The 115,343-nt window shown below is 41.3% G+C and carries 107 protein-coding genes and 1 tRNA gene (1 of these 108 running past the window's edge); 61 read left to right on the top strand and 47 right to left on the bottom strand.

The window, feature by feature from the left end:
- Positions 1-212: 212 nt before the first annotated feature.
- The 4 genes from BM386_RS11230 to BM386_RS11215 form a co-directional block, all read right to left on the bottom strand.
- The gene (locus tag BM386_RS11230) at positions 213-1,463 is read right to left on the bottom strand and encodes an enolase C-terminal domain-like protein (RefSeq protein ID WP_091693933.1); all 1,251 of its coding nucleotides are present in this window, start codon (positions 1,461-1,463) and stop codon (positions 213-215) included.
- 116 nt (positions 1,464-1,579) lie between these two features.
- Positions 1,580-3,025 carry a sulfatase gene (locus BM386_RS11225; RefSeq protein WP_091693930.1) on the bottom strand — a complete coding sequence of 482 codons (1,446 nt, stop codon included), beginning with the start codon at positions 3,023-3,025 and terminating at the stop codon, positions 1,580-1,582.
- A 5-nt stretch (positions 3,026-3,030) separates the two neighbouring features.
- Entirely contained in the window at positions 3,031-4,101 is a 1,071-nt protein-coding gene (locus BM386_RS11220; protein ID WP_091693927.1) for a Gfo/Idh/MocA family protein, read from the bottom strand.
- 9 nt (positions 4,102-4,110) lie between these two features.
- The gene (locus BM386_RS11215) at positions 4,111-5,709 is read right to left on the bottom strand and encodes a sodium:solute symporter family transporter (RefSeq protein WP_091693924.1); all 1,599 of its coding nucleotides are present in this window, start codon (positions 5,707-5,709) and stop codon (positions 4,111-4,113) included.
- A gap of 344 nt (positions 5,710-6,053) precedes the next feature.
- Here BM386_RS11215 and BM386_RS11210 point away from each other — a divergent pair, with 344 nt between their 5' ends.
- From BM386_RS11210 to BM386_RS11180, 7 genes are all read left to right on the top strand, one after another.
- Complete coding sequence (locus BM386_RS11210; protein WP_091693921.1) at positions 6,054-7,682, top strand: sulfatase family protein; 1,629 nt, start codon at positions 6,054-6,056, stop codon at positions 7,680-7,682.
- A 43-nt stretch (positions 7,683-7,725) separates the two neighbouring features.
- On the top strand, positions 7,726-8,268 hold the full coding sequence (locus BM386_RS11205; RefSeq protein ID WP_091693918.1) for a GNAT family N-acetyltransferase: 543 nt from the start codon (positions 7,726-7,728) through the stop codon (positions 8,266-8,268).
- Between the two features lie 72 nt (positions 8,269-8,340).
- Complete coding sequence (locus tag BM386_RS11200) at positions 8,341-8,916, top strand: ATPase (protein ID WP_091693915.1); 576 nt, start codon at positions 8,341-8,343, stop codon at positions 8,914-8,916.
- The gene (locus tag BM386_RS11195; protein ID WP_091693909.1) at positions 8,906-9,097 is read left to right on the top strand and encodes a hypothetical protein; all 192 of its coding nucleotides are present in this window, start codon (positions 8,906-8,908) and stop codon (positions 9,095-9,097) included. Before BM386_RS11200 ends, BM386_RS11195 begins: the two co-directional genes overlap by 11 nt.
- A 211-nt stretch (positions 9,098-9,308) precedes the next feature.
- The gene (msrA, locus tag BM386_RS11190; protein WP_091694490.1) at positions 9,309-9,809 is read left to right on the top strand and encodes a peptide-methionine (S)-S-oxide reductase MsrA; all 501 of its coding nucleotides are present in this window, start codon (positions 9,309-9,311) and stop codon (positions 9,807-9,809) included.
- Between the two features lie 364 nt (positions 9,810-10,173).
- Positions 10,174-11,865 (top strand): sulfatase family protein, encoded by a 1,692-nt coding sequence (locus BM386_RS11185; RefSeq protein ID WP_091693907.1) that lies wholly within the window; start codon positions 10,174-10,176, stop codon positions 11,863-11,865.
- Positions 11,866-12,090: 225 nt separating this feature from the next.
- Entirely contained in the window at positions 12,091-15,843 is a 3,753-nt protein-coding gene (locus BM386_RS11180) for a DEAD/DEAH box helicase (RefSeq protein ID WP_091693904.1), read from the top strand.
- 129 nt (positions 15,844-15,972) lie between these two features.
- Here BM386_RS11180 and BM386_RS11175 read toward each other — a convergent pair whose 3' ends face one another.
- On the bottom strand, positions 15,973-17,055 hold the full coding sequence (locus BM386_RS11175; RefSeq protein WP_091693903.1) for a hypothetical protein: 1,083 nt from the start codon (positions 17,053-17,055) through the stop codon (positions 15,973-15,975).
- The gene (locus BM386_RS11170) at positions 17,027-17,659 is read right to left on the bottom strand and encodes an ABC transporter ATP-binding protein (RefSeq protein WP_091693900.1); all 633 of its coding nucleotides are present in this window, start codon (positions 17,657-17,659) and stop codon (positions 17,027-17,029) included. Before BM386_RS11170 ends, BM386_RS11175 begins: the two co-directional genes overlap by 29 nt.
- 379 nt (positions 17,660-18,038) lie before the next feature.
- Here BM386_RS11170 and BM386_RS11165 point away from each other — a divergent pair, with 379 nt between their 5' ends.
- From BM386_RS11165 to BM386_RS11155, 3 genes are all read left to right on the top strand, one after another.
- On the top strand, positions 18,039-18,431 hold the full coding sequence (locus BM386_RS11165; protein ID WP_091693898.1) for a DUF1398 domain-containing protein: 393 nt from the start codon (positions 18,039-18,041) through the stop codon (positions 18,429-18,431).
- Positions 18,432-18,522: 91 nt separating this feature from the next.
- On the top strand, positions 18,523-19,317 hold the full coding sequence (locus BM386_RS11160; RefSeq protein WP_091693895.1) for an SDR family NAD(P)-dependent oxidoreductase: 795 nt from the start codon (positions 18,523-18,525) through the stop codon (positions 19,315-19,317).
- 159 nt (positions 19,318-19,476) lie between these two features.
- On the top strand, positions 19,477-19,923 hold the full coding sequence (locus BM386_RS11155; protein WP_091693893.1) for a hypothetical protein: 447 nt from the start codon (positions 19,477-19,479) through the stop codon (positions 19,921-19,923).
- Positions 19,924-20,010: 87 nt separating this feature from the next.
- On the opposite strand, the gene BM386_RS11150 is transcribed toward BM386_RS11155, so the two are convergent.
- Positions 20,011-21,339 carry an ammonium transporter gene (locus BM386_RS11150; RefSeq protein ID WP_091694486.1) on the bottom strand — a complete coding sequence of 443 codons (1,329 nt, stop codon included), beginning with the start codon at positions 21,337-21,339 and terminating at the stop codon, positions 20,011-20,013.
- A gap of 293 nt (positions 21,340-21,632) precedes the next feature.
- On the opposite strand from BM386_RS11150, the gene BM386_RS11145 reads away from it, so the two are divergent.
- Positions 21,633-22,472, top strand: coding sequence for a cyclase family protein (locus BM386_RS11145; protein ID WP_091693890.1), 840 nt, complete (start codon positions 21,633-21,635; stop codon positions 22,470-22,472).
- 43 nt (positions 22,473-22,515) lie between these two features.
- Here BM386_RS11145 and BM386_RS11140 read toward each other — a convergent pair whose 3' ends face one another.
- The 3 genes from BM386_RS11140 to BM386_RS11130 form a co-directional block, all read right to left on the bottom strand.
- The gene (locus tag BM386_RS11140; protein WP_244545506.1) at positions 22,516-23,289 is read right to left on the bottom strand and encodes an N-acetylmuramoyl-L-alanine amidase-like domain-containing protein; all 774 of its coding nucleotides are present in this window, start codon (positions 23,287-23,289) and stop codon (positions 22,516-22,518) included.
- Between the two features lie 131 nt (positions 23,290-23,420).
- A complete protein-coding gene (locus BM386_RS11135; protein ID WP_091693884.1) occupies positions 23,421-24,581 on the bottom strand; it encodes a sialidase family protein in 1,161 nt (386 codons plus the stop codon).
- A gap of 30 nt (positions 24,582-24,611) precedes the next feature.
- Positions 24,612-26,885: a glycoside hydrolase family 20 protein gene (locus BM386_RS11130; protein ID WP_091693881.1), complete on the bottom strand. Its 2,274-nt coding sequence runs from the start codon at positions 26,883-26,885 to the stop codon at positions 24,612-24,614.
- A 227-nt stretch (positions 26,886-27,112) separates the two neighbouring features.
- On the opposite strand from BM386_RS11130, the gene BM386_RS11125 reads away from it, so the two are divergent.
- The 3 genes from BM386_RS11125 (at position 27,113) to BM386_RS24135 (ending at position 28,130) form a co-directional block, all read left to right on the top strand.
- On the top strand, positions 27,113-27,394 hold the full coding sequence (locus BM386_RS11125; protein WP_091693879.1) for a nucleotidyltransferase family protein: 282 nt from the start codon (positions 27,113-27,115) through the stop codon (positions 27,392-27,394).
- Positions 27,391-27,732 carry a HepT-like ribonuclease domain-containing protein gene (locus tag BM386_RS11120; protein ID WP_211482902.1) on the top strand — a complete coding sequence of 114 codons (342 nt, stop codon included), beginning with the start codon at positions 27,391-27,393 and terminating at the stop codon, positions 27,730-27,732. Before BM386_RS11125 ends, BM386_RS11120 begins: the two co-directional genes overlap by 4 nt.
- Before the next feature lie 257 nt (positions 27,733-27,989).
- On the top strand, positions 27,990-28,130 hold the full coding sequence (locus BM386_RS24135) for a helix-turn-helix domain-containing protein (protein WP_170857083.1): 141 nt from the start codon (positions 27,990-27,992) through the stop codon (positions 28,128-28,130).
- 229 nt (positions 28,131-28,359) lie between these two features.
- On the opposite strand, the gene BM386_RS11110 is transcribed toward BM386_RS24135, so the two are convergent.
- Together BM386_RS11110 and BM386_RS11105 are read right to left on the bottom strand one after the other, a co-directional pair.
- Positions 28,360-28,433 (bottom strand) — tRNA-Asn (locus BM386_RS11110).
- Positions 28,434-28,671: 238 nt separating this feature from the next.
- Positions 28,672-29,094 carry a hypothetical protein gene (locus tag BM386_RS11105; RefSeq protein ID WP_091693873.1) on the bottom strand — a complete coding sequence of 141 codons (423 nt, stop codon included), beginning with the start codon at positions 29,092-29,094 and terminating at the stop codon, positions 28,672-28,674.
- 117 nt (positions 29,095-29,211) lie between these two features.
- Between BM386_RS11105 and BM386_RS11100 the strand changes: the two genes are divergently transcribed.
- Positions 29,212-30,075 carry a hypothetical protein gene (locus BM386_RS11100; protein ID WP_139235890.1) on the top strand — a complete coding sequence of 288 codons (864 nt, stop codon included), beginning with the start codon at positions 29,212-29,214 and terminating at the stop codon, positions 30,073-30,075.
- A complete protein-coding gene (gene ctlX, locus BM386_RS11095) occupies positions 30,075-31,007 on the top strand; it encodes a citrulline utilization hydrolase CtlX (protein ID WP_244545505.1) in 933 nt (310 codons plus the stop codon). The genes BM386_RS11100 and ctlX overlap by 1 nt, the downstream gene beginning before the upstream one ends.
- A gap of 45 nt (positions 31,008-31,052) precedes the next feature.
- Here ctlX and BM386_RS23645 read toward each other — a convergent pair whose 3' ends face one another.
- The 3 genes from BM386_RS23645 to purB form a co-directional block, all read right to left on the bottom strand.
- Positions 31,053-31,193: a hypothetical protein gene (locus tag BM386_RS23645; protein WP_170857082.1), complete on the bottom strand. Its 141-nt coding sequence runs from the start codon at positions 31,191-31,193 to the stop codon at positions 31,053-31,055.
- A gap of 184 nt (positions 31,194-31,377) precedes the next feature.
- A complete protein-coding gene (locus tag BM386_RS11090; RefSeq protein WP_139235889.1) occupies positions 31,378-31,770 on the bottom strand; it encodes a hypothetical protein in 393 nt (130 codons plus the stop codon).
- A 132-nt stretch (positions 31,771-31,902) separates the two neighbouring features.
- Positions 31,903-33,246 (bottom strand): adenylosuccinate lyase, encoded by a 1,344-nt coding sequence (gene purB, locus BM386_RS11085; RefSeq protein ID WP_091693865.1) that lies wholly within the window; start codon positions 33,244-33,246, stop codon positions 31,903-31,905.
- A 219-nt stretch (positions 33,247-33,465) separates the two neighbouring features.
- On the opposite strand from purB, the gene BM386_RS11080 reads away from it, so the two are divergent.
- Positions 33,466-34,569 (top strand): ferredoxin--NADP reductase, encoded by a 1,104-nt coding sequence (locus BM386_RS11080; protein ID WP_091693863.1) that lies wholly within the window; start codon positions 33,466-33,468, stop codon positions 34,567-34,569.
- The gene (locus BM386_RS11075) at positions 34,547-35,086 is read left to right on the top strand and encodes a hypothetical protein (protein ID WP_091693860.1); all 540 of its coding nucleotides are present in this window, start codon (positions 34,547-34,549) and stop codon (positions 35,084-35,086) included. The genes BM386_RS11080 and BM386_RS11075 overlap by 23 nt, the downstream gene beginning before the upstream one ends.
- 379 nt (positions 35,087-35,465) lie before the next feature.
- Here BM386_RS11075 and BM386_RS11070 read toward each other — a convergent pair whose 3' ends face one another.
- From BM386_RS11070 to BM386_RS11030, 9 genes are all read right to left on the bottom strand, one after another.
- Positions 35,466-36,395, bottom strand: a complete 930-nt coding sequence (locus tag BM386_RS11070; RefSeq protein ID WP_091693858.1) for a DUF4097 family beta strand repeat-containing protein — start codon at positions 36,393-36,395, stop codon at positions 35,466-35,468.
- A gap of 11 nt (positions 36,396-36,406) precedes the next feature.
- Positions 36,407-37,207 carry a hypothetical protein gene (locus BM386_RS11065; protein WP_091693855.1) on the bottom strand — a complete coding sequence of 267 codons (801 nt, stop codon included), beginning with the start codon at positions 37,205-37,207 and terminating at the stop codon, positions 36,407-36,409.
- 124 nt (positions 37,208-37,331) lie between these two features.
- Complete coding sequence (locus tag BM386_RS11060) at positions 37,332-38,363, bottom strand: outer membrane beta-barrel protein (protein WP_091693853.1); 1,032 nt, start codon at positions 38,361-38,363, stop codon at positions 37,332-37,334.
- A gap of 31 nt (positions 38,364-38,394) precedes the next feature.
- The gene (locus BM386_RS11055) at positions 38,395-39,195 is read right to left on the bottom strand and encodes a hypothetical protein (RefSeq protein ID WP_091693850.1); all 801 of its coding nucleotides are present in this window, start codon (positions 39,193-39,195) and stop codon (positions 38,395-38,397) included.
- On the bottom strand, positions 39,188-39,757 hold the full coding sequence (locus BM386_RS11050) for an RNA polymerase sigma factor (RefSeq protein ID WP_091693848.1): 570 nt from the start codon (positions 39,755-39,757) through the stop codon (positions 39,188-39,190). Before BM386_RS11050 ends, BM386_RS11055 begins: the two co-directional genes overlap by 8 nt.
- Before the next feature lie 707 nt (positions 39,758-40,464).
- Positions 40,465-40,941 carry a hypothetical protein gene (locus BM386_RS11045; protein ID WP_091693845.1) on the bottom strand — a complete coding sequence of 159 codons (477 nt, stop codon included), beginning with the start codon at positions 40,939-40,941 and terminating at the stop codon, positions 40,465-40,467.
- Positions 40,942-40,990: 49 nt separating this feature from the next.
- Positions 40,991-42,391, bottom strand: a complete 1,401-nt coding sequence (locus tag BM386_RS11040; RefSeq protein WP_091693842.1) for an MBL fold metallo-hydrolase RNA specificity domain-containing protein — start codon at positions 42,389-42,391, stop codon at positions 40,991-40,993.
- 62 nt (positions 42,392-42,453) lie between these two features.
- On the bottom strand, positions 42,454-44,445 hold the full coding sequence (locus tag BM386_RS11035; RefSeq protein WP_091693839.1) for a PspC domain-containing protein: 1,992 nt from the start codon (positions 44,443-44,445) through the stop codon (positions 42,454-42,456).
- A gap of 184 nt (positions 44,446-44,629) precedes the next feature.
- Positions 44,630-44,959, bottom strand: a complete 330-nt coding sequence (locus BM386_RS11030; protein WP_091693836.1) for a PadR family transcriptional regulator — start codon at positions 44,957-44,959, stop codon at positions 44,630-44,632.
- A gap of 837 nt (positions 44,960-45,796) precedes the next feature.
- Between BM386_RS11030 and BM386_RS11020 the strand changes: the two genes are divergently transcribed.
- The 10 genes from BM386_RS11020 (at position 45,797) to BM386_RS24130 (ending at position 56,239) form a co-directional block, all read left to right on the top strand.
- A complete protein-coding gene (locus BM386_RS11020; protein ID WP_139235901.1) occupies positions 45,797-46,906 on the top strand; it encodes a putative type IX sorting system protein PorV2 in 1,110 nt (369 codons plus the stop codon).
- Complete coding sequence (porU2, locus tag BM386_RS11015; RefSeq protein ID WP_091693831.1) at positions 46,903-51,924, top strand: putative type IX secretion system sortase PorU2; 5,022 nt, start codon at positions 46,903-46,905, stop codon at positions 51,922-51,924. The genes BM386_RS11020 and porU2 overlap by 4 nt, the downstream gene beginning before the upstream one ends.
- 57 nt (positions 51,925-51,981) lie before the next feature.
- Entirely contained in the window at positions 51,982-52,656 is a 675-nt protein-coding gene (locus tag BM386_RS11010) for a hypothetical protein (protein WP_139235888.1), read from the top strand.
- A 237-nt stretch (positions 52,657-52,893) separates the two neighbouring features.
- Positions 52,894-53,205, top strand: a complete 312-nt coding sequence (locus BM386_RS11005; protein ID WP_139235887.1) for a hypothetical protein — start codon at positions 52,894-52,896, stop codon at positions 53,203-53,205.
- Positions 53,206-53,430: 225 nt separating this feature from the next.
- Complete coding sequence (locus BM386_RS11000) at positions 53,431-53,694, top strand: TIGR03643 family protein (protein WP_091693823.1); 264 nt, start codon at positions 53,431-53,433, stop codon at positions 53,692-53,694.
- A complete protein-coding gene (locus BM386_RS10995; RefSeq protein ID WP_091693820.1) occupies positions 53,694-54,806 on the top strand; it encodes an FAD-binding domain-containing protein in 1,113 nt (370 codons plus the stop codon). The genes BM386_RS11000 and BM386_RS10995 overlap by 1 nt, the downstream gene beginning before the upstream one ends.
- A gap of 17 nt (positions 54,807-54,823) precedes the next feature.
- Positions 54,824-55,453: a flavin reductase family protein gene (locus BM386_RS10990; protein WP_091693817.1), complete on the top strand. Its 630-nt coding sequence runs from the start codon at positions 54,824-54,826 to the stop codon at positions 55,451-55,453.
- A complete protein-coding gene (locus BM386_RS10985; protein ID WP_091693814.1) occupies positions 55,450-55,590 on the top strand; it encodes a DUF2256 domain-containing protein in 141 nt (46 codons plus the stop codon). The genes BM386_RS10990 and BM386_RS10985 overlap by 4 nt, the downstream gene beginning before the upstream one ends.
- A gap of 129 nt (positions 55,591-55,719) precedes the next feature.
- Complete coding sequence (locus tag BM386_RS10980) at positions 55,720-55,953, top strand: hypothetical protein (protein WP_091693812.1); 234 nt, start codon at positions 55,720-55,722, stop codon at positions 55,951-55,953.
- The gene (locus BM386_RS24130; RefSeq protein ID WP_091693809.1) at positions 55,937-56,239 is read left to right on the top strand and encodes a type II toxin-antitoxin system RelE/ParE family toxin; all 303 of its coding nucleotides are present in this window, start codon (positions 55,937-55,939) and stop codon (positions 56,237-56,239) included. Before BM386_RS10980 ends, BM386_RS24130 begins: the two co-directional genes overlap by 17 nt.
- A 13-nt stretch (positions 56,240-56,252) precedes the next feature.
- On the opposite strand, the gene BM386_RS10970 is transcribed toward BM386_RS24130, so the two are convergent.
- Positions 56,253-56,945, bottom strand: a complete 693-nt coding sequence (locus tag BM386_RS10970; RefSeq protein WP_091693807.1) for a VTT domain-containing protein — start codon at positions 56,943-56,945, stop codon at positions 56,253-56,255.
- Between the two features lie 128 nt (positions 56,946-57,073).
- Here BM386_RS10970 and BM386_RS10965 point away from each other — a divergent pair, with 128 nt between their 5' ends.
- From BM386_RS10965 to BM386_RS10945, 5 genes are all read left to right on the top strand, one after another.
- The gene (locus tag BM386_RS10965) at positions 57,074-58,219 is read left to right on the top strand and encodes a cystathionine gamma-synthase (RefSeq protein ID WP_091693804.1); all 1,146 of its coding nucleotides are present in this window, start codon (positions 57,074-57,076) and stop codon (positions 58,217-58,219) included.
- A gap of 159 nt (positions 58,220-58,378) precedes the next feature.
- Positions 58,379-58,765, top strand: a complete 387-nt coding sequence (locus BM386_RS10960; protein ID WP_091693801.1) for a DoxX family protein — start codon at positions 58,379-58,381, stop codon at positions 58,763-58,765.
- 2 nt (positions 58,766-58,767) lie between these two features.
- Positions 58,768-58,986, top strand: a complete 219-nt coding sequence (locus BM386_RS10955; RefSeq protein ID WP_091693797.1) for a DUF4287 domain-containing protein — start codon at positions 58,768-58,770, stop codon at positions 58,984-58,986.
- Positions 58,987-59,072: 86 nt separating this feature from the next.
- Positions 59,073-59,921: a methylated-DNA--[protein]-cysteine S-methyltransferase gene (locus BM386_RS10950; RefSeq protein ID WP_091693795.1), complete on the top strand. Its 849-nt coding sequence runs from the start codon at positions 59,073-59,075 to the stop codon at positions 59,919-59,921.
- Positions 59,922-59,929: 8 nt separating this feature from the next.
- Entirely contained in the window at positions 59,930-60,544 is a 615-nt protein-coding gene (locus tag BM386_RS10945) for an alpha-ketoglutarate-dependent dioxygenase AlkB family protein (protein WP_091693792.1), read from the top strand.
- Positions 60,545-60,615: 71 nt separating this feature from the next.
- Here the strand turns inward: BM386_RS10945 and BM386_RS10940 are convergent, their stop codons facing one another.
- A complete protein-coding gene (locus BM386_RS10940; protein ID WP_091693790.1) occupies positions 60,616-62,124 on the bottom strand; it encodes a RagB/SusD family nutrient uptake outer membrane protein in 1,509 nt (502 codons plus the stop codon).
- 18 nt (positions 62,125-62,142) lie between these two features.
- The gene (locus BM386_RS10935) at positions 62,143-65,226 is read right to left on the bottom strand and encodes a SusC/RagA family TonB-linked outer membrane protein (protein ID WP_091693788.1); all 3,084 of its coding nucleotides are present in this window, start codon (positions 65,224-65,226) and stop codon (positions 62,143-62,145) included.
- An 870-nt stretch (positions 65,227-66,096) separates the two neighbouring features.
- On the opposite strand from BM386_RS10935, the gene BM386_RS10930 reads away from it, so the two are divergent.
- The 11 genes from BM386_RS10930 to BM386_RS10880 all read left to right on the top strand — a co-directional run bounded on the left by BM386_RS10930 (position 66,097) and on the right by BM386_RS10880 (position 78,878).
- Complete coding sequence (locus BM386_RS10930; protein ID WP_091693785.1) at positions 66,097-67,740, top strand: TldD/PmbA family protein; 1,644 nt, start codon at positions 66,097-66,099, stop codon at positions 67,738-67,740.
- 16 nt (positions 67,741-67,756) lie between these two features.
- Complete coding sequence (locus tag BM386_RS10925) at positions 67,757-69,073, top strand: TldD/PmbA family protein (protein WP_091693782.1); 1,317 nt, start codon at positions 67,757-67,759, stop codon at positions 69,071-69,073.
- Positions 69,074-69,181: 108 nt separating this feature from the next.
- On the top strand, positions 69,182-69,799 hold the full coding sequence (locus BM386_RS10920) for a DUF4159 domain-containing protein (RefSeq protein WP_091693780.1): 618 nt from the start codon (positions 69,182-69,184) through the stop codon (positions 69,797-69,799).
- Between the two features lie 2 nt (positions 69,800-69,801).
- The gene (locus tag BM386_RS10915) at positions 69,802-70,800 is read left to right on the top strand and encodes an AAA family ATPase (protein ID WP_091694474.1); all 999 of its coding nucleotides are present in this window, start codon (positions 69,802-69,804) and stop codon (positions 70,798-70,800) included.
- Positions 70,787-71,656, top strand: a complete 870-nt coding sequence (locus tag BM386_RS10910; protein ID WP_091693777.1) for a DUF58 domain-containing protein — start codon at positions 70,787-70,789, stop codon at positions 71,654-71,656. The genes BM386_RS10915 and BM386_RS10910 overlap by 14 nt, the downstream gene beginning before the upstream one ends.
- The gene (locus BM386_RS10905; RefSeq protein WP_091693774.1) at positions 71,656-72,828 is read left to right on the top strand and encodes a BatA domain-containing protein; all 1,173 of its coding nucleotides are present in this window, start codon (positions 71,656-71,658) and stop codon (positions 72,826-72,828) included. The genes BM386_RS10910 and BM386_RS10905 overlap by 1 nt, the downstream gene beginning before the upstream one ends.
- Positions 72,825-75,011 (top strand): hypothetical protein, encoded by a 2,187-nt coding sequence (locus BM386_RS10900; RefSeq protein ID WP_091693771.1) that lies wholly within the window; start codon positions 72,825-72,827, stop codon positions 75,009-75,011. Before BM386_RS10905 ends, BM386_RS10900 begins: the two co-directional genes overlap by 4 nt.
- Positions 75,008-76,630, top strand: coding sequence for a hypothetical protein (locus tag BM386_RS10895; protein ID WP_091693768.1), 1,623 nt, complete (start codon positions 75,008-75,010; stop codon positions 76,628-76,630). Before BM386_RS10900 ends, BM386_RS10895 begins: the two co-directional genes overlap by 4 nt.
- 157 nt (positions 76,631-76,787) lie before the next feature.
- Positions 76,788-77,240 carry a YHS domain-containing (seleno)protein gene (locus BM386_RS10890; protein ID WP_091693766.1) on the top strand — a complete coding sequence of 151 codons (453 nt, stop codon included), beginning with the start codon at positions 76,788-76,790 and terminating at the stop codon, positions 77,238-77,240.
- Positions 77,241-77,313: 73 nt separating this feature from the next.
- On the top strand, positions 77,314-78,321 hold the full coding sequence (locus BM386_RS10885) for a hypothetical protein (RefSeq protein WP_170857081.1): 1,008 nt from the start codon (positions 77,314-77,316) through the stop codon (positions 78,319-78,321).
- A gap of 59 nt (positions 78,322-78,380) precedes the next feature.
- On the top strand, positions 78,381-78,878 hold the full coding sequence (locus BM386_RS10880) for a hypothetical protein (protein WP_091693760.1): 498 nt from the start codon (positions 78,381-78,383) through the stop codon (positions 78,876-78,878).
- Positions 78,879-79,049: 171 nt separating this feature from the next.
- Here BM386_RS10880 and BM386_RS10875 read toward each other — a convergent pair whose 3' ends face one another.
- Positions 79,050-79,808: a sulfite exporter TauE/SafE family protein gene (locus tag BM386_RS10875; protein ID WP_091693758.1), complete on the bottom strand. Its 759-nt coding sequence runs from the start codon at positions 79,806-79,808 to the stop codon at positions 79,050-79,052.
- A gap of 319 nt (positions 79,809-80,127) precedes the next feature.
- On the opposite strand from BM386_RS10875, the gene BM386_RS10870 reads away from it, so the two are divergent.
- From BM386_RS10870 to BM386_RS10860, 3 genes are all read left to right on the top strand, one after another.
- On the top strand, positions 80,128-81,537 hold the full coding sequence (locus BM386_RS10870; protein WP_091693755.1) for an MBOAT family O-acyltransferase: 1,410 nt from the start codon (positions 80,128-80,130) through the stop codon (positions 81,535-81,537).
- A gap of 3 nt (positions 81,538-81,540) precedes the next feature.
- Positions 81,541-82,476, top strand: coding sequence for a hypothetical protein (locus BM386_RS10865; RefSeq protein WP_091693752.1), 936 nt, complete (start codon positions 81,541-81,543; stop codon positions 82,474-82,476).
- Positions 82,477-82,728: 252 nt separating this feature from the next.
- Positions 82,729-84,885, top strand: a complete 2,157-nt coding sequence (locus BM386_RS10860; protein WP_091693749.1) for a TonB-dependent receptor — start codon at positions 82,729-82,731, stop codon at positions 84,883-84,885.
- 375 nt (positions 84,886-85,260) lie between these two features.
- Here the strand turns inward: BM386_RS10860 and BM386_RS10855 are convergent, their stop codons facing one another.
- Positions 85,261-86,613 carry a sensor histidine kinase gene (locus BM386_RS10855; protein WP_091693747.1) on the bottom strand — a complete coding sequence of 451 codons (1,353 nt, stop codon included), beginning with the start codon at positions 86,611-86,613 and terminating at the stop codon, positions 85,261-85,263.
- A complete protein-coding gene (locus tag BM386_RS10850; protein ID WP_091693744.1) occupies positions 86,603-87,991 on the bottom strand; it encodes a sigma-54-dependent transcriptional regulator in 1,389 nt (462 codons plus the stop codon). The genes BM386_RS10855 and BM386_RS10850 overlap by 11 nt, the downstream gene beginning before the upstream one ends.
- 329 nt (positions 87,992-88,320) lie before the next feature.
- On the opposite strand from BM386_RS10850, the gene BM386_RS10845 reads away from it, so the two are divergent.
- The 5 genes from BM386_RS10845 to BM386_RS10825 all read left to right on the top strand — a co-directional run bounded on the left by BM386_RS10845 (position 88,321) and on the right by BM386_RS10825 (position 96,345).
- Positions 88,321-89,568 (top strand): efflux RND transporter periplasmic adaptor subunit, encoded by a 1,248-nt coding sequence (locus tag BM386_RS10845; protein WP_091693742.1) that lies wholly within the window; start codon positions 88,321-88,323, stop codon positions 89,566-89,568.
- A gap of 87 nt (positions 89,569-89,655) precedes the next feature.
- Positions 89,656-90,009 (top strand): four helix bundle protein, encoded by a 354-nt coding sequence (locus BM386_RS10840; RefSeq protein ID WP_091693739.1) that lies wholly within the window; start codon positions 89,656-89,658, stop codon positions 90,007-90,009.
- Positions 90,010-90,246: 237 nt separating this feature from the next.
- The gene (locus BM386_RS10835) at positions 90,247-90,942 is read left to right on the top strand and encodes an ABC transporter ATP-binding protein (RefSeq protein WP_091693736.1); all 696 of its coding nucleotides are present in this window, start codon (positions 90,247-90,249) and stop codon (positions 90,940-90,942) included.
- Between the two features lie 148 nt (positions 90,943-91,090).
- Positions 91,091-93,412, top strand: coding sequence for an ABC transporter permease (locus BM386_RS10830; RefSeq protein ID WP_244545504.1), 2,322 nt, complete (start codon positions 91,091-91,093; stop codon positions 93,410-93,412).
- Positions 93,413-93,894: 482 nt separating this feature from the next.
- On the top strand, positions 93,895-96,345 hold the full coding sequence (locus BM386_RS10825) for an ABC transporter permease (RefSeq protein ID WP_091694472.1): 2,451 nt from the start codon (positions 93,895-93,897) through the stop codon (positions 96,343-96,345).
- Positions 96,346-96,599: 254 nt separating this feature from the next.
- Here the strand turns inward: BM386_RS10825 and BM386_RS10820 are convergent, their stop codons facing one another.
- From BM386_RS10820 to BM386_RS10810, 3 genes are all read right to left on the bottom strand, one after another.
- A complete protein-coding gene (locus BM386_RS10820) occupies positions 96,600-96,974 on the bottom strand; it encodes a VOC family protein (protein ID WP_091693731.1) in 375 nt (124 codons plus the stop codon).
- Positions 96,975-97,058: 84 nt separating this feature from the next.
- Positions 97,059-97,727: a DUF6266 family protein gene (locus BM386_RS10815; RefSeq protein ID WP_091693728.1), complete on the bottom strand. Its 669-nt coding sequence runs from the start codon at positions 97,725-97,727 to the stop codon at positions 97,059-97,061.
- A gap of 320 nt (positions 97,728-98,047) precedes the next feature.
- Complete coding sequence (locus tag BM386_RS10810) at positions 98,048-98,632, bottom strand: hypothetical protein (protein ID WP_091693725.1); 585 nt, start codon at positions 98,630-98,632, stop codon at positions 98,048-98,050.
- Between the two features lie 564 nt (positions 98,633-99,196).
- Here BM386_RS10810 and BM386_RS10805 point away from each other — a divergent pair.
- Entirely contained in the window at positions 99,197-99,607 is a 411-nt protein-coding gene (locus BM386_RS10805; RefSeq protein WP_244545503.1) for a hypothetical protein, read from the top strand.
- Positions 99,604-99,996 (top strand): helix-turn-helix domain-containing protein, encoded by a 393-nt coding sequence (locus BM386_RS10800; RefSeq protein ID WP_091693719.1) that lies wholly within the window; start codon positions 99,604-99,606, stop codon positions 99,994-99,996. The genes BM386_RS10805 and BM386_RS10800 overlap by 4 nt, the downstream gene beginning before the upstream one ends.
- Before the next feature lie 318 nt (positions 99,997-100,314).
- Here BM386_RS10800 and BM386_RS10795 read toward each other — a convergent pair whose 3' ends face one another.
- The 7 genes from BM386_RS10795 to BM386_RS10765 form a co-directional block, all read right to left on the bottom strand.
- The gene (locus tag BM386_RS10795; protein WP_091693717.1) at positions 100,315-100,875 is read right to left on the bottom strand and encodes a PIN domain-containing protein; all 561 of its coding nucleotides are present in this window, start codon (positions 100,873-100,875) and stop codon (positions 100,315-100,317) included.
- Entirely contained in the window at positions 100,862-101,602 is a 741-nt protein-coding gene (locus BM386_RS10790; RefSeq protein WP_091693714.1) for an ImmA/IrrE family metallo-endopeptidase, read from the bottom strand. Before BM386_RS10790 ends, BM386_RS10795 begins: the two co-directional genes overlap by 14 nt.
- Complete coding sequence (locus tag BM386_RS10785) at positions 101,589-101,936, bottom strand: helix-turn-helix domain-containing protein (RefSeq protein ID WP_091693711.1); 348 nt, start codon at positions 101,934-101,936, stop codon at positions 101,589-101,591. Before BM386_RS10785 ends, BM386_RS10790 begins: the two co-directional genes overlap by 14 nt.
- Positions 101,937-102,184: 248 nt before the next feature.
- On the bottom strand, positions 102,185-102,445 hold the full coding sequence (locus tag BM386_RS10780) for a hypothetical protein (RefSeq protein WP_091693708.1): 261 nt from the start codon (positions 102,443-102,445) through the stop codon (positions 102,185-102,187).
- Positions 102,446-102,461: 16 nt separating this feature from the next.
- Positions 102,462-102,881, bottom strand: a complete 420-nt coding sequence (locus BM386_RS10775; protein WP_091693705.1) for a helix-turn-helix domain-containing protein — start codon at positions 102,879-102,881, stop codon at positions 102,462-102,464.
- 360 nt (positions 102,882-103,241) lie between these two features.
- Positions 103,242-103,892, bottom strand: coding sequence for a nucleotidyl transferase AbiEii/AbiGii toxin family protein (locus tag BM386_RS23800; protein WP_091693702.1), 651 nt, complete (start codon positions 103,890-103,892; stop codon positions 103,242-103,244).
- The gene (locus BM386_RS10765; protein ID WP_091693699.1) at positions 103,873-104,226 is read right to left on the bottom strand and encodes a hypothetical protein; all 354 of its coding nucleotides are present in this window, start codon (positions 104,224-104,226) and stop codon (positions 103,873-103,875) included. Before BM386_RS10765 ends, BM386_RS23800 begins: the two co-directional genes overlap by 20 nt.
- 234 nt (positions 104,227-104,460) lie before the next feature.
- On the opposite strand from BM386_RS10765, the gene BM386_RS10760 reads away from it, so the two are divergent.
- From BM386_RS10760 to BM386_RS10740, 5 genes are read left to right on the top strand one after another with little or no spacing between them, the layout of a single operon-like run.
- Positions 104,461-105,654 (top strand): hypothetical protein, encoded by a 1,194-nt coding sequence (locus tag BM386_RS10760; protein ID WP_091693696.1) that lies wholly within the window; start codon positions 104,461-104,463, stop codon positions 105,652-105,654.
- Between the two features lie 7 nt (positions 105,655-105,661).
- Positions 105,662-106,012, top strand: a complete 351-nt coding sequence (locus tag BM386_RS10755; RefSeq protein WP_139235886.1) for a hypothetical protein — start codon at positions 105,662-105,664, stop codon at positions 106,010-106,012.
- Entirely contained in the window at positions 106,009-107,028 is a 1,020-nt protein-coding gene (locus BM386_RS10750; RefSeq protein WP_091693691.1) for a HEPN domain-containing protein, read from the top strand. Before BM386_RS10755 ends, BM386_RS10750 begins: the two co-directional genes overlap by 4 nt.
- A gap of 11 nt (positions 107,029-107,039) precedes the next feature.
- Positions 107,040-107,372, top strand: a complete 333-nt coding sequence (locus BM386_RS10745) for a hypothetical protein (protein ID WP_091693688.1) — start codon at positions 107,040-107,042, stop codon at positions 107,370-107,372.
- Positions 107,365-107,661 (top strand): hypothetical protein, encoded by a 297-nt coding sequence (locus BM386_RS10740; RefSeq protein WP_091693685.1) that lies wholly within the window; start codon positions 107,365-107,367, stop codon positions 107,659-107,661. Before BM386_RS10745 ends, BM386_RS10740 begins: the two co-directional genes overlap by 8 nt.
- Positions 107,662-107,812: 151 nt before the next feature.
- Here the strand turns inward: BM386_RS10740 and BM386_RS23635 are convergent, their stop codons facing one another.
- The 7 genes from BM386_RS23635 to BM386_RS10715 form a co-directional block, all read right to left on the bottom strand.
- A complete protein-coding gene (locus BM386_RS23635; RefSeq protein WP_170857080.1) occupies positions 107,813-107,956 on the bottom strand; it encodes a hypothetical protein in 144 nt (47 codons plus the stop codon).
- 11 nt (positions 107,957-107,967) lie between these two features.
- Positions 107,968-108,447 carry a hypothetical protein gene (locus BM386_RS10735; protein ID WP_091693680.1) on the bottom strand — a complete coding sequence of 160 codons (480 nt, stop codon included), beginning with the start codon at positions 108,445-108,447 and terminating at the stop codon, positions 107,968-107,970.
- Positions 108,448-108,656: 209 nt separating this feature from the next.
- Positions 108,657-109,277, bottom strand: coding sequence for a hypothetical protein (locus tag BM386_RS10730; protein WP_091693676.1), 621 nt, complete (start codon positions 109,275-109,277; stop codon positions 108,657-108,659).
- A 117-nt stretch (positions 109,278-109,394) separates the two neighbouring features.
- Positions 109,395-110,090, bottom strand: a complete 696-nt coding sequence (locus tag BM386_RS10725) for a hypothetical protein (RefSeq protein WP_139235885.1) — start codon at positions 110,088-110,090, stop codon at positions 109,395-109,397.
- A 220-nt stretch (positions 110,091-110,310) separates the two neighbouring features.
- Positions 110,311-111,258, bottom strand: coding sequence for a hypothetical protein (locus BM386_RS10720; protein WP_091693671.1), 948 nt, complete (start codon positions 111,256-111,258; stop codon positions 110,311-110,313).
- Positions 111,251-111,406 (bottom strand): hypothetical protein, encoded by a 156-nt coding sequence (locus BM386_RS23795; protein ID WP_211482901.1) that lies wholly within the window; start codon positions 111,404-111,406, stop codon positions 111,251-111,253. The genes BM386_RS10720 and BM386_RS23795 overlap by 8 nt, the downstream gene beginning before the upstream one ends.
- A gap of 135 nt (positions 111,407-111,541) precedes the next feature.
- Positions 111,542-112,705 carry an FG-GAP-like repeat-containing protein gene (locus BM386_RS10715; RefSeq protein WP_091693668.1) on the bottom strand — a complete coding sequence of 388 codons (1,164 nt, stop codon included), beginning with the start codon at positions 112,703-112,705 and terminating at the stop codon, positions 111,542-111,544.
- A gap of 406 nt (positions 112,706-113,111) precedes the next feature.
- Here BM386_RS10715 and BM386_RS10710 point away from each other — a divergent pair, with 406 nt between their 5' ends.
- Together BM386_RS10710 and BM386_RS10705 are read left to right on the top strand one after the other, a co-directional pair.
- Positions 113,112-113,687: a hypothetical protein gene (locus BM386_RS10710; RefSeq protein WP_091693665.1), complete on the top strand. Its 576-nt coding sequence runs from the start codon at positions 113,112-113,114 to the stop codon at positions 113,685-113,687.
- Between the two features lie 394 nt (positions 113,688-114,081).
- Positions 114,082-115,343 carry the 5' portion of an ABC transporter permease gene (locus BM386_RS10705; protein WP_091693662.1) on the top strand. It continues 1,141 nt past the right edge of the window, so the window shows 1,262 of its 2,403 coding nt (coding positions 1-1,262); the start codon lies at positions 114,082-114,084; its stop codon lies beyond the right edge, outside the window.

Raw genomic sequence — 115,343 nt, 5'->3', positions numbered from 1 at the left:
AAAACAACCAAGACCTATTCTGATCTTGGTTTACTTTGAATGGCTATGGTAGCCTGTTTGAAATCGCTTTAATGAGTACTGGATCTACAGCTGCCCCAAGTATTGTAAATGATCCTTTTTCAAATGCCTAACGATAATCATTTCAAGTGTTTACCATCTAATCTAGCCGCGTTCTACCTTTAACTGGAGAACATGCGGATATACATAATCTATTAAAGAGAATATTCGTGTTTCAAAAGATCCGCGCTCATTCCCGGTTCCATAGGAGTGAGGTACTTACCGTCTTTGACAATTGCTGGTGATTTGAAGTGCTCACGCAAATGAGGGATGTATTCCAGAAGTAATGCCGGATGTCCAAGCGTGATATGATTGAATAACACCAAATGTTGATGGATCTGTCCCATGTCCCCCACATGAGGAACTACTGGGATATTGAATTTGCGGGAAAGCAAGCTGATCAGGATAAACTCAGAAACTCCGCCAACCCGTACTGCATCCACCTGATTGAAAGTCATACATCCAGACTGGATAAAGTTTTTGAATATAACCTTATTCGGGACGTGCTCTCCAAGCGCTAGAGGTACATCTACAGCTTTTGCCAATGCAATATGTGCATACACATCATCAGGATGAGTAGGTTCCTCTATCCAATAGGGATTGAGATCTTTTAATTTGGTACAAATATCAATGGCCTGAGGTAGGTTCCATTGCTGGTTTGCATCAAACATGATGGTAGCTTGGTCGCCTGCGATTCTTCTTACGAGTTCCGCTCTTCGGATGTCATGGGCTGCATTTTTCGAACCTACTTTGAGTTTCATTGCTGTGAAACCTCGGTCCATCGCCATTTTGACATTGGTAATTATCTTTTCATCAGAGTAATTGAACCAGCCGATTGAGGTGTCATATCCTGGATAACCTGTCTCAATAATCGATTCCCTACTTGAAATTCCTGCTTGCTGCTTTTTGATCAAGTCTAGGGCTTCATATTTTGGCAGAATATCCTCGTAATAAGAAAAATCCAACGTGTTCACCAATTGCTCTGGGGTCAGGCTAGTGAGAAGTTTCCATAGCGGAACTCCCTCAGCTTTTGCCCAAAGATCATAGCAAGCATTTACAACTGCTGCGAGTGCAAGTTGCACGACGCCTTTGTGTGGTCCGAGCCATCTGAAGTTCGGATCATCCGCCATTTTCTTATAGATAGTACCAAAGTCCGACATCAATTCATAGATCTCTTTTCCTTCTACATGTCTGACTAGGTATTCAATTGCTTGACAAACGATTTTATTTCCTGATCCTAAAGTGAAGGCAAGTCCAACGCCTTCCAAATTTGAATCTGTCACGAGTCTGCAGACAGCATAGGCATATACTGGACTGGTATGCACGGCATCCGATCCGGCACCGTCTTTTAAGTCAAAACGCATGTCGCTCGAAAGGCCTTTTTTGATTACAATAGAGGTTTTCATAGGTTTGTTTTTCGAAAAGTTGTTTGGTTGATTCGCTTGGATTAGCAAGGCTTAAATAAATTGTGGTATATGTTGTTGTGCAGGGGTCACTGCGAGTGGTATCTGAAGATTGAATTTCATTTTGAGGCTTTATAATCGATTCCCAAATCATTCTTGCGAACTTCCGCCAGCTTCTTCGCGAGTTTAGCTTGCATCTCCTTGAGAGGCTTTGCGTATGCAGGATCCTCTGCCAGATTATTGAATTGCTTAGGATCATTTTCCATGTCGAAAAGCTCCATTCCCGCGGATGCATCCTCATTGTATTGGATATAAACCCATTTCTCTGTTCGGATCAAAAATGATTTCCCACCCTGACTTACTGAGAAGGCCATGTCTCTGACTTTCTTGGTTGGGTTGTCTAAAAGTGCTTTTAAGCTTTTTCCTTGAATATCTTTAGGTGCTTTCAAACCTGCCAAATCAGCCAAAGTAGGATAGAGGTCCAGCAACTCTGCGAAAGAATTGACCACAGCAGGTTTCTTCCCAGGAACTTTAATCATCATCGGCACTTTCACAGATTCTTCATGGAGGCTAACTTTCATCCAGAACTCATGTTCTCCCAGATGGAATCCATGATCCGAGGTGAATACAATGATGGTATTGTCTTCCAGTCCTTCCTCTTTCAATGTCTTCAGCACTTTTCCGACCTGTGCATCCATATAGGAAACCGAAGCATAATAGGCGGCAATAGCTTTTTGCTTTTGCTCCTGATTCATCTCGGCATTCACGCTGGTGACGTAATTGATCCCACGCTCAGGAATATCATCCCAGTCATTCGGTGCTTGCTCGGGAGTTTTGATTTTGGCAAAAGGAAAAGGATCAAAATAGCCCGCCGGAGCTACGAAAGGCACATGTGGCCTAACAAATCCAACTGCCAAAAAGAATGGCTTGTCTTTGTGTTGACGGATCAGTTCTGAGGCTTTTGCAGCAGTTTTTCCATCCGAGTGAACCAAGTCGTCCCCGTCTGCCTGCACGATGGTCATCACATTTCCGCCTTTGCGTTCTATGCTTCCGTCAGGATTATTCTGCACCAATTCGGCCTTGCCCGCGGCAGTCCATTCCGGTCCTTGAGAATTGAATTTTTCCATCCATGAGGCCGGATCATCCGTTCCATCCGATCCTTTTTCTATATCACCCGGCACGCCCATATGATAGATTTTGCTCACCCGGGCAGTGTAGTAGCCGTTTTGCTTAAACAGCTCGGCCATAGATGGGCGATCCTCTCCTACATTTTCCCGCCCACTAACATATCCATAAGTCTGGGTCGCATTAGGGTAATAGCCAAACATAAAGGATGCACGCGATGGGCCGCAAACTGGATATTGAGTGTAAGCATGCGTGAAAAGGGTGCTTTCCTTAGCTAGTTGATCGATTACGGGAGTTTTGGGAACAGGATTTCCATACGCTCCGATAGCAGTTGCTGTCAAGTCATCAGCGATAATGAATAGCACATTCGGCTTTTTCTTTTCTTGGGAAAAAGCGTTTAGTGAAAGGAGAAAGCTGACTATAAAAAGGAGTTTTTGCATCTGAATTAATTGATTTTACCGAAAGGAGTTCCACCTGTTTTAGAGGCGTTATAAACTGTTTCGACGAGTTTCATGGTTTGCAAAGCATCTGTCGTACTGTGCGGAAGATGCGAACCTGGATTTTCTATTTTCATCTGTAACGCTGCCATTGTCCCAATGAAAGCATGCGGAAACCAACCGCCTGTCAGTGGAATTTCCTTCCAGACTTTATTTTCAAGTAGGCAATATTCCATCTTTGGAGGTTGGCCTTTCGGGTAGTCCAGCGAAAGCCCGATGGTGATTTTTATAGCACATTTGGTCCCCTCGATTTTGAAATAGGACTCTTGATGTTTTGATCCGAAATCATGTCCATGATTCGTTAAAATTCTAGCTTGAGTGACTTCATCGTAATCCAAAATGATAGAACTTCTGGCATCAGCCAGATTTGGAGATTTTGGACTATTGAGGACGCTGGCATGTACGCGAGCAGGATTTCCCAAAAATGAGCGAATGAGATCCAGGTAGTGTACACTATGATAAAGCACTTCCATTCTTGGTTTTTCCGAGAGGAAATCCCAAAGTTCCCAAGGAGTATAGACGCAGACTTTCAGTTCCAAATCATACACCTCACCCAATAGGCCTTTTTGGATCATATCCTTCGCTGCTAGCATGTAGGGAGCAAACTTCAACTGGAAGTTGACCGCCGAAATCAGTTTCTTTTTAAGGCAAAGCTCATGGATTTCAGCTGCTTGCTCCAGCGTCTCACCCATAGGTTTCTGGATCAAAACAGCTGCGCCATCCGGTAAAAGCTGAAGTATGTCCAGAATCTGATCTGAGGGAACAGCCAAATCAAAAACAGCCTTTTGTTCGCTTGCTGCACTGATCAGCACAGCCAAATCCGAGAATACTTGTGCTACAATCGCAAAGGTTGATCTTGCAGCTTCAGCCTTATGAGACTCCAAGTCATAAATGCCCATCACCTTCCAGCCTGCTAAGGTGTATGCAGGTAAATGCGCATCCGTAACGATCCCGCCAGAGCCGATAATTGCTATCGGACGTGGGTTATTTGGAAGTTCTGGAGATTGATTGAAGTCCATTTTAATTGGTTAATAGAAAATCATGTAAATAGTCAGCATAATAATTACCAAAATGACACTGAGAACTTTTGTTTTGGTGGAGGAAGACTCAATACTGAGATAGAAATCACCTGAGACGGTACTTGAATTTTTGTCTGTATAGGAAACTGCCCAGTAGATCAAACTTGAAATCAGGAAGAAGATATAGGTCTGTCTCAACCAATTGATACCTAGTCCTTCTGCACTTGAGATGTAATTCTCCATACCGTTTATTGGTACGTATTTTTCTATCAGGAAAATGCTGCCAGCAATTAAGCTTCCCCATAATAAAGTGGCATAAGCGGCACTTGAGGTTCCTTTTGGAGACAAAATTCCAAATAGGAATACCGCTACAATTGAAGGAGCGAAGATGGAAAACATCTGGTTGATGAGCTCGAAAATCGCACCCAAATTCCCCAGAAATGGCGACCATGCCACTGCGAGAATCAATACCACTACGGCGGAGATTCTGCCAATTCTGATCTTCATTCCATCGGTTAGATTTGGATTGATTCTTCCAAATACATCATAAACCAAAAGTGTGGAGCAGCTATTTAATGCCGCCGCCACCGAACTCATCACCGCCGCTAGCAGAGCTGCGACCATCAGACCTTTTAGCCCAATCGGCATCAGATTCATGATCATGATAGGAAGGACAGATTTGGTGTCTTCTCCAATTTCATCCTTGAATAAAGCAAAGGCAAGGATGCCAGGAATCACCATGATAAAGACCGGAAGGATTTTCAGAAAGCCTGCGAAAATGGCTCCCAGTTTTGCCTGATTCTCCGATTTGGCACCAAGTACCCGCTGCACGATGGTTTGGTCGGTACACCAATACCAAATCCCCAAGATCAAATGGCTGAAAAGCATGTCCAGAAATGTGAATCCTTTGGCCTCGCTATCAAAAGCCACCGCATGAAGCCGATCTGCGGATACCACAGATTTCAGTTCTGCGTAGCTGGTAATTCCTGCATCCGGTAGAGCGATAATGGCCAGAATAGTCACTGCCAGTGAGCCAAAAATGAGGATTACTGTTTGAATAGTTTCCGTGACTACCACAGAAGTAAGACCTCCTATAATCGTGTAAATCCCCGTTGCAAGGGCTATAATGATGATGGAAGTAAGAATATTGATTCCAAAAATCTGCTCAAAAACCACAGCTCCAGCGTAGAAACTCACACCTATATGCATAAAGAGCGCAGCCAGAATACTGAAAATAGCCAGGATAATTCTTGAGCGCTGATCGTATCGCTTTTCCAGAAACTCAGGAAGCGTAGTGATTTTTGTTCTTAAATAGAATGGAATAAATACGAAGGCTAGCACCAGTAATTCAAAGGCAGAAAACCATTCGAAGTTCCCCCACATAATGCCGTCTCTGAAGCCTGATTCTGCCAAGCCAACCAAATGAACGGTTGAAATATTGGATGCAAAAAGTGATGCGCCGATCACAGACCAAGTCAGTGATTTCCCGGCGAGAAAATAGCCTTTGCTTGTTTTCCTCTTTTTAGAAGAAAACCATAGCCCCATGACGACAATTGCCAAAAGGTAAATTACAATTATTGCAAGATCTATGGTACTGATTGAGGTCATTTAAGAAATCGGGGAAGGACTTACTTTGTGGGTCTATCTACTGGCAATCATACTATTCGGACACTAACATATCTAAAATAGTGCTATAGCCCTAATTTTAGTCTATCTTTTTTAGTGCCTCCAGTATTTTTTCTTTAGTTGGGCTATTTGGCTTACTAAAATAAGGGGTCAAAAGGGAAAGTAAGGGATAAATACTAGGTCAATTGTACTAAAGTTAAAAATGATATATAAATTTAGCTCCCTAATAGTAGAGTTGTTAATTCTCCTCACTGGATACTTTCCCATTTGAAAGCAGGAATCGAACAAATACCTTTAATTTCAGAAATCATAAAAATCAGCATAAGATGTCTTGGACAAAGATCAATTTTCTATTTATCCTAGCAGTGATGGTAGTTGGCTGCGCTACAAAGGAGGAGCAAAAGCCAACTGAGAGGCCGAATATTATTTTTATTATGGCTGATGATCATGCATATCAAGCGATATCAGCCTATGGCAGTGGTTTGAACGAAACGCCAAATATCGATAGAATAGCTAAAGAAGGTGCGATTTTCACTAGAGCGACGGTGACCAATTCCATCTGTGCTCCATCTAGGGCTGTTCTGCTGACGGGTAAGCATAGTTTCATGAATGGGAAGGTGGACAACATACAGCCTTTCGATTGGGATCAGGATAATTTCCCGAAGCTGATGCAGGCAAATGGCTACACAACTGCTCTGATTGGAAAGATTCACTTGGATGGACAGCCTCAGGGTTTTGACTATTCCATGGTACTTCCAGGCCAAGGGAACTACTACAATCCGGACTTTTTGATCAATGGAGAAAGAAAAAGAATTGAAGGTTATGTGACAGACATCACGACTGACTTGGCGTTGGATTGGTTGGAAAATGGAAGGGATAAGGAAAAGCCTTTTGTAATGCTTTACCACCAAAAGGCCCCACATAGAAATTGGAAGCCAGCTCCAGAGTACTTGACGTTATATGATGACAAGGAATTCACTCCTCCGGCTAATTTCTTTGATGAAGAGACTAACTATCAGGGGAGAGGAACTGCGGCTAAAGAGCAGGAAATGGAGATCGATGAGATCATGCGTTGGGGACGTGACTTGATGCTGGAAGTGAATCCTAATGGAGATAGCACTGGCTTGGCTGGAGATTTAAAGAGATTCAACCCAGATCAATTAAAAGCTTGGAGAGAGGCTTTTGACCCGAAGAATGCGGCTTTCCTGAAAGCCTATGGGCAGTTGGACGAAAAGACCTTGACAGTAGAAAAGAAGCGTGAAATTGCCCTTTGGAAATATAATCGCTACATCAAAAACTACCTGCGTACGATCAAGTCTGTGGATGATGGCGTAGGAGAGGTCTTGGATTATTTGGAAGCAAATGGTCTTGCAGAAAATACCATCGTGGTTTACACTTCTGATCAAGGTTTTTACTTGGGAGAGCATGGCTGGTTTGACAAGAGATTTATGTACGAGGAGTCTTTCCGTACGCCACTTTTGGTGAAGTATCCAAAAGAGATCAAGCCGGGCACGACTATCAAAAGTTTGGTTCAGAATCTTGATTTTGCACCTACATTCTTAGACTACGCAGGTATCAAAGCTCCTGCTGAGATGCAGGGTGACTCTTTCCGGAAACTTGTGAGTGGAGAAACTGATGAGTGGAGAGATGCAGTTTACTATACCTATTACGAATATCCTGCCGAGCATAGCGTGAAGCGGCACAATGGCGTAGCTACCGATCGATATAAATTGATTCACTTTTACTATGATATAGATGAGTGGGAATTATATGATTTGGAAAAGGATCCAAGTGAAATGAATAATGTGTATGATGATCCTGCTTATGCTGAAGTGCGGGAAATGATGCATAAGAAATTTGTGGAGGTTCGCGAAAAGTATGGCGACAGCGATGCGAATGACAAGCGTTTCTTAGACGAGTATATGGAAGTTTATAATAGGAGGAATGGGAAGTGATTGGAAGACAGAAGACCTAAGGTTGTAAGACCTTACCTGAAAAATGAAAGAAATTGAACTGATAACCGACAGACTAAAATTAAGATTGATTGAGATCTTGGACTTGGAATCGATTCATATTCTTCATTCTTTGCCCGAAACCGATGAATTTAATACGTTGGGAATTCCTTCGAACATTGAAGAAACCAGGTCTATAGTTAATTCTTGGATAGAAGAGAATCGCTTGAAGGAAATAAAGAATTACACCTTTGCAATAGAAAGCAAAGGTGGGAAAGAATTTATGGGCCTATTTGGGCTAAAACTTGGAAGTGAAAAATTTAAGCGGGGTGAAGTTTGGTATAAAATACATCCGGACTTTTGGAATCAGGGCTTTGCCACTGAATCATTAAAGGAGGTAATTGATTTTGGCTTCACAACTCTTAAATTACATAGAATAGAAGCTGGCTGTGCTGTAGCTAATATTGGATCAATAAAGGTTTTGGAAAAAGCTGGAATGATCCGAGAAGGAATAGGAAGGCAACTATTGCCTTTGAAGTCAGGTTGGTCCGATAATTTTCAATATTCGAAACTAGAAACTGAGGAGTAGGAAAATGAGTAAGTGGTATGGGTAATATCAAGATTCCACAATCATTAGTAGTAAAGCGTATCTTTGAACGTAATGAAAAAACTATATATCATATCTGGATGTAATGGAGCTGGAAAAACAACCGCCTCATATACTATTTTACCAGAGATTCTTGATTGTAAGGAATTTGTCAATGCAGACGAAATTGCACGTGGAATTTCTCCTTTTCAGCCAGAAAAAGCAGGGATAGAGGCAGGAAGGTTGATGTTGAAAAGAATCAAAAAACTGTTAGAATCAGGTGAAAACTTTGCCTTTGAAACCACCCTTTCAACTAGAAGCTATGTCCAGTTTATCGATAGAGCAAAGGAGATGGGTTACCAAGTGACTTGCTTGTTTTTTTGGCTTAATTCGGAAGAATTGGCTATTTCAAGAGTGAAAACAAGAGTAAAAGAAGGAGGTCACGATATTCCGGAAGCTGTTATTAGGAGGAGATATAAAGGTGGTCTTAAAAATTTTTTCAATCTATTTCTGAATAAGGTGGACAACTGGCTATTTGTAAACAATTCAGGAGATGATTATGAAATTATAGCAGAAGGGGCTTTGAATGAAGAGACAATTAATAATGTTAAACAATGGGAAGAATTAAAAAGGCATTACTATGGGAACTAAAGAACAGTTGAAAGATGAAAGGGATAGAATAGTCAAAGGCTTGGAAGAAACTTACAGAAGGCTAATCGAATACAAAAAGCAAAAGAAAAGTCCGATGATTGTGGTAAGGAACGGAAAAGTTGTAGCGGTTGACCCCAATGAAATACTACCTACAATATTGTATAAGCGAAAAGCAGGCTGAATTTCTGAAATTGAGCAATGTTACTCCCAAGAGGCATTGACTGAGGGCGGACAGTGAAAAGCTCTAAAAACCCTCACTAGGCACATTCTTGACCTAAACTTAATTATTTGTCGATGAAATTGGAGTACAAATGCGGATTTGACTTTGATAGGCAAATCAGCCACTTGTGAATTATCACAACCAAAACACATCAACGCTAAACCAAAACACAATGAGCAATACTAAAAAAGCATATATCGCTGGCGGTTGCTTCTGGGGGATGGAAGATCTCTTCAGAACCCGTCCAGGAATCGTGGATACGGAAGTTGGATATCAAGGTGGTCAGAACGAGAACCCTACTTACAGAAACCATCCAGGTCATGCCGAAGGTCTAGAATTGACTTACGATCCAAGCAAAACATCTTTCAAAGAGATCTTAGATTTCTTCTTCCGAATGCACAATCCCACTACGGTAGATCAGCAAGGAAATGACATGGGGTCGAGCTATCGATCAGCGATTTTCTATCAAAATGAGGAAGAAAAAGCAGAAGCTCAGGAAATGATTGACCTAGTCAATGCATCCAGAAAATGGCCGAGCAAAGTGGTGACTACTTTGGAACCTTTTGCGCCGTTTTGGGTAGCTGAGGAATATCATCAGGATTACTTGGTGAAAAACCCGAATGGATATACCTGTCACTTCTTGAGGTTTGAGGATAGTTTTATTGAGGGGTGATAGATGTCAGATGACCGATGTCCGATGTCGGGTGACCGTGTCAGATGACCGATGTCTGATAGCTGAAGGTCGAAGTTGGGAGTAGCCTAAAATTTAGAGTTTAACCTTCCTTATTTTGCTTTAGTCTCTATGCTGTTTGAAAAGTAGAAAGACGTAAATAAAAACTATGGGGAATACCCCTCCCTTTTAATAAATAGGATTATCTGTTTTGCTGCCAGTAAAAAAAAAATAAAAGCGCTAAAAGTAGAGGTGAAAGCTATAACTGAGGCTACTTCGGTCATCGGACATCGCACATCCGGCAAACCAAAGAAACTGCTGACATCTTTAAAGACAAACATATATACCCCAAACAACCACCCCTAACATGAAGCACATTTTAAAATCGATTTTCTTTGGCTCCTTGGCAATTCTTGCTTTTGCCTGTAAAACCGAGGAGGCGGAAAAAACTGCGGAGAGGCCAAATATCATCTTTATCATGTCAGATGATCATGCTTATCAGGCAATTTCTGCTTATGATAATACCCTGATTGAAACTCCCAACATCGATCGTATTGCGAAAATGGGTATGCTTTTCACCAATGCCTCTGTTACCAATTCGATCTGTGCACCTTCAAGAGCAACAATTTTGACTGGCAAGCACTCCCACATCAACGGTAAAGTAGATAACCATTTTCCATTCGATACGACCAATGTGACTTTCCCGCAGATCCTTCAGGATGCTGGATATCAGACAGCCATGTTTGGAAAGCTACACTTTGGCAATAGTCCAAAAGGATTTGACCAATTCAAGATATTACCGGGACAGGGAGCGTATTATAATCCTGATTTTATCACCAAAAATGAAGGCAATATCAAGGTGGAAGGTTATGTGACGGATATCATCACCGACATGACTTTGGATTGGTTGCAGAATGAGCGCAAAGCCGATCAGCCGTTTATGCTGATGTACTTGCACAAGGCTCCGCACAGAGAATGGCTTCCGGCAGAGCGTCACATAGATGAATTCACCAATCGTACCTTCAAAGAGCCAGCTACGCTATTTGACGATTATTCAGGAAGAGGAAGAGCTGCTCACGAGGCAGAGATGAACCTTTTGACAGATATGCATTGGTCTGGAGATTCCAAAGTCTATCCGGAAGTGATGGATGAATTGGGCATAGAAGGAACTTCCGATTGGGACAAAGGTGCATTTGATCGGGAAGTAGGAAGAATGAATGCTGAGCAGCGCGCAAACTGGGACAAGGCTTACATGAAAGTAAATGAGGACTTCAAAAAAGCCTATCCTACGATGACTGAGGAGGATAAGATGAAGTGGAGGTATCAGCGTTACATGCAGGATTATTTGGGTACGATCAAAGCAGTGGATGAAAATGTTGGCCGTGTTTTGGATTACCTGGAAGCAAATGATTTGATGGAAAATACAATAATCGTCTATACTTCCGATCAAGGTTTTTACTTGGGAGAACACGGTTGGTTTGATAAGCGCTTTGTATATAATGAGTCATTCAAAACTCCGCTTTTGATGGCTTGGCCAGGTAAAGTGAAAGCTGGTTCCAAGTCAGATGAGATGGTTCAAAACCTGGATTTTGCTCAGACCTTCCTTGCAGCAGCTGGGATAGAAGCTCCTTCAGATATGCAAGGTGAGAGCTTACTTCCTTTGCTTACCGGGGAAACTGATAAATGGACCCGTGATGCGGTTTACTACCACTATTACGAATATCCCTCGGTGCATATGGTAAAGCGACACTATGCGATTATCACTAAGGAATATAAGTTGGTACACTACTATTTTGATACTGATGAGTGGGAGTTGATCGACAGAAATAAAGATCCTATGGAGCTGACCAATGTCTATGATGATCCCGCTTATGCTGAAATCCGTGCAGACCTGCACAAGCAGCTGGATGATCTTCGTGAAAAGTATGGTGACAGTTCAGAACTCAGTCAGAAATACATAGATATGTATCTGGATGATCTGGCAGATCGCAAAGGCTTTTTCGGAGCAAAAGACACTACGCTGGTCAATAAGATCTTTGAGAATAGAGAGGGGAAATAGTATCGATTGAGTTTAAATATAGGAGCCTCAGCGGATAGTCTGCTGGGGCTTTTTTTAACCGAAAAGTTCGCAGAGGTTAACGCAGAGGGCGCAGTTTGAAATTTTGATTTTAGGGATATTGTGGGTTATCAAAATTCAGCTAAAAACTAACTGTGCTTTTTACGTTGGCAAGAATTCTTTTTACTAGGTTTGAAAAGTTAAATTTTTCACGAGTATCTACAGTTTATGGCTTTATCTAGATCAGAAGCTCGAGTATTAGGGGATTTATTAGAAAGTTTTGATGAGAAAATATTCAATCGAGGTGAGAAGTTGTTTGAGCAAGATCATGTCAGGTTTTTGAGCTTGGATATACCTAGCAAAACCTATGCATTCAGTGTACAAGGCAGTGGGGGATATCCTTATCGAGTAGATATATGCCTAGATGAGGCGCTCATTCAATATGGATATGATATTGGTTCAGATTTCGAATCGAGTTGCGATTGTGTTTACTACGAAGAAAATTTTACCTGCAAGCATGTCGCGGCGGCTGCTCTTTTTTTGGATTATAACGATGAAGTGGACTTTCGTCAACTATCCAATAAGAGAACAATATTTCCTCCCAAAACCAAGAAAGTGGAGGCGAAGAAGAAATCCATTTTTCCTATATCGCTGCTCTGCACTGAAGATGAATTGGATTCAGTAAAGGACAGGCTGCCTGAAAATGTCAGTCCCCTCCGGTATGCCGATGTAAGAACAATTGAGCTGGTAGAGAATGGATTCGTTTATGACTTAAATCTTTTTGGACACCCTACCAAAATCACCTGCATGTTTGATTCAATACATGAGGAGGTAGTCTTTACTTGTTCTGATAAAACTTCGTTCATTGAAGAACAGGGTTTAGCTTGGCTGAATTTTCATTATTCAGACTCAAAGACTATAGATCTAAAGTTGCTTACAGTTAACCAGCGTCAAAAAGCTAAGCAGGCTAAATTAGCCGATTTAGGATTGCTGGACGAGGTTAAAGATCCTTTCTCGGCTTTGGAGCTAAAGTTTGTTGATAGATCTATCCGATTTGTTTACTCGGGGGAACTGTGTGGTATGAAGGATGTAGTGACCCTTGGAAAAGGCTTCAGGGAGTTTACAGCGGATGCCATGCCTTCGATTGACTTTGGGCATTTAGCTCACCGAAAGGATGCAAAGGAATTGGGATTGTACAATGTGGCATTTCTGCTGAGTATTTCCTCCGAGGGTCAATTAATGAAGATTACTCCCTTTATAGCCAAAGGCAAGAAAAATGATCCAGATGGATTCCATGTCAGGTTTGAGGAGCTGCAGGATGCTGATGACTTGAGGTTAGCTAGAAGTGAGGGTTTGGGACAAATGTTGGTGGAAGTGCAACGGATGAAGGCATTGGTGGAGAACAGAAAGCACGATGTTTTGCACAGCGTCTTCAATGATTTCATACAATTGGTAGGAAAGCGTTACCCAATACATCGAAGCCATGGATATTTGTACGGTTATGAGAAGTTTCACAAAAATCATATCAAAGAGCAGCTGGATTTTCGATATGCAGATTTAGAGTTTAGCTTAGTCCGAGAGAAGTCTATTTTTGAACTTCAGGGCTGGTTGATCGTGGGTGAGGAACGGCTCAATCTTATTGAAATAAAAGATTTAGTGATTTCTGAGGTTTTTGCAGTTTGGAATCAGGATATTGTTTTGCTTTTTGAAGATAGAAATACCCTTGCTTTGTTGGATTTTTGGTATGCTTTTCTTCCAACTAAATTTCCCGAGAGTAAATTTCAGGAGTTTTCCGAGCATTTGATCAAACCACTCGTGAAAGTGGCGAAATTCTCTGACGAAACCGGGATGATCAATGAGCGGGATGCTGCCACTACTTCTGAGTTGGAATTATACATATCGGAAGTGTCGGGACTGGTGGTTTTTGAACCAAAAGTGAAATATTTCGACAATCTTGCCTCAAATCCGCTTTTGTCTGGTACGCTGTACGACTCGGAAACCAATACAGTTTTTTTAAAGAATAATGAAGCTGAAAGTGATTTTTTGGAGCTGTTGAGAAGTTTACATCCCACATTTACGAAGGATAGGTCGGATGGATATTTTTATTTGACGCATCATCAGTTTTCAGAGGGGAATTGGTTTCTGGAGACATTTGATAGACTCAAGGATGCAGGAGTTCAGGTGTTTGGTTTGGATAAGCTTACCGTAAAGCGCTACTCACCTTTAACCCCTTCGATATCTATGAATGTAAGCTCGAACTCTGATTGGTTTGAAATCAATACCCAGATCGAGTTTGGAAATTATTCTATTCGTCTCAAAGATATCAAGCAGGCTATCAAAGCAGATGACCGATACGTCCGCTTGGGTGACGGCTCCTTGGGTCAGATTCCTGATCGCTGGCTTCGCAAATTCAAAAAGCTAATCCATTCCTCAGAATCAGAGGATGAAACTCTGAAACTAGGTAAAATCCATTTTAATCTGCTGGATGATTTTGAATCGGAAATCCTCAATCCTGAACTGGAGCGAGAGCTTGCAGAAAAGAAAAACCGGCTAAGATCCTTTGAGGAAGTGAGAGAGGTAGCTGTGCCGGCAGCTGTTCAGGCGGAACTGCGAAACTATCAGAAAGTAGGGCTCAATTGGCTGAATTTCCTTCAGGAATATGGCTGGGGTGGGATTTTAGCCGATGATATGGGATTGGGTAAAACACTCCAAGTGATCACCATGATAGCCCAGATGGCTGAAAAAGGCAAAATTAAAGTGTTGATCGTGGCACCTACGACCTTACTTTTCAACTGGAAAAATGAACTGGAGAAGTTCGCCCCTTCGCTGGATTATTTCATTCATCATGGAGATCGCTACGACAAGGTGGAGGACTTGAAAGCCCATACAATTATTTTGACCAGCTATGGTTTGGTCGTCAATGATCTGGAATTGTTGAAGCAGCTAGAGTTTGACCTGATTGTAGCTGATGAATCCCAGGCCATCAAAAATGTTTCCTCCCTTCGCTATAAATCGATTATTAAGCTCAAGGGAAAGCTTAAGTTGGCTATGACTGGAACGCCAATCGAAAATGGTATTGCTGAACTATACGCGCACATGAACTTTGTGAACCCTGGTTTTTTCAGGACTTTTTCCGGTTTTAAGGATCAATTTGTAAAGGAACTCCGGAACGGAAATCCTGAAACCATGGAGCATCTGAGGAAGAAAATACAGCCTTTTGTATTGAGAAGAACCAAAGAGGAAGTGCTTACAGAGCTACCGGACAAAATCGAGGAATACCTGTATTGTGAGATGGGAGCTGCCCAGAAAAAGATTTATGAGGCATACAGAAATGAGTACAGGGAGTTCCTTCAAGGAAAGTTTCAAGAAGAAGGAGCAAATCAGTCCAAAATGTTTGTTCTGGAAGGCTTGACCAAATTGCGCCAGATCTGTGATTCTCCAGCCTTGATCAGTCAGGAAAATGGAGTGAATAGTGCAAAAATTGACTTGCTGGTAGAGCATATCCAGGAGAAAACCGGTAATCACAAGATTTTGATTTTTAGCCAGTTTGTGAAAATGCTACAGCTAGTGAAGTCCGAATTGGTCTCTAAAAATATTTCATTTTCCTATCTGGATGGTAAAAGCTCGCCAAAGGACCGGGAAAACTCTGTGAATCAATTTCAGCAGGATAGTTCTATCCGTGTCTTTCTGATCAGTCTCAAGGCAGGAGGTACCGGGCTCAACCTGACCGCCGCAGATTATGTTTACATTTTGGATCCTTGGTGGAATCCGGCAGTAGAAAATCAGGCTATTGATCGTTGCTATCGCATGGGACAAGATAAAAAAGTGGTTGCCTATAGGATGATCTGCAAAGATACAGTGGAGGAAAAAATCATGGAGATGCAAAAGTCAAAATTGAAACTTGCGAAAGAAGTGATTTCTGAAGGAGATGGCTTCCTGACCGGAATGAACGGAGAATCCATGCTAAGACTCTTTGAGTGATGACTTGCGCTTAGTTATGATATCTTAGTTATTTTCCTGTTTTAGACTCTTTATGCGATTAAGGGTTCGTTTTGCTTGAAACAACCAGAATTGATTTGAGGAAATAGAAATGGAATTGGTGAGGTAATTTCAAACCGAATACCTCGACCTCACCGAAACAAAAAACGGTATCAAACAAAGCGCAGAAATAGCCAGCGGAGGTAACCCGAATATCACTAGCAGAAATAGGAAGAAAAACACTAAATAGCCCAGTTTTAATGCTTTCTCAATTGCTTTTCTCCATTTGATCAGACCGTAAATCCCCATGTTCATTGAAATCAAAAGAATGAGTAGAAAGAAGAGATCTGGGAGATTTTGCACTGTATCAAACTTATAGACCAGCAAGACAAGTTCAGGGAATAGAATAAGAAGTATTGCTATTGAATGTTGCCACAGCTTTCTGGAGAAGCTTATCGGCATATTGTGGAAATAACTCAGTTGTTCTGATTCAAATGCAGCTTTCTCCAACCAAATAGGAAAGTGGGTATAGGCAGCACAGAGCAAGCCAAATTCCAACCATCTCAGATCATAACCCCCACCGGAATAGAAATAGAAGAAGCCATTCAGCAGGAAGATGCTGATGATTTTCACTGCTAAAAACAGCAGTGTTCTGTTTTCGTTCAGATGCATCAAAAACCAAAATTCAAACCTCAGCTTCTTGAAAATAGCTGACCTGACTCGGGTGCTTTCTGGAAATGGTTTCTTTAGTTTGAAGTAGAGGATAGAGATATCGGCTACGAATAACCCCAATAGAAAAATCCAAAGAATCCCAAGTTTTCCTTCTGCTTGAATGCCCACTCCTACATAAGTCAGCAGAACAGAATAGGCTACAATCAGCGCATGGTTTGCCAACCAAACAGGCAGGAAGCTGCGGCCAAGTTGAGACCAGTTGAAAAAGCCGAGTTGATGAAATATTCTGTAATGCTTGTCATTCAAAAGGCGAAACTGAAATCGTTTTTGGGCGAAAGCATAAACCAAGAAAAGTAACAGAATAGTGTAAAAACCTGTAGAATTCTGGAGCAGTCTCTCGGCGATAAGGAGGTGTTGCTTCATTTCCATAAAGACACCAAAAATCAGGATGACCAATATGAAAAATCCCAGAAAAGCCCGGTAGAAAGTGATTACAAAAGTCTTGAAAAACAGCTCATTCATGACTTTGGGCCAGGTTGCCATCAGCGATAGTCAGTACAGAATCATAAGCAAAAAAATCTTCGAAATCCGCAATATGTGATGTGAGGAGAAAGCTAACTCCCCGTTCTAGTTCACGTTTTACCAGTGCGGTAAGACGCTTTTGCGAACCCACATCTATGGTAGTATAAGGTTCGTCTAGAATGACCAAGCTTGGCTTACCGAGAAATGCCAAAATCAATCCCGCTTTTTTCAACATTCCAGAGGAATAGGTAGAGATCGCATTTTTAGAAAAGTCCCCAATTCCCAAGATCTCTTTCAACGAGTCGATCTGAGAATTGTTCGCTCCTTTGGTTTTGGAGACAAAAGCAATCAACTCATCCAAACTTAGAAAGTCAGGAAATAGGGGTTCAGCTTCGGAGTAGTTGACCAGCTTCCGAAAGGGGATAGGATCTTTTTTCAGCGAAATGCCATCCAAAATAATATCACCCTCAAAGTCATGAATCCCGGCAATGGCTTTCAGTAAAGTTGACTTGCCAGAGCCATTTTCTCCTTTGATCAGATGTATGCCCTTGCTCAAGTGAAGCGAGTCAATTTCCAACTGGAAACCTGTTGGGTATGATTTTTTGAAGTGCTGGATTTCTAGCATAGGATTTTGCTTAAACTAACTTAACCACAGAGGACGCTGAGTACACACAGAGGTCGCAATTGAAATGTTTCTTCAGAAGCTGGACTTAGGATTATTAAGCTTTGAAATTAGCGCATTCAATATCTGAATTTCTGGGAATTAGTGAGGGAGGTTTAGGGATTTTAACCAATTCAGGTCTGAAATAAGAGATTGTTTTTTTACTGCCAAAATTATAATTCCTGATATCGTATAACTTAAACTGTCAAATGATTACTTTAATCTAAGTAATCCTAGACTACCAGTATAGAATTTAAATATCAATGAAGTTGATAGCTTGAGTTGAGCATACAAGTCTTTGCGCCCATTTAATTTTACCATATAGAAAGTAATAACTGAAAAGATGTTTACAGTAGAACAAATTGAATTGGCCCACAGCAAAGTCAAGTCGGGAGCCGAATTTCCAGAATATATTCAGGAGATTAAAGAAATGGGTGTTGTCTCATTTGAAACATGGGTTACAGATAGCCATACTAAGTATTTCGGGAAAAATGATTTTCAAACCAAGTCTAATCCCAAGTATCAAGAAATTGAAATAGCAAACTATAGTGACGGAGAAAAATTCAGTCAATATTTAAAAATCCATCAAAAAGGTGAAACTGATTACTTTACGTTTTGCCACCATTGTGCTGAAACGGGAATTGAAAAATGGATTGTAAATCTAGATAGGATGACCTGTACCTATTATGACAAGGCTGCAAATGAAGTACTAATAGAAAATGTTCCCTCTGTTTAATAGGGTGTATAATATCTCCGAAACTGGTTCCCAGTGTGTTATGCAGCTTTATTTCAGATAGGCTAAAACTGTTCGTAGAAAATCCAAAAATATGATAAAAGACAAAGTAGTTTGGATAACGGGTGCTTCGTCTGGCATCGGCAAAGCAATGGCTTTTGAATGGGCTGGATTAGGATATAAAGTTGCGCTCTCCTCCAGGCGCAAAAAACTATTAGATAAGGTGGCAAACGAGATCAATCAGTTAGGTGGGGCAGCATTGGTGGTACCCTGTGATGTGACGGATGAAAGCGCTCTTGATATTGCGGTCCAGCAAATTATTTCTACCTGGGGCCGTATGGATGTGGTTGTAGCCAATGCTGGTTTTGGCGTTTTTGGAAGCATAGATACGCTTACAGCCAAGGATTGGAATAGACAATTACAAGGGAATGTTATGGGCTTAGCCTTGACGGTGAAATACGCTTTGCCTCATTTAAAGGAAAATAAGGGTATGATCGGATTGGTCGGAAGTGTGGGTGCATATCTTCCCAATCCTAATTTGGGTGCATATGGGGCTTCAAAAGCTGCTGTACATTCCATTGGTCAGACTTTGCAGGTTGAATTAATGGGTACAGGTGTGAGTTGCACTACGATGCATCCTGGGTTTGTGGTTTCAGAAATTGCCAGAATGGACAATGATGGCGTTTGGCATCCTGAGCGTGCAGATCCACGACCATCAAATCTCATGTGGCCTACAGCTAAAGCTGCGAAAGTAATGGTGAGCGCTATTTTGAAACGAAAAAGGACCTATGTCTTTACGGGGCATGGTAAAGCTTTTGTTTGGATTCAACGATGGTTCCCCGGATTGATGAGAATCATCATTTCAAAAAGTCCAAAACCGGAAGTGTGAAATGGAACAGTGTATAATGCTCTAAACTTCTGGCTAAACTAGGGCTCACAGTTTCTGAGGAATAGCGTGATCAGCTTAAGGATTTTAGCCAAGCTAGAAATTGACAGTAGTTTCCAAGTTGGTTATATTCACTTTTTAGGACAACAAAAAACTTAGATAATGGAGACGGTTAATAGGAATTCGAAACTTTTACTTATTAAGAATCTGCTGATTACAGGTATTGTGGCCATTATCGCAATCGTCCTGCTGATCTTAATTATGGTGGGAACAATTGGAGAAAGCAGTAGCGGGTTAGCAATTGGCTTTGCCATTGAACCTATTCAACTATTAATGATTGGGCTGCTAATCTTTTGCTCACTTTCGATAGCGTATTTCATTGGGCCACAGTCTGTTCTCGCTATCATTCAAGGGCAAAATGGGGCTTATGTAGGAATCAAAAGCCTGTTGATCTGTTGGTCAACTCCTTGTGTTTTTATTATTCTATTGGCTTCTTTGCCTGATCTTACATGGAGCATTTTAATAAGTGGTGGAATTATTGCTATCGTCCCGGCTGTGTTATTGGGACCAATTGTTGGGCTTGCCATGAAAAAGGAAATAGTGAAGTGACGCTTCCTGTCCTTAATAAATCAGCCGCTCTTGTTTCCAAAAGCGGCTGATTTGTTTAAAAGATATACCGAATTTTTACGCTACTATTTAAATCGTCTCCCCGTGCTGGGATATATCCAATCCTACCTCTTCGTATTCCTCGCGTACCCGGAGTGTAACGAATTTATTTAGGATAAAGAAAATCGCATATGCCATGGCAAAGGAGAAAATACATACGCCTACCAAAACCAACATATGTGAGGCGAATACTCCAATACCTCCGTGAAGTAAGCTGGAGCCTTCCTTGCCAGCAAAAATTGCCGTAAGGATCATGCCCATAATTCCCCCGATTCCATGACAGGCGAAGACGTCCAATGTGTCGTCTATTCTCTTTAAGAACTTAGCGTTCATAGCCAAATTGGAAACTATAGCTCCTGCCGCTCCAAAGAAGAAACTCTCGGGAACTGTGATGTATCCTGCCGCTGGAGTAATCACTACCAAGCCTACTACGGCTCCGATACATGCCTGAAGCGCTGAGATTTTTCTCCCCTGAATTCTATCAAAAAGCACCCAGGTCATCATCGCTGTGGCGGAACTGATGGTGGTTGTAGCGAAGGCTAAAGCTGCGGTAGCATTTGCGCCAAAGGAGGAGCCTGCATTGAATCCAAACCAGCCAAACCAGAGCATACCGGTTCCCAGGAGTACATAGGTGATATTCGAGGGTTCGTGATGAGGTTTATTTCTTTTTCCCAAAAACAAGGCACCAGCCAAAGCAGCCATCCCTGCACTGATATGTACTACAGTTCCTCCGGCAAAGTCCAATACCCCGAAGTACGCTCCGATCAGGCCGTTTGGATGCCAGACCATATGGCAAAGTGGGGCATAGACGAAGATGGAGAAGATCCCGATGAAGAATAGGTAACCGATAAATCTCACCCGCTCAGCAAATGAACCTGTGATGATCGCCGGAGTGATCACGGCGAATTTCATTTGGAATAGTGCGAAAAGAATAAAAGGAATAGAGCTTCCCAAAGCTTTATGCGGCAGTTCGGCTACCTGATTGAAGAACAAGTATTGAAAGGGATTGCCAATAATTCCGTATTTCACGCCGTCTATTGTGATTCCAATTGGATCTCCGAAAGACAAGCTAAAACCTACCACCACCCAAAGCATAGTGATCACGCCTAGGGAAATAAAACTCTGTAGCATCGTGGAGATCAGGTTTTTCTTGTTTACCATGCCTCCGTAAAACAAGGAAAGGCCCGGAGTCATCAATAATACAAGACAGGATGCCGTTAGCAACCAGGCGATATCCGCAAATACCAAATCTTCTTCCGTTCCAAAATTCTCAAGAATAGGCTGGCTTTGTTGCCAAAATAACCCCAGAATCGGAGCTGCAATCGTAATCAGAAAAGCTACTTTCCACTTGAATTTCATTCCACTTTTTTCCATGTGCCAAAAATAATAGATTAAATTTTTTATTCTGTGTTTGAAAGAAAATTCAGAATAAAAAATCATTAATTCTCAATTTTGTGATTAAAAGTAAGGTCTTTTTATGGAGTGTAAGGTGTTCTGAAACAGTTTATTAAGACTTGTACTTTGGTAAATTCAATACCTATACAGAAATGCGAGATTGATATTTGGCAGTACTTTTAGGTGTGAATAATGAAAGGGAATGTACTTTTACTCAATTCTGTTTATAACTTACTAGTAACAAAATAATTAGGAAGATGAAGCTTTTTGAAATCACCAAAAACATAGTGATCCTACATCTATTTATAGCTCTGATTGCTCTTTTCTCTTGTAAACAGCAGAAACCTGAGGAAGTAGCACCGAAAGCTTCTTTTCATGAGCTGGAATGGATAGACCTGAGTTATGCATTTGATTCCACTACTTTATACTGGCCTAATAATTCGGATGGATTTCAGCACAGAGTGGATGCAGAAGGCGTGACGGATCTGGGGTATTACTATTCTTCTTACACCATTTTAACTCCCGAACATGGTGGTACGCACTTGGATGCGCCGATTCACTTTTATGAAAAGGGAGAAACGGTTGATGAACTCCCGCTTTCCAAATTGACCGGAGCAGCAGTGATGATAGATGTCAGTACGCTGGCTTTAGCGGATAGAGATTACCTGATCGATTCCGTAGCTATTTTGGATTGGGAAGCAGAACATGGGGAAATTCCAGAGCAGGCAATGGTTCTGTTTCGCACTGGATATGGCAAATTTTATCCTGATAGAGAGGCTTATTTCGGAACTGCCAGAACAGGCGCTGAAGCTATTCCTGAACTTCATTTTCCTGGAATTCAACCCGAAACTGCTGAGTGGCTGGCGAAGTCCCGAAATGTAAAAGCAGTGGGGTTGGATACTCCAAGTTTGGACTATGGGCAATCCAAAGACTTTGCGGCACATCAGCGCTTGATGGAAAATCAGATTCCCGGCTTCGAAAATGTCGCCAATTTGGATTTACTTCCCCCGACTGGCATTTACATAGTTGCACTTCCCATGAAAATCAAAGGAGGGAGTGGAGGTCCGTTAAGGATCATTGCAACTGTCTTAGAGTAGAAAGTATAAGGGCATCCAATGAGTTGAACTTAGGATTTACTTATTATCCTGTTAGTCTAGCCACCATAATCCCTGACTGAGATTTGTTTCCAGCTAGGTACTCGCTTAGCGGTTTTTCGGAAATCTCCACTTCCATGTTTTTTGAAGAAGCATGAAGCAGGTGAATTCTTCCATTTTTCTCTATGGCAAAACCTGTGTGGACTATGTCTAGATTATCCATTGAAGTGGTGATAGCGATCAGGTCTCCGGACTGGATATTCTTTTCCAGTGAAGCAATTTCCGCTTTTGGGATGTAGAAATATCCTCGTTTGGCGATTTTGGTTTCCGCTTCTTTGATTGCGTCCAGATTCTCAGCTTCGCTCAGTTGTCTGTAGAATTGTGGGTTTTCAGACATAAAAGTTGGCGCATTGGCATAAGGAGAGCCACCGATTTCTTGGGTGACATCAGTGATAATTCCTTTTGCTTCATTTTCAAAAATCCAATCGGAGAAATAATGAAGTCGGGAGGAATAGCCCTGATTTTTTCCTGCTCGGTATCGGAGATTCTCCAATTCTTTTTCGAACGAATCAAAGGAAACCGAACCTGATTTGGCAATTCTGCTAAGAGTTACCACCGTTTCCAAAAAAGTGGTGCAGTCAACACCAATGGTATTGATGACAAGCTTTTCGGATCCAGAAAGTTCCAGCGTTTTTTCCACATAGGGAGTCGCCAGGAACCACTGTCCAATCTCAATATTCAGTTCATTCGGAGATTTTTCTGAGTAGTCGCTTTCCTTTAGTATGGCCAAAATGCCTTCCAGTTTTTCACGGCTCTCCATTGTGCAAACGGTTTGGGCTTGAGTGAAAAGAGGGAGTAAAGAAAATATGAGTATAATGAAGCGTTTCAAATGAAAAGAGTTAATTGTTGGTTACTTGAGATTTACGTTATTCTGGAGATTTTGATTGGATACTACTTCTCCCATTCCACCCACTTAAAAACAATTTCCTTGTAATCATCTCGCTCGTAGAGAATGCCAAGCGTTTGCGGATCGAGCAAAACCAAATCACTGTATGCCGTCCATGTTCTGCCTTGGGGGATGTCTTTCCGGTCAATCAAGATGGATTCTGCCCAAGTTTTGCCTTGATCTTTGCTGATTTTTAGGGTCAGATTATTTCTCTCATTTTCATCAGCATTGTTGGAGTGAGCAAGAATAGAATTTCCAGTTTCATCTTGAAAAGAAAGAATGGAACCCTGGCAAACCGGATCAGGTAGGCTTTTCTCGAAGTATTGCTCTGACCAAGTAGCGCCTCCATCTTCTGAATAGGCGAGAATTCTGCTGCGAATATCTCCCCGTTGGTTTCGGGTGCTCATGATCATTCGACCATCCGGAAGTTCTGCAGCAATGGATTCGTTTGAGCCTGGGAATTTAATGGGTTCGGAGATTTTAAAGGTTTTGCCATGGTCGTCAGTAAAGAATCCATGCGCTTGATAATCCTTGAACTCATCCTGAGGATCACCTTTTGAGTGGTTTGCAGCTACATAAATCCTCCCTTTGTAGTCCCCACTTTGGAATTGAAATGCATGACCGGGCGTATTTGCATAGTGTCTCCAATCTTCAGCGTTTGTATAAGCTGGATTGAATGCAGGATTATCGGGCTTATGAACTTGGCTGGTGATGTTCACGGGTTGTTCCCAGGTATGTCCCAGATCAAGCGACCGAATCATCCATACCTCCCTAACTCCCTTATTCATTCGGATATCATATTCATGATTGTTGCCGGTGTTATAAAATAGGTAAACCACGCCATTTGGATAGGAGGGATCAAGAAGATCTACAACCGGAGCTGGGTTTCCTGCTTGTAAATCGGCGTAATCGACAATCGTTTGGAGCGCTGACCATGTTTTGCCCTTATCCTCACTTCTCTTCAGCACCAGATTGATGTCTCCGTAGTCATTTGAGCCATTTACTCTGCCTTCGGCAAAAGCCAAGAGTTCGCCGCTAGGCAAGTCGATAATTGCTGGGATTCTGTAGGTTGCATGGCCTTCCTGTCCGCCCTGGTAAACAATCGTTTCCTGAGCAAAGGCTGTGGAGAAATGAAAAAGGAGGAAAAGTGCTAAGGAGAATCTCATGGTTTTGGGTTTATGACTTTTTAAAAATGATCAATATATCACCAGTTCATCCACGAAGATAAACCCTCGTTGCACGTTCGGAGCTAAAACTCTGATGTACCTAGCTTGCTTTCCTTCCAAAGATCCTTTGAAGTCTTTAACCACTTTTTCCTTTTCAGTGACTGGAATATCATGGTCAATTTTCAGTGCTGTTTCAAAATTTTCACCATCATCAGATATAGAAACTTCCAGATAGTCTGGCATAAATACGCCTGGTCCTGCTGCTTGCATAAAGCTGGCCGAGATAGCGTTTAGCCTAGTTTTCTCGCCCATATCTATGGTCACTTCAAAGTCATTCGTGAAGCCTTGCCAAATACCGTCATTATAGGATTCTCCACCTCGGTAGCCATCCGTCATGCTGCCTGCATCTCCTGCTGGATAGGATTTGTTCCAAGGTTTGTGGTATTGCACTGGTTTGCCGATAGCCTGATGATAATCCACTTGCTTGCGAAGAACAGGTTCGGTGATTTTTCCATCCTGAAAAACTGCTGCAACGATAGAAGCACTTTCTTTTACAAAAAACTCACCTTTGTATAGATTTGAAGCGCGAGTTGGCTCAGATCCGTCCGTGGTATAGTAGATGGTGGGTTGGCTGATTTCGCTTTCAAGTGTGATTCCAATTTGCTTTGCTTCTGTGTCCACGTTCATAAATGGAATAAGCTTCGTAGTCGGATTGTACTCGTATTTTACACCGAGCTGTTCAAGTCGGGGAAGCTGTTTTTGGAGGCGGGTTTTAAAAGAATCCCAGTCTTGAGCTTCTTCACTGGACCAAGCTCTTTCTGCGAGAGCCAGTACATTTGGGAAAAGCATCGCATCAGCAAGCGCTTCGGAAGGAATAGTCTCAGTCCATAGACAAGCTTGAATTCCTGTTATTTTATGTCTTAATTCCTCTGGAAATTTGGAACCTACTAAAGGCTTATTGTAAATATCGAAGAGCTTGGAGTTTGGAGAAGAAAAGTAAAAAGGATCTCCAGGGGCTAAAATCACTTCATTTCCATTCTGAACAGCTTTGTCAGGAACCTCAGCAACCCAGTTTCTCCAGTACATTACTTTTAGTTCAGAGTCAATTCCACCAGCCATCGCATCGTCCCAGACTACTACTTCTTTACCGTTTTGCTGAAGGAAGTTAGAAACTCTGTTTACAAAATAGGATTGCAACTCATTCACGTTTTGCATGCCGTTTTCCTTCATGAATTGCTGGGCAGCGGCAGATTCTTCCCAAGTCTTTTTCTCTACTTCATCGGCTCCGATATGGATGTATTTCGAAGGAAAAATGTCCATTACTTCTGTCAGTACATTTTCTACAAACGTATAAACCTCTTCATTGACAGGACAAAGTGGGGTAGAAAACAAGTCTCCCCAAGCAGCTTCACCATTGCAGGCAAGTTCTGGGTATATCGCAATAGCAGCCATCATATGACCAGGCATATCGATCTCAGGAATGATCTCCACGTGTCTTGATTGGGCATAGTTCACCAACTCCCGAAGCTCCTCTTGAGTATAAAAACCGCCATATTGGAGTTTTCCATCGCGTTCCTCCAGGTGTTTTGATTCCAAAGCAAACCTGGGGTCTTCGATTGCTTTGTCCATGCAAATAGAATCCTGATCGTTGAATGTTCTCCATGCGCCTTGCGCTGTCAGTTCCGGATATTTTTTAATTTCTATTCTCCAGCCCTGGTCATCTGTCAGGTGTAGGTGAAGTTTATTTAGCTTGTACAAAGACAAAAGGTCCACGTATCGCCGGAGATAATCCATGGAGAAAAAGTGTCTGGACACATCTAGGTGCATTGCCCGCCAATCATAAAGAGGTTGGTCCCGAATAGTTAATGCAGGGAGTTTGATTTCATCAGTTGAGTCGCCCGATTCCATACTTGGTGGAAGCAATTGTCTCAGCGTGATCATTCCGTAAAATATGCCTTCGGGAGTTCCAGCTTCCAAAAGAACTTTATCTGAAGAGATCGATAAGTGATAAGATTCTGGGTTTTGACTGCTTGAGGATTTTCTGATTTCCACCACATTTTTCCTGGATTCATTAGAAAGCTTTTCGCCAAGGGCCTGTATCATCATGGCTTGAAGAAATTCAACCTCAGCTGAAAACTCTCCCTCATCTTGAACGATTAACTGAGTGCTGGAATTTAGGGTAAAGCTGCCCCTTCCTGTTTCTATCTGGGATGGGTAAGGAACTATTGAGATTTCAGTAGGTTCAGGGTTGTTACAGGATGCAAATGCCAAAAGGATGGCAGCGTAAAAAGCGATATATTTCAAGACGATTTATTCTAGTTGAATATCAAAGGTAAAGTTGATTTGTAAAAAGGTGAAACCGATGTTCAAATAGCTCAAAACATTGGATAAGAAAAATTCTTAAACGGTATAAAAAAAAGTAAGGCTCTTGATACTCTTCGTTGAGTACCTCTCAGGATCGCTATCGCGGAGCCAAGTGTACTACACAAAAACTCTTATACCAATAAAAAGAAAAAGTCTAACTTTATACCATGATTACTCCACAACAAGAAAATATTATTAGGAAGATAACCCACAGAGTTCGTCCTACCTTAGTTGGTATTTTCGGTTCCTATGCACGTGGGGAAGAAAATGAAAGCAGCGACCTTGATATTCTCATTGACTTTGAAATGAAAGTGGATCTACTAGAGCTGATCGGTATGGAACAAGAGCTATCTGAACTTTTAGGGATTAAGGTGGATTTGATTTCATTAAGATCTGTTAATAGGTCCTTAAAGCCATATATAGAATCAGATTTAATCAGAATTATATGATCAAAGATCCTGTAATCTATCTTGAACATATCAGTGCCTGTATTCAAAAAATTGAAGAATATACAAAAGAATTTAATGAGGAAAGCTTTCTGCAGAACAGTCTAATTCAAGACGCAGTAATCAGAAACTTTGAAATAATCGGAGAAGCTACTAAAAAACTGGACATTGATTTTCGGATTAAATACCCGGAAATCGAATGGAAAAAGATCGCAGGAATGAGAGATAAGCTGATCCATGATTATATAGGGGTTGATTTGTGGGCAGTCTGGGCTGTGGTAGAAAACATAGTTCCGAACCTCAAGCAACAAATAGGAAATATTTTGGAAAAAGAATCCTAGGGTAGGTAGCAATAAACTCTAGGAGTGAATGCTACAATTGCCTGCTCTCGAGGCTTATACCAAAAAGGGTAGGTGGCTTTTTAACGTTCAGTAAAATGTAAGCCCTCCATAACCACCTGAATCTGCATGAGGAGATCAGCTTCGCCATTAAAATTTGAAGACTTAACAGATGCAATTGCTCAATTCATTGAGCAGAATAACCTTATTTTAAAATCCATCCAAGAAACTAGTTTTTAAAAGGGAGCAATGAGGGAATATTGACACTGAGTAGAATTTGTGAGCTTCTGGAGCTGAAAAAACAGACTATCTATAGTTATGTGTCTAAAAAACAGGTTCCACACCATATGAAGGGTGGTAAACTTTACTTTTTCAAAAAAAAGAAATTGCCGACTGGATAGAAACTGAAAACAAAGTCAGATTAGCGGATGAAATTAAGTTTAATCCGAAAAGGAAATTTGAAAATCGAAAATTCAAGAAGCTTTGAGAATTGGTAGCTGATAACCTATTGATTCTTAAATGTATGAGTTGTTAAAAATCTGTTTATCGACTTATGATTTAACATTTTGCAATTTTTTTGCAAATAAAAAAGCCACTTACAATTTTTAATCGTAAGTGGCTAATTATAAGCTCCTCCTCAAGGACTTGAACCTTGGACCCTCTGATTAACAGTCAGATGCTCTAACCAACTGAGCTAAGGAGGAATTTTGTGTTTCATTCGGAGCTTCTTCCGAATTGGTGATGCAAATGTAGGAGGCTATTCCATTTATTCCAAACTACAATCAGGAAAAACTGTATGTTTTTATATTGTACGTAGTTTTTGTATTCAAAATCAGAGACTTAATTTTCGAGTTTTTTATAGCTTTTTTTCAAAAGATGTGGCAAGCAGGCTATGAAGAGTTCTTTTTTGACCAAAAGAAACTTGAATTGGAAACGTAAATCTTACTTCTGGTCCTTCACACTGAACTTCCGCGTCATGACCTTCACATACTTGGTATTGCGGAAGCGTAGAGCTGACCAGTCTTCATTGATGGCAACTTGGCGAACCCCTTCGTAATCAAACTCTCCTAAATACTTCCAGCCTGAATCTCTGTTTATTTTAGCTTTATAGCGTTTGGAAGTTCCCTTGGGGTAGGCTAGCCAAATCTGTTCATCTTCCTGAGCAAGAGCCTGCATCTCGGTGAAGTAATTCTTCACTTCATCTTCTGACTGGACAAAAGCCAGCAGAAAATCTGGCTTTACGGCAGGTAGAATCAAACCATCTTTTTTCCAAGCATTTATCAATTGCTCAAGGTCGGTGGGGCAGTTCCAGACTTGGATATTCATGCCCTTTTTCCAGGTCATTTTCTTTAGTAGTGGGTCCATTTATTACCTATCAATTATTCCTTAAACATAAAAATAACCTGTCTCAGCTAGTTTTGATTGCTAGGCTACAAGTCATTTTCTTTACTTTTAGATTTACTTTAAAACCAACCTATGAAAATGCCTTTAGGAATAATCATTTTATTTTTTTCATTTTCCTGTGTCAATGCACAGGAAGAGACAATTGCTAGTTTTGGAGAAGGGGTTCCAATCGCCACACTAAAAGATAATGGCTTGGATGAGATTTCAGGTTTGGCTGTGAGTCGAGTGCTGCCAGGTGTGATGTACGTCCACAATGATAGCGGAGGAGAGGCCGCAGTTTATTTACTGGATACGCTGGGTAACAATCTAGGTACAATAGAATTTCTAGACACCCAAAACAGAGACTGGGAAGATATTGCTGTAGGGCCGGGTGAAGATTCCAAATCCTACATTTATGTCGGAGAGATCGGCGACAACAATGCTGTCCACGATGAAGTGGTTGTTTATCGGGTTCCAGAGCCAAACGACAGTAATTCTACGATTGGTATAGTTCCACAAAAGACCGTTTTAAAATATCCAGGAGGGGCTAGAGATGCGGAATCTCTGATGGTTGACCCCATTTCAGGAGATATTTTCATAGTGTCCAAGCGGGATAGTGTAAATACACTTTATAGATTACCAGCTGAGAAATTTGGAACTCTTGAGGTAGAATTAGAGGAATTGATCAAACTACCATTTACTAGCGCTACCGGGGCTGATATTTCCGCTGATGGTAGCCAGATTCTGGTGAAGAATTATCTAGCTATTTACTATTGGCGGAGAAATGAAGGGGAGAGTATAGCTCAAGCCATGGGTAGAGCTCCACTTGAATTGCCTTATTCACCAGAACCCCAGGGAGAGGCAATAGGATTTGGACCTGATGGCAGAGTGTTCTACACCCTGAGTGAAAAACGATTCGATGTGGATCCCGTTCTTTATAAATACACCGCTAAAAAACCTTAATGCAAACTGCTTCTACTCTTCTGATGGTTCGTCCAGCTAATTTTGGTTTTAACCCAGAAACTGCTGAAAGTAACTTTTATCAACAATCAGATAATAGACCAGCTGCTGAAATCAATAGGCTAGCGCAACAAGAGTTTGATGGTTTTGTTGCCATGCTGAGGGATCAGGGAGTTCAAGTGATCGTGGAGGAGGATACTGCTGAGCCCGTTAAGCCTGATGCAGTTTTTCCAAACAATTGGTTTAGCACCCATGCTGATGGACGATTGATTTTATATCCTATGTATTCCCCGACGAGAAGACAGGAAAGGCGGAAGGATTTTGTGGAGGATTTGATGAAGCGTAAGTTTCAGGTGAATGAGATTATCGATTTAAGTTTTTTCGAAGATGATGGGCAGTATTTAGAGGGCACTGGAAGTATGGTGATGGATCATCAGGCTAAACTAATTTACGCTTGTTATTCAGAACGTACCCATCCCATTCCTCTGGACTATTTAGGGAAATTACTCGGTTACAAAGTGGTTGGTTTTCATGCCGTGCAAGAGTTCCAAGGGGTGTCTTCACCTATTTATCATACGAATGTAATGATGCACATAGGTACTGACTTGGCTGTAGTTTGTCTGGATAGTATTCCCAAAGCTTCTGAAAAGCAGGCCGTACAGAAAAGTTTAACCCAAGCCGGTAAAAAGGTAGTTCCAATCACGCCAAAGCAAAAGTTTAATTTTGCCGGGAATATGCTCGAAGTAGGAAATGATGGGGGTGAAAAATTCACGGTGATGTCTGAAACTGCGCTGGATTCCCTGAACGTGGGGCAAATTCAATTGATAGAAAAATACTCAACCATCATCAGCCCTTCTATTCCTACGATAGAAAAGCTAGGAGGAGGAAGTGCGCGCTGTATGATGGCTGAGATCTTTTTGCCTCTGGCAACTTAGTGAACTTGGATAAATCTTGGCCACCATGAGTGTCTCATTCACGGATTAGGATCCTGCTGGATCTACTCTTTTCTTTCGGACTAATTCAGGGGAATTGAGATCGATTTTTATTTCCTGAGATGTTGTGTTTGTTTTCTCCAAAGAAGTATTTAAGACAGGATCGACTAATTTTTTTCTGGCAGGCATGACTTACAGTGTTTGATGATGAAAAGAAATAAAAGCACTTGACTGTGTTTGAAATGCTTTTTTTGTTTGGTGAAAGTAATTTACTCCTTTTTTATAAGAAAAGTGCAATTTTTATCTTCTAATTACTTGTAGATCAAAAAGGTAAAGCGATGGTGAGGATGCAAAGTGCGGGAATTTTCTCAGGTTATTTTTTTGGAAGCTTAAATTCAGATAGGACTTCCTGGGACGCAGAGTTCTTGAAAGTGGTATTTAGATAAACAACAATCAGCCCACTTTCCACTTGGAGGTCATTGTACGTCAAAGCTTCCTCATTTCGCTTTACATTGATGCTGTCTATCATGGCAGGATTTATACTTGACAACAATTCTTCTCTTTTAGCAGCATCCAAATCACTTGGCATGAAAAGGCATTTGTTTCTATACTTAAGTAATAAAGGAACAGAAGATATATCGCGCTGCCTGCATATTAATTTAATTGTTACAGGTTCTTTAAATTCACTGGTAGAATCTGTTTCCTGTGCGAGTAAATTGAAATTAAAAAGTAAGATTGCAGTAATTGAAAAAAGATAAAGTTTCATCGGAGAAATCATTAGTTTGACTCGTAAAGTAACGTAATATTTCTTTTTGGGTTTTTGATTAAGTTACAAAAAAGCCGAAACTGCTAAAGTTTCGGCTTTTATCGACCTTTGAAATATTTACAATCTCAGTATTTAAATTCCAGTATAGTTGAAAGGTGAAATCACACTCAACTCCGCTTTTAACTCTTCTGAGATGGGAAGATTAGCTATAAATTCTGAAATTGACTTTTCTGTGATTTTTGTATTGGTTCTAGTCAAATCTTTCAGCGCTTCATAAGGTTTTGGGAATCCTTCTCTTCTTAGTACTGTCTGAATTGCTTCAGCTACAACCGCCCAGTTTTCTTCCAAATCAGCATGAATAGCTGCTTCATTCAATTCCAGTTTACCTAGTCCTTTTAATAAAGACTCAAAGGAAATTAGCATATGACCTAGCGGTACACCAATAATTCTCAATACCGTGCTATCAGTCAAGTCACGCTGTAGCCTAGAAACTGGAAGCTTGGCAGCCAAGTGCTCCAAAAGTGCATTGGCAATACCCAAATTCCCCTCAGCATTCTCGAAATCAATTGGATTGACTTTATGCGGCATAGCAGATGACCCGATTTCTCCGGCTTTGATCTTTTGCTTGAAGTAATTCATTGCTACATACTGCCACACGTCTTTAGACAGATCCAAAAGGATAGTATTGATTCTTTTTAGCCCATCAAAAACAGCTGCAAGATTGTCATAATGTTCGATCTGAGTCGTTGGATAGCTTCTTTCCAAACCCAAGTATTCCCCTACAAACTGGTAGGCAAACTCATTCCATTTGAATGATGGGTAAGCTACATGATGTGCATTCATATTGCCTGTAGCTCCGCCGAATTTGGCTGAGTAAGGGATATGGTGAAGTAATTCCAGTTGTTTTTTCAGTCTTACCACAAACACTTCGATTTCTTTGCCCAGGCGAGTAGGAGAGGCTGGCTGACCATGCGTTTTTGCAAGCATGGGAATGTCTTTCCACTCAGTTGCCAACACCTGAAGTCTCTCGATTACTGCATCCAACTGTGGCAAAATTACTTCATTCAATCCTTCCTTCAACATTAGCGGAGTAGCTGTGTTATTGATATCCTGTGAAGTCAGACCAAAGTGGATAAATTCTTTATACGGTTCTAACTCTAGCGCATCAAATTTCTCCTTCAAGAAATACTCCACCGCTTTCACGTCGTGGTTAGTGATTTTTTCAGTGGATTTGATCGTTTCCGCATCGTCCATAGAAAAGTCGGTGACAATCGATCGAAGGTTCTCAAAAAGACTTTTGTCGAAGTCTTTCAATTGAGGTAATGGAAGTTCGCAAAGTGCTATGAAATACTCTACTTCTACGTGGACTCTGTATTTGATCAGGGCAAATTCAGAAAAATAAGCTCTAAGTGGAGCTGTTTTGCCAGCATAGCGTCCATCTACAGAAGTCACCGCGGTCAATGCATTTAATTCCATCTCTTTTAATCAATTTGGTTTTAGGAAGCTGCAAAGTTAATTTTTTGAAGCCAAAACTTCGATTCTGAATCGTCTAATTCGGGAAATAACCTTCAATTAATTCGAACCAGTGAAGCATTATCTGAGTTATCATGATCAAATAATCACCCACAAGCCAGAATATTTGGCTTACAAGGTTATTTTTGCAACCGTTAAACAGATAAAAAGCTCAGATCAGGAATGTTCAATTTATTTAAGAAAAAGAAGGAAGAGGTAAAAGCTCCACAGTTTTTACCGCTAAAAGTGAGAGAGGTAGTAAAAGAAACCGAGGATACAGTAACCTTGTATTTTGAGCAGCCAGAGCCGTTTTTGGATTATAAGCCAGGTCAGTTTTTGACATTGGTGATGGAGTTTGAGGGCAAAGAACAACGTAGATCTTACAGCTTATGTACTTCGCCATATGTGGATCCTTTTCCGGGTATTTCTGTAAAACGTGTTCCAAATGGTAAGTTTTCCAACTTTTTAAATGAACGTGTTTTCCCAGGAAAAACAATTAACGTACTAAAGCCATTAGGGAATTTCACCACAGATTTTCACTCCAAAAACAAGAAGCACTTCTTTTTGGTAGCTGCTGGAAGCGGGATCACGCCTATTATGGGGATTTTGAAATCTGTCTTGGTAAATGAGCCGAATTCCAAAATCTCTCTTTTATACTGTAGTCGAAATGAGAAGCAAATTATCTTCAAAAAGGAATTAGATTCTTTGGTTGAGAAAAACGCTGATAGATTGGAAGTGATTCATAATTTGAGCCAACCAGGTGCGGCTTGGTCAGGCTTGTGTGGCAGATTGTCAAAGGAGACTATATTTGAATTTGTTCAAAAAGCAGAATCTGAGCCTGAGTTTGAAAAGGAATATTTTGCCTGTGGGCCTGAAGGAATCATGGATAACGTAGAAGAGGTTCTTGAGGGACTTGGCGTTGCCAGAGAAAAAATCCATCGCGAAAGCTTCTATTCCGCTGCTGCCGATAAAGCACATGAGGATGCTGCTCACGGGATTACAGGAGGATTATTGACTCGTGATGTGACTGTGATTTTGGAAGGAGAGGAGAGCATTGTGACTGTTTCGCCTGACAAAACTATTCTGGAAGCTGGTCTTTCTCAGGACCTAAATATGCCTTATAGCTGCCAAAGCGGACTTTGTACTGCTTGTAGAGGTAAATTACTAAGTGGTAAAGTGAAAATGGATGAGGATGCTGGCCTAAGCCCAAATGAAATTGAAGCGGGTTACGTGCTTTGCTGTGTGGGCCATCCACTTACAGATGATGTCAAAATCACCATTGAGTAATTTGGATAATAATAGCGAAACTCCAAGTCTGGAAAACCAAGAATTCAGGCGGGTTTACAAGAACCTGGATCAACTTATTTTGATCCTCTTAATCTTGGTTTTGCCACTTTTTGGGATGATCTATTTGTATCAATCCAGTGGAGAAATAACCTGGGATTTACCAGAATTGCCAATGGTTTTTGGGCAAATTTTGTCTGGTGCAGGAATCGGGCTTTTGTTAGCCCAGTACTTACTTTTTCGAAAGAAAATTAAGGCAGTTTTCCATACTGACGAGTTGCTGATGAAATTAAAGATATATGCAAGCGCTACTAGAGAGCGGTATTTGATACTTTTTGTGATCGCGTTAATATGCTCAGCTGGATTGCTCTTTTTTGGGTCGGCTATTTACAACGTGATATTTGCTGTGGCGCTTTTCTTTTTTTCTGTTGCCAAACCAACCCCAGAACGTATTACAAAGTTGCTGAAACTAAGTAAGGAAGATGCTGAGGTTATTAGGTTGGCGTCGAGACCGGAATGAGATTTAAGAGTTTAGATATAAGACCTAAGACTTGAGATATTAGAATCAAGATGTTAGAGCCAAGAAGTCAGAACCAGGAGTCAAGAGCCGAGAATCAAGAAATCAGAACCAAGAATTTAGCACAATAGTATGGGGTAAATGGAAGAAAGGTTAAGTGGCTAAGATTATAATCTTATGTGAGGGCTGAAAGCCCTATATATTTCAGCCCAGCTCGATAGGGCTGGGTTATTGATTTGCAGGATATTCCTAAAGCTCTGAAAGAGCGAAATCAATTATTTCCAGCGCACTCTGCGATACCCTCTGTGCCCCCCAGCGGTAAAAAAAACTCACAAAAAAAGCCAACCCAGATGGATTGGCCTTTTCGGATCATTATAGCTAATTAATTTTCTATGGAGATATTTCCTGAGGAGATGGATCCCTTCACCCATTCCGAAGCATCATTATCAATTTCCAGGTTTTTGCCTGTGTTTATTCCACCCACTCTTAGATTTCCTGAAGAAGCTCTGAGTGAGAAGTTATAGTCCTTCAAATCCGATGGAGTCTGGATTTTGAAATTCCCTGAAGTACCGTTGAAATTAGTATTTCCGCTTAGTCCGGCATTCGTAGCGCGGATATTTCCAGATGTGAATTTCATTGACCCTAAAGAACCAATGTTGCTCAACTTTGCATTTCCTGAAGTTAGTGCAACACTCAATTCTCCCTTAACTCTATCAGCTGTCAAAGAACCGCTGGTGGACTGATACTTTACACTACCGCCCACATTATTGATGTCTGCATTTCCCGAGGTCACGCCAGCGTCAATGTCTCCTGAGACTTTGTCAATATATAGGGATCCTGAACTCGCTTTGATAGCCAGATCACCTGAAATATTGGTTGCAGTGATTTTACCTGATGATACTCTCAGGTTTGTTTTATCACCAACTACTTTATCTACTGTCAAAGTGCCTGAGGAATTTTTCATATCCAGGTCAATATTCATTGGACCAGTGATTTTGATATAGCCTTTGTTTCGGTTATTACCCCAGGATGAATTGTTTGAGCCTTGCTCATAGGAGATTTTCAGTACATCGCCTACTGTCACAAAAATGATGTCTTGGTTTTCATTTGATGATTCAAGAAATGCTTCCACATTCACATCAGAATCTGAACCGCCCATATAAGTGACATCTAGCCAGCCACCACTTACTTCGACAGCTTTAATGTTTGAGTAGTTTTTATTGGCATCTACTAATACTTTCTGTGCAAAGCTGACAACTGAGATCAGCATCATGGCTACTGCCAAGCTTGATAATTTGAAGAATTTTTTCATAGTTAAGTTGTTTATCTGATAGTGACTCCGAAGCTGATTGCCTGTACTTCCGGGCCTAAATTTTCTTGGAAAAGATTGTTAAGATCGTAGTTAAAGAAAAGTGTAACATCACTTACTCCGATTTCTGCACGGGCTCCATATCGGAAGTTTTCCACGTACATGTTAGACTTCTCAAATTGCTTTTGCTTTTTGCCATTTTCATCGTCGTAAACAAATTTGCCACGACCGCCGATTCTTACGCCTGCATAGCCACCTAGTCCAAGTCGTAGTTTGTGGTTATTGGTAAGTAGGGTAGGGACTAAAGTGAAATTCAGGTAGGAAGCTGATATTTTAGATTTTGTACCTGTACCGGGTCCAGGGAATTCTACCCACTCTATACCGTCAGGGTTTTTTACTGCGATCAAACTTCTATCCTCCAGTTTGAAATTGTACCAGTTTACCCCGATAGAAGAATACAGATGGAAGTTTTGAGAGACTTTTGTAGTCCCCATCAAATTGATAGCATAGTACCAAGAACCCCAAGGCTTCACAGTCGGCATTTGGTCTGTGGGAGCGACTTGATTGATTCCAAGCTCGGTGTCTATTCCAGCAGTGAATCGGCTCTTTTTATGAATGTCGTTGATTTTTACTTCATCAGACTCTTCTATGTCTAGAATCCATTTTCCGTCTTCTTTTTGCTGGTAGGTCCAGGAATTACCGAAGACTTTGATGACCTTAGTTTTGGTGTAAATCACCGTGTCTGGTTCGCCCTGAGCAAAAGCTTGGCTTAAGGAGAAAACCAAAAATAATAGTGGTAGTAGTGTAGTTTTCATTTTTTTAAAGGTTTGACTAAAAATTCGTTTTTTAACTGTCAGGCTGAGCGAAGTCGAAGCCTATTCCGACCCGGATAGCTAGCTAGGAAGTTCAGTCTGACTCAATTATTGATGATGTAATTCCTTAAAATACTATTCCAAAAGTAATCGGGTTAAGCGCTGGACCTTTTCCTTCTTGGAACAATTCATTCAGGTCGTAAGTGGTGAAGAATTTAACTCTTCCTATTCCCAACTCGCCTCGGATACCATACCTGAAGTTTTGCAGATAGAGTCCTGTGTCTTGCTTGTCTTTACTACGACCTGATCCTCCCAGCTCTCTATAGACGTATTTGGATTGGCCACCCAATCTATATCCAGCATAGGGCCCTGCAGCTATTCTCACTCCTCTGCGTCCATTGTCATTCATTTTGCCAAAATCCAGTTCCAGCATCGTCATGGCAGTGATGTAGGAAGCAGAGATCTTGCTTTTGAATCCATCCACGTCATTACGTTGGATAAAGTCTATGGATTCATCGCCACGTATCGCTTGGAAATCTCTGTTTTCAAACTTGAAGTTGTAGAACTGGAATCCAAGACCGAAGTCCCAATAGAAGCCTTTGGAGATTCGCTGGGCGGCCATCCAATTGATTCCCACATTCCAGCTTCCCCAGCCTTTTACAGCATATGGTTTATCAGAGGTTGGAAATTTGCCGTCTTCCAGGTAGTTGTTTACCCCTAGATCAAGGTTGAAGTAAGTTCTAAAAGGTGGATCACTTCTTCTTTTTAGTCCCGGCTCAAAACGGACTTTTGTGTTTTCTCCGGTTTCATCAACCAGCAGACGCATATTTCCGATATATACTTCAGTCTCTGCTCCATCTTCAGTCACTTTTACAACTTGCTTGGATGAGCCATCTTTTTTCTTGATTTCTACGATAGTAGTTTCTCCACTTTCTTCATCTTCTTCCAGATCAAGTTCACGAATGATCTGATTGATATTCATCAGCTTCAGCTTTTCGAAGTCTTCCTTGCTTTCAACGATGATGACGATTCTTCCGGATTTCCCGAATTCTACAACTACACTGTCGCTTGCGACTTTGTGGTCTATCGATGGCATGGTTGCGGCAAATCCTAGTTGCACGATGGCCATCAAACAAAATAATAGGAGGTATTTCTTCATTTTTAGTTTCGATTAATGCTAGTTGGTGAGTTTAGTCCTCAGCTCTGGTTTTTTTGGAAGTGATGCTGGCGAATAGATTGTTTTTTGCATCCTGCAGGTCTGCAAATCCCTGATCTACTTTGCCTAAAATTCCTTCCACTTCGTTTACTGTTTTGCCGATTCCAGCGATAAGGCTTTTGTCCTTAGGTTCTTCTTTTAACCCGTCGGAGTAGATTTTAACCCGGTAAGCCGGTTCAGCTTCGACAGGCTCAGTGACTTCAGCTACAGTTTGTTCCAAGTTTAAAGGAGGTAGTTCTGCTTGTTTAAATTCAGGTGTTTCCACTTCGATTTTAGGAGCTGTTACTTTCTCCACTGATTCTTGTTTTGGTTCCTCTCTTACCTCGTTCATTGCGACTAGATTTTGAGGAGAAGTAGCTAGAGGTTTTTGAGTACTAGAAGAAGTATCAGCAGGCTTGGCGTTAGGTTTTGTGGTAGTAGTTGGTTTAGTTTTCAATTCCTCAGCAGCCTGCTGATTTTCAATTTCGTTTTGGGTTTTCTCAGTTTCTTCAGGTGTTGTGATTTCTGCTGGAGTTGGAGTAATTACTTCTTCAGTGGTATTATCAGCAAGTATTGGCTGATCAACTGTCACATCTCCCTCACGCATTACTAAGTACCCAACAGTGAATAGGAGTGTAAGTGAAGCAGCGGCTGCCCACCAGATCCCCTTGTAGGACTTGGACTTCTGAGGCAACTGAGATTCTAATCTTTCCCAAGCTAATTTGCTTGGTGTTTCTGTATGGTTTTCTAGTTTTTCTTTGAAAAACTGATCCAGATTATTTTTTTCCTTAGCCATTGATTCTCCTTTCTTTTGGTGTTTGACTGGCAATTTTTTCTTTCAAAGTATTTCTTGCCCGATTGAGCTGGGACTTTGAAGTGCTTTCTGTAATTCCCAAGAGATCTGCTATCTCCTGATGTGAGAAACCTTCGATTGCGTACAGGTTGAAAACTGTCCGATATCCTACAGGGAGGCTTTCTACCATTCTCATCAAATCTTCAGTTTCCATGTGATTGAGTTCATAGTTGTGATCCTGATATTCAGTCTCATTTTCCATGTTGATCTCCATCATCAGATGACGATGACTTCTTAGCGTCATGAGCGCTTGAGTGACGATGATCCGTTTCATCCAGCCTTCGAAACTCCCCTTTGACTGAAACTGAGGTAGTTTCTCGAAGATTTTCATGAAGCCTTCGATCATCACATCTTCGGCATGTTCCCGATCTTTTAGATATCGGATGCAGATGGCCAAAAATTTTCCCGAGTACTGATCATACAGGTGGCGCTGCGCCATTCTGTCTCCTTTGAGACATCCTTGTAATAATCCTGATTCGGTTGAAAAATTGACTCTGCTGAACATTTGAATTAGCTTTCAATTAGGTAGATGCCCGTATTGAAAAAATGGTTGCGTGGGCTAGTGAAAAAAAGTTAATATTTTTTGCTTTCTAAGCTCTGTACTGGTTTGTGTTATTTGTAATCATCTTAAAATAAGCAGTTTATGTGTTTTTAAAACGATACGTTCTTCTTTAATTTTTATTTTATCGAATGTAAGGATTTAAAAGAAAAGGACTTGCCCTGCTGTTTTATTTTAGCAAGACAAGTCCTTATTTGGATAATCTGTCAGGTTCAACTCTTTCAGGGTTTGGATCTGTGTTTTGTTCCTAATTCCATGGGTTGCACCCATGGTTATTTAGGGTTTGATCCCTTCAGGATCAGTGTTTTGATGTATATAAATTTTATATCTGTGTCCGATTAACTGCAGGTATGTTCTTTGAACTGATAGCAGAATTTCAAATTTGGCAATTCCCCCTTTCCAAAAGGGGGCAAGGAGGATTTTTCACTAAAGCCATGTATAATTCTCGAACATTTAATAAAGCGGATACAAAAAATTTTAAGTATTAAGACAATTTTTATAATCTGAGTTAACGCTCCATCAGTAATGAGAATAATTAATTAAGATTTGTGTAACGCTAGCTTCAAGGCCTCTTCCGTCTTCGGTCTCCTGTACTCCATCCAGTAAAACAAGGAAAATATAGCTATTGGCATCATTGGGCTTAATCTTTCTTACTAATAAGCCGCTTTATAATTAACCACGATATCAAGCAGTGTCCATTCGTTTTCTTTTACAGTGACAGGTTGGATATTTCCATCTCCATCAAATATGCTGGCGAAAAGGCCACCTTCTTCCACGATAAGTATAGAATATCTGCCTGGACTTAAATTGATGGAATATCTGCCATTTTCGTCCATTTCGATTTCTGTGATTGGTTTGGCAGCCACAGATTGGAAAAGACCATTTTCTAAAGTCACATCCGAGATTTTGATTAAAGGATACACGCGCAGAGTTCGTTTAACTGGTTCCCCCACGGTTACTCTTTTATCTTTCTTTCCTTCTTCGTCATCCTCATTCATCATTGGCATTTGATTACCTTCTTGCCAAGTGACCAAACCAACTACGCCTTGACCTTCTGGTTGGTATGGTGCACATTGGAAAAGAAGCAGTGTAAAAGCCGAAGCAAAAAGTAGTTTAGGTAGTTGGTTCATGAAAGGGATGTTAAAGGGTGTTTATATACTAAGGGATTATCCCGAAGTATCAAATTCCCTCAAACAGCATAAATGATTCCAAATAATTTGGGATGATGGTATTCCAGCCTAATTCTTCTTTGAGTTTTTGAGCTAGTACACCTGCACTTTCTTCTTCTCCATGAACAATAAAGGCAAGTTTCGGCTTTTGATTAAAACCTTCTGCCCATTCTATTAACTCGTTCTGATCGGCATGCGCAGAGAGTCCTTCCACACTGTAGATTTTAGCCTTTACAGGTACTTCTTGACCATAAATTCTTACTTCCGACTCACCATTTACCAGTCTCCTTCCGCGTGTGCCTTCAGCCTGATACCCTACGAAAACAACTCCATTTCTTTCATCTGGAAGGTGGTGGAAAAGGTGGTGGAGGACACGACCACCGGTTGCCATGCCACTGGCAGAAATAATTATAGCTTTTCCTTTCAAGTCATTAAGGGTGCGGGATTGTTCTTGCTTTCTATAATAGTGTAGTTGAGAATGCTGGAATGGATGCTGGACGGTGTCTTCAAGAACCGCGATGAGCTGGTGGTCCTGATGAAATTCTTTGTATAGTTTGGATACATTTATCGCCATTGGGGAATCCAGATAAATAGGCACATTTGGGATTTTTCCTTTTTTCACCAACTGGTACAAATAGTACATCACTAGTTGTGTACGGCCTACCGCAAATGCTGGAATAATCACCAGTCCGTCCCTAGAAAACACATCGTTGATGGCTTTTGCCAGTTCTTCTTCAGTTTTAACGGTAGTTGAGACACGATCACCGTAAGTTGATTCTATCCAAACCACATCCGCTTCCGGGATTAGAGTCGGAGGATATAATAGAGGATCATGGTACCTTCCCAAATCACCTGAGAATACCAGTTTTTTGGTTTGTGAATCTCCTTTGATCACAATCCTGACAATCGCTGCTCCCAAAATATGGCCAGCATGATAATACGTCACTTCCACAGAAGGATGTATGGAAAAAGGCTTTTTGAAATCTTTGGGAACGAGTAGAGGGAATACAGCTTCGGCGTCTTCTACCGTATAAAGTGGTTCCGGATTTTCATGCTTGGAATATCCTTTCTTTCGGGCATATTCAGCTTCCTCTTCCTGCAATTTTCCGGAGTCTAGGAGCAAGATTTTTGCAAGTTCTGCGGTCACCGCTGTGCAATAGATAGGGCCTCGAAACCCGTCTTTGACCAGCTTAGGCAGGCAACCGATATGATCCATGTGCGCATGGGTGAGGATGATTGCTTCCATGTCAGTTGGAGGCATGGGGAATTTATCCCAGTTTCTTCTTCGCAGTTCTCTTCTTCCCTGAAAAAGCCCACAATCCACAAGAAATTCAAAATCTCCCAGATCCAATAAATATCTGGAGCCAGTCACTGTGCCAGCAGCACCTAAAAACTTTACGCTTACATCCATTTTCCTTTGGGTTTAAACCAAAAGATACAAAAAAAGAGGCACCCATTTGAGTGCCTCCTTGCTTAGTCAAGTACTGTGCTATCGACAGGAGCTTGGGACTGATTAAACTTTGCCCTGCTGATACTGTCGAGTTGTGCCCGGTCGTATTCTCCAGTTTCAGGTTCTTCCACTTCAAAATTTACTCCTTCTGATTCCTCATCATCGTCTGGAGCTACTTCCTCTTTGCAAGTCAGACAAACCAAGCCTTGCTGATTGAAAGACCAAATGGTGTTTTGAGAAAGGTCAGTGGATTGATAGCCATTTCTGTAGATCGTGTTTCTCAAAATTTCCAGAAGGGAACGCTCCATAATAAACGGCTTGTCATAAGGAACCTCAAGGAATAGGTTTAGCTTTTGGTCTCGGAAAGTATCCAAGTTGGTTATGTCATACCCCTCATTGAAAGTGACCACAGAGTCTAGTACATCATAATTGTAGCTGATCATTTTGGCATTGTTCATCGCTTCCGCTTTGGTTTTTCCTCTAGCAAAGAATTCTTCCCGAAGTGTAACCGTAGAGTCTGATGTGCCTTCGATTTTCAGATTTACATTGTTGAAAGTTGATTCTTCGCCGATTGGGTTGAGACGTAGGATCATTATGCCATCGCTGACAGGTACAGTTTGCTCTATTTTATGCCAGTTTTCTTCTTTGAATTGAGCAATGATCAATGGAATCTGGAAGGCACATATACCTACACACAGCAACCATAAGCCAAGCGCTACAAACCCGAATCTTGCTCCGATCAAATTCTTTTGCATCAAGACGCTCAAGCCAAGAAGAATGATGATAATTCCTGGGATGATCAATAAGAAAGATGCTCCTATCACCAGCCAAAGTGGAACCAGATTCGAGAATAGTTCAATTGGGAAATTGTCCATCAATACTCGGTAGTCATCATTGCTAAATATTCCCAGGTAAATAGCAGCACTAAAGATTGGCGTGATCGTGAGCCCTAATCCAAGGAAGAAGACAAGCAAACCAAAGATCACCCGGATCACATTCAGGAAGAACCTTCCTAATGGTCCCAACGCGCTTCCTATCGCTTCGATGATCTGCCCGATTACTCTAAAAGGAGTCATAAGGATTTGTCTGGTTCTAGATTCAGGAGCCTTTGGGATAGGATTGATATTTTCTTTTATCGTAGAGTCAATATTGTCCAGCGTGATTTCTCCGCCTTTCATTCGGATACGCTCTGTAATCGAACTGGCCACAGGAGTGATGATCCACAGAATCAGGTAAATCAGGAAGCCCGAACCACCGGCTAATATCAATAGCACTAAAGCCAATCTCGTATAGATAACCTCTACACCGAAATAGGCTGCCAATCCACTGGCTACACCTCCGATTACCTTGTCGTCAGGGTTTCTGTACAGTTTCTTGATGTTTTTGTCTTCTTCTATTTCATATGAAACAGGTAGAATAATCCATAGCACGATGTAAGCCACCGCTGCGAAAAGCCCGAAACTTAAGTTGAGTCTGAAGTCATCAAATGGCCAGATATCCAAAAAGCCAAAGTTGAAACGAAGATTACCAGAGAATAATAACAGGATAGCAATCAGTCTAGTCCAAAGTGGATCTATGGTGAAGTAATGTGCTATTCCGGCGCAAACGCCTCCCAGGATTTTCCGGTTTTCCAGACGCATCAATTTTTTGTAACCTTTCTTCTCTGCATCCGGTGGAGTTACATATTTGTAGAAATCCTGATCCTTCTCAAGATTTTCTTCCTCCATTTGCTGCTCAGCGACTTCCTCCTCTACAGAAGCAAAGTCGGCGATGGTTCCCATCTTTTCGATGAGTTTATCTACGTTTTCAGCAGTGATTACTTGCTTATTGTTTTTCAGATTGCTTAGAAAAATCTCAGCAATACGATTTTCAATATCAGAGATGATCTCATGATTGTCTTTATAGGAAGAAAAGTGGCGATTGATGCCATCCAGATATTTTCGGAGCGTATCGTAACCGTCTTCTTCGATGTGGAAGAGAATTCCACTGATGTTTATACTTATCGTCTTTTTCATCTGCTTGTCATTAATTTTTTATGGCCAGATGGAATCTCGCCTGATAGAGAGTTGCTCCACTTTGAGATACTTAATGTTGTGCTCGATTTAATGTGCTTATGATTATTTTTCAAAGGCCACATAGAATCTCGCTTAGTGGGTGAACTTCCTTCCGTGTTTTTCGGTAACATGCTCGATTTCATAATCAATTCTTTGAGGTGATGAGAAGGGTGGAATTGACTAGTGAATCCCAGGTGGTGGAGAGTGTGCCTAGAAAGGCTTTTCCTTCTTCAGTGATGGAATAATATTTCCTTGGCGGTCCAGATTCGGACTCAACCCAGCGATATTCTACCAGTGAGGCAGACTTCAGTCGATTTAGAAGTGGATACAGCGTACCTTCCACTACGATCATTTGAGCTTGGGTCAGCTCCTCGATCAGATCTGAAGTATAAACCTCGCCTCGGGAGATGATATGCAATACGCAAAACTCTAAGAGTCCCTTGCGCATTTGAATCTGTGTGTTGGCGACATTCATGTTAAGGTGATTATGTGTCAATGTTTCGGGGAAATCCTATTCCCTTCCTCACTTCTTGAAGAAAAATGATACCAATCTTTTCCAAGCTACCTTGTATAACCTAATTCCTTGCCATAAACAGGTAGTAGGTATAGAGAAATAGCACAAAAAGTGCTCTTATTTTACTTAAATCAATGATTGTGTTTTTTTGAGCATCCTGAGAAAAAATTTTTCCCGGAAAATATTGCCTTTCCAACTTTACTAAAATGTTAACTTTCTGAACATATTTCTGTACGGGGACGGACAGGTGATAGGCATTTTCGAGAAGCAAATTGATTACTGATCGTGCCGTTGGCACTCTATAAATATAACTAAACGATTCATACCCAGAATTGCATTCTGGGCTTTTATTGACCTTGCCGTTGGCAAGGGGGTTGGCGTTGATTGGTACTTTTCTGGATAGATAAAATAGATAGCATACAGTTATTTATTCAATTTGATCATTTAGCTAGAACCTGATACGCTTGCATTTTAATTGTGACTTTTTGCCAACGGCAAAACCCATATCAGCCCCGAATACAGCGCAGCGAAATTCGGGGTGAAAAAGTGTATTGAGAATCCACAGAGTGCCAACGGCACGATAGGTGTAATTCTGACTTAAGTATATGGTTAACACTAGCATTGAGGCTGCTTCGGTCACCGGTCTTCGGTCTTCCAGCTATATAATTTGAGAAAGTAAGGTTGTTGGCATCACTGGAGATAATTATAGCGGCATTATTTCATTATTTTTCACCCGAGTTACCATAGGATTGATTATTTGGTTTATTTTGAAATGTGAATTTTAGCAGAGCAACTACAATTTTTTATTCCCTTCTCTTTTTCCTCCTGTTGTCAGGGAGCAAAAGCGTTTTTTCCCAGGATTTGGCACCCAAGTATTCCAATGAATTTTTGAGTATTGGAGTAGGGGCAAGAGCCTTGGGGATGGGCGGTGCTCAGGTTTCGGCTGTTAGAGATGTGACCGCTGCCTATTGGAATCCTGCGGCTTTGATGGGCGTGCAGCATAAATACGAATTTAGCTTGATGCACTCCGAGTACTTCGCCGGCGTGGCACAATACGATTATTTGAGTTTTTCTACCCCTATTAAAGATCAAAGCCAGGTGGCCGTTTCGTTGATCCGGTTTGGCGTGGATGATATTCCAGACACTAGATTTCTCTACGATGCCAATGGGGCTCTGAATTATAATAACATCCAGTTTTTCAATGCTGCTGATTATGCCCTTTTGCTAAGCTATGCCAGAGATCTTTCCGACAAATTCAAAGTGGGAATGAATGCCAAAGTTATCCATAGAAATGTTGGTAAATTCGCTCAGGCTTGGGGTTTTGGACTGGATGTAGGCGGAATCTATGTGAAAGATAAGCTCACCCTAGGACTGATGGTTCGTGATATTACCACTACGTTCAACGCTTGGTCTCACGATGCAGAATTGGTTCGGGACATCTATTCTCAGACAGATAATGAGATTCCGGTCAACTCGGTGGAGCTGACTTTGCCCCGCGCGATTTCTAGTATTGCCTACGACTGGAAGATTGGTAAGCAATTCAGTTTGCTGACCACCTTGGATCTGGATATGACTTTTGATGGGGAGAGAAATACGGTGATCAGTACGCCGCTTCTAAGTATAGATCCTCGGTTTGGGTTGGAAGCAGGATTTCAGAATATTGCTTTTATACGTGCCGGTATTAGCAATTTCCAATACATCAAAGATTTTCAGGGAAATGAAAGCCTGAATATGCAGCCTAGTATGGGCATCGGCGTATTTATCTCTGAGCGATTTCAAATTGATTATGCACTTTCCGATATCGGAAATGTGTCTGAAACGCCCTATTCACATGTGTTTAGTGTGAAAGTGAGTTTGGAGAAATTGGACCCTGACTTCAGGAAATTTAAAAGCTGGACAAACAAATGATAAAAAAACTACTATTCATTTTTCTGGCATTTGTCTTCCTCTCCTCGCTGGCGCAAGCGCAGCAGCCGGTTTGGTATAATTACGATCAGACGTATTATAAAATACCTACGGGAAGCGATGGAATCCACCGGATTTCAGCTTCTGCACTGAGTAGTGCTGGCATCAACTTGGATGGATTGGATCCTAGAACTATCCGGCTTTATCATAGAGGGAAGGAAGTGGCCATTCACATTGAGGGAGAAAATGACGGGCGTTTGGATGCCGGAGACTACATAGATTTCTATGGGCGAAGGAATGACGGAACACTTGACAAATTGCTTTACACTGATTTGCAAGAGATTCCCAATCCCTACTTCAATACTACTTCAGACACCACCGCTTTTTTTCTTACGATTAGCGAAGGGCAAAATGGGAAACGGATGAATCTTCGTCCAGCTCCAGAGGCTTCTTTGCCGCAGGCTACTAACTATGAATCCGAAGAGCTACTCGCACTGGGCGAGCAATATTCCCTCGGAGTAGCGTATGCATTGGGATTCAGATTGTCCAAGTTTGACTTGGGCCAAGGCTGGATGTCCTCGGTGATTTCTAAGGGAAACACGCGGAGAATCACCTTTGAGCAGTTGGGTGCCATGGCAAATCCCGGAGCTGCAAAGTTAGAATTCGGGTTGGTAGGTAGATCCGAAAATGCCCATAGTACAAGGATTTTTGCGGGACCGAATACTACTACCCAGCGATTGATCGGCACAGCCAATTTCGCCGGGTTTGTGAGTAATCAGCAAGTTGTCGATCTGGCTATGACAGATTTCAATGCGGATGGAAGTGTGGTGATTTCCTTCGAATCGGCAGGAGCTGAATCTGTGGATAATGTATCGGTAGCCTACGCTAAAATCACTTTCCGTAATACCGTGAGCGTAGGAGATTTTACTTCCGAACTATTCATTTCCCCTGCGGGAAACCAACAAATTCAGCTTTCCCAACTTTCTGGAAATTATTCCGCAATGGAAATTTCCGACCCGCTCAATCCGGAGAAAGTGCAGCTGGCTGTCAATCAACAATCCCTGGCTTTCAGGTCTGCCGTACCCACAGACTCCAGTAAGGTTTGGATGCAAAACGAGGAGAATATTATTCAGGTTTTGGCAGTAGAGCCCCTGCGATTCAGGAACTACCTAGCTCAGCCTGCAAATTATATTTTGGTGGGGCATAGCGCCTTGGAGCAGCCAACTAATCAATTTGATAATCCTCTGAAAGCCTACGCCGAACACAGGGGATCTCCGGCAGGTGGAGGATTTGATACCCTGACGGTGAAAGTGGAGGATTTGTACAATCAGTTTGCATACGGAGAATACTCCCCAGTTGCGATCTATGAATTCCTGAAAGCCTACTTCCCGGTGCATAAGCCTACGCATTTGCTATTAGCAGGAAGATCTTTGGCCATGTATTCCACAGCTCGATCGGGCGGTGTAACCTATTATTATAGAAATAATCCTGGGGCATTTAGCTTTCGGGACCTGATTCCTGCTGGTGGCTTTCCCTTTTCCGATAATATCTACACCCTCGGCTTGGATCCTTCTAAGCCTGATGTTCCTGCTTTGGCGGTGGGTAGAATACCGGCAAGAAATGCACAGCACTTGGCAGATTACTTGAGCAAAGCGATAGAAAAGGATGCTGTGGGGATTTCCGGTTCCTGGCAAAAAGAGCTTATTCACCTCACTGGAGGGGTTTCCGAGTTTGAATTGGAGCGGTATTTCAATTTCATGAATGGCTTCAAAACCATAGCCGAAGGGCCTTACTTGGGAGGAAATGTGACAACCTATCGTAAGCGGTCTAACTCTACCATAGAGGTGATCGATATCACGGGAGATCTGAATGAAGGCCGCTCAATGCTGACATTTTTTGGTCATGGTTCACCGACTGTGATAGATATAGAAATCGGTTTTGCCTCTGATCCCACGCTGAATTATCAGAACAAAGGCAAATATCCCATCATGCTTTTTAATGGCTGTGATTATGGAGCTGCTTATGGCAATAGCTACACACAAGGGGAGGACTGGGTGATTACGCCTGAAAAGGGAGCAGTGTCTGTGATCGCCAACTCTGCCATAGGAGTGGATGTATATCTGAGACGCTATTCGGATATGTTTTATAGAAAAGCATTTGCGGATAGTACATTAATATATCGCACGCTTGGTGAGGTGAAGCGGGAGGCTGAAGAGGCTTATGTGGAAAACTATGGCACCAGTCCGCTTTCCTATTCCCACATGGAGCAGATGATCAATTATGGCGATCCTGGAGTTCGGATTTTCCCTGCAGACAAAGCGGACTATTCCGTCAACGTTGCTGAAGTTTCGGTAGAAAGCTTTGATGAAGTGCCTGTTTCGGTGCTTTCAGATAGTTTGAAATTGAGTTTTGTACTGAGAAATATCGGTAGAGTGGATACGGACTCTATTTCATTCAAAGTATCGAGAAGATTAGCCGATGGCACTACTGAGACTTTTGACCAGGTAAAAATCCCATATGTAGCTAGAATTGATTCCCTCTTTTTCTCCATCCCAAATACCGGGAGAAATTCTGCCGGAGAAAACACCTTTACCATAGAGGTGAATTCGGCTATGGATGTGGATGAGATGACTTTTACCAACAATAGCGTGACCTTCGCCAAGTTTATCCCGCTAAGTGGCACGCTGAATCTATATCCTCTGGAATATGGGATTGTTAGCGAGGAAGAGACAGAGCTAATTGCTCAGGTACCGGGTAAAATCTCCGAGGATAGAACGGTGATCATACAGTTGGATACCGCGGCAGCTTTCAATTCCGCTTATCGCAAAGAAATTCGTGTGACCACGCGTGGTTTGGCGGAAATGCCTTTATCGCTCACGGCTTTCTCTGATAGCACGACTTTCTATTGGAGGTCAAAATACCAGGAGCCAAAGCCGGGCGAAACTGACGCCTGGACAAATTCCAGCTTTTCCTACATTCCCTCGGGTCCTGAAGGCTGGACGCAGCGGACCAGCTACCAACTGGATGATGATCAGCTGACCAATCTGGAAATCAGCGAATCTGACCGGAGATGGAAATACCTGGATATTCAGGCAAATGTGGAGGTGTTTACGGTGGGCGCGGGTGTGGATTCACTTTCGTTTAGAAACACCCAATTCTACCTGGATCAAATCCCACAGATCATAGATAATGTGAACAATGCCAATAGCCGTCTCTGTCCAAACGGCTCCTTGGGATTGGTGGCTTTTGAGCAAAAAAGCCTGATGCCATACCTGGCGATTCCGGTTCCGGGATTTGATATTCTGGATTCCAGGGCATGCGGTCGGGTTCCTCAGATGATTCAGAGCATTCAGAATTCCTGGATTACCACACCGGGACAAACCATGCTGCTGGACTATGTGAATAATGTCAAGGACGGGGATTATGTGGTGATCTTCTCCGTGGGTAATGTGACTTTCGAAGCCTGGCCTGATGCAGCGATAGAGAAAATGAAGGAATTTGGAGCAAGTGAGGCAACACTAAGAGCTTTGAAAACCGGTGATCCATATATCCTCTATGGTAGAAAAGGCATGCGTCCAGGCGAGGCAATTGAGATCATAGGAAATAAGAATATAGATGTGCCGGAGAGGGAGCAGACACTTTCCTTCGATACCGAATTAGCGGGCTACCTGACTTCTGGGGTAGTGCTGACACCGAGAGTTGGGCCAGCATCGACTTGGGAGCGTTTCTTCCAGAATGTGAATACCCGAAACTGGATCAATGAGGAGGAGAAAACCTACTTTGATATCATTGGGGTGAAGGAAAATGGGGAAGAAGACTTGCTGATCGGTAATTCCTTTGATCAGGAAATGGATCTATCATTTATCAATTCGCAGACTTATCCTTATCTGAAACTGCGCTACAGCATGAATGATCCCGAGTCCACCGCTCCGGCTCAGCTCGACAAGTGGCAGGTGAATTATACAGGAGTTCCTGAGGGAGTTTTGATCTTGAAATCAGCCAAGGATCAAGTTAATCTGCGAGAAGGAGAAGCAGGGCTTTTGGAACTGCAATTCAAGAATATTTCCCAGTATAACTTCCTGGATTCAATTCAGGTGGATTGGAAGATGACCAATCTGGGCAGCAAGAAAGTCGAGGAGTTTTCGAAGAAGTTCCCTGCTTTAAAAGCCGGGGAAAGCTTTGACTTTACGATAGAGTTTAATTCCATAGGAAAAACCGGGGAGAATGAGCTGGAAATTTTTGCCAATCCTAGGATTCAGCGGGAGCAGACTTTCCGAAACAATCAGGTGGATATGGGTTCATACTTTGTCGTTGAAGGAGATAATTCCACAGCATTGTTAGATGTGAACTTTGACGGGATTTATATCATGGATGGGGATATTGTCTCACCGAATGTGCTGATTACGGCTTTGCTGAAAAACGACCAGACGCTATTGTACAAAAAGGATACAGTAGGATTGGATCTCTATCTAAAGCAAAACTGCGAAGCCTGTGACTTCAAGCGGGTAAATTTCTCCAATCCAAACTTGACTTGGACTCCGGCTTCTGAAGATGAGGACTTCAAGGTTTCACTGATTCCAGGGCCGTTGGAAGATGGGATTTACACACTTCGAGTAACTAATGAGGATTCTAGCGAGCCCTATGAGATTACATTCGAAGTGATCAATGAATCCCAGATTACAAATTTCTATCCATATCCAAATCCCTTCAGCACTTCTGTTCGCTTTGTCTTTACGGTCACCGGGATGGAAGTGCCGGATGAAATCAAGATTCAGATTATGACCGTGACTGGTAAAGTAGTCCGGGAGATCTTACAGAATGAACTGGGGCCAATCCGCATCGGAAACAACCTAACCGAATACGCTTGGGACGGAAAAGATGAGTTTGGCGACCAGCTAGCCAATGGCGTGTATATCTATCGAGTTTTGGTCCGCAAAAACGGGCAGTTTATGGAGCATAGACCTACTGCAGGCGACAAGGCATTTAAGAAGGGGTACGGGAAGATGTATTTGTTGAGGTGATGTCGTCTTTGGTAACGGTGGGAGAGGGAGTAGTACACCAACGAAAGTGATGACTAAATGAAATTTTACAAAGAAAGTACTCGGTTGATATTCTCAGCTGCGATAGGATTAGTTGCAGTATTGACTTATATCTTGCTTCTTGAAATTAATGGATTTGAGATAAATGAAAGTAATTTGTTTATTTTATTCATGTTGCCAGGCCTACTCATAAAGTTGTTTTTGTTTTTTGCTGCACTTAGCCTGACCATAACCTCTTTTGTAGTTTTATTTTCCAAACATAAATCAAAACGACTGATTTTATATATCTCATCAGGACTTATAATTGTTTTACAAACAGGAATTACAGAATTGCGGAAAATCCAAAGTTCAAATTTATACGAATTAACAGAAGATAAATCTTTGGATTCAACAGAAGTTATCAAGCTTTATAAAAAAGCGAAGAAAAAAGAAGATATAAGAGCTATTTCAAACATAGCTATTCATCAAAATCTCCCCAGCTCTTTTCAAGAAAGATTGTCGGAATCAGAACATATAGAAGTTAGAAGGAACATTGCTTGGAAGACTAATTCAAAACAATTACTAATTAAGCTTTCGACTGATTTAGAATTCGAGGTTCGCATGGCAGTTGCATCAAATAAAATAAAGCCATTAGAAATCGTTTATAATATGCAAAATGACCCAAATGAATATGTAAAAAATACAGCATTTGCTATGTATCAAGCAAGAAGGTGAAGAAAGCAACATATCGCTAACATCACTTTGGATACAGCGGGCGGTTCCGAGTGAATATGAAAATCAGTATATCTAAGAAGGTAGTCATAGGTTGGAAGGGAAGGGCTTCGAAAGCCCGCCGTCCCCCAACTGAGTATAGTCTAGACATTTAGGCCCCAAGGTGTATATCGTATCTACACCATCATATCTTAAACACCAATTACCCGCTAATTTCAACTTAGAACAAATATGAAAAAAATGTCAAAACCGGTGGCTTTCGAATTTTTGAAAGAAATATTTCTACGGAATGGAAATCTGAGAATTAAAGATGAGGTAAAGGTTGCGAAATTTGGATCTCAAAAGCATAAAAAGGGCTACGAGGTAAGGCTAGTGGCCAAAGACGAACAGGAATTGGAACAAATACGGATCGCGATTTCTGCTTTAGACTTATATGTAGCAAAATCATATCCGAAAGGAAAACAACTTGTTCAACCTATTTATGGGAAGGAAATCACCAAGAAATTTGAGGAGATAAAGAGTAGTGAGGCTAGCAATAACAAACTCAGCTGAGAAAAGCCTAAATGTTTGGTTTTCCAACCCCACTTTCTGTCCTCTCACTAAATAGCTTTTTTACCGCTGATTCAGAAGTTCGATTCTATCTTTCTATTTAAGGATTTCTCTTTCTCAGGAAATCCGATTTCTACAAAACATTTCCACCTCCTCCATGCTTTATAGATACTAATGAATGAATCCCGTCTTCTTAAGGAAAGGAGATTTACAATAGGGACACTACTAATGAACGAGCGAGAAACAGATCGAATTATAGAAATGGCTTGGGAAGATCGCACTCCCTTTGAAGCAATAGAAACCCAATTTGGCGTTTCTGAAGCTGAGGTGATCAAATTGATGCGAAGGGAACTGAAGGAAACTTCTTTCAAGATGTGGCGGAAGCGGGTGAATTCCGGTGTAAGTCAGAAGCATCTCAAAAAGCGAAGCGCTGACATCCAGCGATTCAAATGCACAAGACAAAGAAGTATCTCCAATAATAAGATCACCTAGTGCATAGTCTCCCTACTGATTTAGCTTCTATTGAAAGCAGGATTCGAGCGATTGATCCTGTGAGTTATGCTGCGTCCAGGAATTATAAAGACGGAGCAGTGACACGTTTGAGTCCATACATTTCCAGAGGAGTAATTTCTACAAAGCAGGTTTTTGAACACATCAAAACGCTTGGATTGCCTTGGTATAAGGTAGAAAAACTCGTTCAGGAACTGGCTTGGCGAGACTACTGGCAGCAGGTGTGGATAGCGAAAGGAGAGGAGATTGAACTGGATTTGAAGAATCCACAAGCGCCGATCTCTAACTATCAAATTCCAGCTGCAATAGTACATGCTGAGACGGGAATTGAAGAAGTGGATAATGCCATAAAGGAACTTTACGAGACTGGCTATATGCACAATCACATGCGCATGTATGTGGCGTCGATTTGCTGCAATGTTGCCAATTCACACTGGCTGCAGCCTGCCAGATGGTTGTATAGTCACTTGTTGGATGGAGATTTGGCGAGCAATCATTTAAGTTGGCAATGGGTGGCGGGTGCTTTTTCCAGCAAGAAATATTACGCTAATCAATGGAATATTAACACCTACTTTAAAAGCGATCAAAAAGGGACTTTTCTAGATGTGAAGTATGAAGAGTTTGAGCATTTAGAGATACCAAGCAATTTTCTTGATACGGTTCCTTTTCAATTGGAAACGGTACTCCCAAGTCACCTTCAGCTGGATTTTAAACGGGATAAAAAGACCTTAATTTACAACTACTACAATCTCGATCCTCACTGGTATCAAGGAGAAGACGTACAGCGGATTTTTCTGCTGGAGCCATCCTTCTTTAGGAAAAATCCAGTCAGCCAAAAATGCCTTGATTTTGCGCTGGATCTGTCAGTAAATATTCAAGGTATTCAGATTTTCGTAGGGGAATTTCAGGAATTGGCGAAGCAAATCAACACAGAAAACATCATTTACAAAGAGCATCCCACCAATGCTCATTATCAAGGCCATGCTGAGTCAAGACATTGGCTCAGCAGTGTGAAAGGCTATTATCCATCTTTTTTCGCCTTTTGGAAAAAGTGTAAAAAAGAGATCAGATATGAGTCTGAGAAGGGCGAGTAAGATCAATAAATACCACTATGCAACTACACAAAGATGAAATCGAGAGACTTGAGCGAAGCTATAGACTGAATTTAATCAACTCAATTTCCGGGATAAAACCCGCTAACCTGATAGGAACCCGGTCTTCTGAAGGCAAGGATAATGTGGCTATATTCTCATCAGTGGTGCATTTGGGATCCAGTCCAGCACAACTGGCTTTCATCATGCGTCCTCAAACTGAAATTCCTAGAGACACTTATCCTAATATCATGGAGACGGGATTTTATACGATCAACCATGTGGCAGAGGCATTTATAGAAAAGGCTCATTATACCTCCGCCAAGCTGGAGAGGGGAGATTCTGAGTTTGAGCGGATGAAGCTGGAGAAGGAATTTATAGCTGATTTTCATGCGCCTTTTGTGAAAGAAAGCGCTGTAAAAATTGGGATGAAGCATGAGGCAAGTATTCCATTACCTAATGGATGTATTTTTGTCATCGGTTCGGTGGAGATGATCGTCTTCCCGGATTATACAGTGAATGAGTTGGGGCAATTGAATTTGGAAAAATACTTGGGAGTTGGGATTTCGGGGCTGAATACCTACTACGGTCTGAACAAATTGGACTCTTTTCCATATGTACGAGAGGATGAAATTCCTGATTTCGAATGAAGAAATCTGATTTGCCTACCAAGATTTGTCCCGTGCGCAAAAGACCCTTTGTCTGGCGTAAAAAGTGGGGAAATAACTGGGAGGAGGTGAAGTATTGTAGTGAGCGATGTAGGAGAAGTAAAGCTATGATAGATTAATCAGCGTTTTATTCTCAGGTAATTTTAGATCCCTGCCACACTAAAGTTCATAATTAGGGGTTTGTCCAAGTGCTAGATGTCGCGTTTTTAATACTGGAACTCATTAAAATTTCTTGATATATTTGATTTATGGACTTAGAACTTCAAAATAAAAAGATCGAACTGATTCAATGGTTATCCACTTTGGAAGATAATTCTTTGATTGATAAGCTTATGAAGTTTAGAGAGGAAGAGAAATCTGATTGGTGGAATTCAATTTCTGAAGCAGAGAGATCTTCAATTCAGAGAGGGATTGAAGATGCGGAAGATGGAAAACTAAAGCCACATTCTGAAGCCCAAAAGATATATGGAAAATGGCTTTAGGGTTTTATGGACTGATCATGCTCTGGATGAATTACAGTCAACTTTTGAGTATTTAGAACATAAGTGGACCAATAAGGAAGTTGTAAAGCTTGCGTTGAAAATAGAGCATGTAGTTGAGTTGATTTCAAAAAATCCGTACATGTTCCAAGAGTCAGTAGAGGTACGTGGGATCCGTCAAGCTGTAGTGATGAAACATAACACAATGTATTTTCGAATCATAGGTGAGACTATTGAAGTCTTATCTTTCTTCTCAAATAGGCAAAACCCTAGTAGCAAAAAGTTATAGGCCAACTGATTAATCAGCGTTTTTTCCTTAGGTAATTGTAAATCCCAGCAACCCCAATTACCAGAAGCGTTAATCCAATTCCCCACTGCAATGGTGTATTCATGGATTCTTTGGCAGCCATGTAAGAACTTGCTGCTACACCGGCGGCAAAGGCCAGGACAGTTCGGGTGAGCATACCGGGAATACCATATACCAGCACCTTCCAAAGTTTGATGTTCAGATTCGCAAATAGGAAGTTGGATACCGCAAAGGGAACTACTGGGGAGATACGTACAAAGAATACCAAGGAACCTTCTTTCTTTTTTCTGGACTCAAGTGCTGCGTGAAACTTCGGGTTCTTTTGGAATAATTTTTCTGTCAACCCCATATTACTGATTTTGCCTAAACCAAATCCCAATACAGAAGCGAGTGAGTAGCCTAGAATCAAAAACGGCAGAGAAACCCAGCCAAAATAGAATCCGGAAGCCAAGGCGATCAAGGTCGTGGGAAGCAAAGCTAAACCCATCAATAAAGCTCCTATGACGGTATAAATGAAAAAATCCAAACCTGATTGTAGTGGGTATTCACCTACTAAATAATAGTTTACCGCAAAAACTGCACTTCCTACAAAGGGCATCACAGTCACCCAAAGCCATGCAAATATGCCTGAAGGGTGTTTCCCGAAGTAGGAGCGGATAGTTTTGAAAATCCTGCCCTTTTTTGTCATATTTGGTTCATCTTACATTGATTCAATGGAAATGTCTGCAAGTTTAACATGCACAGCTTAAAATCACCCTGAAAATCTGAACTGATTTTCATTTTCCAACGAGCCTAAACAACCTAAACCAATTACGAATGAAATTTGGAACAAAAGCCATACACGCCGGAATAGAACCAGATCCGGCTACAGGAGCGATTATGACTCCGATTTATCAGACTTCCACTTACGTACAGAAATCCCCTGGAGACCACAAAGGCTACGAGTATTCACGTACACACAATCCTACCCGAACTGCATTGCAGAATAATCTCGCTGCACTGGAAAACGGCAAACATGGCATTTGCTTTTCATCTGGTCTCGGAGCTATCGATGCAGTAATCAAGCTTTTCAACCCCGGCGATGAGATTATCAGCACGAATGATCTTTATGGAGGGACTTACCGTCTTTTCACCAAAGTATATGAGCGATATGGTATTAAATTCAAGTTTGTGCCTATGTCTGACCCTTCTAGCATTGCTGATCATATTACAGACAAAACACGAATGATCTGGGTGGAAACTCCTACCAACCCAATGATGAATATCATCGACATAGCCGCCGTGGCCAAGTTGGGAAAAGGAAACAAAATCCTGGTGGCAGTGGATAATACCTTTGCTTCTCCATACCTGCAAAACCCATTGGATCTCGGGGCTGATATCGTGATGCACTCTGTGACCAAATATCTTGGTGGACATTCCGACGTGGTGATGGGAGCTTTGGTGGTAAATGATGATGAACTGGCAGAAAAACTGGTATTTATACAAAATGCTTCCGGCGCTACTCCAGGTCCTCAGGATTGTTTCTTGGTAATAAGAGGAATCAAAACACTTCACCTAAGAATGGAGCGCCACTCTCAGAATGGCAAAACTATCGCGGCATATCTGAAGAATCACCCGAAAGTAGATAAGGTATATTGGCCAGGTTTCGAAGATCACCCAAACCATGCAATTGCCAAGAAGCAGATGCGTGATTATGGGGGGATGATATCCTTCACCTTGCTAGGCAATCAAGAAAAGGATGCCAAAAAAGTGATGGAAAACTTCCATTTGTTTGCTTTGGCGGAATCTCTCGGTGGGGTGGAGTCACTTTGTGGACATCCAGCTTCCATGACTCATGCGAGTATTCCAAAAGAAGAGCGTGAGAAAGTAGGCTTGGTGGATTCACTTATCCGATTAAGTGTGGGAGTGGAAGATGCAGAGGATCTAAAGAATGATTTAGCCAATGCACTAGCTAAGATTTAACTACTGTTGATATAAAAAGTAGAGCCGTTCGCAAGCCTGTTCATGTTGAAGGATTTGCGAACGGCTTTTTTTCGTAAAACGCCCATACTTTGTCATCATGACACCTCTTTGAAGTACTGATCCATGTAGATCTTTGAACATCATTAAAAAGATGAAAAAATGGATACTACTAAAAGAGACAAAATCATTTTCTGGTCTGCCACGACCTTTATTTTCCTGTTCGAAGGAGTTATGCCCGCTCTTTTTTCCCAGTCTGAATTAGGTAAGGAAGGCGTTCGCCATCTCGGCTATCCATATTATTTTGGGATGGCGCTGGTGATATTCAAAATTTGCGGAACATTGATTCTGATAGTCCCTAAATTCCCAAAGCGATTTAAAGAATGGGCTTATGCCGGCTTCACCTTTGATTTTATCTTTGCCAGCATCAGTCATTTTGCGGTAGATGGGGTAGTGTTCCAGTCTTTCTTTCCACTGATCATTTTGGCGATTCTGATGGTATCTTATGTATATTATCACAAGTTAAATCCTGAAATCAAAACTATCTGACCATGTCATTTCAAGCTTATTTGGATACTATTCAAGCTAAGACGGGAAAAACTCCCGAGGACTTCACCCGATTAGCTGCTTCAAAGGGATTTTATGAAAATGGTAAAATCGCTTCTGGGATCAAAGCCACTGAGATTACGGATTGGCTGAAAGAGGAATTTGGGTTGGGACATGGACATGCCATGGCGATATATGCCTTGCTAAAAGGAAAGGAGGAGTAGGGAGTTACTTATTTTTAATCTCAGCAAGATTCGGGTTTTGCTATTCTTTGAATCAGGCTACTTTTGGGTAACCTAGTTTTCAAACTATGAACGAGAGTCAGTATATCAATTACCAACGCATAGCCGAAGCGATAAACTACATTCAGGAAAATTTCAAAAGGCAACCTTCCCTAGAGGAAATTGCGGAGCAGGTTCACCTGAGTCCTTTTCACTTTCAGCGTATGTTTAGCGAATGGGCTGGAGTGAGCCCAAAAAAGTTTATGCAGTTCCTCAGTGTGGAATATGCTAAGCAGCTTTTGCAGGGAATGGAAGCAACGCTATTTGAAGCAGCTCAGGAAACAGGGCTTTCCGGTACCGGAAGGCTTCATGATTTGTTTGTGAAAATAGAAGGTATGACTCCAGGAGAATTCAAGAATGGTGGAGAAAAACTTCAGATCAACTACAGTTTTGCAGAAAGTCCTTTCGGTGAAATCATCGTAGCATCCACCTCAAAAGGCATTTGTCATCTGGCTTTTTTCTCAGATCGGAACGAAGGGGAAACCACCATGAAAGCCCGCTTTCCAAATGCTTCTTATCATCAGCTAGTGGATAGTATCCAGCAGGAAGCTTTGTTTATTTTTCAACACGACTGGAACAAACTCAATCAGATCAAGTTGCATCTACATGGTACGCCGTTTCAGTTGAAAGTTTGGGATGCCTTGCTGAGGATCCCCATGGGAAACTTAACTACATACGGAAGCATTGCGGGTGAAATAGAAAAACCAAAGGCTTCACGGGCTATTGGAACTGCCATAGGAAGTAATCCTGTTGCTTTTCTGATTCCCTGTCATCGCGTGATTCAGTCCAGTGGCAAGCTAGGTGGATACATGTGGGGAACAACCAGGAAGTCGGCGATTATAGGTTGGGAAGCTGCCCAACTAAACGCAGAACACTAAACATTCAAATGGATTTATTCAATCAGGACTCAGTGGATGATGTAAACCTGCTGCCTAAGGACGGCACAGTGAATTATTATGGGAAAATAATGCCTTCGAAAGAAGCTTTGAGCTACCTAGATTATTTGTTGAATGAGATTCAATGGAAGAATGATGTGGCCATTATTTTTGGTAAACGCATAGAAACCAAACGAAAAGTGGCTTGGTACGCCGAAAAGCCTTTCGAATACACCTATTCCAATAATACCAAGACGGCGTTGCCCTGGACCAAGGAATTGCTGGAGTTAAAAGAGATGGTGGAGAAGAAATCAGGAGAAACATTCAATTCATGCTTGCTGAATTTATACCACAATGGGAGTGAGGGTATGGCTTGGCACAGCGATGGGGAAATAGATCTGAAAAAAGACGGTGCAATTGCTTCGGTGAGTTTTGGAGCCGAACGTAAATTTGCCTTTAAGCATAAGGTTTCCAAGGAGACTGTTTCTCAGATTTTAGAAAATGGAAGCCTGCTCGTGATGAAAGGAACTACCCAGACGCATTGGCTGCATAGACTTCCGCCAACCAAGCTGGTTTCTAAGCCTAGGGTGAATCTGACTTTTAGAACTATTGTAGGGGAGATGTAAAAAATAGCGCGTTATATCAATCAAGTTATAACGCGCTATGAATACTTTACTTCGAGGAAATTATGGACTACTTACAATCCTGGAGGAGTGTACCAGGCACCCGCTCCGTCTGAGGTGTTTACACCATCAGCCGCCGCCTGCCCACCAAATGTATATTCAGGGAGACCAAGTATCAACATCTCGGTGATAGGTACTGGGAAGTGAAGGAGTACTCCTCTTTGGAGAATGCCTCTTCTTCTTGCGTCCATAAAAGGTATAGCCCAGTCTGTGCGACAAACTTCGATATCTCGCTCGTCCCAGATAGTTTGGAGTACCTCCTGATCAGAGAGCGTAGAAGGAAGAGGTTCTAAACCACCTACTGTAATTCTGTTACCTTCATTCAGGATATCAATTGCAGCTTGCGTATTTCCGGTCATTACTTCAGCTTCGGCAATGATCAGTTGATTGATGTAGTCAAAGAAGTATGGAATAGGTCCGATTCCACCACCTCTATAAAACTCATCCCATCGGCCAATTCGGTAATTACTTCTTAATTGTGCGCCTCTGGTAAGATTGAATCTTGACATATCTTCTTCATAGAAAAAGTATAATTCCAATCGCTTATCATCTGTAGTAGCAGGGGGGAGTAGGGCAGTTGCCTCCAATGGATATCTTTTAGGAAATGATGGGTCAAAAATCCGTATAATTCTGTGGTCTATCCGGAAATACCAATCTAATCCAGAGATGTTGATAAAGGAATTGCTCCAGGTAGATCCATCTTGTACTATTATATAATCATCTGTAATCCCATTCTTAGCAAGCTCCTTGATTTTGGCCCAGTCGTTGGCATCGTTTTGAGCCTTTGTCCTACTTCTAGTCATCATAAAATGAGCTTGATAAGTGCTTGCCAACCTTGCTAGCTCGGCATTTCCCATCGGGGATGGGGTGTTGATAAAGGTAGGGTCCAGCTCGAAGGCATTGGAAGTTGCCAACTCAATTGTTTTTGCCAGATCCGCCAGGGCCATGTCCATGACAGCATCATATGGAGCTAGTTCTATGGTGGTTAGATCTGTGTCTTTGTCCACTACATACCCTTGATCAAAAGTAGAGGCAAGATATCCTTCTGCCATACCTTTGGCAAAGTAGGCTGCTGCCAAGACCATTTGCGTATCCTCTCCATCTACGCCGATTTCTACCCCGTCATTTTCAATCAGCTTAATCACATCTACCGATGAAGAGATTGCCGAATTTGTTAGCCTGAAGGGGTTGTCGATGATTCCTGCTCTATTGGAATTGGCTAAACTGTTGGCAAATTGAGGTCTTGGTTCTACTTTAAACTCTGACCACCAATTGCTCACGTTATTAGTCATCGTGGTATGATCAGCGGTATGTTCTAGATTTACCTGTCCTCTATAGGCACGGAAAAGACCGTAAAGATCGGAAAAAGCTCCACCGACTAAGCCTTTTAAGTCATCGGGCGTTGATAATACTTTCTCAGTGTCAGGGTTGTTGAGGTTTTCAACATCCAAATCGGCGCATGCAGAAAGAAGAAATGTTCCAGTCAGGATAGTTCCTAGATATATTTTTAGTGATTTTTTCATAATTGTTAGAATTTAGAATTAGAACCTTAATTCAATTGCAGCTGTGAATGTTCTGAACATGGGATATACATAAGAATCAGACCTGAATGTGGTAGGATCACCTGCGCTGAGTGATGCCACTTCCGGATCAAAGCCTGAGTAATCCGTGAACGTCAGCAGATTTCTGCCAATAACTGAGATTTTGGCATCATGGAATATTTTTCCTATTCCGATTGAGTTCATCATTGTCTCATCAACTCTATAAGTCAGGGCAATTTCACGTAGCTTCATGTAAGTGGCTTTTTCCACAAAATGCTGTGCAGGAGCAGCTCCGTTATACAAACTGGTAGCTCCAGAGTAATAAGGGACAGATTTGCGTTGGCCTTCTGGCTTGTTAAATTGGTCAAGGTCTCCATGGCGCTCTTGGAAATACAGGTTTTGCTTGGAGGAGTTGTAAATATCTCCGCCAATTTGAGCATCCATGAGTACAAATAGGGATATGTTCTTATACCGTAAGGTATTGGTCAATCCTAATATTAAATCAGGTGCACTGTTTCCGATTTTAGCGTCTAGTTTCTGACCTGTGGTAGGATCGTATAAAATAGTGGCTGTTTCAGCTGGAGTATTTTCCGTGCCTGCTGCCACCATATATCCGTCGGAATTTTGCTCAAAATCCGACGGCATTTTATTTGATTCAGAATCAGGTAGATATCCTGATATATTCGTAATAAAGCCATTATTGTCTAAGATAAAGTCGCTTGGAGATTTAGCAAATACGTTTCCATACATGACACCAAATTCCTCACCTTCTGCAATTCTGAACATGCCACTTGTTATGCCATCTCCTCGCAGAATAGTTGGGACACCTAGCTCCTCTACCGTTGACTTTGAATTGCTTGCTACGATATTGAAATTCCAGGAGAAATCTTGATTTTCTATTAAATATGAACCTAAACTAAACTCATATGCATGTGTTCTTACAGTTCCTGCATTTTGCCATTGCGAACTGAATCCCGCCACACTTGAGAGGGGAACTTGTAGTATTTGATCATCTGCTTTGATGTTGGCGTAATTGAATTCAAAACTCCAAGTATTCAGGAAGGTGGCATTTAATCCGACTTCGAGTTCACCGATTTTTGAAGGTTTTAAAAATCTGTTTCCCAACACACTTTTAGTTGCTACACCTCTACTTAGACTATATGTCTCATATTGGGCAGAGAATCCAGGTCTAGCACCTGAAGTCCCGTAAGATGCTCTTAGTTTTAATTCTTGAAATCCTGGGATTTGAACATCTTCGCTTAGTCTATAAGCAGCGGTACCTCTGTAAAATAGCTGATATCGCTCATCTTCTCCAAAAAGAGAAGAACCATCTCTTCGTACCAATCCTTCTATGATGTATTTGTCCTTGTAATCGAATCCTAGGTTTAAGAAAATATTTTCAGCTCTGACATCAGACAGTGAATTCGTAATGTTTAAGGTCGTGGGATCTAAGGCTGAAAAACGTGGGATATCTACAACAGCAAAATTGGAACCTGAAGTGTTATTAGCTTCATCCAAATACTTTTCAAATTGATATCTTATCACAGCTTGCGTGTTCCAATTCCCGAACTTCTTCTGTGCAGCAGCGGTAAGGGTAGCGATTTCCGCACTATTATTACTCCAGGTTTGGGATAAGGATCCTAGGCCCCCTTGTGGGGTGTTTTGTGTAATGTATCCTTTTGGTGTATAATTTTCATTATTATTGAATTCCAGATCCATGGAATATTGGCCCGAAAGCCTAAGCCAGTCAAGTACTTGGTAGCTGACTTCTACATTTTGCAATAGTCTTTTTCTATCTCTTCTGAAAAATCTATGGCGAAGCTCATACAATGGGTTTTGGAGATTGCTTTGGGATCTAGGAAGTATTCCACCGTCTCTGTTAGCGTATAAGTCCTGATCAGGTTCGTGGGCAAGAATTGGGTAGAAAAGACCACTTTGACCATTTTCTCCGTTATTAGGGCTTTTAGAGTTGATGAAAAGAGTACTGCTTGTGAGCTTGATCTTATTCAGAAGCATGTGGTCTATATTCAACCTAAGACTTTGTCTTTTATATGCTGGCATGTCAACGACTATCCCGCCTTGGTTAAGGTTTTCGAAACCCATAAAGAAATTTGTCTTCGCTCCAGTATTTGCTATCGAGACATTGGTGGTATAGAATGGCTGGGCTTTGAATAGCAATTCTTGATTGTTAAACACCTGTGGATAAATATTATCCATTATCCCGTCCGCTTCTTCAACCCTCGTATTTGGATTGTTGGGGTTAGTAAGTACATAGCTACCATCTGGGTTCAACTGGTACCTATGGTGATATGATAGGGGTACTTCTCTCGCCAAATAGCTGTTCCCTAATTCTTGACGTACAGTTACTCGCGTTACACCTTCTCGGTCAGCACCCCTTTTTGTGATGATCTGAATTACTCCATTACCTGCTAATGATCCATAAAGCGAGGAAGCTGCTGCTCCTTTTAATACTTCCATACTTTCTACATCATTCATATTGATATCCGCAAGACTTCCTTGAGTGATAATTCCATCTACTATAATCAAGGGTTGCTGACTGCCTGAAATAGCTGTCACTCCCCGTAATCGAATGGTAGGTGCAGTTCCTGGCCTTCCTGTTCCCTGGACTATCTGTACTCCAGATACTTTTCCTCTTATGGCATTTCCTGGGTCAGTCGCGGGAGCTTCCTGAAGTAGTTCCTTATCTACTTTTCCAATTGCAAAGCCAAGTTTTTTGGTTGGAGTTCCTACCGCGACGCCTGTGACGATCACTTCACCTAAGTCGCTTATTGAGGATTTCAGTGTAACATCAATAGAAGAACGATTTCCAACTATTTCTTCTTGAGTAACATGGCCGACGAATGAGAATATCAATACAGATTCTGCATTGGGAACTGTGATCGTATAATTTCCATCTAAATCGGAAATTACTCCATCGGTCGTGCCTTTGATTTGAATGCTAGCTCCAGGAATAGGGAGCCCATCCTCTGAGGATTCTACCTTCCCGGATACAGTCAGAGACTGTGCAAGGAGGTTTCCTATTGACAGCAATGTCAATATGATGATTAGTCTAAGTTTTTTCATTTGGTTGAGGTTTGGTTAATGGTTTGTTAATTCTATTGAAAATTTGACATAAGAATTCGATTTTTTTTACATAGTTCATAAATGAACAGTGAGTTCAGTATTATATTCTGTATAATTAGTTTATTTAAACTTTTTGATAAAAAATAATAGTATTTTACAAATTATAATTCTGATACCAACTAATTAATTGGCCACTTTATTACATGAGTGGTTTGTATGAAAAAATATTATAGGGTTTAAAAAACGTAGTATTTTGTTTAATTCATGTTGAGAATGAAAAAATGGGTTTATAATTGAGTGTAAAATGATCAAAATTAAGTGATTTAATAAAAAATAGGTTTATTTGGTGGGCGCTTAGGTTTCAGGGTGTTTATTTTAGTAGGGTTAAATAGACCAATGACAATAAAAATTCCAGTCTAAATAATGAATAACAGTTGCTATTATGTGGGCTCCCAATGTGTATCCGACGTACTGCCAGTAAAAGAAAATGTATTACAGGATCTGGAAAACACTTGTATCAGGTCTCTTTTGCATTTGTGCTGAGTGAAGTCGAAGTATTTGTATGATACCTCTGTACTTAGCGCAGTCGAAGTAACCCTACAGTAAAGCAAAGAATGTATGGCTACTTGCATCTTTGCTGATTATCAGAATCCATTAGATACACAGTTCATTTTCCAAGGATTTATAATTTATGGTTTCGAAAATCACAAAAGCCTCGACTTTATCATTTGAAATTGCAATTCATGCCCCTCCAATTTACCGAGTCTGTATTTTTTCTTTGCTTAATCCAAGGATAGCAGTACTTTGATAGGACTATTAAACCCAATAGACCAGTAAAAATATAAACCATAAACTTTAACCAGAGATAAATTGAAGAGAAGAGATTTTATCCACCTTTCCGGAATGGGGCTAGGAGCCCTAGTTACCCCCGGGCTTTTAATGATGGGGAATCCGGTCTCGGCAGAGCAGTTGCTTGAGCCAGGAATCGATGTTGCAGCTAAAAAGGTCCTTGCCGATACAGCACTGAATGCTGCGAGAGCTAAAGGAGCAACTTACACCGATGTGAGAATCGGAAGATACTTAAGGCAAAACGTCTTTACCCGCGACAAAAACGTCCAGAATATCTCCAATGGAGAGACTTTCGGAGTTGGAATCCGGGTAATAGCTAACGGCACTTGGGGCTTCTCGTCCACATCTGATGTGACGCCAGACGGAATTAAGCTTTGTGCAGAAACTGCTGTTGCTATTGCAAAAGCCAACTCAAAGCTTCAAAATGAGCCCGTTGAGCTAGCACCGGAGCCAGGCCACGGGGAAGTGACCTGGAATACACCGATTAAGAAAAAGGCATTGGAGATTCCTGTAAAAGAGAAAATTGATCTTTTACTGAAGGCTAACAATGCGGCTATTGACAATGGTGCTGCTTTTGTCAATTCATCCCTGTTTATGATCAATGAGCAGAAGTATTTTGCTTCCACAGATGGCTCCTACATCGATCAGGATATCCATAGAATCTGGCCTACTTTCTCGGTAACGGCAGTGAATAAAGAGTCTGGAGGATTCAGAACCCGTCAGGCACTCAGCGCGCCAATGGGAATGGGCTACGAGTACATGGATGGTCTTGCTGCTGACAAAATCATGAATCCGGCTGGTTTCAATAGTTACAGAAACAGCTATGATATAGTAGAGGATGCAACCGACGCTGCTAAGCAGGCGAAGGAGAAAATCTCTGCCAAATCAGTGATCCCTGGAAAATATGACTTAGTACTAGATCCTGATCACTTGGGACTCACTATCCACGAATCCGTAGGGCATCCGCTTGAATTGGACCGTGTGCTAGGCTATGAGGCGAACTACGCCGGAACAAGCTTTGCAACCTTGGACAAGTGGAAATCAGGAGATTTCAAATACGGTTCTGACAAAGTAAATATCGTTGCCGACAAGACTCAGCCATTTACCCTGGGCAATACTGGCTACGATGATGAAGGTGTGAAAACCAAAGAGTGGGATCTGATTAAAAATGGTGTTTTGGTGAATTACCAAGCTATCCGTGATCAGGTAAGCATACTGGGAGAAAAAGAATCTCATGGCTGCTGCTTTGCGGACAACTGGAGTTCTGTGCAATTCCAGCGTATGCCAAATGTTTCTTTGCGTCCAGGCACGGAGAAACTAAGTCCTGCGGAAATGATCAAGAATGTGGAGAAAGGGATTTACATCCTTGGAAGAGGTTCTTATTCCATCGATCAGCAGCGGTACAACTTCCAGTTTGGGGGGCAGTTATTCTACGAAATCAAAAATGGCGAAATCGTAGGTATGCTTGAGGATGTGGCTTACCAGTCCAATACTCAGGAGTTCTGGAATTCTTGTTCCCAGATTTGCGATAAGGATGATTACAGATTCTTTGGTTCTTTCTTTGACGGAAAAGGCCAGCCATCACAATCATCAGCAGTTTCACATGGTAGCTCTACCACCCGTTTTGATGGGGTGAATGTGATCAATACGGGAAGAAATATTTAACCTCAACACGAGAATTATGGCCATTTTGACTAAAGAAGAAGCAAAACAAATTATAGATAAAGTACTTTCCTACGCTAAAGCTGATGAAACTGAAGTATCGATTTCCGGAGGAAGAACCGGGAATATCCGTTACGCTAGAAATTCAGTAAGCACCAGTGGGGAGACGAACGAGATAGGGTTGAACGTCACCTCGGTTTTTGGTAAAAAATCAGGTTCATCCAGCATCAATGAATTGGATGATGAATCGCTCCAAAAGGCAGTCGCCAGAGCAGAGGAAATCGCCCAACTGGCACCGGAAAACCCGGAGTACATGCCGATGTTAGGTCCGCAGGAGTATTTGGAAAGCAAAACTTTCGTAAGTGCCACCGATCAGATAGATCCGGAAAAGCGTGCGCAAATCGCTGCGGATAGTATAGGCCCGAGCTCTGAAGCGAATCTCACGGCGGCAGGATACCTGGAGGATTTCTCCGGTTTTGTGGCTCAGGGTAATAGCAAAGGGCTATTTGGCTACAACAAAAGAACATCAGTAGATTTCTCCATCACGGTGCGTACTGCAGATGGAACAGGTTCAGGCTATGCCATCCGTGATTTCAATGACGTGAATCTTCTGAACTCCAAAGACGTGACCAACATCGCCATGCAAAAGGCGCAGGCTTCACAGAATGCCCAGGCCATAGAGCCAGGTAAATATACGGTGATATTGGAGCCTACAGCTGCTGGCGATTTGATGGGATTATTGACCAGAAGTCTGGATGCGAGAAGTGCGGATGAAGGCAGAAGCTTCCTAAGCAAAAAAGGTGGTGGAACTCGCCTTGGTGAAAAGCTCTTCGATGAGCGAGTAAATATCTACTCAGATCCACTAAGTCCTCAGATCCCTGGTTCACCATGGGATAATGAAGGATTCCCTCAGAAGCCTATGAAATGGGTGGAAAATGGAGCGGTGAAAAACATGTTCTATTCCCGCTACTGGGCAGAGAAGCAAGGTGTACAGCCTACTGGAAGACCAAGCGGGATGATTATAGCAGGCGGTGACCAGTCCATTGCAGACATGGTAAAAAGTACCGAGAGAGGGGTTCTTGTTACCAGATTCTGGTACATCAGAGCGGTGGATCCCCAAACTTTACTTTACACAGGTCTTACCCGTGACGGTACTTTCTATATTGAAAACGGTCAGATCAAGTTTCCTGTGAAGAACTTCCGATTCAATGAAAGTCCGATCATCATGCTGAACAATATCGAAGCACTCGGTCAGCAGCAGCGGGTAGGAGGAGATTTGATTCCAGCGATGAAGATCCGGGACTTTACCTTCACCAGTTTGTCAGACGCAGTTTAAAACAGTTTTCAGTTTAAAGTGATCAGTTTGCAGTCTCAGTTTACAGACGTTGAAGATTGCGATCTGATCACTGTGGCTGATCACTGCGACTGATTACTAATCACAACAATGCAAGCTTTCTTCTTCACCAGAATCAAATACAATTCAGGCAATTGGGATACGGATCAGCGCATGCCGATCAATTTGCTCAATTCCCTGGTAGAATACACCACTATTCCGGTGGACGAAAAGGAAAAAGTAGTAGAGCTGAGTAGCAAGGAGATTTTCAAAAGTCCCTTTTGCTATATCAGCGGACATAAGCTAGTAGAGTTCTCCTCGGCAGAGCGTCAGAACTTCAAGACTTATGTAGAAAACGGAGGCTTTGTCTTTGCCGATGATTGCAATCATGACATTGATGGGCTGTTCGCAAAATCCTTTGAGGCCGAGATGGCCAAAACTTTCGGAGAAGATGCCCTCCAGAAAATCCCCAATAACCACCCAATTTACTCCTCCTTCTTTGAATTCGAAGATGGTCCTCCAGCTACCTCCTTTGAGCTAAATGGCTGGGGAGATGATCTGATACATGATTACTTGAAGGCAATTGTCATAAATGGCAGAATAGGTGTTCTTTATAGTAATAAAGATTACGGCTGCGAATGGGATTATGACTTCAGAAACAAGCGTTTTTTGAAAGTCGATAACACCAAGTTTGGAGTCAACATAGTGGTTTATGCATTAACACAATGATTTTGGAAAACACAGAATTAACAGCCTATAAAGAGTTGGTGGCTAAGATACCCCAACTCAAAAAAGAAATAGCTAAAGTCATCGTCGGTCAGGAAACAGTGATCGAAGAAATCATCATTACGCTTCTGGCAGGAGGACATTGCCTCTTGGAAGGTGTGCCAGGCTTGGCAAAGACCCTGATGGTTAATTCCCTTTCTCAGGGGATGGAGCTGAACTTTAAGCGAATTCAATTTACGCCGGATTTGATGCCTGGAGATATTTTAGGCACTGAAATACTTGAGGAAGACCACGAGACAGGGAAGAAGTTCTTCCAGTTCAACCGAGGCCCAATCTTCGCCAATATGGTGCTGGCTGATGAGATCAACAGAACTCCGCCTAAAACCCAGGCTGCGCTTTTGGAAGCCATGCAGGAAAAAGTGGTGACCTATGGAGGACAGCATCATCCGTTGCCAGCTCCATTTTTGATTATAGCGACACAAAATCCCATAGAACAAGCCGGAACCTACCCGCTGCCCGAAGCACAGCTAGATCGCTTTCTTTTGTACATCAAACTAGGCTATCCCTCCGAGCAGGAGGAACTTGATGTGTTGGAAAAGACGACGGGTACTTACAAGGGAAAGCCAGACGTAGTATTCACCGGTGCAGATATCCAGAACTTGCAAAAGCTTACAAGAGAGGTTCATATTGATTCTCAATTGCTGGTTTATATCAATAAGTTAATTCGAGCTACACGGCCTGATAATTCAGAAATACAGTCAGTTATAGATTATGTAGAATGGGGTGCAGGAACCCGGGCCGGACAGGCATTGATTCTTTGTGCCAAAGCCAGAGCCTTGGTGAAAGGACGCTATTCGGTCACTCCCGAGGATATCAAAACACTTGCTTTTCCAGTCTTAAGACATAGACTTTCCCTGCATTTCCGGGCAGAAGCAGAGAATATTCAGCCTGACGCAGTCATCACGAAAATCCTCGAAGCGCTCCCAATCCATGCAAGCAAGTAATCTGGAAATCATCAAACTCAATAACCTCAAGCTGGCCGCCAAGATCATCAGCGAGCAGCTCAAGAATGGTATTCACCTGGGCAAGCGGGTGGGTGCTGGTTCTGAGTTTGAGCAGTACAGGTATTACGAGCCAGGAGACGACCCCAAGCGGATCGACTGGAAGTACTTTTCCAGATCCGGCAAACATATGATCAAGGAATCGCAGACTGAAAGCCATTTGCATATCCGTATGATGCTTGATCTGTCTGGATCGATGAACTATGAGGAAAATGGAATTAAGCGCTTAGCATACGCTAAAAACCTGCTTGCCTCCCTTGCTTACCTGGCGCATCAACAGGGCGATTCCTTGAGTTACTTCACCTGCCAGGATGGAAGGGTAGAGCAAAAGGTCTCAGCATCTCCCAAAGCGTTTCAACGGATACTTTATTTTTTGGAAGGGGAGACTGCGGCAGGTTCCTGGCCTGTGACGAAGCAGGAGTTTCCGGTTTTGAAAAGCAGGCAGAAGGAACTGATAATTCTGGTTTCTGACTTTTTGCAAAAGGACAATGAATGGCTGGAGATAGTAGAGCAAATGCGCCATCCCAAGAAGGAGATCGTGCTATTCCAGGTCTTAGGAAATCAGGAAGTGGATTTCAGTCTAAAGGGTAATTTCACCCTGAAGGATTTGGAGTCAGATCGCTCAATTATATTGGATGGAAAGGCGATAGAGAAAAACTATAACGATTCTATAAATACTTATTTATCAGAATTTAAAATGTTATTACTTCTACCTCAGGTTCATTTGATTCAAGTACGATTGTCGGATTCTATCGCTGAGGTGATCAGTGAGTTTTTATCCCAAAGATCCCTATCCTGATGCAGTTTCTCCAACCTATATTGCTCTGGGGTTTGCTCGGAATCAGCATCCCATTTCTTATCCACTTATGGCGGGGGAAAAAGGGAACACTGCTGTCTTGGGCAGCGATGCACTGGCTTCCCACTCAGGAAAGTTCTGTTGCAAACGGGATCCGTTTGGAGAATATCCTCGTGCTGATTCTGCGGATTCTTATGCTTGTGTTATTGGTGTTTCTGTTAAGTCAGCTCTTTCTTCCTAAGCTCAATGAAGCAGCTGAGGCACGCATCATTCACCTTGTGCAACCTAGCAATCAGGTCACGGAGGAATATAGGTTTGAGATTCAGCAGGCACTGGAAAAGGGTGAAGAAGTCTTCTGGGCCGACGATGTACTTTCACCAATTGAGTCCATGGAGGAGCTGAATTCAACCCAAAAGAAGTTGAGCCTTCAGGGATCTCTTGACCAAGTTCCTTCTGAAGCCACTGAGCTAAATCTGTATCTGAGTAATTCTAAAAATGCGTTTGGTGCTGCATTCTTTTTGAGCAAAATCAAGCCTAAACTCCATCTGGGAAGTTCTGAGTTAGGAAAGTCTCAGCCCCAATCATTGGCCTTGGATGGAGGGAAAGTCCTTCAGGCAAATAAGCAAGGCCTATTAGATTCCCTTCCAAAAGGGCAAGATATGACTTCGTCAATGAGCTTAGGAAAAGAGCAATTTGGATACTTCCTAGCGGAAGGTAACTCTTCAGAGCGAGTAGTTATCCAGGCTGCTTTTGAGGCTATCAATGAGGTTTATGGATTTGAATTTGTAGAAAAAGAGCAAGTTGAAAAGGCGAAGCTGGTGTTCGATAGCGAGCTTCCAGCCGAATCTAGGGGAGATAAACTCTACTTTATCTCAGGTAATCATTCATTTTCAGAACAAGCAAACTTACTCACTTATTCGGATCGATTGGATTTTGAAGCCTCAGAGCAAGTGCAGACTGGTAGGCTTCCAGAGTTGATTTTGGAGGAGTTTTTGGCATTTTCAGGTATTGAGCAGCAGGATGTGAAGTTGAGTTATGCTCAAGTTGAGCGTAGGTTTTTGGTTCAAAGCGATAAAAGTCAGAGTAAAAAAGCTAACCTCAATTTGTTGCTTTTAGGGCTGTTTTTAGGCTGTTTTGCTGCTGAGAGATACTTTGCAAACCAACAAGGGATATGAGCAGGATAGAGCAATATATTGCCAAGATTAAGCGGCAGCTGACAATCCAAGCAGGTGTAAAAGCCCTACTTGCTGGGCTGGCACTGGCTGCATTTGGGCTTGTTTTCACCTCATCCGTTCTCGCTTTGAGTTTAGTAGCCCCGCTGGGCTTTCTGGTATTCGCATACTTTTTGGGCTTGTTTGAGACGAAGCGTACGCAGGCAATTAAGCTTCTCCATGAGCGATTCCCGGAACTGGAATTCAGCTTGGAACTCCTTTCCAACCCTTCAAAAAACATAGCAGAACAGCTGCAATGGGAGCGGGTGAATGCTTCGTTTCAGGGGGGAGAAATCCAGCTTTGGCACAAGAATACCTGGCCTTTCATGGCAGCTTTATTACTTGCAGGTGGAGTTTATGGGCTATCACTTTTGAGTTTGCCGGGTGAAGAATCACCTGTGAACCTGTCTAGTTTGCAGGATGAAATGAAAATGATTTCAGTAGCAGAAAGAACTGTGGAGATGACATCTTCGGAGATTTCCATTACTCCTCCAAGCTATTCTGGACTGCAAAAAGTGGTTCAATCTACACTTGATTTACGTGCTTTAATAGGCTCTGATATAGAGTGGGTTATTTCCCTTTCAAATAGTGATGATTTGACAGTGGAACTGATCAATTCAAATGGGGATGGGCTGGAGTTTTCGAAACAAGGAACTCAGTTTGTGCTTCGTGATCGGGTGAAGGGTTCTGGCATTTACGCTATCCGGGCAAGCAGGAATAACGAGCTAGTCTATGAGTCGGATTATCATCCCTTGGAAGCAGTGTTGGATTTGGCGCCAGTTATCCAACCGGAGGGCAAGGAACTATACACCTACCATTTTACCCAAGACCCAAAAATCATTAATGTGAAGGCAAAAGTCTCCGATGATTTCAAGGTGCGGGAGGTTTTTCTGGTAGCTACATTAGCCCGGGGCTCGGGGGAGAATGTGAAGTTTCGGGAGAATAGAATTCCGATTTCTAGCCGCAATTTCAAATCTAAAGACCTCTCAGTTACCCTTGATTTGAATGCCTTGGACTTTAGGCATGGGGACGAACTGTACTACTATTGGGCAGCTGTTGACAATAAAACTCCCGAACCGAATTTTTCACGAAGTGATACCTACTTCATCAACTATGTGGACTCGGCAGGGATGACGGAGGAAGAACTGATAGGAATGGCCATTCATGTGATGCCGGATTATTTCCGCAGTCAGCGTCAAATCATCATCGATACCCAAAAGCTTTTGGAAGATAAAAACAACCTCACAGATCGGGAATTCAATGTGAAGTCAAATGAAATCGGATATGATCAGAAGATGCTGAGGTTGCGGTACGGACAGTATTTGGGCGAGGAATTTGAGGAAACTGCTGGTGGTGCGCAGGTAGAAGGCGACAGCGAAGACTTGCTCGAGGGATATATGCACAAGCACGATGAGGAGCACGAAGCGGGAGTTACCGCAAACGTACTTTTGCCGGCCCAAACTCAGGAAACTCATGTGGAAGAAGAACATCATAGCTCGGAGGATGACAGTGGCTTAGGGGGCTTGCTGGATTCCTATTTGCATAATCACGATGACGCAGAGACGAATACCTATTTCGAAGAGTCTACCAAAAGCACACTGAAACTAGCCTTGGAGCAAATGTGGCAATCGGAGCTGTACATGCGGCTTTTTGAGCCGGATCAAGCTTTGCCTTATCAGGAAAAAGCACTGGAATACCTGAAAACAGTTCAGCAAAAATCCCGGGTTTATGTGAAGCGCACAGGCTTTGACCCGCCACCGATCAAGGTGGAGGAAAAGAGGCTTACAGGTGATTTGGAGGATTTGCAAACTCAAATTGAATTGGAGCAAATCGCACTGGAAAATCGTCTGGCACCCCTTGCAGCTCAGGTTTTGGGACTGTTGCCGAAGCAGCAACTATCAGCCGTAGATAAGGCTGCAGTGCAGAAATTGGGAGAACTCTGGACTGCACGGATGAACTATTCCGGTTTGGACGACTGGTCGCTGCTTTTGCAGCTGCAGGAGTTGAATTCCGGAGAAATTAAGGATGAAGGGAAAAAGGAATTGTTTCAAAAATTATATCCTTTGACCGCCCAAAGTGAAGGTGCGAACGCGTCTTTTCTGAAACAAAAAGAACTAGAAAAAGCCTTTTGGAGCAAGTTGCAATGATTCAATTCGAACCTTTGATATCCTGGACTTGGGCTTGGCTGTTTGCCTTGGCAATTGTTGTGATCTTAGCTTTTCAGCTTTTCTGGATCGTCAAGACAGATCTGCCTAGGTCAAGAAAAGCGATTAAAAGTGCCTTGAATGTCCTGTTTGGACTTCTACTGATTGCTTATGTATTCCAACCCTATTGGTCTTCCGATAGTGCGGAAGAAGCAGTTTTAGTGTACTCTCCAGCCTATTCCAAAGATGAAATACGCATTTGGAAGGATAGTTTGAAGGTCAAGAATGTAGTTGAGCTTTCGAAGTTTCAAGGAGATGGAAACCCTGTTTTCTTACTAGGTTCGGACTTTTCGCAAACTGAACTTCTGAAAATCGGAAATAAGGAAATCCTCTGGATCAACGATTTTGAATCTGGTTCAATTTCTTTTCTCGAATGGAAAGGAATACTAAGAGAAGGGGAAATGCAGCATGTAAATGGGAGAATAGCCGCAAAAGATTCCTTGAAAATCTCTCTCTCTCAGGTAGGAGAAATCTTGGCTGAAGCGGTCACTGATCCTAATGAGAGTACATTTAATCTTGAGTTTCCAGCAAAAGTCTTGGGTAGAAATGAAATCAAACTGCTCGTCAACGATAGTCTGGTAGGCTCTGTGAACTTCTTTGTTCATGCATCAAAGTCTATTCAGTACAGCCTTCAGTTTTCATTTCCAGATGCTGAAATCAGGAATTTGACTCAGTATTTGATCAATTCAGGGGAGCAGGTGTGCGAGCAAATCGGGATTTCAAAGAATGCTGTCATTCGTTCAGGCGATGCAGAATCTGATTCCCTGCAGTTTCTTATTATCGATCCAGCCCAACTTTCTAAGAGATCAACCCAGGAGGCAATTGAAAAGGGAGCATCAGTTTTGGTAATGAATGGAAGTGATGCATCTAATGATGTGGCAGCTATCAATAAAGCCTTTGGAACCAACTTTTCCATAAATCGGATCAGCAGTGAAGAGAGTAGGGCGATAGAAGGAGATTTGGAAGCTTCTCCTTTTGAGTTTGAAGCTCAACTAGCCCAAAAGCGTCTTTTTGAAAATTCAGTCGCAATCCAGAATATAGGAAACTCAAAGATCGGACTTAGTCTTTTGGGAAAGACCTTTCCACTCAAACTGTCCGGAGATAGTGTGAGGTTTCAGGCTGTTTGGGAGAAAATACTGGGAGAGCTGAAGCCTCAAGAGTCGAGTGCTGTTTCTATGACTCAACCGGTATTTGAAGGTTTGCAAACTCTTATTGAGGCAAATCAAGTAGAGTTTGAGAAGGATTTTATAAGAGTTGAATCTGATTCAGTTTTTCTTCAGCAGTCACTGGTCAATCCTTTTTCCAAGTATGGAAGCTTTATCAGTCTGGATTCAGGATGGATTTCAGTAGGGGATAGTTTGGAGTTTTACAGTTACTCAGGTGATGAATGGGCTAGTTTGAAAGCTGCCAAGTTGAGGGCTGATTTCTTAAAAATGCATTCGAACTTGGGTTCAGTTGAGAAAGGCTATATTTCCCAAAAGAAGGTTTCAGCATGGATTTGGTTTGGTATGTTTTTGTTGATTTTGATCCTGATTTGGTTGGAGCCTAAACTGTTGAAGTAAGAATAGATTTTCATTTTTTGAGAAGTGGTTGCCATTTGAAAAGTTTTTTTTCCAAATTGTCTAGACTGCGACACTAAAATCCAGCCTAAAGAAATTGCTTTGAGTTTAAATTAAAGCTGTTAATTCATGAGCAGCTTAACCTTAAACAAATTTTACTATGAATAATTACTTCATAAAAGCGAGTCTCATTTTTGTTTTGATGACGCTGATTTCTGTGTCTTATGCCCAAAAAGCTGAGGTGTTTTCCCAAAATGACAAAGCAATCAAAGGCTATGACCCTGTTGCTTATTTCACGGATTCCAAACCAGTGTTGGGCAAGGATGAATTTAAGTTTACTCAAAATGGAGCAAATTGGTATTTTTCATCAAAGGAAAACCTGGAATTGTTCAAAGCCAATCCTTCCAAATACATGCCTCAGTATGGTGGTTATTGCGCTTTTGGATTAGCAGGAGGCTACAAAGCGCCAATATCTCCAGATGCCTGGACGATTGTGGATGATAAATTGTATCTGAATTACAACAAGAAAGTGCAGACAGACTGGACTGCAGATCGGGCTGAAATGATCAAAAAGGCTGACAAAAACTGGCCGACGGTCAAAAAAGATAAGTGATTGATAACGAATTCTAATGGTAGAGGGAATACAACTTGATTCACCAACAGCATCAACTAATAATTGGGAAAAAATGCCTGATCCCACGAGGATGTTCAACTCGTTTGAGTTTGGACATGCTTGGTGGTTTCATATCCCAATGTTTGTACTTGGAGTTTCCTGGGCTATTCGACTTCGAAAAGCTAATTTCTTTGCCGCAGCCAATCCCGCTTTAGAAAATGGTGGTTTGTACAATTATTCCAAATTTGCTGCGCAAAACCACTTTCCAAATGAGAATCTACCCAACACTTGTTTGATTCATTCTGAGGACAAGCTCGATTTCATCTGGGAAAAGGTCAACGGACAAGGCATACAGTTCCCTTTTATCATAAAGCCGGATGTGGGTGAGCGTGGAAAAGGAGTAAGGCTGATCTACCATCCTAATGAACTTGAATTCTACCTAAAAGAGCAGCCGAAGGATTCTTATTTGATACAGGATTTTATAGAGAAAGCTCAGGAATACGGGGTGTTTTTCTTCAAGCATCCTGTGAGTGGTGAGTTGAAGATTCCTTCACTTACACGAAAGATATCTCTTCAGATTGTTGGTGATGGGGTCTCTAGTCTGTCCGAATTGATCCAAAATCATCCCAGAGCAAGCCGATATCAGCATCTGATTCGAGTTGCTGACCCTGATTCAATTCCTTTCCTTGGCCAACTAGTTAAGTTGAGCGAGATGGGAAATCATTGCAAAGGAGCCGTTTTCCTTGATTACAGCGAATATATATCACCAGAAATGATTTCAGCTTTTGAAAAGGTTTTTGAGACTGTGAAAGGGATCAACTATGGAAGGCTGGATGTAAAAGTGGATGACTTGATAGATCTTTCAGATCCAGATAAACTTATCATTCTCGAAGTAAACGGCGCAAATGCTGAACCTATTCACATGTACTCGCCCGAGAAAAATTATAGGGCAGGGTTGAGGACGATCAGTTCATATTTTCGGACTATGGCAAGGATGTCAAAGTTAAATCTAGCTGGAAACAGAAGTCAATTCAAAAAGCGCGATACACTGAGAAGTCTCAGGGAGTATATGAAAAAGTGACTTTCTAAATAAAATTCAATAGTTTAATAGTTCATTTTTAGATGCAATAAATAGATACTATGGTAGTAAAGTTGAATTCGGAAGTTTTAGAAGAGTTATCAGATTTTTTGATTCAATTGAAATTGGAGGATTTTGCTGAATTTTCTCCCGTATTGAAGACTTCCAGTATAGGTCAGCATATACGCCATATTTTGGAATTGTACGAATGTCTTTTGACTCAATATGAGTTTGGGATTGTTTGCTATGATGATAGAAAGCGGGATAAAATGTTGGAAACTGATGTGAATCAAGCGATAGCCAAAATCAAGGGAATCCAGTCATCTATCCAATGTCCTGACAAAGAAATCCTGCTAAAAATGTCCGCTGGGTCAGATTTTGAAACAATACGAAGTAGCTATTTTCGAGAACTTTGGTACAACCTGGAGCATTGCATCCATCATCAGGCTATAATAAAAATTGCTTGCAATTCACTTGCATATATTTCCCTACCAGCAAGTTTTGGGGTTGCTAAATCGACAATTGACTATGTCAAAAGCTTGGAATCAAGCAATAATTGACATAGTCAGGATCGATTCTATTTTCAAAAGAAACTTACTTTCCCGTATAGACACCAAGCGAAGCCGAGGTGAAGCTTGATGACATTTGGCTACTGGTAGAATTGCGTTTATCCATATCTTGTTTTCCCCATAAAGCAAAACTCAAATATGTTTTCTGTTGAAAACAATCGATTAAATAGTAATTCCAAAACCATGCATCAAAACCAGCCTCAAACCCACATAGATCACCAAAACCGCAGTCAGACCACCCAGTATTCTTAGGTTAAACTTTTTATTGGACAGATAAGATCCTATACTGCCTCCCAGAACTACTGCTAAAACTAGTTTCCAGAGCAAGTCAGGATCTAATTGAAAGGTACCGGCAACTGTCAATCCGATTAGTCCCGAGATAGAATTGACCAAGATAAATATAGAAGCTAAGGCAGCGACTGTTCTTGGATTTGCCCAGTTGAGTAGGTTCAGCGTTGGGCTTAAGAAAATTCCCCCTCCGATTCCAGACACACCAGCTAGTAATCCCACACTTCCGCCCAACCCAAGCTTTTTTAGTAATGTAAACTCGTGGGAAACCAGTTTAGCCTGGATATACCGAAGCATCATTGCTGCCCCAGAGAGTATAAGAGAAGCCCCTAGAATCAGAAAGAAAACCTGCTGAGAAAGCCTCAATTGAGCTCCGAAATAGGCCAAGGGAATACTGGAAATCAGAAAAGGCCAGAATAATTTAAAATCAAATACTTTGTTTCTGATATAAATCAAAGTGCCAATTGTCACTACACAAATATTTAGAATAAGTGCAGTAGATCTAATCTCATAGAAATCTGTCAAAAAAAGGCTCATAATAGCCAAATAGCTCGACCCGCCGCCAAACCCGACAGAACTATAAAACAAAGCGATAATGAAAAAGATGATGGGTAGGTATTCTATAGTAACCATTCTAAAACAGAGGTGTAGGAAAAGATGCTGAGACAAAAGCGATGTTGTTTCTCAGCATTCAAACTCATTATGCGCTTTGAAATTGACCAAATTTTATGGGTATACCAACGCTGATCAAATTATCATAGCTTTTGAAGTTCACATTGTCAATCGTAAAATTGGCTATTACATCTCTGCAAAAAATACAATAAGCAAACAAAGGGTTATACAAATCGAATCATACGTTCTTTTTTTTCGAGGATAATTAGTTATTAATTTGTGGCTTCCTTCATAGATTCGATTTTTACAAGCCCATAGCCAGCAGCTTCAAAATTAAAGTATGTTATTTAATTCCATTGATTTTCTCATTTTTCTTCCGCTGGTATTCTTGGTTTATTGGCTCATTCCTGCGAAAAAAGTCTGGCTCCAAAACATTTTGATTTTAGTAGCAAGCTATGTTTTCTATGGTTGGTGGGATTGGAGGTTTCTCTTTCTAATCTTATTTAGCACCCTTGTTGACTTTTTTGTAGGCCGTGGACTTTCTAAAGAGCTTAGAGTAGGCAGGAGAAAACTGCTTTTGTGGATAAGTTTAAGTGTAAACCTCGGTTTTCTTGGTTTTTTCAAATACTACAATTTTTTCGTAGACAGTTTCGCTGATGCCTTTACCTTGATGGGAATGGCTTTTCAAGGGACTTCCTTACAAGTGATTTTACCGGTTGGAATTAGTTTTTATACATTTCAGACACTTAGCTATTCCATCGATGTCTATAAAAGGAAATTGCAGCCAACATCTGATTTTATTGCATTTAGCTCCTTTGTTAGTTTTTTTCCACAATTAGTGGCGGGGCCAATCGAGAGGGCTTCACATCTTTTACCACAATTTTACACACCTAGGAAGCTTACCTACCAGCTTATGGCTAGTGGGTTGAAGTTGATAATTATGGGCTTTTTCATGAAGTTGGTGGTTGCAGACAGGGCGGCGATATATGTCAATGCTGTTTATAATCATGTGCCAAATCATCAAGGAATCACTTTTGTGGCGGCTACCTTAATGTTTGCTTTTCAGATTTATGGGGATTTTGCAGGCTATTCTTTGATTGCAATCGGTACTGCCCGATGGTTTGGATTTGACTTGATGCAAAATTTCAATCGTCCTTACTTTGCGCGGTCAGTTGGGGAATTTTGGAAGAGATGGCACATCTCGCTATCTAGCTGGTTTAGAGATTATGTTTACATTCCTCTTGGTGGAAATAGGATATCAAAAATTAAATGGCTTACCAATCTCTTTTTTACGTTTCTTCTGAGTGGATTATGGCATGGCGCAAACTGGACTTTTGTTGTTTGGGGAGCGCTCAATGGCTTTTATTTGATTTTTGAAGCTGCTGTAGTCAAGCCTTCTAAAAATCGGTTTCTTGGAATTCTTTCCACCTTTATTCTTATTAATTTTTCTTGGATTTTCTTCAGAGCAAATAATTTGTCGGATGCATTTTTGATTGTTCACACTATTTTCACAAATCCTGGCAAATTATTTCTTCCAACAGATGCTGACTTTGTAGCGCCGATTTACGCAGGGATGGCTATATTTATTTTGCTCCTCATTGAAGGGAACAAGGAGATTTTCAAAAGTAAAATTTTGCTTTGGCCAATGAATCAAAAATGGCAGTCCATGCTCTATTATGGTTTAATTGTTATTGCCATTTTATCTTTGGGGATTTTTAATTCCGGTCAATTTATTTATTTCCAATTTTAAGAAATGGAAAAATCCGACATACTAAAAACCTTCAAATTTGGACTGCTTTTCACTGTTCTTGTTGTCCAGTTGGATTTTTCCATAGGCTTAGGTATGAAGCAACTCTACTTTTCCCAAAAGTCCGGAAAGTTCGCTCGCTTGACCACAACTATTTATGGAAATAGCTCTGAAATTTTGATCATGGGCAGCTCTCGGGCAAACAGGCATTATGTTTCAGAAATATTTGAAAAAGTCCTTGGCCAAAGTACTTACAATGCAGGGGTACAGGGGCAAAAATTGGTGTTTCAAAGAGCTCTTCAAAAAATTGTATTGAGTAGATATTTCCCTAAAACCATCATTTTAAATCTAGATGAGGAATGGCTGGAATACGATCAAGAAAATTATGAAAGACTGTCGGATTTGAATCCTTATTATTGGGACTTTAGAAATGAGCTGGAACCTGTTTTTAGTTTAGGTTCGAGTTTTGTAGATCTAAAATTATTACCTAACACCTTTCGATATAACTCTACCTTTTTGCATATCCTCAATTATTCCATATTCCCGCAGAGGGACTTTTTGGGTTACCGTCCATTATATGGTGGGGTCAAGGTGCTCAAATCTAAAATCCCCAAAAAGCCTAGCGAGAAGGCATTGGACCCGATTCTGGTAACACTTTTTAGAGACTTTATAGAGTCTGCTAAAAGGGAAAAAATCAATTTAGTTTTTGTGATTTCACCAGAATTATACAAAAAGACGCTCAATAATGATTCGAAATCTATGCTTACAATGAAAATGATAGCTAAAGACAATGAAATCCCTTTGTTTGATTTTAGGAATACTGAGCAATTTCTAAGAAAAAAGGAGTTATTCTTTGACGACATTCATTTAAATGATAAGGGATCGCGGATGTTTACAGAAATGACTTTGGACTCCCTTAAATCGCTAGATTTGAATGAATAAATTGTAACACTTGGCTTTTTTCATGATAATTAGTTATTGAAAAACCTCAATTTTAATACAACTTAAAAATCCACGTCCTTTGGGCGTGGTGATGTTCGTGGGGCCTAAGAGGCACGTGCGGTGGAGAAAAAATTGCGGTGCCCAGCAAAAAACTGGGTTAAAGCCATATCCTCCGGTTGTGGATATTCAGATTTTAGCAAATTTTTTACTCTTCTAAGTTTAAATTTGCCATCAAACTGTACCTAAACCAATATGTCAATTTTTAATACCCAAAAGCTGGCGAAGCTTTCTCTTTTTGCTGGACTAACAATTGCCTCACAATTATCTTTAGCCCAAACCAACGATACCATTCCCACTACTCAGCTTGGAGAAGTGATGGTGACTGCTCAAAAAGAAACCGAAGATCTTCAGAAAGTGCCTTTTGCCGTAACCAATATTGATGATAAGAAAGTGGAGGAAATGAACCTCTGGCAGACCAAAGATCTGCGTGGCTACATCCCAAACCTTTATTCTTCCAATCCCGGTGATAACAGAAACGTGATTTCTATCCGCGGTATCACGACTACTTCCTACGAACCAGCAGTGGCAACTTATGTGGATGGAGTGAATCAATTCGGGTTGGATACCTATTTCTTCCTGCTAAATGACGTGGAAAGAATAGAAGTTCTTCGAGGTCCACAAGGGACGCTTTATGGCAGGAATGCAATGGGAGGAGTGATGAATATCATCACCAAACCTAAATCTGATGAAACTACTGGCTTTCTTCGGGCAGATTTTGGAAACTATGGTTTTTCCAGATTTGCTGTAGGGTTAAAAACATCTGCGTTTTCAGATAAATTACACATTGGATTCTCATATCTGTCTGATAAATTAGATGGATTCTATACCAATCTTTTTGACGATAGCGATTTTGATAAGCAAAAGAATACGCTGATCTCAGCGAATATTAGTTATCTTTTTGCAAAAAAATGGGAAGCAATTTTAAATACAAAAACCAATTCAGGAAGAAATAATGGTCCATTCTCATTAGCTCCAGATCCTGATTCTGCTATCGAGAATCCTTTCGAGGTCAATCAAAATGCAACTACCGAAATGGTGGATGATAGCCAAAACATCTCTTTGGTAATCAAGAATACTGGACCAAAATTCAATTTCTCTTCTCAGACGGCCTTCCAGAAAAATTATCGATACTACAAAACTCCGATCGACGGGGATTTCTCGCCTATAGATGGCGTGTCTATTGTGAATGACTATGGAAAAGATTGGAATACAGTATCAGTTTGGACTCAGGAATTCAGGTTAGCTTCTGCGAATACGGGAAAGAAATTGAACTGGCAAGTTGGTTTCTTTGGCTTCACATCCGATGCTCCGACTAAGCAAGGTATTTACTTTGGAGATGATGCTGCTTTGGTAGGTTCACCGATCTCCAACTTCACCACGATCAATACCAATATTGCAAGTGGTTATGGCTTCGCTTTTTTTGGTCAAGCGACTTATAGCTTAACTGATAAATTGAAATTGACAGCTGGCCTGAGATCTGATTATGAGAAAAAGGAGTTGACAGTCTCTCAGGAGCTGGATTTTGGACAGGGCGATCCTATGGTGACACAGCCTGATACTACTGGGAATGTGGATTACAATGCCATTTCACCAAAACTCGCACTGGCTTATCAGTTAGCAAATACCAATGAAATTTATGGTAGCTACAGCCGTGGTTTCAGACCAGGCGGATTAACCCAGATAGGTTCGGATCCGAGCAATCCGCCCCTGTTTGCCTATGAACCTGAATTCTCCAACAATTTCGAGATTGGAAGCAAAAACTACTTTTTCAACCGCAGGATGAGAGTGAATGTAGCTGCATTCATCACAACCATTTCTGACGTTCAGGTGCCAGGATTGATCTTGCCAGATGCATTAGTGGTGACCCAAAATGCGGGTGATTTGACTAGCTCAGGTATTGAGTGGGAGATCAATGCGATTCCTACCAACAACCTGAGCATAGACTGGAGCTTCGGATATACGAATGCTACTTTTGATAAGCTGATACTTCCCGGTGAATCCGGAGAAGTTGATTTCTCAGGCAATAGACAGATTTTCACTCCAGAGTTTACCTCCATGGTTGCCGCACAATGGACTCCTCAGTTCTTTAATTCTAGTGAATTGACTTGGATGGTAAGAGGGGAGTGGCTGTATTTCGGAGAGCAGTTTTTCAATCTAGAAAATACCATCAGCCAAGATGCTTACCAGATCGCAAATGCTAAGTTAGGAGTTGTTTCAGATACCATGGAGCTTACATTCTGGGCTAAGAATATATTTGATGAAACGTACATAGATTATGCGTACAACTTCGGACCATCTCATCTGGGCAATCCAGCTACGTTTGGGATGACGGCTATGTATAAGTTTTAAGCTATTCTAGATGTCAAATTTCGAATAGCGGTTACAACGAAAGATAGTTGTCCTGCTGATCCCGAAGCTGGACTTGAATCCAAAAGCCTTTGAAATCACTCGATCTCAGAGGCTTTTTTGCAAAAATAATGAAACCATATAGGCACATAGAGAAACATAGAAGTTCGGTTTTCTCAATGTTTGGACTTTGATCTCTTTGTGACTTTATGGTGGGAATAATGTGATGGTTTGGAAAGGGATTTTTACAGGTAAAATAATAGAAGTCTGAAGACTTCATTATAAATGGTCCAAGTCTTCAGACTTGAACCAAGTTTAGCTAATAATACTAAACTGCGTCCTCTGCGTGTCCTCAGCGTCCTCTGCGGTTAAAACTTTTTACCTGAAATTCATCGTGAAGACCGTTCGCTCATTTGGAATAGAGGTTACTTCCAAACTGCCCTTGTGGAGATTCATAATTTGTCTAGAAATCGCCAATCCTATTCCACTGCCGGTCTTTTTCGTAGAGTAAAAAGGAACAAAAATCCGCTCCAGTGCCTCGGGAATAATTCCAGGCCCTGAGTCTTCCACTTGTATCATCAATCCCAAATCTCCCTGTCCAATTGAGGAAAGCCAGATCGTACGATCAGCTTGATTTTGAAGGGATTCAGAAGCATTTTTTATTAAGTTGATCAGGATCATGGTGATCTGATCCGGGTCACAGTGGATTTCCAGATCGACTGGATGGATCTTGGTTTCTATCTTTACCTCAGCCGATTTCAAATCCTCTTTCATCAAATTGAGCACATTCTCGAAGAGTTGGCTCACAGGCATGACAACTTTTTTTGGAGCTGGGATATTAGTGTAGTCACGGTATGCATTTACGAAATTCACCAGTCCTTTACTTCGATTAGCAATCGTGTCAAGACCTTCCTGCATGTCCATAAATCCATCTCTTTTGATCAGGAAACCTTCCTGCTGCACGTAGCTGTCCTCATCCAAAATGGTGCGGAGTGATTCCACCAAACTGGAAATCGGCGTAATGGAATTCATGATTTCATGTCTCAAAACCTTGGTCAGGTTTTGCCAAGCTTCCAGCTCGTTTGACTGAAGTTCTGCATTGATATTTTGCAGGGAAAGCAAAGTCCAGCTTTGTCCGCCCATCTTCAGGGAAGTAGATTGAATAATGAGATGGAGGTTCAGGTTTACCTTTTTGGAGATGCGCTGACCCGGTTTCATTTCCATTACGTCTTCCAGAAGTTTTGGAGAAAGCTTTCCCAAATCAGTGATGTCCCGAAACTGAGGGATCTGCAGCAAATGCTTCGCTGCGTTGTTGATTACACCGATTTTCCCGGCATCATTAAAGGAAATAATCCCTGTATTGATATGCTGAATAATCACCTGAAGGAACAACATCTGCTCTTCTTTTTCGGCTCGGGTTTGCTTGAAAACCTCCATCACTTCATTGAAGGAAGAGTTTACCTCCCGGAAGGAGTTACCCATTTTACTGTCAGAAGTGAAGGAACTGGAAAAATCTGCGTAACGAATGGAATCCAGAAAGCGGGCAAGCTTATGATTGATGGAGTTGACGTAATAGATCATTTCCCCAATCTGAATCACAGCAAGTAATCCTAAAATCCCGGGCGCAAGCCAAAGATCTTGGCTATAATAGAGCCAAAGCCCAAGATAAAGGTTGAGGATGATGCCAAAGATTCTGAGGCCTACACCAACCGAAAACCGCTTATAAACCATATTTCTCCAATCTCCTATAAAGTGATGAGCGGGTCAGCCCAAGCTCCTCTGCTGCTCTGGTGATGTGCCCATTGTGTTTTTGAAGCGCTTTTCTGATCAGAATCCGCTCTACATCCTCGATATTCAGATGCTCCAAACTTACCGATTCATCCTGACGCTCAGGCTGAGCCATTTTCTGCAAAAACAGATCCTCAGGTTGCAGCACATTATGATTTGACATGATCACAGCCCGCTCTATGCTGTGCTGAAGTTCCCGGATATTGCCAGGCCAGTGATACTTGGTCATTCGCTTCACCAGTGGTTCGGAAGCTTTTCGTATGTCTTTATTATACTTTTTAGAGTAAAAAGTAATGAAGTGATCTGCCAAAAGCAGAATGTCTTCCACACGCTCCCGAAGTGGGGGAAGCTGAATTTCTATGGTATTGATCCGATAAAGTAAATCCTGACGGAAGCCATTGTCATACACCATGTTATGAATCGGCATATTGGTCGCGGAAATCAGGCGGATATTTACATCCACCGGGCGATTGGCTCCTACACGGGTTACCTGTCTATTTTGAAGTGCTGCCAAAAGCTTGGATTGAAGTGCAAGAGGTAGGTTTCCTATCTCATCCAAGAAAAGTGTTCCCTTGTGTGCCTGCTCAAATCTTCCTGCACGGTCTTCCTTGGCATCCGTGAATGATCCTTTTTTATGTCCAAAGAGCTCTGATTCAAAAAGGGTTTGGGTAATAGAACCTAAATCCACCCCTACAAAAGCTTCTCGATTTCTGCGGGAATGACGGTGAATGGCACGGGCAATCAGTTCTTTCCCAGTACCATTTTCTCCCAAAATCAAGACATTGGCATCCGTGACCGCCACACGCTCGATAGTCTCAAAGACCTTCTGCATGGAATCACTTTGACCGATAATGTCCTTGAATTTATTGTCTATGTCCTGCTGCATGGTCTGCTTCTGATCCCGAAGCAGATCGACTTCCATTTTCTTTTTGCGCAGCTGCAAGGCAGAATTTAGTGTAGCAAGCAGCCGTTCGTTTTCCCAGGGCTTTAATACAAAATCAGTTGCACCTTCCTTGATCGCTTTTACTGCAAGGTTCACATCTCCATAAGCGGTTATCAAAACTACCACTGCCGAAGGGTCAAGTTCCAGAATCCGATCCAGCCAATAAAAACCTTCCTGACCTGAACTCACATCCTTGGTAAAGTTCATGTCGAGGAGAATCACATCGTAAGATTCATTGTGCGTGAGGATAGGAAGTAGGTCAGGATTGGTTTCCGTATCTACCTGAGAAAAATGTCGCTTTAGAAAAATCTTTGCTGCCTTTAATAGGTCCTCGTTGTCATCTACAATTAGAATTTTGCCTGTACGTTGCTCGCTCATAAGTAAAAGAAGTTGATCAGACGCGGAAAAATATCCGTCGTATTGTGCCCACTTGTTCCAAAAGCATACCGAAAAAACTGAGCGAATAAATTTGCTGCAAAACGTTTGATTTCGGACGATCTGGGCATGTTTTGGTGAAATAAGGCAGGATTATAAGTTAGGAAAAAATTATACGACTTTGAATTCTTTTGTTCGCTTGCGGACGAAAATGTTCGCGAGCCTAGCTTCTGATTTTTGGAAAATCAACGAAACAAGCTTGTAAGGGCGATTTTTTGCATGGCATACCATTTGGCATAAAGGGGATAGCCCGAAAATGGCATTTACACACAATGGATAGAAAAATAGCTAAGAAAACCTGGACCCCTAAACGTATCGCCTGGATAGTAGGCGGAGTCGCTTTAGTCGCCGGAATTGTTTATCAAATCGGATTTGCAGATCATCGCTCTACTATGAATGTGGAGAAAGATCGATTGAGTATCGCGACAGTTTCCAAAGGGGAGTTTACCGATTATATATTAGTATCAGGGCAGATCGAACCAGCGCAAACATTCTTTCTCGATGCAGTTGAGGGTGGTATGGTAGCGCAGATTGTACGTGAATCAGGAGCGGTAGTGGAAATAGGAGACACGATATTAATTATGTCCAATTCCAATTTGCAACTGGACGTGATGCAGCGGGAAACCATGCTTTATGAGCAGATCAACAATTTGCGTCAAACCCGTCTTTTCCTCGATCAAAATGATTTGAGTCAGCAGGGACAGCTGGCCGAGATAGATTACCAGATCAGTTTGCTGGAGCCTCAGTATAAAAGATTCAAAGAGCTTCATGAGAAAAAACTGGTTTCTGATCGTGAGTTTGAGGAAGTCGCAGAGCAATACGAGTATAACCTAAAAAGAAAGGAATTGACTTATAAATCCTATAGAAGTGATTCTATCGCAAGATCATACCAGCTCGCGCAACTTCGCCAATCAGAAAACAGAATGAATGCTTCGCTTAATGGAGTAGGGCAGATCCTGGATGGGTTGGTGATCAAAGCGCCGATCGCAGGTCAGTTGGCAATGGAGCAAATCGAAGTGGGTCAGGCCATCAACTCCGGTGAGCGATATGGTCAGATCGATGTGCAGGATGAATTCAAAGTGCGAGTACCAATCGATGAATTGTATTTGCCTAGAATTGGCCAAGGTCTAAGAGGAAAGTTTACACTCAGTGGAGTGGATCATGAATTGGAAATCACCAAGATCTACCCGACGATTACAAACGGTCGATTTGAAGTGGATATGAGGTTCACTGGCGAAAGTCCCCAGGGAATCAGAAGAGGACAAAGTGTGAGGATTAGATTACAGTTGAGCGATAGCGAGCAAAGCTTACTTCTACCAACAGGTGGATTCTTCAAGGATACCGGAGGAAACTGGGTGTTTGTGATCAATGCTGACGGAAATGCAGAAAAACGAAATATCCGACTTGGAAATAAAAATCCTGAATATTACGAAGTGCTGGAAGGCTTGGTGGAAGGTGAAAAAGTAATTATCAGCGGATATGAGAATTTTGGGAAGAATGAGATTTTGGATTTGAAATGAGAAAAAGACCGAAGACCGAAGACGGGAGACCGAAGAAGCTTCGTGATAAATTAGAGCGATTGTAGTCAAAATTTAAGCTGATTGGATATGAGTTTCAAGTTTGAAAAATTGAACATTTGGCAAAAGTCGATGGATCTAGCTGAAGAGATTCACGAGCTGTCAAAGGAATTTCCAAAAGAGGAGATTTACAATTTGACCAGTCAAATTCGAAGAGCTGTAGATTCAATCGCACTTAACATTGCTGAAGGATCGATTGGACAGACAAACCCAGAGCAAGTAAGATTTATTGGCTATTCTTTAAGGTCCTTAGCGGAGGTAGTTACTTGTTTATATAAAGCAAAAAGAAGAAAATATATAGAAGATTCAGAGTTTAAAAAACACTATTCTGAATGTTTTAATCTGATGAACATGATAATAGGATTTAAGAATGCTATTAAATAAATAAACTGGAAGACAGATGACGTAAGACGGAAGAGTGTTCCATAAATCTGTTTTCTGCAAATCATAAAAAGTTGAAATTCAATATTAAAAACAAAAAAATCTATAAAACAAAGTTGGAGGATCAAACGACTTCGGTCTCCCGTCTCCCGTCTTCGGTCTTTAAAAAAAATCTATAAAATAAAGTTGGAGGATCAAACGACTTCGGTCTTCGGTCTCCCGTCTTCAAACTCCAAAACCATGAACGTAATCAAAACCGTCAATCTCAGAAAAATGTACGCTACCGAGGAGGTAGAGACAACAGCTTTGGATAGCATTCAGATCGAAATCAAAAAAGGCGAATTCGTCGCCATCATGGGCCCTTCAGGCTGTGGGAAGTCCACTTTGCTGAATATCATCGGACTGCTGGATAATCCGGATGATGGAGAGTATTATTTCCTGGACAATGAAGTCGCTAAATTCTCCGAGAGACAGCGCTCCTCACTCAGAAAGGGAAACATTGGCTTTGTATTCCAGAGCTTTAACCTGATCGACGAACTGACTGTATTTGAAAATGTGGAGCTGCCACTTCTTTACTTGAAAGTCCCTTCAGATGAGCGAAAGAAAAAGGTGGAAGAGGTACTTACCCGCATGAACATCATGCACAGAAGAAATCACTTCCCACAGCAGCTTTCCGGTGGTCAGCAGCAGCGTGTGGCTATTGCCAGAGCGATTGTGGCGAAGCCATCCGTGATCCTTGCCGATGAACCTACAGGTAACTTAGATTCTACAAATGGCGAAGAGGTAATGCGCCTTCTCGAAGAATTGAATAACGAAGGAACAACCATCGTAATGGTAACTCACTCACCGCATGATGCTAACTACGCTCACCGAATCATCAACCTATTTGATGGTAAAGTGGTGACAGAGAATATCAGAGAGCAGTTTCATGTTTGATTTTGCCCGATGTTAGATGACGGGTGTCGGATGTTTACATCGGGCACCGGACATCGGACATCAAGCAAATTTCAGCACGGTTTAACTTAAATTAAAACTCCCCCTCCCCATGCTCCGCCACCAGATACTCCTTGCTTTCCGAAGCTTCATGAAGTCCAAGCACATTTTCGCGATCAATCTTTTTGGGTTGACAATTGGACTGTGTACCGTGATCCTGATTATGCTCTGGGTAAAGGATGAGCTAGGCATCAATCGCTACCATGCAAAGGTCGATCAGATTTATCAGGTGATGACCAATCATGATAATTCCACTGGAATTGTCACCATTCCTTATACGCCTGCCGAAATGGCGGAGGCGATGAGTACTGAGCTTTCTCAAGTCGAGGCAGCTTCAGCGGTATCACCTTTTGTGGAAGGTGTATCATTTGAGCAGGGAGGTATAAAAATGAACGGAGATGGCTTCTTTGTGGATCAGGAATATTTCCAGATTTTCGATGTGGATTTCATAGCGGGAAATTCGGAAACTGCATTGAATGATATCAACGCAATTACAATTTCAGAGACGTTAGCCACTAAGCTTTTTGGAAGCCCTCAGTTGGCTTTAGGAAAATCTTTGGATTGGCAGGTTTTTGATTTTCAGAATCAGGTGGAGGTGAAGGGAGTTTACAAGGATTTTGGGAATCTCGATGTGGCCAAGCCTGACTTCCTACTTGCGTTTCCTTTTTTCAAAAATATGCTAGGCAATGGAGCCCATTGGGACAACTTCAACGCCTCAGCAACTGTCCTCCTGAAGGAAGGGACTGACGTAGCAGCCTTTAATGCTCAGATTTCAGATTTTATTAAGGAAAGGCAGGAGTATTCCAATGTTTCAGTTTTTGTCCAGCCATTTGGAGATACTTACCTGTATGGGACCTATGAAGACGGAAAAGTCGCTGGCGGGAGAATTAGCTACGTGAAAATTTTCTCTGCTATAGCGCTGTTTATCCTGATCATCGCCTGTATCAATTTCATGAATTTGACCACAGCCAGATCCATGAGCAGATTGAAGGAAATTGGTGTGAAGAAATCCATGGGAGCAAGTCGGGGAGGCCTATTCACACAATTTATTACCGAGTCTTTGGTGCTTACTTTTTTCGCTTTGGTATTAGCAGTTTTGGCAGCATTTGTCCTGCAGTCATTATTTAATCAAGTGACTTCCAAGTCCCTTTCTTTGACCTTTCAGCCGGATGTCCTCCTTCTTCTGGTAGGGGTTTGGTTGATAACAGGTTTACTGGCCGGGATTTACCCAGCGATTTATTTGTCCAAATTCAAGCCTGTGGAGGTGATGAAATCAAACATCAAAGGAAGCTTTGGTGAGCTTCTGGCCAGAAAAGGCCTGGTGGTATTTCAGTTTTCAATCTCTTTGCTACTCATTATTGGTATCTCTGTTTTGAGTAAACAGATGAGCTATATCCAAAATCAAAATCTAGGCTACAACCAAGCCCATCTGCTGGAGTTGAATGCTTCGGGAATTGCTCCAAATCAGCTTTCAACCTACCTGGAAGAAACTAAAAAAGTACCTGGAGTAAGTAATGCATCCAGTCTTTCCCATCCTTTAGTCGGATTGGCAAGCTCCACCATTGGTTTGACTTGGGAAGGTAAAAGTGAAGAGGAGCAAGTGAAGTTTGAAAATATTACGGTCAATATGGGATTGATCGAAACCATGGGTTTTGAGATCGCTGATGGAAGAGCTTTTTCTCCGGAGTTTGGAGAGGAAGACAAAAAGATCATTTTGAATGAAGCCGCAGTACAAACCATAGGTTTCCAAGATCCAGTGGGTCAAATCGTCAACTTGTGGGGTGAAGATAGGGAAGTTATCGGAGTGGTGAAGGATTTTCATTTTGAGTCTCTGAAAGAAAAAGTAAAGCCAGCATTTCTAAAATATGATCCTGGATTTGCCCAGAAAGTAATGGTGAGAATAGAATCCAATGATCAGCAAGCTAGTATTGCTGGTATCACTGAAATCTATGAGAAATTCACCGGTCAGCCTTTGAGCTATTCATTTATGGATGAGGATTATCAATCGCTTTATGCCTCCGAGCAGAGAGTTTCCAAACTGGCAAAATACTTCGGAGTTATGGCGATTTTCTTGTCTTGTCTAGGCTTGTTTGGCTTGGCTGCATTTACTGCCGAAAAGCGCAAAAAAGAAATCGGAGTACGCAAAGTGATGGGAGCTTCCATGATTAGTATCCTGACTTTGGTTTCCAAAGATTTCGTCGCTTTGATACTAGTAGCTATTCTGATTGCAGTGCCTGTCGCTTGGTATTTCGCCAATAATTGGTTGCAGACCTACGCCTTTCAGACAGATTTGAGTTGGTGGATCTTTGCTGGCTCGGGAGTGGTTTTGATCGTGATTTCATTGATAACAGTCGGTTATCAGGCCTTTAAAGCAGCTTCGGCAAATCCGGTGAATTCATTGAAAAGTGAGTGATTTTAAGTAGCAAGTATCAAGACATAAGTATCAAGACAGCAGAGACTAGAATCAAGAATCAAGAGACAAGAAGTTTGCGTCATTGCAAACGACGAAGGAGTGAAGCAACCTTCCAACCTTGACACTTTGCCACCTTGCCACTATTGAACCCAGAATCTTTCAATCTTCCAATCCACCATGGTGGACAAGTAATTTAAATCTTCCAATACATAAAGAAAATGCTTAAAAACTACTTCCTCAACCTCGGTCTGTGTCTCGCAGACCGAAATGAAGTTGTATTGAGAGGTTCCCTATTGCGGTTTGTGAAGGCACAATCCACGGTTCTGGAGTAGGGTTTCGTCATTGGTAGGAGGAGGTACGACGACAAAGCATCTCAATCTAATATATAGAGCAGGGATTGCTTTACTCGTTCCTCATTACCAATGACGAAACACAATGAATCTTTCAATTTTGAAATTTTCCAATCTTTAAATCTGAAAACCATGCTTAAAAACTACTTCACCATAGCCTTTAGAAATTTGCGAAAGCATAAGTTCTATACCTTCATCAATATTTTTGGATTGTCGGTAGGCGTAGCGATCTGCATGATTATTTCACTTTTTGTTATCAATGAGCTGAGTTATGACACCGGTTTCAAGGATGCAGACAGGATTTATAGAATAAAAAGCGAGATAGTTTTTGGTGGGAATCACTGGAACATCGTGCAGGCACCAGCTCCTTTGGCCGCTGCTCTGCCTGATGATTTCCCTGAAGTGGAAGCTGCGGTGCACTTTAGAACCAGAGGTTCCTATTTGGTAAAACGTGAAGACGAAAATATCAAGGAGCAGAAGGTGGTCTGGGCAGGTAAGGATTTCTTCACCGTGTTTGGAGTTCCTATGCTGGCGGGCAATCCGGAAAGTGCATTATCAGAGCCACAAACCATGGCAATCAGCGCTAGTGCAGCTGAGAAATATTTTCCCAATGAGGATGCCTTAGGAAAATCGTTGATTTTGGACAATGATATGGATTTTAGGATCACAGGCGTATATCAGGATATCCCGAAGAACTCCCATTTTCATTTTGACTTTTTGCTTGCGGCAGAAGGGTTGGGCGAGGCGAAGCGGATCGCCTGGCTGAGCAATAACTTTCAGACTTATTTTAAACTGAGGGAAAATGCTGATCCGGATGTATTGGCAGGCAAGCTGACTTCCCTAATCGAGACCCACATGGAGCCGGAAATCAGACAGATCTTTGGTGAGGGATCAACCATTGAAACCCTTGCTTCCGAGGGTGGGAAATTTGAATTCGGCATTCAGCCTTTGAGAGATATACATCTTAAAAGTGATCTGGAAGGCGAGTTTGAACCCAATTTCAACATCACTTACATCTATCTTTTCGTCGCAGTAGCTCTCTTTATACTGGTGATTGCCTGTATCAACTTTATGAACCTATCCACAGCCAGATCTGCCAATCGGGCCAAGGAAGTAGGCATCAGAAAAGTGATGGGGTCATTCCGCTCACACCTGATCCGGCAGTTCCTGATGGAATCCATCCTGCTGAGCATCATCTCTTTTTTGATAGCTGTACCTATACTTACTTTGTTGCTTCCATTCTTCAATGAGCTGGCAGGTAGAGAACTTACAGTGCCATTTTCCCAGCTTACGTTCTATGGGATTCTGATCATTGGAGCAATTGGTACGGGTTTACTGGCCGGGGTTTATCCAGCTTTCTTTCTTTCCGGATTTAAGCCGATCAGTATTCTGAAAGGCAAAGTATCCATGGGAATGAAAAGCGGCATGATCCGAAGCTCATTGGTTGTGTTTCAGTTTGCTGTTTCGATCATTCTCATTATAGCGACTATTGCAGTTTTCAATCAGTTGAATTACATACAGAATAAGAAAATCGGTTTCAACAAGGAGAAGGTAATTACCATCGATGACATCTATGCTTTGGGTGATCAGGCAGAAACCTTCAAGCGGGAAGTTCTTGCAAACAGCATGATGGAAAGCGGGACGATCACAGGATTCTTGCCAGTTTCCGGTACCTGGAGATCTGATACCCCATGGTGGGCAGAAGGCAAAGACGCAAAGCAATCGGAGAACCTGGTTTCCCTGCAAAACTGGGCAGTGGACTACGATTACGTAAGCACGCTGGATATGAAAATCGTGGAGGGAAGAGACTTTTCGATCCAATACCCTTCCGACTCCGGTGCAGTAATTCTGAATGAGACGGCGGCGCGGAATTTCAATTTTGTGGGTGATCCTATTGGTCAAAAGATCTTCACTATGCAAGACAGTGAAGAGATGGATCCTGAGGATCTTCAGGGAAAAACAGTGGTGGGAATTGTAGAAAACTTCCACTTCGAGTCCCTGAAGGAGAATATAGGTCCGGTGATGATCTTTCTGAATGAAAGACCCAATGGAATAGCTTCCTTTAGATTCAATTCCTCCAACACGGACGAGGTGGTCACTTTCATAGAATCAAAGTGGGACGAACTTGCACCTGGTCAGCCATTTACCTATTCCTTCCTGGATGAACGTTTCGGAACTATGTATGCAGCTGAGACCAGGTTAGGGAAGGTGTTTGCCATATTTGCGGGTTTTGCGATACTTATAGCCTGCTTGGGATTGTTTGCCTTGACAGCATTTACCGCCGAGCAGCGCACCAAAGAGATCGGTATCCGGAAAGTATTGGGTTCGAGCGTACAGAGCATTGTGTTTCTCCTATCCAAAGAATTTACCAAGCTGGTTGGAATCGCCTTTCTGATCGCATCTCCAATCGCCTGGTGGGTGATGAATAAATGGTTGGAAGATTATCAGTATAAGATTACCCTTGGTTTGCAGGTGTTTCTGGCTGCCGGAGTATTTGCGGCTTTTATCGCCCTTCTTACGATTAGCTATCAGTCGGTAAAGGCAGCATTGTCGAACCCGGTAAATTCGCTGAAAAGTGAGTAATTGGATTTCGCATTTGGATTCCTGTCTCGATTTCTTCACAAACCAAACTTGTGTTCTGTGATGACAAAGGCCACGGCAAGGAAGTTTACCCGCCGGAGGTAGGCTGAAAAAGTGGTAAGTTAAACCTTTGAGGTTTTTAAAACCTCGAAGGTTTTTTTGCCTCTGTCTGTGTCCTCACAGACCGAAATAAATGTGGATATTGGTCTTTTGAGCACCAAACCAGGCTAAAAAACTGAAAGTTAAAGCCCTTCCAATTATTTCACCTTTCTCTCTTGTAGGTTAAAAACTGTTCCCGCCGGATCTTGTATCCAATGCATGTTTTCTGAAAGTTCTTCCAGCTCATCACAGGTTTCCACCCCTTTGCCCAGTAAGTAGTTGGTGGCTTCGGCTACATCAGGTACAGTCAGCTGCAGCCAGGTTTCCGAATGGGTATAATTATCTACGCAGTCCAGCCAGAGGACATTATTTCCGAATGATACTTGGTGCGTTCTGGAAATGGTGGGATTATCAATGGCTTTTTCTTCCACCTTCAATCGTAAAATATCCCGATAAAAGGCAACAGTCTTTTCGTATTTGCTTTTTGGGATCTTGATCGCAATGTTGATTCCAGCTTCGAAGGTAGGTTCCATGGTGGGTTGGTTTGATGGATATAATTCAGAAAGTTAAAATCAGAAGATTAAATTGAAAGTAGGGAATGATATGATTTCTTTGCTCTAAACCACCCCCAAATAAACAGAATCTGACAACTCCCTTTTCTTTGTCCAAGGATTTTCTTGGCTGAAGGCAATCCAGGCATGCCATTTAGTATCCTTAAGTACAGGTGAAATGGGTAGAACATGATTTTCCTTGTCTCTTGTATTACCCAAAAACTCCCATTCTGTTCCGGTTAGCATACTCTCTGTTGAAAGAAGGAAGACAAACACCTTATCGTAGGGTGTTGCAGCAGCCTGCCAGGAATTGTCTGTCCAAGTGAACTTTATTCCCTCAGGAACCCGCTCTACATTAGGATCTTGAGGTCCTAGCAAACTTCCTCTACTCACTTTCACCAAACTGATATCCAGTACTTTTGATGCTGATGATCCTTCAAATTTGAAGGAGTTTTTCATGGTATATGATACCGCAGCATGGTAAGGTCTGCTTGCCCCATTTTCGAAGCTTTGATAGCCAAAACGTAAAATATGCTTGATATTTTTCAGGAATTTTTGCGTCTGGGTACTTACTGATTGGGAATTGCGCTTTCTTTCAGATGTTCTTGCTTTGGTACTTTTACTTTGTTTGCCGGGCTTCTTGCGGGCATACGTTACTCCGCCCACTTTGTAAAAAACCAGATCTCCCAGATTGCCCGATAGCCCAGCTAGGATTGTGTTAGTAATTCGTGCCATATGCTTAGTAGTTGATTTACAGTATAATATAGCGTGTCCTAGGGATATTAGCCAAGAAAAGCTATAGAAAAATTAATTTATAGCATATTATAAACACTCTAAAAGCAATAAAATAATAGTCTAAGATTGTTAAAACGTTGGTTTTGTATTGGTCATGGTATGGTTTTATAAGTGGAAATATGCCAGTTTGTATGCTTATATAGGTGAAGTTGAAGTAGGGGAGATGCCGGGAAGATGGCGTGTATGTAAGGAGCTAGAAAAGGATTGGATTACCTTTATTTCATGACCATTAAGCACCAAATGGTATAAGGACTGAAATATTACGTCGCTGGCATTTCCGACGATACAATCAGGTATCCCAGATCATGCAGCTTGGGAAGGAAATAGGTGCAGGCTGTTTGTTTTTCAATCCCCTCCCAATAAGGTTCATAGTCAAAGGCCAGACTGTTCTGCTCACATTGCTCGAAGAATTCAAACCATTCTGTCATCGATACAGCTTTGGACACTTTTTTCAGGAATTTGAAAGGATTTAGTAACTCATCTTCTGTTAAGGCTAGGCAGGATTCTGATAGCTTATGCTTTTTCCCATAGATGTCTTTCGATAGCTTATTCAGGAATTCGGTGGTGTATTTTCCTGTCAACCGGGAGAACTTATCCTTTTGCTCATTCAGGAGGTATAATCCCACCACCAATTCCTTGAGCATTTTTAGCTCGTAGCATAAATAAGAAGGGTCTTTTTTAAGCTCTTTCGAGGGTTTCTTAGAAATAGAAGATTCCAGAATCAATCCCAGCTTGTATCTACCGTGTTCGATAAAAGTGAAACTATAATAGCCATCCAGTATATCTAAAGGGCAGCTTGGAATCTGAAGTAGAAAATCGTTGTGCCTGACTGTGATTATTTGCATGATTCAGCATTGTTGATGTGAGTTCCTAATTTCTGGACAATGCTTTTTCTAGAGTATTCCTTGGGGAAGTAAAATATCCCGGATGGGGGATTGGAGGCTTTACTGAGTAGGAAATGGAGGATCTCTTAAGGGTAGAAGTGAGATTCGTTGAATCTGCTTTGAAAATAGCTCGATCATTTCCATGGAATATGATTGACTTTTAATTTAAGTAATTGAATGATATCCTTTCAAATGACTTAAATTTTCCATTATTTGTCATCAGGCTTTTTATCTTGTTCCAGACTAAAACTATCATAATGATCATCCAGACTGAGCCAGTCTAAGTTTTTACATTTGGAATCTGGGTTTCCAATCCTTTTTACTATTGCTCAATCTGTGGTGACTAATATCTATCCACTGGCGATCTAAAAAAGGCTTTTTGGAATGAGTTGGTTTAGCGGGAAGTGGGGGGATGTGTGAGGAAAGGTGGGGAGGTGATGATAGCGACAGGACAAAAATCTTACAAAAAAGAATTAGTATTATTATAAATGGTTTGCATAAGTTAACCTATTGCTTAATTTTGTCGTGAAAAGAAAGGCGAACCTGATCAGAACTTCCCACGATGGCAAGAAAGCTTTTTATCTGGACGTAGAGAATTCTGGGGATATCATGGCATTCCTGCGATCTGAAAAAGCAAATTTGAAGAAGTTTTATACTGCCATAGAGTTGATTTTGAACCATCAGGCCCCGAGAGATTTATACGATAAAGAGAATTTTGAAAAAGGATGTGAACAGGTTACTGCCATTAAATTGTTTAAAGGGAAGAAAAATCCCAGGATTTACTGCAGGCAATATGCTGACGGAGACACGGAGCGTTTTGTAATCATTGGAATAGAACTTCAAGAGAAGAAGAAATCCCAAAAATTGACAGCAACAGAAAAAAACATCATACGAAGAGTAGCTAAATACGAATACGACTTAACACCAAAACCATGACAGATTCTATTAAAAATGAATGGGATGCACTCATAAATGAGATGTCCTATGAGGACCAAGTAGCTTCAAAAGCTGATGTATTGGCTTTGCAGTACTTGGGTCTGGTAGATAAAAAAATGGAAGAAATTAATATGAACAAAAAGGAATTGGCAGATAAAATCGGCACTTCCGCTTCCTTTATTACCCAGCTTTTTAGAGGAGATCGTAAGCCAAATTGGAATATTCTGGCAAAGATGTCCATGGAATTGAGTTTGGATTTCAAGGTTATGACCGATGAGCTTTTTCAGGAAAAAGTACAGGAAGAGTTGAAAAAGTATGGGGTTTTTGATGGCAGGTCAGAGATGCGGGTGGCCGAGCCGAAAGTTGAATATGGTAGCAAGTCTGAATAGTACTCCATTGGAAAATTGGGAGACAATAGGTGCAGACAGTTTGCTATTCGATCATATCCCAATAGGATTCGTTGACAAAATCAGGTTGTTCTGCTCACATCGCTCGAAGAATTCAAACCATTCCGTCATCTAAACAGCCTTGGATACCTTTTTCAGGAATTTGAAAGGATTTACTAACTCATCTTCGTTTTTACCTCTTCTTCCAGAGCTGCTGGAGCTGCCTTGGCGTGCTCCGCCAGTGGACTTATGGAGTGGAAGACGAAGGGGGGCAGCTCAAGCATTTTAAATTTTAGATTTAACTAGAATTATAGCTGAATATTAATAGCTGATCTTCACCGGATCAAAATGAAGCTTCTTATGATCCTCAGTGGATTTGCAGCATAGATGACTTTCATTGTTATGTGTGATTTTTTGGATCATTTGATTTACTTCTGAATCGGATAATAGACCTTTGGCAACTGCAATGCAAAAAATATCTAGTGTAGTCAAGTAGGCCATTCCGTTTTCTTCGCAATAGGGCTTGATATCTTTGGTATTACTGCTGGCGATGATGTCTGAATGATATTTACAGTAAACTAGGCAGGCAGATTCCCCATCGTCAGCCTTTGTTTCTTTTTTCAAGGCCAAAAACTCATGTAGCAATTTTGGGTTGGAAGAAGTTGGGAATTGAAGTTCTTGAATCCCAGAAAAAAGTAAAATACTGTCTATGTTATTTCGGATAGTTCTGTTTTCTTTCAATTCATTTAGAACTATATCGAGGATATAGACTCTTTTGGGGTAGAGTTCATTCAATAGTGAGATCTTTTCAGCTTTGAAAAGGTGGATTAGCACATCGGCATCCACTAAAATTTTTACTATAGGTACTTTACTCTTCCCCATTCTCCAGTTTTTGAAGTGGGTCGATATTTACTGCGTTCAGGTAGGTGAAATATTTTGACTCTGAGATTTTATCCGATTGAAAAAGCTCTTTCGCCACCACCGCATAATCACCAAGGATTAAATCCTGATTTCCAGGATACATAAGCCGGGTATCATATCCGAGATTTCTTATTTTTTCAGTTGATCCTGTTTTATATTTTTCAAAATAGCTATCATCCACAAACCCCAATTCTTTCAATCGAAAAATGGTAGCTTTTACTGAAACGGAATATACTTGCTGAATTTTGAAAATTGTTTGATCTGAAATTATGCCTCTCCGTTCCTCTTTTGGAATTAAAGAAGTGACCCCAATTTCTGGAAGGAGTAAGCTTGCAGCAAAGAGATCCGCTTTTTTCTCCTCTTGATCGTTTTGTTTAAAAAATAGGCCAGTAACACATTTCTGGGAAGTGAAACCCTCCTGTACGAATAGATGGTAGAGTTCGTGCGCGATTGTGAAGTGTTGTTTTCCTAAAGTGTGGCTGTGATTTACCATCATGAATTTTTTACCACCTGCAATCATTGCCATACCAGAGAATCCGCCACTAAGAGGTTTGAACAAGGAAATGACATTTTTCTTCAGCAAGAAACTTCTCAAATGAATTGGATCATCTGGACCATACCCAAATTGATTCCGGAAATGGGAAGCCTTTTCTTTACATTCTAAAAAAAGCAGATCATTTCGTTTCATTCAGCAAATTTTCCATTTCCAAATAATTTTTAACTACACGCTGGAATTCTGCTATTGATTTCAAATCAGTAGTTTCCAATCCACTGCTTCTAAATGCGAATGCGAAATTGGCCTCACGACGAACGGAATCCTCTTCCAAAAGATCTTCAACATCAATATTGAAGAGGTGTGAAAATTTTTTCAAATGAATATAAGTGACTTCATTTGTTCCATTTTCATACTTAGCTATTAGGCTTCTATCTACCTCCAGAAATTCTGCAATTTGATCCTGAGTAAGGCCAAGCCTTGATCTGAATGCCTGAAGATTAGAGCCGATAATGTTTTGGAGTTCCATAGTGTTTGTTTGATTTAAAAAGTGTCACAAATTTAATATAAAAAGTAACAAAATGTAAAAATGTGACAAATCTATTTTTGATAAGTGGTTGTTAACTAGTAGAAATAAGTATTTAGAGTTCCATGATTTTGTTTGTGTTTCGAAGATAGAAGGCTCCTTGAATTTGGGTATTGATTCACTAAAGGCATAAATCAAAAATAGCTCACCAATTAACTGATGAGCTATTTAAGTACATATAGTTTTTAAGTCTAATCCCATTCTTTTAAAGCAACGCTTATAGCTTCAGCAATATTTGATTGATATGGATCAAGTTGGGAGTCAATTTCTAATTGGGAGGCATATCTTTTGTCATTTGATATTTTTACTTTGATTCCGAGAATTATTCCTACCCAATTAAAAGGTTGTCCATTTGTTCTTTGATTAAATAAATTAACTGGCTGATCTGGTATTAGTGTGAATTCTTGATCAAATCGATCTCCTGGTTTTTTAATCTTTACTGTCGCTTTCATTTAATTTTAGTGTTTGTTACACTTTCCCAATCAACTTCTCAAGTCTCGCCATCATCTCATCCTTCTCCTTCAGCATGCGCTCGTATAACTCAATTTTCTCCTCGTGAAGCTGAATGATTTTATCGATTGGATTATTTTGAAAAGTCGGGTTGTAGTTAACAATTCCTTGGGTATGATGAAAAGTACTAGCTATTATATTCACCGCCTGTTCCTCATCAAAATTCTGAAATGCCTCAACGGGTAGTTTCAGCGCATCAGCAATCTGGGAAAGCAGGCTGGTTTCGATCTCTTCTTTTTGCTCCAGCAGGGAGATTTTCTTCTGGTTCCAGTCCTCACCCAATTCATACGCCAGGGATTCCTGCTTGATGCCCAGCATTTCCCGGAAGCGTTTGACGTTTCGGCCTTGATGGATTTGTTTGGATGAAGAGTCGTTCATGGGATGATTTTTTAAATGATTATTCCTAATGATGCCAGTAGCCTTATTTTCTTTCCGTAAGAGGATGGAAGACCGAAGACCGAAGAGGCCTAAATGCTTGAGTTTACCGAATCTTAGCAAGAGAATAGAGCTGATACATATTTTTGATTTCAGCCTGTGAAGGTTCTCACCTTTGCAGTTAATTGTGACTTGTTTTCTGTGTTAGATCAAATTTAAGCCTTTCCTGCTTTTGACACAGAATGTGAGACTGGATTTCTTAGGTAAAATAGGTATTTGGCAGGGATAATTTATTCCATTACTAGAAAATACTGACAAGATGTGTCTCGAAATTCAGGTGATAAGATTGCGTAACTGCCTAACTCATTCCAAGAGTTTGATCTCTTCAACGAAAAATTGGCCCATTTCCTCAGTAGTCACTGTATATCGGGGCGAAAGATGTGTAAACCCAGCATCTTCTTTAATCAGGTTCCAAGCCGAAAGTCTCTTAATAATCATTTTGTAATTCAGTCTTGGCTGGTACTGGATTGAAGCATTGAGCAATTCATCCAAGCTAAAATGCTTTTCAGATAAAAGCGTAAAAAGGTCGTAGTAATCTCTGTATGTTATTCTTTCAAATAGGGTTTTCACCTTCATGCTTCCATGAAGCAACAGCGGGACGCCTAGGATATTCTCGGTAAAAGTAATTGGGGTAAATTGAGGGCAAACCAATCCGACTTCATTGAAAAATGTCAGTTTGACCCCATCTATTCTGAAATCTACTTGATCAAAACTGAGATGATTAGTGGTGACAATTTCAAAATTCTTTTTCAGTTCAGTTTCAATCTCCCTGACTGAAACGGCATGGCTAGCATTCGTTTTAGGTACCCATTTACAGAAATCTAGATCTTCACTTAGCCGGTGATTAATTTGAAGGGCTATACCTGTTCCCCCTACCAATACATAACCCTTAATCGATCCGAGTGCCGATACTTTGTCAAAGACTGCAAGTGTCTTAGGTGCTAAACCTTTCATAGAGATTATCCCTTTGGTATGATTTTTCAATATACTTTTCGGGTTGGGCTATGCTGAAAAAATCTTTTGCAAGCTTTATGTTGAGAAAATCAAGTCTGGGGCCTTGGATAATCAATTTGCTCTTCCAGACATTTTTTATCTGGCTTGGTTCGTACAAACTAAAAAGCCTCCTTCGTAATGCATCGTTTCCATGGATCAAGACAGCTTCGATCAATAGCTCATCAGGTATTTTTCCCACTGATTCCAGATTTGGGTACGACCAAAAAGCCAATGGTGCAATCACGCGTCCCAATGCGATTCTTGATTTTTCGATATGTTTTGAAGCGGAGATCATTTTCTTATGCGATTCAAATATAAGGATTTAAGAGCTAAAATAGTTTCTATAGCTATAACCTGTATGGATATTTTTAGAGGGGGATACCCTCTGATCATTGTTTATAGCGGCCGTAAATTATCCCATATAAAGAATAAGCTATCCTTTCTCAGAATAGATTACCTATCAAGGACTTACAAGATTTGTTGAGTCGCATGGCAAAGTGCCATCATTGTTACACTTAAACAAAGCAACATGGAACCATATGATATTTTAGGTTTAGAAGCTTATCGTGATCCCTTGGGAGAGATCACACGGCTTTTTACAGAAGTGATGGATCTGCAAGGCTGGCGGTCAGAACTGAGAACCTTTGAAAATGGCCTGTACCGCACCAAGAAAACCTATATGGGCAATAAGCCCAAAGCCCATAAGCGTATCCTGCGTGAATTGGAGAAGATGCTGGCTGCGGGAATGAAGCTCTCGGAGGAGCATTTTGATTTTTATAAAGTTGAGAAAGTTAAACTCAAGAATATTTTGCCTCTAGGTGCCGATGAAAAAGTGAAATATAACTATTCGGCCTTGCCGGTTTTCCTATCTCAAGAGGAAATGGTCAATCCTGTTCTTACACTTTATGATATCTATGTAGAAAGACCTTTTGATCGATGGTTGGAACTGGTCCGACAGTGGTCTTCAATATGTGAGTCAGAACAGACAATAGAAAATTATGATTTCATGGCTTTCGTCCCCGAGTTTTATAATCCGCCAGAGATTACTATTCTATATCGGATACTGGAATCTTGTCATTTGTTAGCGATCCGGAACTTAGAGTATTCGAAAGAATCTCTAAGGAAATGGTTGGGGAAAAATTGGGGTGAAATCTGGAACAGGAGTTATTTAAGTATAAAAACCAAATTCGACTTTTATGATATTCAGTTCTGGAGGGAGTTATTGGAGACCATTCGATCTGGATATTACGATTCTCAGCCTGTATGGCATGGGAAAAATCCCAGCGATTTTATCAGGTACATCGGATACCTAAAAAAGATCGTTACCCATGCTGAAGTTTTGTCTAAGTATCATACCGACGCTCAGGCAGAGTCTTTCTCTTATGCGGGAATTGAAGAGGCTACTAGAGAAGGAGCCAATATGGAAATATACCATGCTGATTTTCCAAAGCAATTTCCTCTATATCTCGATGCGAATGAAGTGGAGAGTCCCATTTATTTTTTGTGGAGTTTTTTTAAGGAGGATGACGCGAGAACATGGAATGAATTTCTAGACAAATGCCTGTTGGAATGCATGGATCATTTTGGTTCTCTGGAGTCTCACTTTTCAAGCAGGACTCAAAAAAAGATAAACGAACTCATCAAAGTGGTGGAGGCCTGCAACCTGATTTTGATCAAGTTGAATCCGGAAAATGAGTCAAAAGAGCCCGTTCAATCAAAATAGTATAGCCATGAAAACTGAAGAATTAATTATAGAATTGATCATGCAAGATTTGAGGTTTTTTCAAATTTCTCTGAAAATCAGACCCATAAGAGAGTTGGATTTTTGCCGCTTTGAAATGCTGGAATTGATCTTAAAAGTCTGGGGCAAAAGTGAGGAGATTGATTATTTCGATATTGGAGACAGGTATATGGAGTATATGAAAGAGGTGAAGTTCTTGCCTTTTTCCTATTATGGCGACTTGTTAAAGCCCTTGGCAATTAGCTGCTATAAGGGTTTGGTAAGTCGGGTAAGGGAGTTGGAGGAAAACCCCAGTATTAAGTATGGGGAAGCAGGAGGATACAACCGTATGGAGCGATGAAATCGCTGTCTAACACACCCGAACTTTTTGCTGATCCTCAGAATAAAGAGCGAGTGAATGATCTTCTCTGGAAGCTGTTCAAAACCTGGGTCATAGACCAAGAAACAGAGAATTCCGCTTCAGGTAGAAAGGAAATGCTTGACTTCTATGAAGACCTGAAGATGCTTTTGGAGGCAGTATATGCCCCTGAACCAGTTATCGAACCAGAGCCTTTTCCCGAAGAGATCCGCACTATAGAAACTTATTTTATGCAATTGATCGAAGCCTTGAAGATTCTGGTGGATCCCGAAATGATCTTTCTGTTTGATCTGCCAAATCTGGGGCATCTGGATGTTTCACATCGCCGGGAGATCTATGTGGTAATCAAAAATCAAGACTTGGAAGAGCATCATAACACCATTGGTTTGTTTAGTTTTTTGTCTTCGGGAAAACAGGAATTCGCTATTCATTCCATCAACCGGAATCATCTTACTAGTGTGCTTGGCAAAGGTCATCTGTTTTTCCAATATCACATCCGGCATCTTCACCTGATTTATAGAAAGCAAGGCGTGCCTGATTTGAAAGAGATACCTCATGAAAGGCTAGAGGAAAGGATGCTTAATCTTAAGCCAAACCTTGAGAAAAATTGGGAGAAAGCGGACTTATTTTGGAAACATGCCCTTCAGGAGCAGGACAATTTGAATTGGGAATCCTCCCTGTTTTTTCTCCATCAAGCGCTTGAACTCCGACTGAGAGCACTTATTCTGGTGTGGGAAAAGCGGGAGCTAAAAAGCCATGAAACCCGTGTGCTGCTTAGAGAATGTTATCAGTTTATTCCAGAGCTGTCTTCGGTGTTTCCTCAAAATACTGAGGAAGAAGTCCAGCTTCTTCAGCTGTTGGAGGATGCCTATTGCAAGGTTCGTTACAGAACAGAATTTCCGGTAGAGGAAAAATTATCCAGAACACTTTCCTCTCGGATAGCACAGGTTCGGAGCTTGTGTAATAAGCATTATGAACATTTTTTTCAACCACTATAAACATCAGAACCATGAAAACAGAATTGACTATTCCTTTTGAAAAATTGATCGAGGAGCTGATTATGGCTGATATGAAGCATAATCAACTCATTATTGGGTTAAGAAATGTGGACTTGCACTCAGATGATCATTTCTTGGGTATTTATGACCTGATTACAGAACTAGTCGGAGTATCTAAATCTGATGGGCTAGACAGGCTTTCTGAAGTTTATTTTCAGTTTATGGGACATGGCGAAGAATATCCCATCACCCACTTAGGAGAGGAACTCCGTCCGCTGGCTAAGGAATGTTATCAAGTAATTGTCGAGATCGCCAAAGAATTAAAAGGAGGGAAGGATGAATAAGGATTTGTTGATAGAAGAATTGATTCTGCAGGATCTGAGACATATGCAATTGATCTATGGATTGGAGGCTATTGGGTTTAATGAGGAAAGTTTTCATTCATTAGAGCTTTCTTATTGTATTGCTGATCTGATGGGATTCAAAGGTGAAGATTTAATTGATGGTTTCTTTACAGTTTATTGGGACAACCTGGAGAAATGTAAGGATTTTGAAATGACTTATAGTCGTGAAAATCTGCGCCCTTTAGCGAAGGGATGCTATTTGGAACTGAAGAAACTGAAAGGGTATTAGTCCGGCAAATTGCCTTTTTCCCCGGAATTCCTTTTTAAAAGAGTTAGAGAACAAATATCGTCCGTCCCTCTGGGACTTAGCCAGAGCATATTGCAATTCAGAAATCCAGAGGTTGAAACCTCTGGCAATAATATGAATCGTCCCTATGGGACTAGTATATAATGCCGTAGGCATGCTTCATATTATAGCCAGCCATGGTTGGTGAGCGAAGTCGAACCATCAATTGCTGGTGGTAAAATGTCAATTCAATCGTTTTCAAAATGCCGTAGGCATGGCCGATTTTCGTTAACCCCATTATGTTACACATTAAATTTTATGCTTCCTCTTTTGCTTCACCTTCTTGAAATGAAGAACCGAGCCATCTGGAAGGATGATTGTTTTGGTTCCACGTTTTGTAAAGAATAAGGGTTGGTGTCCTGAATTTGGATTTGCAAGCACTTGCTGGGAATCATCCTGTGAGAATAGGATGGAATGGGTTCCGTTTGGATTTACAATGATTTTCGAGTTTCCATCCCCGATAAGCTGGGAGTGAGTGCCATCGGGATTTACCAGGATATTGCTGCTGCCCAAGCCCACTGCCACGGAGTGGGTGCCGTTAGGATTGACTATTACTTTATGAACGCCATGATCAATAAGCACTGAGTGAGTTCCATCTGGATTGACAATTATTTTATGAACGCCATGATCAACAACCACCGAGTGAGTTCCATCAGGATTTACGATCACCGATTGTGCAAACAATCCAGAACTCAACATTGCGAAAAATAGGATTACTAAAATCTTCATAATAGTTTTTACTTGGAATGCTGAGAAAAGGTTTAGAAAATTTGGGTGAGGTTATTTACCCATTATAAATTGGTAAGAATAGGAGGGTGTAGTTACAAACTACACCCAGTACCGATGATGATCTGACTACACCTAGAGGGGGAAGGTTACCAATTATAAATTGTTTAGAATAGTAGGGTTTAGTTAAAATTATACCCAGTCTCAGAGAATTATACACTTTCAAAAAACTGAGTAGCGAACTTGCAGAATTCAATGATTACCTCTTTATCCAGATCAAACTCCTTTCGAGAACCCAAATAATTGCGTGATTCAGGAGTGATTTCTTTTCCTTCCAATAATTCCGGCACTGTAATGCATTTGATATGCTTCTTGGAAACTAGAATGATGTATGCATTGGTATAAGGATAGTTTTTTGGCAAATCTTTCATTTTGAATTCACCACTTGCCCGGAACTTAACTTCCATAAAATAAACTTCCTTGCTAGTCGGATTTTGCATCACAAAGTCCGGCATCCGACGAATTTCATGGGCAACATCAGATCGAACACCCTTCAATAATTCCATAATTCCCGGAATGGTATTTTCCATGGCAAAACGGAACACGTTATAATTTAGACTTAAAAACAACTCTTGAATCAGCGTCTCAGCTATCCTCCCCTTGATCATATTGTAGCGATACTTTCTTTGGTCTTCAGCAAGACCAGACTTGGGTGGAATCTCCAGTTCTTCTTCTACTAAAACCTCTGGGCTTTCCTTTTTCTGATTGAAACAAGAAAGACAAAGTCCTCCATTGAATTTGGTGTACTCACCGCATTGGGTACAAGCTGGCATAATTAATTTTGTGTGGGTTTAAAAGATGGTAATTAGATAAATGTGTTAAGTTTTAAAAAAGTAATTGCCAAATCGATGATTTAGGAAAATTGATTTTCAAACTATATTTAGTCCTAGTCAAGATTTTTCTCCTATATGAGGCTTTAATTTTTTCTTTAATTTAGCGTATGGAAATAGTATAAATAAAAACTCGAAAAAAAATAAATCGAATTTATTTATATCGATAGATTCACTTACAGTAATTTGTTTTCTGACATTTCTTTCTTTATGACCAGATACATTATTTCTGATAACTTTTAGTGTGTCTATATTTTTCTTTCTTAGAGAAAAAAATAATTTTCTAATTTCTAAAATATCAGCATCTAAATCACTTGCTTTAAGTATTGTGGAAAGTTTTTTTAGCCCTGTTCCAAATATTTTGCTTCCATCTTCAAGAAATTCGTACATGTGTAACGCCGCAGTTCTACAAATTAAGTGCTTTTCATCAACTGAGTTTGATTTTAAATATGAATTAAATAAAAGTATTATGTCAATCATAGAGAGGTTTAAAAATGCAAATATACTTGCAAGTTCTTCAGTTTCTTCATTTTTACCATATATTTTTTTAAGTTGATTAATTGCTTTAATCAAATTATTTGCTTCTTCTCTTAATATTTTTATTGATTTTTCATTATTTCTAATTATATATTTTATCTCCCAACTTTTTGGAACAATTTTATAGAAATAATGCCTCATTATTATTTTTAATATAGATTGTTTATTACTTGTCACTTTACACCCCCTTTCATTAACCCAACCATCAATCTCTTTCATCACCCTCACAGTCTCTACCAATGCCTTAATGATCTTCTGATAATGCAGAATATTCTGAAAATCCAGGGTTCGGCCTTTTTGGTCTTTGAGCCATTTTTTGGCGGGTTGACGAAATTGATTTAGGTTCTGAGATATACATGTTATTATTAGTTTTTTGGTTTAATGAAGTGAAGATACAATCTAGGCTTAGCGGAAAATCTAAACACATGAACTTATATATTTATTCAAGTTTAATATCATCTCCAAATACAGATTTAAGCTTTTCCAACATTTTTAAATCTTTAGGATCGATACTTTTCCATAATAATTTTCCATTTAAATTATCCCCAGTTTTAATTAAAGAATAAGAAATCAATTCTTTTTCAAAATCTATAGAATTTACTCTTATATTATATACAGATTTTAATTTCATATGCTCAATTACCACATTCGGATGAATTGCATAATTTACAGTTTTCATTTTTGATTGAAAGCTTGGATAAACGAACATATCAGAGCTAAATTTATCCTTTGCATAGATATGTTCATGTGCGATAAAGCTTGTAATTGGATATGTATTTTCAAAAACAAATAAATTTGATAAATAAACTAAGACTTCCAAATATGAGTCTATCTGGTCTTTAGAGAAATTAGTCAACATTTTTTTTAACTTCCTCTTATTCTCATTTTGCCAGAAATTAAAAATACTTCCCTTTTCTATAGATTCAAAAAAAAATGGAGTAACGTTTAATTCTGCATTAGAATTTATCTGCCACTCAGAAAGAAAAAATACATCTTTTTCAAAATTGACTCCTTCTCCATTTTTAATTGTTTCAATTATTGCAGTACCTGGAGAGTTAGTACAATAGAATACTGGATAATTTGGGAGATTTGCCCTTTGAATAGATTTCACATATTCAACAGGAGGATATGAATATTCTGAAATTAAATTCGTATTCATATTTCTATCAAATTTCCTCAACCTATAAAATTTAAAAGGGAAATCACTAAAATTAAACTTATTTATAAAACGTGGAAAAAAACCGAGCTTAGATAATAAAAATTTGTCTAATTCCTTTAAATATTTTTCAGGATCTTCGTTAATCTTGAATCGGTCCCAATTTTTTATTAATAATAATTCGTTTATTCCTTTTCGAATTTCTTCAATTTTTGGAAAATTTTCACTCATCCTTCACCCTCCCTTCCAAAATTCTAATCTCCTCATCAGTCAAGCCATATAACTCATATACCAACGCGTCGATTTCTGCATCGATGCGGGTGATTTCGAACCGGCATCTGAAAGATTTTTCAGCAATTGATGTATAAAAAAGAGGCATCTGTGGGTAATTGGTAAAAATTGATTCTTAAAGATATTATTTACCTCGAAAACGAAAAGCAGTTTTTTTAATTCCTAATGCTTTTAGGCCATCTTATAGCATTAAAAGATTCATACTTAAACAATGATCACCACCTTACTCCCTTCTATTCCAGTAAATCTTCAGATTATTTGTAGATCGGCCAGCGGCGATGATGTCCAATTTTCCATCCCCATTGAGGTCAGCTGCAGTTAGACTTTCGGTTGCCATGCCGTTGTGATCGATCCAGTGGGCTTTGAATTCGGTGTAGTCCTCGTTTACTGGTTTGTATAGTTTGATTCCAATATCTCCCGCTTCATTTGGCGTACGCCATCCAGCCACGATTTGCAGGGTGCCGTTTCCCAAGAAATCCCCCGTCACAATCCCATGACCTTCTTTCAAACTTTCATCTAAGACGATCCGCTGTAGCTGGGTAGATTCCTGGGTTGCTGCGTATGCTGTCACCTGATTGCCATGCATGGGTTCTACGCCAGCCAGCAGCATTCCTCGGCCGGGAATTGCTGCAAGAGCCAATTCACCAAAGGATTCATGTCCCGGAGGGGATTCCTGTGTAGGTCCGGCAAACCAGATGTTATCCTGAATTGAAAAGCTTTTTACTCCTTCTTTTCCTCCTATAAAAATCGTCTCTCCTTCACCCACGCTTAGGTCTTTGGAGATCATGTTATGTGTCAGATGCATGGATTCATCGATGAGGTTGGTTTTCCAGTTATCGTTTGGGTTTGCAGGTTTCTCATAGCCAATTACCTTCACCCCCGCACCTTCGCCTGCTTTATTTCCCCGTCCATGAAGTGGAAGTACGATGAGTTGATAGGTGTCGCTCCCAGTTTTCACCCAGTACATGCGATGCACCGTTGGCTCGTGCGGAAGTTGCACTGCTGTCCAAAGTTGGGTAGGATCAGCTGGCCGAATCAGATAATGCACAGATCCTGACTCTGCTTCATCGCTGGTTTCTCCCGGGTTCCACTGCGCTCCGACGGCTATCTCCACCTTGCCATCGCCGTCAATATCCCGCGCTGCTATGCATACATTATCCCGCTCGGTCAGGTTTTCTGCCAATACAAAGCGCGTCCAATCCCCGTTTCGGTACCAGACGAATTGTTTTTTGTCTGCCAAAATCAAATCCGGCTTTCCGTCTCCATCCACATCTCCTACGACCACACCATAGCCTATGGAGACATTGTCGTCAATGAGTTGGGATTCGAAGTTTGGGCTGTCTTGTGAAAATAAAAGTGCAAGCCATGGGAGGATAAGGAGGTTCATCGATTAAAAATTTTGGTTTATTATAAAGTTAGTAAAATTGAGCGGAAGTTTGCTCGCCAGGAAAGGTCATTGCGAGACGAGGAGCCAGGCGTGGCAATCTCTATATTGGAAGTGCTAATCTTCACTGGATTGCCACGTCGGCCTTTTGGGCCTCCTCGCAATGACGCTTTCGAATGAGGTTTTTGGAAACGTCATTGCGAATGACGAAGGAGTGAAGCAATCCCGTCACAGGAAGCACTAAACTTTACTGGAATGCCACGTCCGCTTACAGCCTCTCTGCCAATCGGTAGACAAGCTCGCAATGACGTAGTTACATAATCTCGTTTAGCATAGATTGAGCCATAAAGGAAGTTGAAAATGGGATGATCCACTGCAACTTTGCCTTAGTCAGATCTGTTTACCTACCATGCATACGCTTGAGCCTTACTTTAACTGGAGACATCTTTACATCGCTGCGGAGGATCCTCTTTCTCCGTTTTTTGAATATGAGAACAGTGAGATTCACTTTACGGATGCCATCTACAATTTTCTGATTCACCCGCAGTGGGATAGTATGGAAAGTGAGACGCTTTTTCTGAAAGTAATCTATGCCGACTATCACCAAGGATTTGCTGTGATTGAACTGATAGGTGAGTGGAATGACCTGCTGAACAATGATATTATGACCTTGAAGCGGAATATAATTGAGTTGATGATCTCAGAGGGCATTAACAAATACATTCTGATCTGTGAGAATGTGCTCAACTTCCACGGTGATCTGGAGGCTGATGACTATTACGAGGAATGGCAGGATGAATTAGAAGACGGCTGGATAGTTATGCTAAATTTGCAGGATCATGTCTTGTCTGAAATGAGTAGGTTTGGTATAGACCGATACCTGGTCATGGGAGGAAAGCTAAACGATGTGAGTTGGCGAACCCGTCACCCCAAACAGCTATTTGAGATAATTGATGCAGTGGTGGTAAGGAGGTTGGGTGGCTGATTTTTGGTGATATACTCGTCCTCGGTCAGCTCACAGACCGGAATGAAATAGAAGTGGTCTGTGGGACACAGACCACGGTCGGGGTTGGGAACCTGAGCTTTCTGCCTATAAGAAAATGCGATTGAACTACTTGCTTTATCCATAAGGAGCTTTGACCGCAAGCGGACAAAAACGTTCGGTGGATAACTTGAGATTTTTGATTTTTTAGCCCTAATGTGCTGATTTTGGCCTTTTTGACTGGCACAGAAGTGGAAATGTATGTAGCGTCATTGCGAACTACATAGTAGCGTGGCAATACCTTCGCCTTAGATTTGAATCTTCAATGACCCACATTTGTGGTTTGTGAAGACACAAACCACGGCGGCGGTTGATCAAATCTTTCAGCAATCAAGCCATGTGGAAAAATTACCTTAAAATCGCATTCCGAAGCCTTGTCAAGCGGCGGTTATTTACCATGGTCAATTTGCTTGGGCTTGTCCTAGGTTTAGTGGCATTCTTAGGACTTTTTGCATACGTAGCTACAGAATGGAGCTACAATGATTTCCATGCAAACAAGGATAGGATATATCGCATAGTGGTCAGTGAAGGAGAGGACACCTTTGAGACTTTCCTGCCTCCAGGCTATGCTGGTGTGCTTGAAACCAACTTTTCGGATATAGCCTCCGCAGGTAGATTTGTAGAAGGTATCGCTGGCGGGCTGGTGGCAATTCCTGAAACTGATCTGGTTTTCAGAGAAGATGGGATCAACTTTGTAGAGGATGATTTTTTTGAGACTTTTTCTTTTCCTATTGCACGTGGGACAGCAGACTTAGCGGCTACCAATACAGCCGTGATCACAGAAGACATGGCCGATAAGTTCTTTAGCAATTCTGATCCTATAGGAAAAAGCTTTCTACTCAGTAATCAATTCGGGAAGCAGGAGTTCACAGTCACCGGAGTTCTTGAGTCTATTCCTTTCCGTTCAGATATCACAGGTGATATTTTCCTTTCCATAAATACGTTGGAAAATCCTGCCAATCGCTCTGGAAATGACTGGGCAGACCCTAATGGATTTGATTCTGGGTTTGTTAATCTTTTTGTAATGACTAAAGCAGGAGTGGATAGTGAAGACCTAGCCGAGCAATTGACCAGTTTCATCCGACAAACTCCGAATTCAGAGGAAACAACTATCGTACTTCAAGACCTACCTAGCCTACATTTGGGCAATTCTATTTCAGATCCACTTCCTACTTCCGCTGAGATGGGTGCTGTGCTGGTATTTCTAGCCATTGCGATTTTGATTTTGGCTATAGCTTATGTGAATTACCTTAATCTTTCCTCCGCCAATATTCTGACCAGGATCAAGGAGATTAAGATGAGAAAAGTGTTGGGAGCACATTCTTGGCAATTGGCGAATCAGTTTATGACAGAAACCTTGGTACTGCTGCTTACCTCTTTGCTGGTTTCTATAGTCGGTTTGCATATTTTGGCTCCTTATGCTTCAGCTATTTTTGGGAAGGAAATCTGGTTTGAAAGTTTAAAAGAACCCCAAACCATTCTAATAGTCAGTATGGTGATCGGAGTATGTACGTTGATCTCCGGATTCTATGTGGTGGTGATTTCCGGAAAATTTGATACTAAATCACAAGTAAAATTCAAGCCAGATAGTCAGTTACT

Origin of the sequence: Algoriphagus locisalis, from assembly GCF_900116615.1 — a bacterium.
GTDB classification, from domain to species: domain Bacteria; phylum Bacteroidota; class Bacteroidia; order Cytophagales; family Cyclobacteriaceae; genus Algoriphagus; species Algoriphagus locisalis.
Note: the sequence above shows the minus strand (reverse complement) of the source record. Positions and strands in the feature narration are given on the sequence as shown.

Excerpts from the sequence above, each read along its gene's own strand:
- BM386_RS11230 (WP_091693933.1), bottom strand. The coding sequence starts at position 1,463 with ATGAAAACCTCTATTGTAATCAAAAAAGGCCTTTCGAGCGACATGCGT.
- BM386_RS11225 (WP_091693930.1), bottom strand. The coding sequence starts at position 3,025 with ATGCAAAAACTCCTTTTTATAGTCAGCTTTCTCCTTTCACTAAACGCT.
- BM386_RS11220 (WP_091693927.1), bottom strand. The coding sequence starts at position 4,101 with ATGGACTTCAATCAATCTCCAGAACTTCCAAATAACCCACGTCCGATA.
- BM386_RS11215 (WP_091693924.1), bottom strand. The coding sequence starts at position 5,709 with ATGACCTCAATCAGTACCATAGATCTTGCAATAATTGTAATTTACCTT.
- BM386_RS11210 (WP_091693921.1), top strand. The coding sequence starts at position 6,054 with ATGTCTTGGACAAAGATCAATTTTCTATTTATCCTAGCAGTGATGGTA.
- BM386_RS11205 (WP_091693918.1), top strand. The coding sequence starts at position 7,726 with ATGAAAGAAATTGAACTGATAACCGACAGACTAAAATTAAGATTGATT.
- BM386_RS11200 (WP_091693915.1), top strand. The coding sequence starts at position 8,341 with ATGAAAAAACTATATATCATATCTGGATGTAATGGAGCTGGAAAAACA.
- BM386_RS11195 (WP_091693909.1), top strand. The coding sequence starts at position 8,906 with ATGGGAACTAAAGAACAGTTGAAAGATGAAAGGGATAGAATAGTCAAA.
- msrA (WP_091694490.1), top strand. The coding sequence starts at position 9,309 with ATGAGCAATACTAAAAAAGCATATATCGCTGGCGGTTGCTTCTGGGGG.
- BM386_RS11185 (WP_091693907.1), top strand. The coding sequence starts at position 10,174 with ATGAAGCACATTTTAAAATCGATTTTCTTTGGCTCCTTGGCAATTCTT.
- BM386_RS11180 (WP_091693904.1), top strand. The coding sequence starts at position 12,091 with ATGGCTTTATCTAGATCAGAAGCTCGAGTATTAGGGGATTTATTAGAA.
- BM386_RS11175 (WP_091693903.1), bottom strand. The coding sequence starts at position 17,055 with ATGGCAACCTGGCCCAAAGTCATGAATGAGCTGTTTTTCAAGACTTTT.
- BM386_RS11170 (WP_091693900.1), bottom strand. The coding sequence starts at position 17,659 with ATGCTAGAAATCCAGCACTTCAAAAAATCATACCCAACAGGTTTCCAG.
- BM386_RS11165 (WP_091693898.1), top strand. The coding sequence starts at position 18,039 with ATGTTTACAGTAGAACAAATTGAATTGGCCCACAGCAAAGTCAAGTCG.
- BM386_RS11160 (WP_091693895.1), top strand. The coding sequence starts at position 18,523 with ATGATAAAAGACAAAGTAGTTTGGATAACGGGTGCTTCGTCTGGCATC.
- BM386_RS11155 (WP_091693893.1), top strand. The coding sequence starts at position 19,477 with ATGGAGACGGTTAATAGGAATTCGAAACTTTTACTTATTAAGAATCTG.
- BM386_RS11150 (WP_091694486.1), bottom strand. The coding sequence starts at position 21,339 with ATGAAATTCAAGTGGAAAGTAGCTTTTCTGATTACGATTGCAGCTCCG.
- BM386_RS11145 (WP_091693890.1), top strand. The coding sequence starts at position 21,633 with ATGAAGCTTTTTGAAATCACCAAAAACATAGTGATCCTACATCTATTT.
- BM386_RS11140 (WP_244545506.1), bottom strand. The coding sequence starts at position 23,289 with ATGGAGAGCCGTGAAAAACTGGAAGGCATTTTGGCCATACTAAAGGAA.
- BM386_RS11135 (WP_091693884.1), bottom strand. The coding sequence starts at position 24,581 with ATGAGATTCTCCTTAGCACTTTTCCTCCTTTTTCATTTCTCCACAGCC.
- BM386_RS11125 (WP_091693879.1), top strand. The coding sequence starts at position 27,113 with ATGATTACTCCACAACAAGAAAATATTATTAGGAAGATAACCCACAGA.
- BM386_RS11120 (WP_211482902.1), top strand. The coding sequence starts at position 27,391 with ATGATCAAAGATCCTGTAATCTATCTTGAACATATCAGTGCCTGTATT.
- BM386_RS11105 (WP_091693873.1), bottom strand. The coding sequence starts at position 29,094 with ATGGACCCACTACTAAAGAAAATGACCTGGAAAAAGGGCATGAATATC.
- BM386_RS11100 (WP_139235890.1), top strand. The coding sequence starts at position 29,212 with ATGCCTTTAGGAATAATCATTTTATTTTTTTCATTTTCCTGTGTCAAT.
- ctlX (WP_244545505.1), top strand. The coding sequence starts at position 30,075 with ATGCAAACTGCTTCTACTCTTCTGATGGTTCGTCCAGCTAATTTTGGT.
- BM386_RS23645 (WP_170857082.1), bottom strand. The coding sequence starts at position 31,193 with ATGCCTGCCAGAAAAAAATTAGTCGATCCTGTCTTAAATACTTCTTTG.
- BM386_RS11090 (WP_139235889.1), bottom strand. The coding sequence starts at position 31,770 with ATGAAACTTTATCTTTTTTCAATTACTGCAATCTTACTTTTTAATTTC.
- purB (WP_091693865.1), bottom strand. The coding sequence starts at position 33,246 with ATGGAATTAAATGCATTGACCGCGGTGACTTCTGTAGATGGACGCTAT.
- BM386_RS11080 (WP_091693863.1), top strand. The coding sequence starts at position 33,466 with ATGTTCAATTTATTTAAGAAAAAGAAGGAAGAGGTAAAAGCTCCACAG.
- BM386_RS11075 (WP_091693860.1), top strand. The coding sequence starts at position 34,547 with ATGTCAAAATCACCATTGAGTAATTTGGATAATAATAGCGAAACTCCA.
- BM386_RS11070 (WP_091693858.1), bottom strand. The coding sequence starts at position 36,395 with ATGAAAAAATTCTTCAAATTATCAAGCTTGGCAGTAGCCATGATGCTG.
- BM386_RS11065 (WP_091693855.1), bottom strand. The coding sequence starts at position 37,207 with ATGAAAACTACACTACTACCACTATTATTTTTGGTTTTCTCCTTAAGC.
- BM386_RS11060 (WP_091693853.1), bottom strand. The coding sequence starts at position 38,363 with ATGAAGAAATACCTCCTATTATTTTGTTTGATGGCCATCGTGCAACTA.
- BM386_RS11055 (WP_091693850.1), bottom strand. The coding sequence starts at position 39,195 with ATGGCTAAGGAAAAAAATAATCTGGATCAGTTTTTCAAAGAAAAACTA.
- BM386_RS11050 (WP_091693848.1), bottom strand. The coding sequence starts at position 39,757 with ATGTTCAGCAGAGTCAATTTTTCAACCGAATCAGGATTATTACAAGGA.
- BM386_RS11045 (WP_091693845.1), bottom strand. The coding sequence starts at position 40,941 with ATGAACCAACTACCTAAACTACTTTTTGCTTCGGCTTTTACACTGCTT.
- BM386_RS11040 (WP_091693842.1), bottom strand. The coding sequence starts at position 42,391 with ATGGATGTAAGCGTAAAGTTTTTAGGTGCTGCTGGCACAGTGACTGGC.
- BM386_RS11035 (WP_091693839.1), bottom strand. The coding sequence starts at position 44,445 with ATGAAAAAGACGATAAGTATAAACATCAGTGGAATTCTCTTCCACATC.
- BM386_RS11030 (WP_091693836.1), bottom strand. The coding sequence starts at position 44,959 with ATGAATGTCGCCAACACACAGATTCAAATGCGCAAGGGACTCTTAGAG.
- porU2 (WP_091693831.1), top strand. The coding sequence starts at position 46,903 with ATGATAAAAAAACTACTATTCATTTTTCTGGCATTTGTCTTCCTCTCC.
- BM386_RS11010 (WP_139235888.1), top strand. The coding sequence starts at position 51,982 with ATGAAATTTTACAAAGAAAGTACTCGGTTGATATTCTCAGCTGCGATA.
- BM386_RS11005 (WP_139235887.1), top strand. The coding sequence starts at position 52,894 with ATGTCAAAACCGGTGGCTTTCGAATTTTTGAAAGAAATATTTCTACGG.
- BM386_RS11000 (WP_091693823.1), top strand. The coding sequence starts at position 53,431 with ATGAACGAGCGAGAAACAGATCGAATTATAGAAATGGCTTGGGAAGAT.
- BM386_RS10990 (WP_091693817.1), top strand. The coding sequence starts at position 54,824 with ATGCAACTACACAAAGATGAAATCGAGAGACTTGAGCGAAGCTATAGA.
- BM386_RS10985 (WP_091693814.1), top strand. The coding sequence starts at position 55,450 with ATGAAGAAATCTGATTTGCCTACCAAGATTTGTCCCGTGCGCAAAAGA.
- BM386_RS10980 (WP_091693812.1), top strand. The coding sequence starts at position 55,720 with ATGGACTTAGAACTTCAAAATAAAAAGATCGAACTGATTCAATGGTTA.
- BM386_RS24130 (WP_091693809.1), top strand. The coding sequence starts at position 55,937 with ATGGAAAATGGCTTTAGGGTTTTATGGACTGATCATGCTCTGGATGAA.
- BM386_RS10970 (WP_091693807.1), bottom strand. The coding sequence starts at position 56,945 with ATGACAAAAAAGGGCAGGATTTTCAAAACTATCCGCTCCTACTTCGGG.
- BM386_RS10965 (WP_091693804.1), top strand. The coding sequence starts at position 57,074 with ATGAAATTTGGAACAAAAGCCATACACGCCGGAATAGAACCAGATCCG.
- BM386_RS10960 (WP_091693801.1), top strand. The coding sequence starts at position 58,379 with ATGGATACTACTAAAAGAGACAAAATCATTTTCTGGTCTGCCACGACC.
- BM386_RS10955 (WP_091693797.1), top strand. The coding sequence starts at position 58,768 with ATGTCATTTCAAGCTTATTTGGATACTATTCAAGCTAAGACGGGAAAA.
- BM386_RS10950 (WP_091693795.1), top strand. The coding sequence starts at position 59,073 with ATGAACGAGAGTCAGTATATCAATTACCAACGCATAGCCGAAGCGATA.
- BM386_RS10945 (WP_091693792.1), top strand. The coding sequence starts at position 59,930 with ATGGATTTATTCAATCAGGACTCAGTGGATGATGTAAACCTGCTGCCT.
- BM386_RS10940 (WP_091693790.1), bottom strand. The coding sequence starts at position 62,124 with ATGAAAAAATCACTAAAAATATATCTAGGAACTATCCTGACTGGAACA.
- BM386_RS10935 (WP_091693788.1), bottom strand. The coding sequence starts at position 65,226 with ATGAAAAAACTTAGACTAATCATCATATTGACATTGCTGTCAATAGGA.
- BM386_RS10925 (WP_091693782.1), top strand. The coding sequence starts at position 67,757 with ATGGCCATTTTGACTAAAGAAGAAGCAAAACAAATTATAGATAAAGTA.
- BM386_RS10920 (WP_091693780.1), top strand. The coding sequence starts at position 69,182 with ATGCAAGCTTTCTTCTTCACCAGAATCAAATACAATTCAGGCAATTGG.
- BM386_RS10910 (WP_091693777.1), top strand. The coding sequence starts at position 70,787 with ATGCAAGCAAGTAATCTGGAAATCATCAAACTCAATAACCTCAAGCTG.
- BM386_RS10905 (WP_091693774.1), top strand. The coding sequence starts at position 71,656 with ATGCAGTTTCTCCAACCTATATTGCTCTGGGGTTTGCTCGGAATCAGC.
- BM386_RS10900 (WP_091693771.1), top strand. The coding sequence starts at position 72,825 with ATGAGCAGGATAGAGCAATATATTGCCAAGATTAAGCGGCAGCTGACA.
- BM386_RS10895 (WP_091693768.1), top strand. The coding sequence starts at position 75,008 with ATGATTCAATTCGAACCTTTGATATCCTGGACTTGGGCTTGGCTGTTT.
- BM386_RS10890 (WP_091693766.1), top strand. The coding sequence starts at position 76,788 with ATGAATAATTACTTCATAAAAGCGAGTCTCATTTTTGTTTTGATGACG.
- BM386_RS10885 (WP_170857081.1), top strand. The coding sequence starts at position 77,314 with ATGCCTGATCCCACGAGGATGTTCAACTCGTTTGAGTTTGGACATGCT.
- BM386_RS10880 (WP_091693760.1), top strand. The coding sequence starts at position 78,381 with ATGGTAGTAAAGTTGAATTCGGAAGTTTTAGAAGAGTTATCAGATTTT.
- BM386_RS10875 (WP_091693758.1), bottom strand. The coding sequence starts at position 79,808 with ATGGTTACTATAGAATACCTACCCATCATCTTTTTCATTATCGCTTTG.
- BM386_RS10870 (WP_091693755.1), top strand. The coding sequence starts at position 80,128 with ATGTTATTTAATTCCATTGATTTTCTCATTTTTCTTCCGCTGGTATTC.
- BM386_RS10865 (WP_091693752.1), top strand. The coding sequence starts at position 81,541 with ATGGAAAAATCCGACATACTAAAAACCTTCAAATTTGGACTGCTTTTC.
- BM386_RS10860 (WP_091693749.1), top strand. The coding sequence starts at position 82,729 with ATGTCAATTTTTAATACCCAAAAGCTGGCGAAGCTTTCTCTTTTTGCT.
- BM386_RS10855 (WP_091693747.1), bottom strand. The coding sequence starts at position 86,613 with ATGGTTTATAAGCGGTTTTCGGTTGGTGTAGGCCTCAGAATCTTTGGC.
- BM386_RS10850 (WP_091693744.1), bottom strand. The coding sequence starts at position 87,991 with ATGAGCGAGCAACGTACAGGCAAAATTCTAATTGTAGATGACAACGAG.
- BM386_RS10845 (WP_091693742.1), top strand. The coding sequence starts at position 88,321 with ATGGATAGAAAAATAGCTAAGAAAACCTGGACCCCTAAACGTATCGCC.
- BM386_RS10840 (WP_091693739.1), top strand. The coding sequence starts at position 89,656 with ATGAGTTTCAAGTTTGAAAAATTGAACATTTGGCAAAAGTCGATGGAT.
- BM386_RS10835 (WP_091693736.1), top strand. The coding sequence starts at position 90,247 with ATGAACGTAATCAAAACCGTCAATCTCAGAAAAATGTACGCTACCGAG.
- BM386_RS10830 (WP_244545504.1), top strand. The coding sequence starts at position 91,091 with ATGAAGTCCAAGCACATTTTCGCGATCAATCTTTTTGGGTTGACAATT.
- BM386_RS10825 (WP_091694472.1), top strand. The coding sequence starts at position 93,895 with ATGCTTAAAAACTACTTCACCATAGCCTTTAGAAATTTGCGAAAGCAT.
- BM386_RS10820 (WP_091693731.1), bottom strand. The coding sequence starts at position 96,974 with ATGGAACCTACCTTCGAAGCTGGAATCAACATTGCGATCAAGATCCCA.
- BM386_RS10815 (WP_091693728.1), bottom strand. The coding sequence starts at position 97,727 with ATGGCACGAATTACTAACACAATCCTAGCTGGGCTATCGGGCAATCTG.
- BM386_RS10810 (WP_091693725.1), bottom strand. The coding sequence starts at position 98,632 with ATGCAAATAATCACAGTCAGGCACAACGATTTTCTACTTCAGATTCCA.
- BM386_RS10800 (WP_091693719.1), top strand. The coding sequence starts at position 99,604 with ATGACAGATTCTATTAAAAATGAATGGGATGCACTCATAAATGAGATG.
- BM386_RS10795 (WP_091693717.1), bottom strand. The coding sequence starts at position 100,875 with ATGGGGAAGAGTAAAGTACCTATAGTAAAAATTTTAGTGGATGCCGAT.
- BM386_RS10790 (WP_091693714.1), bottom strand. The coding sequence starts at position 101,602 with ATGAAACGAAATGATCTGCTTTTTTTAGAATGTAAAGAAAAGGCTTCC.
- BM386_RS10785 (WP_091693711.1), bottom strand. The coding sequence starts at position 101,936 with ATGGAACTCCAAAACATTATCGGCTCTAATCTTCAGGCATTCAGATCA.
- BM386_RS10780 (WP_091693708.1), bottom strand. The coding sequence starts at position 102,445 with ATGAAAGCGACAGTAAAGATTAAAAAACCAGGAGATCGATTTGATCAA.
- BM386_RS10775 (WP_091693705.1), bottom strand. The coding sequence starts at position 102,881 with ATGAACGACTCTTCATCCAAACAAATCCATCAAGGCCGAAACGTCAAA.
- BM386_RS23800 (WP_091693702.1), bottom strand. The coding sequence starts at position 103,892 with ATGAAAGGTTTAGCACCTAAGACACTTGCAGTCTTTGACAAAGTATCG.
- BM386_RS10765 (WP_091693699.1), bottom strand. The coding sequence starts at position 104,226 with ATGATCTCCGCTTCAAAACATATCGAAAAATCAAGAATCGCATTGGGA.
- BM386_RS10760 (WP_091693696.1), top strand. The coding sequence starts at position 104,461 with ATGGAACCATATGATATTTTAGGTTTAGAAGCTTATCGTGATCCCTTG.
- BM386_RS10755 (WP_139235886.1), top strand. The coding sequence starts at position 105,662 with ATGAAAACTGAAGAATTAATTATAGAATTGATCATGCAAGATTTGAGG.
- BM386_RS10750 (WP_091693691.1), top strand. The coding sequence starts at position 106,009 with ATGAAATCGCTGTCTAACACACCCGAACTTTTTGCTGATCCTCAGAAT.
- BM386_RS10745 (WP_091693688.1), top strand. The coding sequence starts at position 107,040 with ATGAAAACAGAATTGACTATTCCTTTTGAAAAATTGATCGAGGAGCTG.
- BM386_RS10740 (WP_091693685.1), top strand. The coding sequence starts at position 107,365 with ATGAATAAGGATTTGTTGATAGAAGAATTGATTCTGCAGGATCTGAGA.
- BM386_RS23635 (WP_170857080.1), bottom strand. The coding sequence starts at position 107,956 with ATGGGGTTAACGAAAATCGGCCATGCCTACGGCATTTTGAAAACGATT.
- BM386_RS10735 (WP_091693680.1), bottom strand. The coding sequence starts at position 108,447 with ATGAAGATTTTAGTAATCCTATTTTTCGCAATGTTGAGTTCTGGATTG.
- BM386_RS10730 (WP_091693676.1), bottom strand. The coding sequence starts at position 109,277 with ATGCCAGCTTGTACCCAATGCGGTGAGTACACCAAATTCAATGGAGGA.
- BM386_RS10725 (WP_139235885.1), bottom strand. The coding sequence starts at position 110,090 with ATGAAAGAGATTGATGGTTGGGTTAATGAAAGGGGGTGTAAAGTGACA.
- BM386_RS10720 (WP_091693671.1), bottom strand. The coding sequence starts at position 111,258 with ATGAGTGAAAATTTTCCAAAAATTGAAGAAATTCGAAAAGGAATAAAC.
- BM386_RS23795 (WP_211482901.1), bottom strand. The coding sequence starts at position 111,406 with ATGCCTCTTTTTTATACATCAATTGCTGAAAAATCTTTCAGATGCCGG.
- BM386_RS10715 (WP_091693668.1), bottom strand. The coding sequence starts at position 112,705 with ATGAACCTCCTTATCCTCCCATGGCTTGCACTTTTATTTTCACAAGAC.
- BM386_RS10710 (WP_091693665.1), top strand. The coding sequence starts at position 113,112 with ATGCATACGCTTGAGCCTTACTTTAACTGGAGACATCTTTACATCGCT.